Below are 85,723 nucleotides of genomic sequence, written 5' to 3' on the forward strand. Positions count from 1 at the left end.
GATGACGTACTCCACGTTGCGGCGATGACGTACTCCACGTTGCGGCCCAGGATCGCATAGATGGGCGTGCGGCTCGGTGCGGCCGAGTCGATGCGCCCGATATTGACCACGCCAAAATCGCCGCTGATGCCGACGTAAGAGTTGCGGTAGACGGGCGAGCTTGACGCGCCGGTATCCGAAGAGATTCCCATCTCCAGGCCAAAGAGCGCTTTCAGCCCTCCCCCCAGGTCCTCGGTTCCCTTGGCTCCGAACCGGGACGCGTTGCCCGTGATCAAAGTCTGAGTGACGGAGCCGGTCTTTGAGTTCTCAAAGCTCGTGTCCATCCTCCCGTAGATCGTTACCGTGCTTTGCGCCAGCGCGGCGACGGGGGCTATTGCGGTTATTGCGCCGGCGCCAATCGCAGCCAGGCAGGCTATCTTCAATTTCATTTCTCACTCCTGAAAAGTTTTGTAAATGGCGGCGAATCATTCGCCGCCGCATGGGTGCTCACGGGCGCAGTTCGCCCAGGTCTTTCCTGCTTCCCTCCTCGCCGACCGTCATAAATCCCGAAAAACTCGCTTGCTTTTTTGTATTGACTAGCGATACACTGTATCAAACAGCGTTACAACTAGATCATGAAGCGGTGATGACTGTCAAGAAATTTCGCGGCGCTGTTGCCGCGAATGCACAAGGTGAAAGCTGGCAAGGGTGTTGGTTGGCCTCTAAATTGCGAGTAGTTGTGCGAACGTGACGTATCAGCGGGAGGCCTCCCGCTGACTGGAGTTTTTGATGGAAGTGACGTGCAATAGAGGGTCTGTTGCGGTTTCCTTGGGTGGGAACCGCGGGCTCGAGCGAAGTAGCGTGCGATATAGGTGCTTACTGGCCCGTGTCGCAGGCAGAGATAAGGACGCAATCTGATGTTTGGGCCCATATTCCAGCGAATGCGCGACAGCCTGGTCGTCGTTGCGCTGATGTCTGCCATCGCATTTACGGGCATTCACCTCATTGGCGACCCCATACACCTGCTCGTCAGCCCGAATGCCTCCACCGAAGAGGTAGAGGTCGCGGCGCGCAGCCTGGGGCTGGACCGGCCGATATACGAACAATACGCACTGTTTGTGAAGCATGCGGTCGAGGGAGACCTTGGCAAATCGTTTGTCTTCAACCGGCCGGCGCTGGGAATTGTTCTGGAGCGCATGCCCGCAACCCTGGAGATGGCGTTTGTTGCGCTGATACTGGCACTGGCCATCGGTATCCCTCTCGGGCTCGTCGCGGGCTTGATGCCGGACTCCTGGGTTCACAAGCTCATTGCCGGATTTTCAATCGCAGGGGTCACCATTCCCACGTTCTGGAAGGGGCTCATCCTCATCCTCATCTTTTCGGTGAACCTCGGATGGCTTCCGTCAGGCGGGCGAGGCGATACCGAACAGCTCTTCGGCATCGCCTTCAGCTTCCTCACGTGGGACGGCCTCAAGCACATGATCCTTCCGGCAACGACGCTTGCGATATTCCAGATCGCCATGGTGATCCGCCTGACGGAGACCGGAACCCGCGATGTGGTGCAACAGGAATACGTGCGGTTTGCGCGCGCCAAAGGCGTGTCCGGGTTAAGGCTCCTGGCGAGACACATTGCCCCGAATGTGATGATCCCCGTTGTCACCGCCGTCGGGCTCGAGTTCGGTCACCTCATCGCTTTCTCTGTGGTGACCGAATCGGTCTTTGCATGGCCAGGCATGGGCAAACTCATCATTGACTCGATCCTCCATCTCGACAGGCCGGTTGTCGTGGCCTACCTGATGGTCACCGTTCTTCTGGTGGTCTCCATCAACCTTCTGGTGGATCTCTTGTACGTGATTCTTGATCCCCGGCTCAGAGCCCGCAGCAAATAAAAATGAGGTGACCCCATGATCCAGACCGAATCATTGAATCCGGAAGAAAAACTGGCGGACCTGCCAGTGGCGCAGCCGGCACAAACCCCGTGGAGCCGGATCCGGCGGCAATTCCTGCTCAGCAAAATTGCGTTGGTGGCGCTTGTCGTCTTTGGGCTGCTGCTCATCGTGGCACTGGGCGCACCGCTTTTCTCACCGCAAAATCCGTACGACCTGGCCGCCGTATCGATAGTGGACGCGGAACTCATCCCAGGTGCGCGCAGCGAAGCGACCGGAATGCTGCATGTCCTCGGCACCGATGGCGCCGGACGGGATCTGATCAGCGCAATCTTCTACGGGCTTCGCATCAGCATGGCTGTCGGCCTTCTCAGTGCATTGGCCGCACTTTGTATCGGAACAACAGTGGGCCTGACGGCCGCCTACTTTGGCGGACGTGTTGATTCGTTTTTCATGCGGATCGTTGACTTGCAACTGAGCCTGCCGGCCATCCTGATCGCGCTGGTACTTTTGGCATCGCTGGGCCAGGGCGTAGACAAGACCCTGCTGGCCCTGATCATTGTTCAATGGGCGTACTACGCCCGCAACGTGCGCGGGGCCGCGCTGGTGGAGCAACAAAAAGAGTATGTGGAGGCAGCGATGGGGCAAGGCTTGCCCCCCAGGCGGATCATGTTCAGGCATGTGCTGCCGAACTGCATGGGAACGCTGATCGTCACCGGCACTCTGCAGACGGCGCACGCCATCAGCCTGGAGGCAACGATGAGCTTCCTGGGCATAGGGCTTCCCCAGACAGAACCCTCGCTGGGGTTGCTGATTGCCAATGGATTCGAGTACATGCTCACGAACAAATACTGGATCTCGGTCTATCCGGGGTTGGCATTGGTGCTCCTGGTGGGGTCGATCAACCTGATCGGTGATCGTCTGCGTGTTGTTTTCAACCCCAAGCTGGATCAGGTATGAGCACAAGTGCGTTAAAGGTCAATGGGCTCACGACCCATTTCGAGACCAAGGCCGGTGTCGCCAGGGCGGTAAACGACGTTTCCTTCTCGGTCGGGCAAGGGCAAATCGTTGCCCTGGTGGGCGAGTCGGGATCGGGGAAGTCCGTGACGGCAATGTCCCTGATGAATCTGGTGGATCCTCCCGGTCGAATCGTTTCCGGTGAAATTCTCCTGCGGGGAAATAACCTGCGCTCCGTCTCCGCCCGCGAATGGAACAGGATTCGGGGTAAAGAGATGGCGATGGTTTTCCAGGACCCCATGATGTCGCTCAACCCTGTCATCCGGGTGGGAGACCAGTTGACGGAAACCATCCGGATTCACGCCAAAGTATCCCGGTCAGATGCCACGGAGCGGGCATGCGCCGCATTGGCAGCGGTGGGAATACCGGCACCAGCCGAAAGGATGCGCGCCTATCCGCATGAACTCTCGGGTGGCATGCGCCAGCGAATAGCCATCGCAAACGCCATCGTCAATGAGCCGGCCGTGATCATCGCCGACGAGCCGACGACCGCCCTGGACGTCACAATCCAGGCGCAGATCCTTTACCAGATCCGCAAGCTGACAAAAGAGCGCGGAACGGGACTGGTATGGATAACGCACGATCTGAGTGTGGTGAAAGACCTCGCCGACTACGTGTGCGTGATGTACGCCGGCCGCATTGTCGAGAAAGGCGCGGTCGCTGATGTGATCAGGTCGCCGAGACATCCTTACACACGCGGTTTGATCGACTCATTGCCCAAGTCACAGGATCGCGGCTCCCTGCTCAAGCCGATTCCCGGCAGTACGCCGCCATTGCTCAATCTGCCGTCTGGTTGCGCGTTCGCACCCCGCTGCAGCCGGGCAACGCAAGCGTGCACAAAGATGCCCGGCCTGACCCGGACAGATGACCGGGAGTTTCTTTGCTTTCATCCCTATACCACCCACAACTCATGACCACGATACTTGAAGCGGCCAATGTCTCGAAACGGTTTGGTGCCGCGCAAACCTGGAGCGGGAAACTGGCGCACAAATTGAAGCTGGCCCGCAAGACACCCAAACAGGTGTCCGCAGTGAGTGACGTCAGCCTGCAGATCGAGGCGGGGGAGGTGGTCGGCCTGGTGGGCGAGTCGGGCTGCGGAAAATCAACCTTCGGGCGAATCGTCGCGGGCATTCTGGAACCGTCCAGCGGTGACGTTATGGTTCACCAGGTGCCGGGCAAGCCCTATCTTTCGGATGTCCATCGAAACGTCCAGATGGTCTTCCAGAATCCCTACGGCTCGCTCAATCCGCGGCTGCGTGTTGATCAGCTGCTCAGTGAGGCGGCGATCTATCACGGGCTGATTTCCGCCAAGGACAAAGACTCGTTCGTGCGAGGCCTCCTGGAACAGGTGGGTCTTGACGCCAGTTACGGCGAACGCTATCCGCACCAGTTCTCGGGTGGGCAGCGGCAGCGAATCGCCATCGCAAGGGCGCTGGCCCTGAAGCCATCGCTGGTCGTCTGTGATGAAGCAGTGTCCGCGCTTGATGTGTCCATCCAGGCGCAGGTTCTCAATCTTTTCCAGAAGCTCAGGCGAGAGCAGAACCTTGCCTACCTGTTCATCAGCCATAACCTGGCCGTAGTGGAATATCTGGCCGACCGGGTGGCGATCATGTACCTTGGCCGCATCGTGGAGCTGGCCAAAACGGAAACACTCTTCAGCCAACCCAACCACCCCTACACAAAGGCGCTCATTGCCGACGCGCCGCGCATGGATGCAAAACCGCTGACGTACAGGCCGATTGCGGGCGAGATGCCGAGCCCGATGAACGTGCCCAGTGGCTGCGCGTTTCACCCCCGGTGTCCGCATGTCATGCCCATTTGCCGGGAAGTCCGGCCGGCCCTGATCGAAGTCGCGCCGTCGCAAATATCGGCCTGCCATCTGAATACCACCGCTTTAAAAGCCGCGGAGCCCTGACGCCAGGGCGCCGTCTTGAGAGGGCGCCACTAGGGCTGGCGCGCCGCGCATTCCCGAGGCATCATGACGCCCATGCCCTCCGCATCCGCATCATCCGCCCACCAGGGCCGTGTCTTCGGCTCGCCGTGGGCGGGCATCTACGCCACGCAGATGGAAAGCGCGCGCCACTTCGGCCGCCACTGGCACTCCGTCTATGGCGTAGGGCTGATGGAGCAGGGCGCGCAAAGCTCGGCCAGTGGCCGCGGCCCGGTTGATGCTTATGCAGGTGACGTCATCATGTGCAACCCCGGTGAAGTGCATGACGGCCGGCCGTTGGGCGGCCCTTCGCGGCGCTGGCGCATGCTGTACTTTGAGCCTGCGGTCATCGCGTCCCTTGTGGCTGATGCGGAAGACACCTCGCGGGCCACTGACATCGAACTCACGCGCCCCGTCGCGCGGGACGTGCGCCTGCGCACAGCATTGCAACACCTGCTCGGCCACCTGCAGCAGTGGGACGCCGGTGCGGGGCGCCGCGGTGCAGATCCCCTCGCGTGTGAAGAGGCGCTGGTCCGCGCCTGTGCCTTGCTGCTGCACCGTCATGCCGTTTCACCTGTCACGCAATCGCAAGTCTCATCGTCCACCTCACCTTCTTCGCCTGAGCTGCACCGCGCCCGCGACCACCTGGCCGCCGACCTGCTCGCCCCGCCCACATTGACGGAGCTGGCGCACTCGGCCGGGCTCAGCAAGTTTCAGCTGCTGCGCCGTTTTGAAAGGGCCTTCGGCCTCACGCCCCACGCCTGGTTGCTGCAGCAGCGTGCCGAGCGAGCGCGCGGCCTCATCCGCGGCGGCGCCGGGCTGGCGCAGGCAGCTGCGGCCTGCGGCTTTGCCGACCAGAGCCATATGACGCGGCTGTTCGCCCGCCAGTTCGGCTTCACGCCCGGCGCCTGGCAGCAGGCCATGGCCAAAAGCTCGCTGCAATAACGTTCAAGACGGCTGGTGCGCGCGGCGGCATGCTGGCCGCTGTTTCACTTTTTAAAAAAGGCAGCCGCGCATGTTCTTCCGCCATTCCCCGGCTATCTGGGCCGACTACCCCGAGCTGGTGCCCGGTGTGCTGGCCGCCAGCGGCATCACCGCCGATGCAGACGTCTCCGCCCAGGTCGCCCGTTTCAACGCCATTGCTGCCGGCCGCCTTGCCGGCTGTGCTGAAGGCGAGCTGCCCGAAGTGCAGGCCTGGCGCCGCACTTTTTCCAAAATGGGCCACAAGCCCACGCAGTACCGCTGCGCGTCTGAATCACTGCTGCGCCGCTTCCGCAAGGAAGGTTCGCTGCCGCAGCTGCATCCGCTGGTTGACCTGTGCAACGCCGTGTCGATCGCGTTCGCCATTCCCGTCGCCGTGTTTGACGTGGCCCGGGTGGCGCAGCAGCTGGAGGTGCGCTACGCCACCGGCGTTGAAAGCTACCAGGCCTTCAGCGGCGAAACAGAAAGCCCCGAGCCGCATGAAGTCATCTTTGCCGACGCAGCACAGCCGCCCGCAGCTCACGCCCGCCGCTGGACCCACCGGCAAAGYGGCCTCTCGGCGGTCAGCGCCGCGACGCACAGCGTGCTCATCGTGGCCGAAGCCCTGCACGCCACGGCGGCAGACGACGTGCGCCGCCTCATCAGCACACTCGCTGCCGAGCTGGCCGCCGCCTGGCCGGCCGCGCCTGTCACCACGGTACTGAGCAGCAGCGCGCCGCAGTTTGATTTTCCGGGTGGATAAAGGTCGCAGGGTCTGATTGAGGTCTTTTCAAGGCATTTTCAGGCATAAAAAGTGGCTGCAACCCAATAAGAATGTGCGCAAGCAGCTATTAATTTGGTAGCAACATGGGGCCGTCCTGCCCGCCCGGCGTTGCTGCCGCCCTGCGTTACCCCGCGTCTTTTCCGGGCACGGTGAATGCCTGAAACCAGAAGCTGGAAACTAGAAGCGGATATCCACCACCGAACCTTTGCTCACCGCTGACGAAATGGCCAGCGACCATTTGAAGCGCTCGCAGATCCGCTTCGTCAAAAACAGCCCCAGCCCCCGGCCGCCGCCGGGCTTCATGGACGTCTGCAAGGCCGCGCTGTAGCTGCGCGCGGCCTCCACCGCGTCGAAGCCTTCGCCGGAGTCGCTCACCCGCAGCCTGTGTGCGGTCAGGCTGACCGTGACGTCCCCCTTCTGCGTGTTCTCGGCCGCATTTCTCAGGAGGTTGGCAATGACGATCCTGACCATCGCTTCCGGCGCATTGACCGAAAGGCTCACGCACTCGACCAGCACAAAGCGCGCGGGCTTGAAGGCCAGCAGGTGCTCATGGTCCTGCATCAGCTCCTGCAAAATCAGGTCGACCCGGGTGGTCTCCACCCTTGCGTTGCCATCCGGCTCGCGCGACAGGTAAAGCAGGGCGCCCATGGTTTCGGTCAGGTTGTCGACCGTGCCGCGAATCCGGTCCAGCGGGCCTTTGGCCTGCGTGGGCAACGCCTGTTTGGCCAGCACGTCCACCGCGCCGCTGATCACCGCGACCGGGGTGCGGAACTCATGGCTGGCCTGGTCCAGCAGGCTGCGTTCCCGCTCGATGAAGCGCTCCACCCTTTCAAGGTGGCGGTTGACCTGTACCGCGATGTCGTGCAGCTCCGCCTGCGGGTAATCGACCGACAGCCGCTGCGACGGCTGTTCCGGGTCCAGCGCTTCCATGTGCTGCGCCAGGGCCCTGGCCGGCTTGCGCAGGCTGCCGTGAAGCCACAGCAGCGTGGCGCCCACCAGCGCCAGGTTGACCAGCACAAAGATCAAGCCCCCGATGCCCACCTTGTTCTGCAGCTGCTCGATGTCGGTCATGTCAATGACGGTGACCACGCGGCCGTCCGCGACCGGCGTGACCAGGGCCGCGTAGTCGTGCTCGTCAAACCGGTCCAGATCCTGTTCGCTGTAGAACCCGGCGGGCAGCGTGGCCAGGTAGGGCGGCATGTCGGCGGGCAAGGCCGTGCCGCTCTTGAGGTGCCATCCCTTGTAGGCGCCCTGTGTCGGCAAAGGCACGGGCTGCTTGCCCCTGCTGCCGGCAATGTAATGCTGGGTGGTCGAGCGCAGTATCTGCTCCCATACCGGGTGCGTGATCATCACCTGGCCGAAGCCCACCGAGACACTGACCCCCAGGGCCAGCAACACCCCGAAAGCGACGAACAGGGCGCTGATGCGCCAATGCAGGTCGAACATGCGTGGTTTATTCGCCATCCTGCACCCGCAAGCTGTAGCCCTGCCCGAGCACGGTGTGCAGGATTTTCGGGGTGCCCTCGCCATCGACCTCTTTGCGCAGCAGGTGCATATGCGACCTCAGGATGTCCTTGTCCAGTGTGCGTTCGCCCCAGATCTGCGACTCCAGGTGTTCGCGGCTCACGACGTGCGGCGAGCGTCGCATCAAGACCTCCAGTATCTGCCGCTTGATCGGTGACAGCGACAGTTCGCGGTCTCCCCGGGTCACGACCAGCGACTGCAGGTTGAAGCGCAGGTCGCCGACTTCCAGCACCTGCCCCGGGGCCTGCGCCGCATGGCTGCGCGTCACCAGCACCCGCAGCCGCATTTCAAGTTCCGGCAACGCGATGGGTTTGACGAGGTAGTCGTCGGCCCCGGCTTCAAAGCCCTGCAGCTTGTTGTCCAGCTGGTCTTTGGCCGTCAGCATGATCACCGGCGTCCTGGACTTGAGTTCGCCCCGAAGCTGCGTGAGCATCGTCAGGCCGTCCATGCGCGGCATCATCCAGTCCAGCACGATCGCGTCGTAGTGATTCGCCTGCACCATGCCCAGCCCCGATTTGCCATCGGGCGCGGCGTCGGGCTTGTGGCCGCAGGCTTCCAGGTAGTCGTAGATATTCGCCGCCATGGGCGCGTTGTCCTCGACGATCAGGATGCTCAAGGGGCCTTCAATCATGTTCATCTCGGTCCTCTATCTCGGTCGCGTGGTGGCGCGGCGGGTGTCAGAATTTCCTCGAAACCCCGACAAAAACAGAAGTTACTCCATTAGCGTCCCTGTCCACCAAGGGGCTGTTGCGGATCTTGTTTGGCAGCGCGCTGTAAGACAGGCCGCCCGCCAGAATCCACTTGTCGGCAAAGGGCCGCATCACCTCAATACCGACACGCGGAATCACCGCGCTGCCCGGCTTGTAGTTCACCACACCGCGGGCGACTTCCGTGTCCAGTGTTCCGTAGTAATAGTTGGCCAGCTTGGCCGAGTAATGGCTGACCGCAATGTTGGGCGTGATCGTGGTTGACCCCCACTGCAGCGGATAGCCGTATTTGGCCGAGGCCTCGTAACCCTTGCTCGTGCCCGACACATCGGCCTTCAGCGCCAGCTCCACCACGCCCATCTGGCCCTTGAAGGACCCGGCAATCCCCAGGTCCAGGCCGCCGTCGCGGTCTTCCAGCAGGTTGCGGTTGATGCCCCGGGCCGCAAGCTCGGCTACGCCGAAATCATCTTTCTTGATGCCGCCCAGCCGGGCACCCAGCGTGGCATCAAATGTGAAACCGTCGCGGCTGAGCAAGTGGTAGCCCCCGCTGATGCCGCGCCAGAAGAACTTCTCGCCCTGGTAGCTGATCAGCGGCACTGCGCGCAGTTTGGTGCTTTCGCCCGCGTAAATGTCGGTTCGGGCCGCCACGCCCACACCCAGGCCCCAAGGTGAAGCCCCGGGCTCGGGCTTCGGCTGCGCATAAGCACCCGTAACGCCCGTGAGCGCCGACAGCAACACCACACCGGCGGGAACAACAACAGATTTGCACTTCATAGGGAGATTTCCTCTGGGACGGTTTTTGGAAAAAGGCCGCCGGCGGATCGCCAGGCTGGACGCACTGTGCCGCTCCGCTGTCGCGGAGATGTCGCGGCCGGATGCCGTGTGGAAGCACGCATCGCGACATCCCGGCGACAGCCAGCGCCCACCATTAGCGCTTTTGCTTTCCCTTTTTTGAAACCGGACCCATCAGGATGACAAAACGCCAAGCCCGCCCTTACGCCGCACCTTCCCCGGCCGCCAAGCCCGCAGCCCGCGCCGAAACAAACCCGCACCCGCTCAAGCGCGACCCTTCCGCCACGGCCGCGCTGCCGCTTTTTTCGATGTTTTTTTTGGGCGCATGGACTGGCAAGCCCGGCGCGTTGCGCGGGCGCAAGCGGTGAGGAGGTGATGCCGGGAAAGGTGGTGCTCGGGCTGCGGGTCCGCCAACCTCAATGCGCAACGCTATCTTAAGTGGCTGCAGCCCAATAAGGCTGTGCGCGAGCAGCTATTAATTCAGGAGCAAATAGCGGCCGCCCACGGTAACCAGCCGTGGCCTGCTTTGAGTTACTTCTCCGTGCCGGGAAAGTACGGCGCGCCCTGCATCGCCGTCAGCGGCAGATAGAAAGTTTTCACCGGCGCCAGCGGCGCATTGCGCACCACCACCTTGCCCAAGGCTGCGGCGGCTTTGTCCTGGGCTTCTTCTTCGCTGCCCTCTTCCGCCGGGCGTTTGGCGCCCGGCACCAGCGCCGGCCGTATGCAGGCTGCGCGTATGCCTTCGAGGATCTCGCCCGGCAGCTCGTCGCGTTTGCCAAAGCGGCTGCCGTCTACATGCAGCACGCTGCCTTTCAGCGTGGCAGACAGGTTCAGCGGCGGGTTGCCAAACGACTGGTCGTAGCCCACGGCCAGCGTGTTCGCATCGCCGCGCCGGTACTGCACCACGCGCAGCCGTTTGGGCTGGCGGTTGGCGTCCACCTCCACGTCGCCTATATAAAAGTAGCGCACCTGTGCCGCCGGCAGGGGCGGCAGCTTGTAGCTGTCAGACCAGTTGTTCTGGTCTGACTTGAACAGCGGGCGCAGCGTGGTGGGCAGCGCGTCGTTGCCGGAAGTGGCAAACACGGCAGACGTTGCGTTCGAAAGCGAATAGCCGTGAAAGTCAAACGCCACAGTCTCCTTCTGCTCAGGCACCTGCTTGCCAAAGGCGGGGAAGATCGCGCCGTTTTGCCGCACTTCCTGCAGGCGCACGCCGTTGCCCTCGGCCTTCCAGCGCCCGCCGGCCAGCATGTCGAGCGAGCCGCCCATGAAGGTAAAGCAAAAGGTGTTGTCGTCCAGCAGCATCAGCTGCGCACGCGAGTCGACCGAGCCCTGCGTGTAGCCACCCACATACGGCTTTTCAGCCGCGGTCAGCGCCTGCGCGCCGGCCATCGGCAGCAAGGTGAGGGCGAAGGCGGCAAGTGCGGTGCCAAGAGGCTGGGAGATGGAGCGCATGGGCAGTGAGTCCGGTGGGGGTTGAAGCCAATGAATGTATTACAGCGGGTGCCCTGGCTGCGCCGGTATCAATAACAGCGCTGCGGTGCGCGGCAGTGGCCCGGGGCGAAGGAGGCAGCCCTGTTGGGTTTCTTCAAGCATAAAAAATGCCTGTAGCCCAATAGGAGTCTGCGCGAACAGCTATTAATTTGGTAGCAAATTGCGCCCGCCGCAGCGACACATCCAGCCTACTTGTCTTCAGAAAAATACGCCGCGCCCTGCAGGGCCGTCAGCGGCAGATAGAAGGTTTTCACAGGCACCAGCGGTGGCTGTTTCACGGACGTCGCGCGTCCGGCCGCTATCTCTGCGGCTTCTTCTTCGCTGGGGCGTTTGGCCTCCGCCAGCGCGGGCCGTATGCAGGCCGAGCGTATTCTTTCCAGAGCCCTTTCCGGCAGCTCTTTGCGCGCGCCAAAGCGGCTGCCGTCTACTTGCAGAACATCGTCTTTCAGCGTGGCAAGCTGGTTCAGCGGCGGGTTGCCAAACGCCGGGTTGTAGCCCACGCGCAGCGTGTTCGCATCGCCACGCCGGTACTGCACCACGCGCAGCTGCTTGGGCTGGCCGTTGGCATCCACTTCCGCGTCGGCTATATAAAAGTAGCGCACCTGCGCCACCGGCATGGGCGGCAGCTTGTAGCTGGAAGACCAGCCGTTGTGGCCGTCCTTGAAAAGCCGGCGCAGACTGGTGGGCAAGGTCTCGTCGGCGCCCGTGGCAAACGCGGCCGACACCGCGCGAGAGAGCGAATGGCCGTGAAAGTCAAACTCCACGGGCCCTTTCTCAGGCAGCACCGCCCTGCCAAAGACGGGGAAGACGGAGCCGTTCTGTCGCACTTCCTGCAGACGCACGCCGTTGCCTTCAGCCTTCCAGCGCCCGCCGGCCAGCATGTCGAGCGAGCCGCCCATGAAACTAAAACAAAACGTGTTGTCGTCCAGCAGCATCAGCTGCGCACGCGAATCGACCGAGCCCTGGGTGTAGCCACCGACATACGGCTGTTCAGCCGGGGTAACAGCCTGYGCGCCAGCCAGCGGCAGCAAGGTGAGGGCGAAGGTGGCGAGCGTGGTGCAAAGAGGCCGGGAGCTTGGGCGCATGGGTATCCAGGTGATGTGAAAGGGTGAGGAAGGCAGTGAATGTATTACAGCGGCCGCCCAGCGGCGCCGGGCTCAATGCAAGCAGATGTCAGCGCGCGGACTAAGGCACTAAGGCACAAAGCGCGAAGCCACAAACGCCAGCCCCGCCAGCCAGCCCCACAGCAGCGCCGTCACCAGCCGGTTGCGTTCGTTTTCATGGTGCGTCATGAAGAGGTGGCCCAGCAGCCAGGTGATGCCCTTGAAGCCAAACAGCAGCCCGATGAGAACGGCCGTGCCGACGTAGACACCGTGCATCCACAGCGGAATCGACATAAAAAAGTACGCCACACCGCGCGACGGGTAAATCAGGTACATGCCCAGAAACAGTGACACCTCAAAAAGCGGCACCGCCACCAGCGCAGCTACCAGCCGCCACAGCAGGCCTTCGCTTTCGTCAGGGGCCGGCCGGCGCTTGCGCAGATAAGGGGGTCTATCCATGGGGTGGGACTATAACTGCGTGGCGTGGCTTCACCAGCAGGGGCCGCGGTCCGGCTTTGCCGGCCGCAAGGCGCCCGTCCCCTGCAAGGGGAGAGGGGGCTACACGCAGTGAGCCTCAACAGGGGTGTGCCAGTCCCTTCAGGGGTGAGCCAATTTGCGGAGCTGAAGATGCGCCGCATCTTCCAGATCCAGCGGCTGCTGCTGCTTGGCTTTTAAATAGCGGTTGGTAAACACATCCAGGTAGGCCTCCAGCGTTTGCGCCGCATGCGTTTCACCGGCCAGTTCCAGGCACAGGGCGGCCACTTCAGACGTGCAAAAGTGCGTGTCGCGCTGCGAACGCCGCAGCTTGTAGCGAGAGAGCTGTTCGCTCTGCAAACTCAGCACCGGCAAATGGTTGAGGTAGGGGCTCTTGCGAAACATCTTTCGCGCCTCGGGCCAGGTCGCGTCGAGCAGCACAAACAGTGGGCGTTTGGCATTCTGGCTATCTGATGAGCCGGCAGGCAACACATCCGCCACCACCCGCTCAGCCGCCACAAACTCGCCCGGAAACACCAGGTAGGGCTGCCACTGCGGATCCGCCAGCAGGGCCAGCAGCGCAGGGTCAACCTCGGTGCGCGCCCACTCAAACGCAAACGTGTCCGCCACCACGTCGGCAATCAGCCAGCCCGTGTTGCTGGGTTTCAGCGCCTCGATGTCGGCCATGACCAGGCACACACCCGCGCGCGTGGACACGCTGGGGCGCAGGGCGCACATGCAGTGGCTGGGCATCAGGCGACAACCGGCGCAGCGCACATTGCGCGGGCCGCCGCGGGCGAGGAAGGGTTTGGAGGCGCGCGCCAGACGCGCAGTGCGCAGCCGGGAAACTGCGTGAGCGGCTGGGGAGGTGGAAGTCATAGGCAGAGTATCGCCAAATCGCCCCAGGCCACTTCAACTCCAGCCTGCTTCAGCAGCATCAGGCCTTCTCAAGCTCCTGTTTCGCATGGGTTGCGCCCGGCCCGTTCGGTGCCAGCTCCAGGTAGTTGCGAAAAGCCTTCTTCGCCTTCTCGCCGTCGCCTGCCCGCGCATGGGCGTCGCCCAGGTTCAGGTAGGCAATCGCACGTGATGGGTCCATCTTCACGGTGTTCTCAAACCAGCGCGCCGCTTCCTTGAACTTGTCTTGCTTGAAATACACAAACCCCAGGTTGTTGGCGGCCAGTGCAAAGTCGGGGCGCAGCTTCAGCGCTTCGGTGAACTGGGCTTCGGCTTCGGCATACAGCTTTTCTTTATAGAGCTGCAGGCCGCGGTCATTGGCGCGCTGGGCCAGTTGCCGAGCCGAGCTGGGCACCGCCAGCGGCGTGGTGATCTTTTGTTCACCACCCTGCAGGTCTTTCACCACCACGGTTGCCGTGGGCGGCGCCGTCACCGGCGCATCGCTGCCGGCAGTCGGCGCCGCAGCGGGCGGGCGTGTGGCGTCCAGCTTGCTGTTCAGCGCAATCGCATCGCCAGACAGCTGGCTTGTCTGCGCGCTCAAAAACTCGGCCTCTGCCGGCAGCGCAAACACAAAGTCGCCGCCTTCCGAGCCCGGCAGGCTGCCAAAGGCCGGCGTCTGCCGCGATACCGACGCCACGGCCGGCGCTACATACGCGGCCAGCTCGGTCGCGGTGATCAGGCCGTCGCCGTTCAGGTCGGCCTTGCCGCCCATCGCCTGCAGCAGCGTCCAGGTAAACACCGAATGCCCGTTCGGCCCGCCGTCGGCTACCAGCTGGTCGGCGCCGCCGGCCGTCAGCATCTGCCGGCCCAGGCGCTTCGCGTTGTCGCGCAGAAAGTTGCCAGAGCCCGCGCCGCGCGTCAAGCCCAGCCCGCTGTAGCAGGCGTCCATCACAAACAGCACATGCTTGGCCGTCAGGCTTTCGGCAATGTTCTGCAGCTCCGTCATCGGCACCGCATCCGTCGCGATCTTGTTCGGGTCTGAATCTGCCGGAATGATGTAACCCAAATCGCGGCCCGAGCTCAGCTGCCGTGTGGCGCCGTGCCCGGCAAAGAACACAAACAGCCGGTCGTTCTTTTTCATGCCGCTGTGCGCCAGCTTGTCGTGAAAGGCGGCCAATATGCCGGTGCGTGTGGCCTCACGGTTTTCCAAAGAGATCACGTGGTCCGCGGCAAAGCCAAACCGCTGGATCAACGTTTCGCGAATGGCACGCGCATCGCGCACCGCGTACTGCAGCTTGGGCCAGCTGGCGTAGTCGTCAATGCCAATCACAATGGCCCACGAATCGCTGTAGCCCGGGTTGGCCGCCTGCGGGGCGGGCGCCACGCCAGTGCCTTTGGCCACGGTAAAGCCGCTGCCGTCCCAGCTCGCAAACTGGTAGCCGTCGGCCACTAGGCGCTCCAGAATGGCCGGCAGCGCCTTCACCGTGCGTTCATGAATGTCATGAAACAGCACAATGCCGCGGCCTTCTTTTTCTACCGACTTCAGCACGCGTTCCACAATCGAGCTGGGCACCGGGTCAGCCCAGTCGAGCGAGTCAATGTTCCACATGACAGAGCGCAGGTGCGCGGCCGACAGCACGTCCAGCCCTTCGTCATTGCGCGCGCCATACGGAAAGCGAAAGAGCGGCGAGCGCCGCGCATCCACTGCCTTCAGCAATTCATCAGTGCCCAACATTTCTGATTTGAGGCCCGCACCATTGAGCCTGGAAAGCTGCGCATGCGTCATGCTGTGGTTGGCCAGCGTGTGGCCGGCTTCCAGCAGCTTGCGGCTGATGTCTGCGCGCGGCCCCAGTTTGGTTTTGCCGTCAGCTGCCACCGTGCCCAGGTTGCTGCCCACCTGAAAGAAGATGCCCGGCGCACCGTATTGCTTCAAGATGGCCGCAATCTCATTCGTGTAAACGCCGTGCGGGCCGTCGTCAAACGTCAGCACAATCGTCTTGGGCGGCAGGCTGTAGCCAAAAACCTCGCCCTCTTCTTCATCTTTGCTTTTGCGCGTGGTGGGCTTGGGCAGCGCGTAAGGCATCACCACGCCAAAGTCTTTCAAGATCTGCTCGCGCGTGTAGCGCTTCTTCAGGCTGGCAACGTAGTCTTCCCAGCGCTCTCGTTTCAGCTCAATCGCCCGCGGCTCAAAGCGGCCGAACACCAGGCGAATTTCTTTCTCGTAGTTGCGCTCAATCTCCACCAGCGCATCCAGGTCTTCACCAATGCGCTTGTGCAGCTTGATGGCCGGGAGTGACGAGTCAGCCGCCACGCTGGTTTGCAGGCTGCGCAGCAGCTCCCGAAAAGCCAGCCGGTCAGCGTCAAAGAGGCTCTTGTCGCTTTCCACATAGTCCAGGATTCCCGCAATCGCATCAAAGCGCTGCGCACTGCCAGAAGCCACCAGCGCCGCCAGCTGCGCCTCAATCTCGGCCGCGCGCGCACGGTTGTCATGAAACAGCCCCTGCCCCACCTGGTTGGCCATGGCCCGCTCACCCGCCCCCAGCTTCTTCTCGTCGGCGAATAGCACGATGATTTTGCGGTAGCTGGCCAGCAGGTCCTGCATGCCCGTCAGGATTTTGCTGGTGTCTAGTGGTGCGGCCGCCAGGGCCGCGGCAGGCGGTGGTGCGCCGTTCTTGCTACGGTCAGAGTCAAGGGTAATGACGATGGCGGTGGCCACTACCAGTAACAGGGTTCCTCCGGCTGCGGCGAGGGCGATCTTGGTTTTATTGTTCATGGGTTGTTTTTATTCGGCCCGGGGCTGGGCTTTTTTCCGAATCTACCATTGAGCGCGCGTTGCGTCGGTCGCCGAGGATCAGCAACGGGTTGAACGTTCGTGCCAGACAACGTGTGGCATTGGAAGGAGGGGATAGGCGGGCTCCTCGTTGTCGGAGCGGAAAGTTTCGTTGCATCGCTCAATGCAGGGATGTCAGGGACTACAGCTCGCCAACTATCTTGATAGTGGCTCTATTGGTGGAACTCCGGGAGAGCAGCGCCATAAGGAGCGGATCGTCGCTGGTGGCGAGCTAGGGGGCCCCAGATGAAACTAGGTCTTTCATTTGCCCATAATGTGTAGTGTCGGCCTCTTCAATCCAATTGAAAATTTCCTTAATGACGCTTTGTCCTTCACCTTGCAGATTTTCTGCCGCATCCTCACTTATTTCTATAACAGCACTGTGAGAATATTTATTGATGAATCGATAGATTTTTTCCCTAACTTCCTGAGTCACGGAGGCGCTGTCAGATTGAGCTTTTATAAGTAGAGCTGCAAAGTCGCTACGACTTCCCGGGTACTTAAATGCAAAAAAAGCCTCAAGGAGTTTTCGAGAAAGATTTGCTGTTAGGTATGCGTCATCAGGAGTAAGTGACGCCTTGTCTCGAAACTTGTATAGCCGAGAGAAGAGATAGTGATACTCCGATTGGTAGTTAACTAGAGTTTGATCTGCATTCTTGAGGATTGACGAGCGAGGAATTTCCGAATTACTTTCGACGACGTAAAAGTTGGCAACGGGCGGTTGCCCTTTTGCTCCACGATTTTTATTTGTGCCCTCAAACCAATCGCGTATGAGCTTATAGAAATTAAAATTGTGCGTTAGAACGAAGAGTTGCATTGCAGCTTCGCAATGAATGCGAAGAAACGAATAGCAGTGAAACAAGTGATTGGAGTCGAAACTGGATACAGGATCATCGATGACAACAATCGTGTCCTCTAGTCGGTTGTTGTTCTCGGTTAACTTCGTAATGAAGTAGACGAAAGCTATAGCTGTCTTCTCGCCTTCGCTCAGATTCCCGTCATGCTCACCTGTGTTGTTTCGGATAATTTCGTATCCGAAAGAGGAGCTCTTGAATCTCAGGGTCAACTCAGAGCGACCAAGGAATCTATGCAGCGCTTTATTAAATTGCTCTGCTCCTTCGCCTTCGTTTGCCAGGGAGTTTGTTAGCACTCGCAATCGTTCAATTTGAGCCGCTAGAGGTGCGCTTGCCTCAGTAATTCTGGCACCACATTTCCCGATAAGTTCTATTTTTTCGAAGTAGCCAAAATCTCTTGCCTCTCTAGCTGCGTAGTGAAGCTCAAGTCGCTGTTTACTTTGTTTAGTTATTGCTTCAAAGTTTTCTGTTTTTGCATTGTGCTTATCAATTTGCGCCTGCACTTCTACGGCCGCCTTGTTGAACTGGACGATCGAATCGGCAGATATAGCTTCAACAGAAAGTGAAGAGTCGAATTGATTTGCAGATTTTCTTTTAAGGATCTCATGCCATTGCTGTATGTGGTTGTTAATGGAGACGGACGATTCGAAAAGTTCCGCCACCCCGCGTTTGTAGTCAACCTTCAGTTCATCGTAGAAATTCCCCTCGCCGGGGCAACTTGAAATATCTAAATATTGCGCCTCCAGCCATTGATCAGCGGCCTCCAATCGATTTTGAAAGTCCAGAAATTCCTTATTGAAATGTTCGCCCAGCGCTTTTTGTCTTTCGGGCCTTAGGGCCGAACCACAGAATTCACACTCTTGACTTTCGTGATTTGCATGAATATTTAATCCTTCCGCCACCCAACTTTGTATATCTCCATTTGAAGTTAAGCGATCTATAGCGGTATTCGCGGCGCTTGTTTTCAGTAAGTCGACAAGGCGTAGATGCGCGGCCGCGAATTTTTTAGAGTCAATTTGAATATTTACAGGAGTTATGGACGGCTTGTACTCAGGGCGCGCCATTTTGGTCTGTACTACGATGTCCTCGTCTGAAAGAATCGCCTCTTCCTTGGTTACCTCGAGTCGGTTTAATTTTAAAAATTCCTCGAGTTTGGTTTTGTTGTAATTGAAATAGCGAGCGTCCTTGGTATCTATGACCTGCAAGCTTGTTTTCGTTCGTTTGGCACTCTCACTCAAAAATTTAGCAACCCCCTCTTCAAGACCTTGAAGGGTGTTGTTTTCCGCTGCGACTAGAGCTGTGGATGCGCGATGAACTTGCTGTAGCTCATCAAGCTCCTTCTTCTCTTGAATTTTTCCCTCTGCTATCAGCAGAATTCCTTTCACGGAATTGTCCCAATCAATGTTTTTCTTGATGAAATTTTGATTAAAGGTTCGGATATTGAGTGAGCAACCACTAAGAGTAGTTGCCGTTAGTAGGGTGCCACTCTCGGTCGTGATCGAAAAATCGCTCTTTTGGAATCGCGGGCTAGAAACCGTTCTTTCCTCTAGTGATTCAAAAATCGTGGAGAGCGTCGACTTTCCGCTGCCGTTCCAGCCGTAAATGAGATTTCGCTTCGGAAAGGGTTGCGTTTGAGTTCCTGTGTAGTTACGAAATATTCCGTACTCCGAGAGTTTCTGAATCGACTTTATGGTTGTCATTTGTCTCTTTCTGAAGAGTCGTGAATGAAGCGAGTTGGTTTTGAATGGACCTTCGATTTACGCGTCGGTCCATTCGAGTAAAGGGAGGGCGATAACAATTTGTGACAACCATCATGGACTCGAAGTCGCGTCGCAGCTAGGGTGCTTCTGCGGCCAAGTCGCTAGAACGTACGAATTTCGTATGTGAATATTCACCAAAATGCCGCGCAGTGCGACTTCTCCGCTTTCCCCCTCATCCCTTGTCCTACGCGGCCGCCCGTGCCGCGGGCTTAGCGTGTCCTTTTAAGGAGAGGCAAGATGAGCAAACAGCAGCAAGACTTCAAAACCCTTATGAAAGAGCGGCAGCGCGTCGCAGCCGCATATGTCAGTGGCGACGCGGCACCGCTGGGCCGTGTTGTGGCGCAGGAGTCACCGGCCACCTTCATGAGCCCCGGCGGCGGGGTGGTGCGGGGCACGCAGGAAGTGTGGTCGCGCTACCAGCAGGATGCCGGCCGGTTTGAGCCAGGCAGCACGACCCAGCTGGAGATTTTGGACATGGCGGCGGGCGATACCGTTGCCTTCTGGACGGGCATTCAAAAAGCACAGGCCCGCATGAAGGGCGAGCCAGAGCCCGTGGCGAACAAGCTGCGGGTGACGGAGGTGTACAGGCGCGAAGGCGATGCCTGGAAGCTGGTGCACAGGCATGCGGACCCACTAGTTGAGGCGAGCGCAAAGAAGCACTAAGGCCAGTCCGCTCATGACCGGTGCGCCGGTCATTGGGCTTTTTTTGCCTGCCTAGTCCTAGAATCCCAGCATCCAACAGCATGAGGTCGCGTTCGCGGTCACTCACCTTGCTGCAGGTGCGGTCAGCCTTGATTTGCAGGGGCCGTAGGTGCCCTTCAACTCAAAGTTGCCCATCGATGCCTATCTATAACTACCAGACCGGTGGCCCTCGTTTTCTGGCTTTGATCATCGACGGGTTTCTCATGTCGATAGCCACCGGGCTCATCGGGTGGTGCATGACGCCCCATCTGGGCGCCTTTGCCAACGCCTTGCTGTGCGTTCTCTTTTCGGCTTTTCCGGTGGGCTATGACATCTACATGCATGGCCGTTTTGGGCAAACACTGGGCAAGTTCTTCGCCGGGGTGCGGGTGATTGATGTGAGGGGCGGCCGGATTTCCTACAAGCAGGCGGCGGTGCGCAACTTTGTTCCGTTGCTGATGGCGCCCGTGGGCCTGTGGTATTCCATCAGCTTTGTGACCACCGGGGAAATGCCGGATGCCACCTTGTATCAATCGGCGTACCTGACTTCCGTGACCTGGGTTCTGCTGGAGATGGTCACCATGCTGCTCAACGAGCAGCGTCGCGCGGTGCACGATTTTTTGGCCAACACGGTGGTGATTCGCGTGCGTTGATTCGCTGACCTGCGCCGGCTCTCGCATGATGCGCCGTGCCCGCAGAAGAAAACCGCAAGCGCGAATGGCCATGCTGCAAGCGCAAAACCTTCAGGCGTGCAACACTTCGGTTTCGTTCGCCCAGCCTGCCGCCTAATCTCCTGATTCAGGCCACAGAGCCGAAACGCATCAACACGCCACAAGCACCCCAGCAAAGGAAATCGCCGCATGCCCACGCCCGAAACCGTTGAACGCTTTGTCGCCCGCGTTGAACAAAACGCGCACACCGAAGCGATTGAAGAGTTCTACACGCCCAACGCCACGATGCAAGAGAACCAGCAGCCGCCGCGCCGCGGGCGCGACAAACTGATGGAAGGTGAAGCGAAAGTGATGGCGCGCGTGAAGTCGGTCACGTCAACCTGCGTGCGGCCGGTGTTTATCAGCGGTGACAAGGTCGTCATCCGCTGGGTGTTCAATTTTGTGTGGGCCGACGGCAGCACCATGCGCATGGAAGAGCTCGCGTACCAGCGCTGGGAAGGCGAGCGCATTGCCGAAGAAACGTTTTTCTACGACCCGGCCCAGCGCACGCCGCTGCCAGCCAGGTAACCAGGCCGGCGCGGCTGCCGGGCCAGGTCGTATGGCTTGCCTTCTGCCTAGCGCTTGGCAATCAGGCGGTAGCCCAGCAGCAGCACGATGGAGCCAAGCACGGCGGCGATGAAGCCGGCCGTTTCGCCTTGCTGGTACCAGCCCATGGCCGCGCCCAGGTAGGTGGCAAGGAAGGAGCCCGCAATACCGATGAGCACGGTGATGATGAAGCCGCCAGGGTCGCGGCCGGGCATCAGGAACTTGGCGACAAAGCCGATGATGAAGCCAATGATGATGGTCCAGATAATTGACATGGCGTCTTTCTAAAAGAATGAGGAAACCCAGGGCGCGGGCAACAGCCCGCGATGCGTAGCTTACTTGGCGGGCACCACGGCCTTGGCCATTTCCAGGTGGGCTTCCACCTTGGGCAGCATCTTGCCGGCCAGCGCCTTCAGGTCGGCGTCTTTGGCGTCCTTCTGGATCTTGTTCAGCAGCTTGATGGTGGCTTCATGGTCGCCCACGCCGGCGCGCTTGGCGTATTCCGTGTCAAACAGGTTGCCGGACAGGGCCTTCATTGCGGTGGCCTTGGTTTTGGCCATCACGCCGGGGCCGTCGGGCAAGGTCACACCTTTGGCGCGGGCCAGTGCCTGCACTTCGGCCAGCGCGCTGTTGTGGTCTTCAATCATTTGCTGCGCAAACTTTTTGATCTCGGCGTTCTGTGATTTCTCGAGCGCCATCTTGCCGGACTCGATCTCAGCAATGTTGGCCTGGGCCAGGTCGTCCAGCATGCCCTTGTCGGCACGGGCCAGTTTGCCGGCATCGGCCGCTGTTGATGTGCCTGCGGTGGTGCTGGTCTGGGCCGTGGCGGGCAGGGCCGCCAGTGCCAGGGCAGAAGCGGCCACCGCGGCCAGCGCCACGCTGCTGAGTTTGAATTTCGATCGGTTCAATCGGTTCAACATGAGGGCCTCCTTTGAAGGGGTGGTTGTTGATTGGTTGATTTGGTATGAGGAACAGTCGCCGCGAAGATAGGAATTAGCAAACCAGCAAGCCGCGGCAGATAGCGTTGTACTTTCGCCGCTGTGGCGGCCGTGCGGTGCAGGAGGCTGGGCAGGCTCTGTGTAGGAATTTGCTTGCGCATGGTGTCCGGCTGCCGCGCACGGGCGCCGGCCTTTTGTTCCATCAATGCCGCGTGGTGCGATACGATGGCCGTCTGGACAATTTGTCTGAAATTTGAATCGCCTGACTCGCCGGAGGCCGCGCACCATGAAAAAACCCAGCAACACGCCCAGCAACAAACATCTGCTCGCCGAGCTGAAAAACATTGCCGAAGGCCTGGGCAAGACGTTTGCGCCGTTTTGTGAAGTGGTGGTGCATGACCTGACACACCCAAAGAACGCGATCCTGGCGATTGAGAACAACCTGAGCGGCCGACGCCTGGGCCAGCCCGCCACCGAGCTGGGCCTGGCGCGCATCCAGGACCCGGACTACCCCGCGGTGATTGCCAACTACGCCAACCAGTTTGCCGACGGCCGCAAGGTCAAGAGCACGTCGGTGGGCATTCGCAACGAAGAAGGTGAATACGTGGCGGCGATCTGCCTGAACGTGGACCTGACGCTGTTCAACGGCTTCCAGGCGGCGATGTCGCAGTTCACCGCGATTGAAAGCAGCGCCGTCACCGAAACGCTGGACGCCGCCAATGCCGACCGCATTCAGCAGTGCATTGACGAATTTGCCGCAGCCCGCGCCACGACATCACGCTCGCTCAAGCCCGCAGACCGCAAGCAGCTGGTGCAAGACCTCAAGAAGGCGGGCTACCTGGAAATCCGCCGCGGTGCCGAGATTGCCGCCGCGCACATGGGCGTTTCGCGTGCCACGGTGTACAGCGACGCGAAGTAAGTAAAAAGTAAAGCAGGGAAGGTGGGCAAGGTGTCTGGGAAATCAGACATTGTGTCCGGCTGGAAGGGGCTCGTACCCTTGGTTTTTGGGAAGAAACCAGGTGCTGCTATATAGTCATCAACGACTAATGGCCGCGAGATGCGCCTGCGCCTGGAAAACAGCCGCAAGTGAGCCGAAAAAATTGTTACCGAGGAGTGAGGGAACCATGACAGACAACACAACGCCACCCGAGGGCGGATCCGGCTTTTTTGGAAAACTCCGGGACGTCTTGTTTGAGCCTGAACCCACGCCCGGCGCGCCTGCCTCTGCGGACAAATCGGCCATCACGGCGCCGGCCCCCTTGCCATCGGCCGCTGCCAATGTGGTGGCTGCCAAAGCCAAAAACCCGATGGTGGACCGCATGATGGAAGTCGTGATGGAAAAAACCACGGCCTATACGGCGCTGGTAGAGGCCGTCACGCCGCTGGAGGCCTTCATTCCTGACGAGGCGTCGCGCTACAAGGCCGCATTCGGCATTGTGGGCAAGACGCGGACGGTGGACCAGATCGTCCAGTCCATCGACATGCAGCATCTTCCCGCGCTTGAAGCGGAATCCCAGCGCTTTCACGGCCAGGCGAAAAACCAGCAGGACCTGCAGATCAATGCGCGAATCCGGGAGATAGATTCCCTGCGTGCTTCGGTCGCCAAGGTGGACGAAGAGCGCGCACGCCTGCAGGAAAGGCTGGGGCAGATTCAGCAGGAAGTGGAGACCGCCCACAAAAAAATCGCCGGGTTCGAAAGAGAAATCGCGGCCAAGCGCGCGGAGATCGTTGAAGTCAACATCCGGTTTGAAAGCGCGCTGGCCGTGGTCAAGGCCCAGCTGGTGGAAGCCAGGGCAAAAGTCGTGCGCTACCTCGGCGCCTGAAGCGCTGAACATTCCCGATCCGTATACGCAGAATCAAAGGACAGAACTGTGAACCTCATTCCACAGAATTTCAAACCCAAATCGTTCTGGGAGCGCCCGGAAGGCGTGACCGGCCAGATCGTTGGCGTCAGCCTGATCGCCGGCGCCGGTTTCCTGCTTTACAAGGCGCTGCCCTACATCATCACGCTGCTGCAAAACACCATCTATGCCGCATTGCTGGGCGTTGTGGTGGTGGTGCTCGGCTTCATCATTACCGACAAGCGTTTCTGGCGCCTCGGCAAGTACATGTACATGAGCCTGATGCGCAAGATCACGCAAGTGTTCGTGGAGATCGATCCCATCGGCATCATGAAAAATTATGTGGAAGAGCTGCAGGACAAGCTCGCCAACATGAACACCCGCATCGCCAAGCTTTCCGGGATGATTCGCCAGTGCAAGGAAGAGATCGCCAACAACAACAAGTCGCGCGACGGATCCCTGCGGCTGATGAGCGAGGCGAAAAAACAGAACAAGACGATGGACGCAGCGCTGGCTTCGCGTGAAGTGGGCCGCATGAACGACGCCAACCTGACCTACCAGGACCTGCTGGCCAAACTGGAACTGCTGTACCGCGTGCTCGCCAAGTACCAGGAGGTGTCGAACTTCCTCATCAAGGACATGCAAAGCGAGATCAAGGTCAAGGAGCGCAAGAAGGAAATGATGGACAACGCCCATTCGGCCATCAAGTCTGCGCAAGCCATCATCAACGGCGACCCCGACACACGCGCCATGTTCGACATGGCCAACGAATACCTGGCGGCCGACTATGCGATGAAGATCGGCGAGATCGAGGATTTCGCCCGCATGTCCGATAGTTTCATGCGCTCCGTCGACCTGCAAAATGGTGTGTACGAAGGCGATGCGATGCAGATGCTGGCCGAGTGGGAAAAGAATGCCGAGTCGCTGGTGCTGGGCGATTCCAAGCGCCTCCTGATCGAGAACAACCCGTCGCCCGGCCTGCCGGTGAACATCGTCAGCAGCCCGCAGGGCGTACCCGTGGAAGCGCGCGCCGACGGGGTGGACTGGTTCCAGAAAAACGCAGCAGACAAAAAATAAGCTTCAACAAGACTTCCGAAACCAGAAAACGCAAAGCGGACTAAAGCCATGGCCCTCAAACCTATTCCCCGATTGATCCTGATTGTTGCCGTCGTCGGCGGCGCCGTGTATGGCGGCATGAAGTACCTCGATTCGCGCGCTCCTGCCAGCATGAGCGGCAACCCCGGCGCAGGGGCCAATCCGGCCCCGCCCGCCGACGCGCCCGCGCCCAAGGCGGCGGCTGTCGCTCCGGCCGCGGGCGGCGGGGCAACCTTCCAGAGCATCGTGGACAAGGGCACTGTGCGCGTCAGCGTGCAGTCGCCGGCCAAGCCCTTTTATTACGTTGAAAACGGCAAGCCGCAGGGGTTTAACTACGAATTCCTGAAGGTGCTTTTCGCCCAAAGCGAGTTCACGCCCAAGGGCGGGCAAATCAACATCGACACCGACCATATCGTGGACACCTACCCCGATGTGCCGGCTGCGCTGCTCAAGAACGACAACCGGGGCAATTCAACGGTGGACATTGCCATCGACGGCCTCACCTTTACCGACGAAGACCTGCCGGGCGTGGTGTATTCCATTCCGTATGTCGAGGACTTCGGCTACGCCCTCATTACACCGAAGGTGTCCTCTATCCGAAGCGTTGAAGACCTCAACGGCCTGACCGTCGGCATCCTCAAGGGTGACCCGGACGTCAAGGCGTATGTGTCGCGCCAGTTCCCGAAGGCGCGTCTGATCGAGCTGAGCGACGAATCTGTCAATGGCGAGCRCAACTGGATCAACAACTTCATCAAAAAGGGCCAGGTAGATGCGGTGATTTACGACTACCCCTTCGGAGTGGCCGAAATCCGCGGGACAGACCTGCAGTTCGCGGTGTCCAAGCTCCCGGGTTCCAACATCAAGTACAAGATAGGTGTGCGCAAGGCAGACAGCCAGCTGCTTGAAAACATCAACATCGCCATTCGCAAGGCCAAAGTGCTGCCCGAGTACGGCGAACTGGTGAAGAAATACTTCACGAGCACCAATCTGGCCAAGGTCAAGAACGCCGACAAGACCGAAACGGTCTATGTGGTGAAAGCGGGCGACACACTCTCGAAAATCGCCGCCGCCACGTTGGGAAGCAACATGCGCTTTGGCGAAATTGAGTCGCGCAACAACCTGCCCAACCCGAACCTGATTCACGTCGGCCAGAAGCTGGTGATTCCCAAGGGCTGAAGCACACGTTGAATCCCAATGCTGCAACCGGTATGGCTTGTGGCTGAATCGCGGCGCATGGCGCCGCTTTTTTTTGGCCGCACGCTTTTCGCTGCGTCTATCCGCTGTGGCAGCGGGGGCGACCAGGCCTTTGAGGCGGTCCAGGGCCAACGCGAGGTTGAGGCAAAACCCTTACAAGAAAAACCTTACAAATCCGACAATCCAAAACGCCCATACAGACGGCATTGCGCTGATGATGTTGTACGAATAACCCGAGGAGGACGACATGAAATTCACCCTGATCAAAACAACCATGGCCCTGGCGGCAATGGCCGCACTGGGCGGCTGCGCAAGCGGTGTGGGCGTGCAGCCCAATATCAAACCGGTCTGGCTGGGCGGCATCACCACCGGCGTGTATGACGGCGGCAACGACGACTTGCTGACTGCCGGCCTGGGCAAGAGCGGCCTGGCCGCACCGGCGCCGCTGCCCGTCGACCCCCTGAACCCGAGCGCGGCCGAACTGCGCCGCATTGCGATTTACAACAACTACCGCGCCATCCTCGACATTTCCCCCGGCGGCGGCTACGGCACGCTGTACGGCCCCAATGTGGATGCCAAGGGCAACATCACGGCCAGTGAAGGCAAGATCGCCGGCACGGAATACATCGCCTATTCAGACGACGGCAGCGGCCGGCAGAACGTCACGATGATGGTGCAGGTGCCGGCCAGCTTCAACCCGGCAAGCCCATGCATCGTCACCGGCACCTCGAGCGGTTCGCGTGGTATCTACGGCGCCATTGGGTCGTCGGGTGAATGGGGCCTGAAAAACGGCTGCGCCGTGGCCTATACCGACAAGGGCACCGGTAGCGGCATGCACGACTTGCAGAACAACACGGTGCACCTGCAAAACGGCCTGCGCGCCGATGCAGTGGCGGCCGGCATGGCCTCCAACTTCACCGCCAACCTGACGCAGGCTGAACGCACAGCCTTCAACGCGGCCACGCCCAACCGCTTTGCCGTCAAGCATGCGCATTCGCAGCAGAACTCTGAAAAAGACTGGGGCCGCTACACGCTGCAGGCGGTGGAGTTTGCCTACTTCGTATTGAACGAGCGCTATGGCAAGCCTTCGCCGAACGGCGGCGGCCGCCTGAAGACGCTGAACCCGTCGAACACCATCGTGATCGCGTCCAGCGTGTCCAACGGCGCCGGTGCGGCACTTGCCGCGGCCGAGCAGGACACGCAGGGACTCATCAGCGGCGTGGCCGTGGGCGAGCCGCAGGTGCAGCTGGTGCCCGATGCGCGGCTGAGCGTGCGGCGCGGCAGCAGCACGCTGGCCGGCACCGGCAAGCCGCTGTATGACTACACCACGCTGGCCAACCTGCTGCAGCCTTGTGCTGCGCTGGCTTCGCCAGGCACCAACGTCTTCAACACCATCAACCCGGTCATCGCCGCGAGCCGCTGCAGTGCGCTCAAGGCCAACGGCATGGTCGCCGGCAACACCACCGCCGAGCAGGCGGGCAGCGCCATGGCCACGCTGGTGCAGGCAGGCTGGCAGCCCGAGGGCAACGACCTGCAGGCGTCGCACTATTCGTTTGCCACCCTGCCGGTGGCTCTGACGTATGCCAATGCCTACGGGCGTGCAGGCGTGCAGGACAACCTCTGCGGCTACAGCTTTGCCGCCACGGCCCCTGCCGCTTCGCCCACACCCAACCTGCCGGTGCCTGCACCGGCGGGCCCGCTGGCCACGTCATTCGGCACCGGCAATGGCATACCGCCCACGGTGGGCGTGAACATCGTCAACAACGCCAGCCTGGGTGGCCCGATGCTGGACGCGGCTTCCATCTCTGCCGGCAACGTGCAGGACTACAACAGCGCCGGTGCCCTGTGCCTGCGCAACCTGGCCACGGGAAACACCCCCGACGCACTGCGCGTGCGCGAGGGCATCCAGCAAGTGCTGCGCACGGCCAACCTGCAGGGCAAGCCTGCGCTGATCGTGCATGGCCGCTCTGACACGCTGGTGCCGGTGGCGTTTACCTCGCGCCCCTACTTTGGCCTGAACAAGATGGTGGAGGGTTCGCGCAGCAAGCTCTCGTACATCGAAGTCACCAACGCCCAGCACTTTGATGCCTTCCTGGGGTTCCCGGGTTACGGCCAGCGGCTGGTGCCGCTGCACCGCTATTTCATCCAGGCCATGGACATGATGTATGCCCACCTCAAAACCGGCGCACCGCTGCCGGGCAGCCAGGTAGTGCGCACCATGCCGCGCGGCCTGAACGGCACCACGCCCAACCCGATCACGCCCGCCAATGTGCCGCCCATCAAGCTGCAGGCGGACGCGCCGGACCGGATCATGTTCTCCGGCAATGTGGTGACGGTGGCTGATTGAGTGATGAAGGCGTACAGGCAAACAGGCGCCGACATGCGTTTGGGTGCTTGGCCTACGCTGCGTTCCCGGCAGCCCGGTATCTTGGTAACTGGCTGACGTGACACGACGAACGTTGGCCCGGGATACCCCTCGCGATGGCCTCGCAAGGGTCTCGCCAGGGTTTCCTGGACCTTCCCGTCGAATTCATCAGGAGTCATCATGAACAAGGATCAAGTCAAAGGCGCAGCCAAAGACGCAGTTGGCAAGGCACAGGAAGCTGCCGGCAAGCTCGTGGGAAGCAAGGACCAGCAAGCCAAGGGCTTGGTCAAACAGGTGGAAGGCTCTGTGCAGAAAAATTATGGTGATGCCAAGGAAGTCGTCAAGGACGTGACCAAGGGCAACAACCGCTTCTGAGGCTTTTGAGCCAGCATGCCCGGCTTGCCGGGCAGCATGAACAGCGGCGCATTAGCGCCGCTTTTTTATGGGTGTTTGTTTTTCAGCTTTGGTGTGGCGGGGCGGGCTGACCCGGCCAGTCACCTAGCCGGGATGCCCGTCCGCACGCGCACGCGTCAGGGCCGGCCAGTAGCTCACGGCATACAGCGCGAAGCCGGCGGACCACAGTGCGGCCGAAACCAGCACGGCGTGCAGCGTCTCGGCCGGCGCGATGATCGGCACGAACACGCGCACCAGCGCTGAAGCGAGGACAAGCACATAGCAGGTGACTTCGGTGCGGCCCGCCTGGAGCGGCCGGCCGGTATGGCCGAGCGCGGTGCGCGTCATCATGCCGATGATGAGCCCGCCGATGGCGCCCACCGTCAACGCGTGGGTTGCCGCCGAAGGTGTGACCCAACTGGCCGCAGCCAGGACACGCAGCGCCAGGTGCACCGGAATCCAGAAGTAAGCGGCATGCAGCACCCAGACCAGCGGTGTGTGCGTGGTCTTCCACGGTTGCCACAGTACCCAGCGCGCAAGGTGTGCGGCCGCGCAAACACCGGCCAGTGCCGCCAGCTGCGCGCCCTGCAGCAGCAGCGCATCGGCCAGCAGCAGCGCCAGCACCGAGCCCAGCGCTGCTTTCTCGAGCCAGGGACGGCGGGTGGCGTTGGCGCCCGGCACACCGTTGTTGGTGAACATGGGGATCACGCGGCCACCCATCACAGCCATGATGAAGAGCATGACGTCAAGCGCGGCCTGAATGCCGACCCAGCCGGGCAGCTGCATGAGCCCGAGCTGTGCAAGGTGCACCGCCAGCACGGCCACCGCCATCAGCAGCAGCAAGCCGATGAAAAAGTAGTTGCGGCGATTGCGCGCGGCGATGAAGGGAATTGCCAGCGCGACGGCCGCGACCAGCGGAAACGCGACGTTGACCGCCGCCGCAGCCCATCCGAAGGGCGTGAGCACAAGCACCCGCCCGGCAACCCAGAGCGCCGCCAGCGCGGCCAGGGGCAGGCCGGTGGGCGTGGGGCGGTTGGACCAGTTGCGCCCGGCCGTGAACAGGAAGCCCACCACCACGGCCAGCGTGAAGCCGAACAGCATTTCGTGCGCATGCCACATCGGCCCCTGCAGGTAGGGCTGGCCCAGCCAGCCGGCGAACTGCAGCGCCCACAGGCCAATCGACAGCGCGGCGAACACGCTTGCCAGCAGGTAGAAAGGCCGAAAGCCGGTTTGCCAGAGCGCGATGCCTTGCGTTTGCGCCGATGGAACAGGAGCGCTTTTGGGTGGGTTTTTAAACTGGATGGGCTGTGTCATGCGGGAATATCCGTGGGTAGCGTGGTGGGCGGCGCGCTGTTGCTGACGCGCTTCGCGACAACAGGGACTGCGCTCATGAGGCGCGCCCGGCTGGCGAAGCCGATGCCGTCTGGCTGGTGAAGAAGCTGGCGAGCGACTGACGGTTGCGAACGAGGTCTGCCAGCGTGTAGCGATCGAGCACGCCGTAAAACGCGTCGACCGCCTCGCCAAGCACGCCGCGCAGGCGGCAGATGCGGGTGATGGCGCAATGGCCGCCCGCCGCTTCAAAGCATTCGGCGGGCACGTCCGTTCCTTCGGTTGCGCGCACTACCTCGCCCACAACGATCAGCTCCGGCGATTTCGCCAGTGCCAGCCCGCCGCCCTTGCCGCGCACGTTGGCCAGCCAGCCGTTCTTGCCGAGGAAGTGCACAACCTTGGTCAGGTGGTGTTCGGACACGTCAAACGCGTTTGCAATCCCGGCGATGGTGGCGCGCCGCTCTGGCTGCGCCGCCAGGTAGATCAACACACGCAGGCTGTAGTCGGTGAAAGCCGTGAGTTTCATGGTGGCTTGCCGGGTCAGGGCCCCGCCGTTGCGGGCGCCGCGGTCATGCCGGCCGGCTGTACGGCCGGGCGGCGCAGCAGGCGCGCGGCATACCAGGCCAGGAAGCACGCACCGATGGCGAACAGGATGTCGCCGGGTACGCGCATCCAGACCAGGGTTTCCATCACGCCCGAGTGGATGATCTCGGGCGAGCGGGCGTACCACAGGCCCTTGGTGACGCTGGCCCAGGCCTGGTAGATGCCGGCAGGCAGCAGCGACAGGAAGACCATCATCGCCAGGCCGATGTTCAGGCTCCAGAAGGCGGGCTTGAGCAGGTTGTCGGCATGCAGGTGGCGCGCATACAGGCCGCGCAGGCAAAACAGCATGAGGCCGATGCCCAGCATGCCGTAGACACCGAACAGCGCGGCATGGCCGTGGGCCGCCGTCATGTTCAGCCCCTGCACGTAGTACAGCGAAGCCGGCGGATTGATGGCAAAGCCCAGCAGGCCGGCGCCCACGGTGTTCCAGAAACCGACGGCCACAAAACACATCACGGGCCATTGGTAGGTGGCGAGCCATGGCATGGCCCTGGAGCGCCGGTAAGTCTGCAGGGCTTCCAGGCCGATCAGGGTCAGCGGCACCACTTCGAGCGCGGAGAACACCGCGCCGACGGCGATGACCGAGATCGGCGTGCCGGTGAAATACAGGTGGTGCAAGGTGCCCAGGATGCCGCCGAACAGGAAGATGATGGTCTCGGCGATGATGGCGCGGTTGGCGCTTTCCGCGCGCACCAGGCCCAGCTTGGTGAAGATCAGCGCGACGACGGCGGTGGCGAACACTTCAAAGAAGCCTTCCACCCACAGGTGGACCAACCACCAGCGCCAGTACTCGATCATCGAATAGTGGGTGTGCTGGCCCCAGGTGAGTGACGAGGCATAGAAGCCGCCTATGCACATGGCCGACAGGAACACCATGGCGATCATGCCGCGCGTTTCCGAAGGTTTGACCAGCGCCGGCCACAGCGCGCGGCCCAGCAGGAACACCCAGAACAGCAGGCCCACGAACAGCAGCAGCTGCCAGACACGGCCCATGCTGGTGAACTCCAGGCCCTGGTTGCCGATCCAGAAGCTGAAGTCGACGCCGCGATGCTGCAGCGTGCCCAGCCAGCCGGTGGCGGTAGAGCCGACCACGATGGCGATCAACGCCCAGAACAGCACGTCGACACCGAGCTTTTGCAGTTTGGGCTCGCGGCCCGACAGCAGCGGCGCGATGTAAAGGCCCGTGGCCAGCCAGGCGGTGGCGATCCAGAAGATGCCCACCTGCGTGTGCACCGTGCGGCTGACCACATAGGGCAGCACCTGCGCAAGCGGCAGACCGAAGAAGGACGACCCTTCAACCGCGTAATGCGCGGTGACCACGCCCATGCCGATCTGCAGCAGCATCAGGCCGATCACGGCAAAGAAGTACTTGCGCGTGGCCTTCATCGAAGGTGTGGCAACGGCGCCCAGCAAAGGGTCGGCCTTGGGTGGCTGCGCTTCGGGCCCGTGCCGCTGGCTTCCGTGCAGCCACAGCATGGCGGCGATGCAGGCCAGCAGCAGGACGATGCTGACCATCGACCAGATGGCGGCCGAGTTGGTCATGGTGTTGCCCACCAGCGGTTCATGCGGCCAGTTGCTGGTGTACGAAAGGTTTTCTTCTCCCGGGCGGTCGGTGACGGCGGCCCAGGACGTCCAGAAGAAGAATGCCGCGAGCGCCTGGCGGTCGGCCGCGTCGGGCAGCGCGCCTTCGCTCATGGCGTATTGCTCGCGCAAGGCATCCAGGCTGGCGTCGTGGCCGAACAGGCCTTCGTAGTGGCGCGCCACCTCGCGGATGGCTTGCGCCCGCGCGGGTGTGACGGTGACGGCGCCGCTGGCCGCGTCGTAGGTGTTGCGGCGCATTTCTTCCTTGAGCGCCGCTGCGATTGCGCCGCGGTCTGAGGCCGTGAGCGCGGCGGGCGCCTTGCGGAGTTCCTGCGTGCGCAGGGCCTGCAGGGCCAGCGCTTCCCGATGCAGCCAGTCGGCAGACCAATCCGGCGCCACATAAGCGCCGTGGCCCCAGACACTGCCTTGCTGCTGGCCGCCGCTGGCCAGCCAGGCGCGCTGCCCTCTTTGCACCTGCTCGCCCGTGAAAAGCACGTCGCCTGTGGTGCTGACGACAGCTGTGGGAATGGGTGGTGCGGTCAGGTAAATCTGCCAGCCGAGGTAGCCGAGCGCCCCGAAGGACAGGACGAATACGAAGCCGAGCCAGCGCCACAGCATGTTGTTGTTTTTCATCGGGTTTCCTTGGGAAGTCATGAATGGAAATCAGCCGCCGCCACAGGCGCCGCAGCACTGCCGGCCGCCCTGTGCAGGTGCAAGCCGGGTGATGGCAACGCGCCAGGTGTCGGGCCCTTGCTCCAGGTAGTTCCAGGAGAATCTGCCGGGCAGGTCCATCATGAACCGGGCATGCAGGGGCTTCGGGTTGTGGTCGTTGATCAACTCCTTGGCCTGGCCGGTGCCGAGTTGGCCGAATGTCGAGAAGACCAGCGGATGGCGCTCGCTGGGCGCGAGCTCGCGGAGATCGACCCTGGTGTGGGAAGCGGTGTGTGTCATGGGGACTCTTTCAAAGGAATCGCGAATGGTCTTCATAAGATGCATTCGAGATACACCTATGGTTAGCCATCGGTCCCTGGGCGCTGTTGATCCAGATCAAACGGAGCCGCGGTAGGCAGCACTTTTCTGGTTTTGGCGCGGAAGCCGGCGTGGAGTGCGGGCGCGGCGATGCCGCGTGCCCAGGCGGCCGCTTATAAGCACCGCATGAAGGCGTTCACATCAGGGCTTGCCGGCAGCGAGAGTCGCGGCATGGCGCCGCTTTTCGCTTTTGTGTGTGGGCTTGTTTTAGCGGGCGCCTGAGCAGAACGCCTGCCGCTTGAACGTGGGGATTACTGGGGCAGCAGCGGGGCCGTGCCGCCCAGGCTGGCTGCATGGGCCTGGCAATAGAGCACCAGCTTTTCCACGTCTTCCGACTTGTTGAACACCTCGTCGGCGCCGAGCTCGCGGCAGTAGTGCAGGATGTTTTCCTGGTTGTGGCTGGTCAGCACCACGACCTTCTGGCGGGAGCTGCGGTGCTGGCAGTCTTTCAGCACGCCAAAGCCGGAGCCTTCGGCGAGAAAGAGGTCGACGATTGCAAGGTCCCAGTCATCGTGGTGGGAACCCAGCCACTGGCGGGCGCTGGACTCGGAATCGGCGTGGCCGACGAAACGCAGGGGTGCGATTTCTTCCATGGCCTCAACCAGTGTTTTGCGTATGTCCGGCTTGTCTTCGACAAGAAACGCGTTGATGACCATGGGTACCTCTGAAGTTAATCCATGAAGTTAGCGATCATCCTGCGCCGGGGCTGTGGTCGTGCATCACCGGGGGATGTAGGCTCAATCCCACTGTAGTTCAGCGGGCCCCCCAGAGCGGTAACGGTACGTAACGCTAACGGCTTAATCGCCGAACGGTCACGTTGCGCAGATTAATGGTGGTGGCCGTGCTCGCCGTGCACATGGCGGTGGGCAATTTCTTCCTCCGAAGCGGCGCGCACGTCGGTCACTTTCAGGGTGAAACGCAGGGCCTTGCCGGCCAGCGGGTGGTTGCCGTCCAGCAGGACGGTGTCGCCCTTGATCTTGGTGACGTTGAAGACATGCTCGCGGCCGTCGTCGCCCCGGCCTTCGAGCTGGCCGCCCACCTTGACCCCGGGCGGAAACTGCGTGCGGGGGATGGTGCGCACCAGGCTTTCGTCGCGCAGGCCGAAGGCGTCCGCCGGCTCCAGCGCCAGCACGGTCTGGAAGCCCTTTTCCTGGCCGTCCAGCGCTTCTTCGATCTTGGGCAGGGTGTTGCCGTAGCCGCCGTGCAGGTAAACCATGGGGGCGCTGCTTTGCTCGACCAGCTTGCCCTGGGCGTCTGCCACCTTGTAGCTAAGGGTAACGGCGGTGTTTTTTCCGATTTTCATGGTGTTTTTCCAGATCTCTGGTGCGTGAAAAACGCTGATTCTCGCCGACCCGGGCCAAAATTGTCCGGACGGCCGGAACGGGAGGCTGTTGTCGCGGGGCAGGACGGCTGATGTTGAAAGCTGCCGGGGAGGCCCCAGATGCGTTTTCCCCCCCCGCCTTCCCGCCTTCCCGCCTGCTTTTGCCTGTTTTTTATCACGACGCCCTGCCATGAACCCCATCGACACCGAAACCATTGAACTGCTTCCGGCCACCGCCGTGCCGCGGCAGCTGTTTGTGCTGCTGCACGACGCGGGCGGCACGGCGGCCGACATGCTCGAGCTGGGCAACCTGCTGGGCGGCGCGTTTCCCGAAGCGGCCGTGCTGATTCCGGAAGGCCTTTCGGGCCCGCATGCCGATGCGGCAGGCGCTACCGCGGCGGGCAAAGATGACGCCGCTGCGCTGGCCGCGCGCGTGGAGGTTCTGGCGGCTTTTGTGCGTGCGCAGCAGCAGCGCTTTGAGATCCTGCAGTCGGACACCGCGCTGGCCGGCTTTGGCGCCGGCGCCAGCCTGGCGCTGGCCCTGAGCGATGCGCACGACGGCCTGGCGGGCCGCCTGCTGGCTTTCGGCGGCGGCTACCAGATCTGGCCGGCGAAAGCACCCGCGCTGACCACCCTGCACCTGCTGCACGGGCAAAACGACGATGTGGTGCCGCTGGCACGCACGCGTGGCGACTTCGACCACCTGATGGAACTGGGCGCCGACGCCACCCTGGACGTGGCCGCCAGGCTGGGCCACGAACTGCACCCCGCGCTGATGGACCAGGCCGTGACGCGCCTGCAGACCTGTGTGCCGCTGCGGCACTGGAAAGCCGTCTGAATAAGCCCACCCCCGTCCAGGCTCACTGCGTGTAGCCTGTTCCCCCCTCAAGGGGGCGGCGCCTGCGGCCCGGCAAAGCCGGTTCCGCGGCCCCTGCTGGCTTGGGTGTGGCGGCTCAGGTATTTCTCAAGAAAATAGTGCCGAGAGCCAAGCGGGACGGGCGCAAGCAGCTCCTAAATCAATAGCAACTGGGTGCGCACCGGATACGGAACCTTCGACAGGCTCGGGATGATCGGATATGAAGCGTGTAACCGCGGCGAGCTCTTAAGCCAGCATGAGCCGCGGAACCGGCTTTGCCGGGCCGCAGGCGGGCGGCCCCCTCGGGGGGCAGGGAGCTACACGAAGTGAGCGACCGTGGGGGTCTTATCTAGCAAGCCCGTAAGGGCTTGCCCGCCAACTGCGGCTTGAGCAACTCCAGTTTGGCCATGAGCGGCGCATCGACGGCCGGGAGTCTGAGCAGCTGGCCGCGTATTTCAGGCTGCTCCTGCACCACCTTGGCGGTGCGTACGCCGCGCGTGGCGACCTTGGCCAGTTCACGCTCGGCATCGGCCTGGGAGCTGAAGTGGCCGAGCGAGAGGCCCGGTCCCAGCGAGGAGTTGACGAGGGGCTCAAACGACACGCCCATGCCGCGCAGCTCGCTGCGCTTTTTGGCCAGCGCGTCCTCGTTGGTGTATTTGCCCATGTAGACGATCCAGCGGCCCGGCTCCGAGCTGTTCTCGAGCGACCAGCTGCCGATGGGCAGGCCGGCCTCCAGTCCGAAGCGCAGGGCGATGGTCTGCTCGGGGGTGAAAAGGCCGGCCTGCAGGCATTCAGGGGCGGGCGGCGGCGCTGCAGCGGTGGTGCTTTCCAGCTGGCCGGCATCGGTGGCGCTCAGAAGGCGCATCGCCTTGGGCCGGATCTGCTGCGCCAGGCGCTGGGGTTCGGCCTGCACGACGGGTGCAAAACCGTAGTCGGCCAACAGGCCTTGCGTCCAGGCGAAGTAGCCTGCGTTGGCCAGGACCAGCGCCAGCACCAGCAGCCTCAGCATGGGCGCGCATCCTTGGGAGGTTGCGCCGCCACAGGCCGTACGCTGACTTCGGAGCTGGTGATTTGTTTCATGCCAGCCGCAGTATGCACCAGCAGCGCGCCGTTTTCGCCCACGCCGTGGGCTGTGCCTTCCAGGCCGTTCTGGCCGTCGGACAGCTGCACGGCCCGGCCTGCCAGAACGTCGCGTGCCGCAAAACGCGCCTGGAAAGGCGCAAAGCCAAAGCGCTCAAATGCCTGCATCGCCTGCACCAGCGGCGGCACGATGCGCAGCAAGGTGGCGGGTGCGTCCAGCGCCGGCAGCAGCGTCTGCAAGCCGCCCGGCGGAATGCCGGGCATGGCGGGTGCGTTAGCCGCAACGGGGACTTCCACCGCGCGGATGTTGATGCCGATGCCGACCACCACGTAACGGATGCCTTCCCAGCTGGCGGTTTCCACCAGGATGCCGGCCAGCTTGCGGTCGCCTTCGGGGGTGGACAGCCAGAGGTCGTTGGGCCATTTCAGGCCGATGCGGGGTTTGGCGGCTTGGCCGGAGGCGCTGCCGGCGAGCGGCTCGAGACTTTCGGCCACGCTGATGCCGGCCACCAGGGAGAGGCCGGACCAGTCGACGGGCGCAAGCGGCAGGCCCAGCGAAAACGTGAGGCTGTCGCCGCGGCGGCTTTGCCACTGGCGGCCCAGCCGGCCGCGCCCGGCGGTTTGCTGTTCGGCCACCAGCAGCAGGGGCTCGGGCCGGGGGGCGATGCCGGGGCTGCCGCCGTTACCGGAGGGGCTGCCGCGAAAACGCCGCATCAGCTCGGTGTTGCTCGAATCAATCTCGGGCAGGACTTCCACCGTGAACCCCGGCAAGGACGGCGCCAGGGCCTCCCAGAGAGCTTCGGCGGGCCAGCGGATGGGGGATGTAAGGGGAGTGCTCATGAGAAGGTTGCAGCCGATTGCGCCGGCGGCATGGCCTGTGAAGCGGGTTGAGCGCCTGCTCAGTCCTTCTTCTTCTTTTTGGGTTTCTTGCCGGCCTTTTTATCGCCTGCCTTTTTGTCAGCCTTGGCTTCAGCCTTTTTGTCGGCTTTTTTGGCGGACTTCTTTTTGTCCTTGTTCTTATTCTTGTTCTTTTTCTTGCCTTCGTCGTCCTTGGGCGCCAGCAGGGTGCCTCGGCAGTTTTTGGCGCCGCACCAGCAGGGGTATTCGGCCAGCAGCTTCTTGGTGTAAGGCGCGTCGATGATCAGGCCGTAGTCATAGAACAGCTCTTCGCCGGCCTTGATGTTGCGTAGCGCCTTGATGAAGACGCGGCCGCCTTCTTCGTCGGCTTCGCAGTTGGGCTTGCAGCTGTGGTTGATCCAGCGTGAGGAATTGCCGCCGTGCTTGGCGTCGATCACATGCTCTTCGTCGATGTGGAAGTAGAACGTGTGGTTGGGGTCTTTGGGGTCGTGCGGGTGACGGCGCAGCGCCTCTTTCCAGTTGATGATTTCGCCGACGTATTCGATCAGCGTTTCACCTTCGGCCAGGTCCTGCACGGCGAACACACCCTTGCCGTGGACGCCGGAACGCCGCGTCTGGATGCGGCGTCCGTCGGCAGCCGGAGCCGCGGGTTTGGAAGGAGATGCGGGGACCGCGGAAGCCTGGGTTTTTGACACGACGTATTTTTTTGGTATGGTTAATTCATGCATGTGCGCGTGCGTGCGCATGCGTGCGCACCCGCGCGCGTACATGCGCGAGAGCCGCTATTGTAGTGATGCGCCCAAGGAGTCCCCGTGTTCAACCGCAGAAACCTGATGCAGACCGCCGCTGCCCTTGCCTTGCCGACCGCGGCGGGGCTGGGCCTGCCGGCGTGGGCCAAAGGCGGGGAAAGCCCCTTGCCGAAGGCCGGCAGCACCCTGCCTTTGCCGGCCGTCACGCTGCTGGACGGCAGCGCCTGGAAGCCTGCCGAGGTGGGTGGAAAGACGCTTGTGGTGTACTGGTGGGCCAGCTGGTGCCCTTTTTGTGCGGTGCAGTCGCCCCATATAGAAGCTTTGTGGCGGGCCCAGAAGGCCAGCGGGCTGGAGGTGCTGGCCCTGTCGATTGACAAGCAGCCGGCGGCCGCAGCTGCCTATATGAAGACCAAGGGCTACAGCTTTCCCGCCGGGATGCTGACCCCCGAGGTTGCCAAATTCCTGCCCAAGCCGGTGGGCCTGCCCGTGGTGGTGGTGCTCAAGGTGGCGGCGAACGGACGTGAAGGCAAAGTCGTATTTGCCGAAAGCGGGGAAATGTTCCCCGAAGATGTAGAAGGTTTGAAGAAGTACTTATGAAAACTCTGGTGATTGCAGAAAAACCCTCGGTCGCACAAGACATTGTGCGGGCGATCACGCCTACGGCCGGCAAGTTCGAAAAGCACGACGAGTACTTTGAAAGCGACGAGTGGCTGGTCACCTCGGCCGTGGGCCACCTGGTCGAGATCCAGGCGCCGGAAGAGTTTGACGTCAAGCGCGGCAAGTGGAGCTTTGCCAACCTGCCCGTCATTCCGCCCTACTTTGACCTCAAGCCCATGGACAAGACGAAGACGCGGCTCAACGCGATCGTCAAGCTGACCAAACGCAAGGATGTGAACGCCCTCGTCAATGCCTGTGACGCGGGCCGCGAAGGCGAGCTGATCTTCCGGCTGATCCAGCAATACGCCAACAGCAAGCACCCGGTGAAGCGGCTGTGGCTGCAGTCCATGACACCGGCAGCCATCCGCGACGGCTTTGAGAGCCTGCGCACTGAAAAGCAGATGCAGGGCCTGGCCGATGCGGCGCGCTCACGTTCGGAAGCCGACTGGATGGTCGGCATCAACGGCACGCGCGCCATGACGGCCTTCAACTCGCGTGACGGAGGTTTCTTTTTGACCACCGTGGGCCGCGTGCAGACGCCGACGCTGTCGGTGGTGGTGGAGCGCGAGGAAAAAATCCGCAAGTTCGTGAGCCGCGACTACTGGGAAATCCACGCGACTTTTCTGGCCGAGGCCGRCGAATACCCCGCCAAGTGGTTTGACCCGAAGTGGAAAAAAGCCGCGGCCAATGCCGACAACACGGAGCCCGACGCCGAACTGAAAGCTGACCGGGTCTGGTCCGAGCGCGAAGCCATGGCGATTGCAGAAGCCGTGCGCGGCAAGTCCGCCACGGTGACGGAAGAAAGCAAGCCCACCACGCAGGCCGCCGGCCTGCTGTTTGATTTGACCTCCTTGCAGCGCGAGGCCAACGGCAAGTTCGGCTTTTCAGCCAAGACGACGCTGTCGATTGCGCAAAGCCTTTATGAACGCCACAAGGCCCTGACCTATCCGCGTACCGACTCGCGCGCGCTGCCGGAAGACTATTTGCCGGTGGTCAAAAAGACCTTTGAAATGCTGGAAAGCAGCGGCATGAAGCACTTGGCGCCGCATGCGGCCACGGCCATCAAGGGCAATTACATCAAGCCCAGCAAGCGCATTTTCGACAATGCCAAGGTGAGCGACCACTTCGCCATTATCCCAACACTGCAGGCGCCCAGTGGCCTGAGCGAAGCCGAGCAAAAGCTGTATGACCTGGTGGTGCGCCGCTTCATGGCGGTGTTTTTCCCGAGCGCCGAATACCTGGTCACCACGCGTATTTCCCAGTCGGTCGGCCACAGCTTCAAGACCGAGGGCAAGGTACTGGTCAAGCCGGGCTGGCTGGCGATTTACGGCAAGGAAGCCGCCGATGAAGTGGCCGACGCCAAGGACGGCGACAAGGGCCAGAGCCTGGTGCCGGTCAAGCCGGGTGAAATGGTGCGCGCCGAAGTGGTCGAAGCCAAGGGCCTGAAGACCCGCCCGCCCGCCCGCTATTCAGAAGCCACCCTGCTGGGCGCGATGGAAGGCGCCGGCAAGACGATTGACGACGACGAGTTGCGCGAAGCCATGCAGGAAAAAGGCCTGGGCACGCCGGCGACGCGCGCCGCCACGATTGAAGGGCTGATTGCCGAAAAATACATGCTGCGCGAAGGCCGCGAGCTGATCCCCACGGCCAAGGCCTTCCAGCTCATGACGCTGCTGCGCGGACTGGACGTGCAGGAGCTTTCAAAGGCCGAGCTCACCGGCGAGTGGGAGTTCAAGCTGGCGCAGATGGAGCACGGCAAGTTGAGCCGCGAAACCTTCATGGCCGAGATCGCCACCATGACCGAGCGCATGGTGGCCAAGGCCAAGGGCTACGACAAGGACACGATTCCCGGCGACTACGCCACGCTCTCGGCGCCCTGCCCCAACTGCGGCGGTGTCATGAAGGAAAACTACCGGCGCTACACCTGCACCGGCAAGAACGGCGACGACGGCTGTGGTTTCAGCTTCGGCAAAACGCCGGCGGGCCGCACCTTTGAAGTGGCAGAGGTTGAACAGTTCCTGCGCGACAAGAAGATCGGCCCGCTGGACGGCTTCCGTTCCAAGGCCGGATGGCCTTTCACCGCCGAGATGGTGATCAAGTTCGACGAGGAAACCAAGAACTACAAGCTGGAGTTTGATTTCGGCGACGACAAGAATGCCGAGACCGGCGAGATCGTCGACTTTGGCGACCAGCAGTCGCTGGGCCCCTGCCCGCGCTGCGCCGCGCGGGTGTTCGAACTCGGTAAAAACTACGTTTGCGAAAAGTCGGTGCCCACGCTGGCCCAGCCCACGCCCAGCTGCACCTTCAAGACCGGCCAGGTGATCCTGCAGCAGCCGATTGAGCGCGAGCAGATGCACAAGCTGCTGGAAACCGGCAAGACCGATCTGCTCGACAAGTTCGTTTCGATGCGCACGCGCCGCCCCTTCAAGGCCATGCTGGCCTGGGACAAGGAGGCCGACAAGGTGAACTTCGAGTTTGCCCCGTCCAAGTTTCCGCCGCGCAAACCGGCGGCCGCCAAGACCGGGACGGTGAAGACGCCTTTCGGAAAAACCGTCGCCGCGAAAACGGCAAAAGCACCGGCGGCCAAAAAAGTCGCCGCCAAGAAAACGCCCGCCGCCAAAACCGCCAAGCCCAAGACGCCCCGCGTCGCCAAGCCGGGTGCAGGCCTCAAGCCCAGCGACGCACTGGCTGCGGTGATTGGCGCCGAACCGGTGGCACGCACCCAGGTCATCAAAAAGCTCTGGGACTACATCAAGGCCGAAGGCCTGCAGGACGCGGCCAACAAGCGCGCCATCAACGCCGACGCGAAGCTGCTGCCCGTGTTCGGCAAGCCGCAGGTGACGATGTTTGAGCTGGCCGGGATTGTCGGCAAGCACCTGAGCGCGGAATAAGCAGGCAGGTGCGGGCGTAACCGCTATTGTTTTAATAGCTGCCAGCGCTCGTCCTGATTGCCTTGCAGGCCATTTTTATACTCAAATGAGGCGGATGCAGCCCTCTCCGGGGCTGTTTCAGCTGCGCAGGTCGGGTTGCTCAGTGCAACTGCAGCGCGGGCCAGCCGCGCTCAGTCCCAATCGCTGCCAGCGTCGCATCGGCATTCACAGTCACCGGGTGTTTCACGGCTTCCAGCAGCGGCAGGTCGTTGATGGAATCGCTGTAGGCGGTGGTTTTGCAATCCTTGAAGCGCAGGCCGCGTGCGGTGAGCCAGGCATGCAGGCGCTCGACCTTGCCTTCGCGCATGTTCAGCACGCCGGTGGTGCTGCCGGTGAAACGGCTGCCCTGCATCTCGGGCTCGGTGGCAATCAGGTGCTCGATGTCGAAGTAGATGGCCGTGAGCTCGGTGATGAAGCGGTTGGTGGCCGTCGTCATGACCACCAGGTCGCCGGCTTCCAGGTGCTTGTCGACCAGCGCGATCGCGGCTGGCGTGATGCGCGGCACGACCCATTTGGCCAAAAACTCCTGCCGCATGGGCTCCCACTCCTGGGCGGTGCGACCTGCCAGGGTGCCCACATAAAAATCGGCAAACTCCTTCAGGCCCACGGTGCCCGCCTTGTAGCGCGCTGCCATGTCGGCGTTGCGTGCGGTGAATTCCGTCCTGCCCAGGTAACCCTTCTCGATCAGGAAATCGCACCACAGCACATCGCTGTCACCGTTGAGCACGGTGTGGTCCAGGTCGAAGAGGGTGAGCTTCATGCTCAGGATTGACGGAGATGCCAAGCCTTTGGCCGGGTGAATGTCTGGATGCCGTAGGTGGACAAGGTCAGGCCGACACCGGAATCACCGTAGCCGCTCCAGGGGAGGCGCGGGCTGACGCGGTCGCAGCAGTTCCAGTAAACACTGCCGGCGTTGACCTGGGACAGCAGCGTCCTGGCGCGCTTTTCGTCGGGCGTGAAGACGCCGGCGGTCAGGCCGTAGCGTGTGTCGTTCATGAGTTTGACGGCCTCTGCGTCGCCCGATACCTTCTGGATGCCGATAACCGGCCCAAAGCTTTCCTCGCGCATCAGCTCCATGCTGTGGTTGACGTTGCTGAACACCGTGGGTTCATACCAGGTGCCAGGTCCAGCGCCGCGCTTGCCACCTGCCAGCAGGGTCGCCCCTTTGGCTTTGGCATCGGCGACCTGGGCATCCAGAACCTCCAGCTGCGGCGCGCGGGTGATGGCGCCGATGTAGGTGTCTTCGCTCATCGGGTCGCCGGTCTTGAAAGTCTTCACGGTGTCCACAAAGGCGGTAACGAACGCGTCGTAAATTTTTTCATGCACGTAGATGCGCTCAACCGAGCAGCAGCTCTGGCCGGTGTTGTACATCGCGCCATCGGCCAGTGATTCGGCGGCGTTCTTCACGTTGGCGTCTTCGGTCACGTAAGTAGGGTCCTTGCCGCCCAGCTCCAGCTGCAGCTTGACCATGCGCGGGCCGATGGCTTTTGCGATCTTTGCACCGGTGGCGTAGGAGCCGGTGAAAAAGAGGCCGTCCACCGGCTGCTCCATCAACGCCGCACCGACTGCGCCGCCACCGATCAGCAGCACAAACACGTCTTGCGGAACACCGGCCGCATGCAGCAGGCGCGCGATGGCCTGGCCCGTCATGGCCGCATATTCGGAAGGCTTGTAAAGCACGGCATTGCCTGTCAGGAGCGCGGGAATGAACACATTGCCGCCGACAAACCAGGGGTAGTTCCAGGCCGAAATATTGGCGACCACGCCCAGCGGTGTGTGCTCGATCTGCTCGGTCATGCCGCCATCGGAAAACACGGTCTGCGTGGCCGTGGAGGCATCAAGCTCTGCCAGGAAAAAATCAATACGGCCAAGCAGGCCGTTGAGTTCATTGCGTGACATCTTGATCGGCTTGCCGGTTTCTCGCGTCATGACGGCCGCCAGGGTGTCGAGCTCTGCAACGATGCCGGCACGAAAGCGCGTGATGCAGGCCTTGCGCTCGGCCACAGGCACGGTGGCCCACGTAGCCTGCGCGGTGCGCGCCTGCTTTGCCTTGGCAGCAACGGAAGCCGCGTCGTCCGCAGGCAGTTCGGTGATCATCTCACCTGTGGCGGGGTTATGAATGGCGAGTTTGGTCATGTTTATTGGCTTTGCTTTTGGCCGTCGCTACGGCGGTGAGGAAATCATCGAGTACGGCGGCGTCGTCAATCGTGTCGGAGCCGGGTTTATGGAATTCGGGATGCCACTGGGTGGCGGCGATGTAGCTCTTGGTTTTGTCTTTGCGGCGTATCGCCTCCACGATGCCGTCGTCCACGCTGAAAGCCTCGGCTTCAAACTCGGGCGACAAGTCCTTGATGCCCTGGTGGTGGATGCTGTTGACGCGCACGCGCTCCACGCCGGGGTACATGGCGGAAAGCCTGGAGCCCTGCACGATGTTCACGCTGTGAAAGTTCTGGTCGTAAGTGACGGCGTCGCGGTGAACGAAGGAGTCAGGCACCTGCGTATTGATGTCCTGGTAGAGCGTGCCGCCGAATGCAACATTGAGCAATTGCAGGCCGCGGCAAACGCCAAACACCGGTTTGCCGGCTCTTTCAAACGCGGCTACCAGTGCCTTGTCGTATTCGTCACGCACACGGTCGCCCGACCATTTTTCTTCCAGCGGCTCCTCGCCGTAACTGCCTGGCCAGACATCGGCGCCGCCGTGCAGCACCAGGCCGTCCAGCCACTGCGCGTAATGTTCATAGGTCACGTCGCCGCGCTGCGTGCTGCCCGTCGGGCAAGGCACCATGACGACCATGGCGCCGGAAGACATCACCCAGTGGGCAATCGACTGTTCGACATACTGCAGCGTCTTGCCGGTGAAGAAAGAGCGGGTTGGGTCGGCATGCGAGAAACAAGCCGAGAGCCCTATCTTGAGGCGTGACGCGGCGATCATAGTGGAGCCCCCACGCTTTTCACTTCGTGTAATGCGCTGCCCCCCGGGAGGGCGCTGCGCCTGCGGCCCGGCAAAGCCGGTTCCGCGGCCCCGGCTGGAAGGAGAATTCGCAGAAATGTCGTCATGTTGTACTCACAAAGCGGCTTCGAACAACTTCTGAAAATCGTCGGCCTTGCAGGGCCGTGGATTGGTCTGGTGGCAGATGTCGGCGGTGGCGATCTCGACCAGGCGCGGCAGGTGTTCGCGCTTGACACCGTGGGCCGACAGCGGGCCGGTGATGCCGACGCTCTCCTTGAGCTGCTTGAGCCAGGCTACAAAAGCTTTGCCACCGCCGGCCACGCCACATACGTGGGCCAGCTCGTCAAATTTGGCGGGCGCCGATTCGTAGTTCCATGCCAGCACCGTGTCGATCATCAGCGCATTGGCCAGGCCGTGGTGCAAGTCGCAGACAGCGCCCAGCGCGTGGGCACATGAATGCACGGCGCCCAGGTCTTTCTGGAAGGCGATGGCGCCCATCATGGAGGCCATCATCATGTCGCTGCGAGCCTGCAGGTTGGAAGGTTCCTTCACGGCCTTGAGCAGCGCATGCGCCGCGATGCGCGTGCCTTCGAGTGCAATGCCGTCGCACAGCGGGTGATAGGCCGGCGAGAGGTAACTTTCGATGTTATGGGTGAGGGCGTCCATGCCGGTGGCGGCCGTGACGGCGGGCGGCAGGCCCAACGTGAGTTCGGGATCGGCAAACACCACTTTCGCCAGAATTTTTGGGCTGAACACCACGCGCTTCAGGTGCGTGTCGTTTTCGCTGACCACACTGGAACGGCCGACTTCGGAGCCGGTGCCCGAGGTGGTGGGCAGGGCCACGAAGTAAGGCAACTCATTGACGATGGGCCGTACCTGCGGATGGTCCCAGACATATTCAAGGATGTCGCCTTCATGGGTGGCGGCGATACCGACCACCTTGGCGACGTCAAGTGCTGCGCCGCCGCCAAATCCAATCACGCAGTCGGCCTTGTGCGCCTTGTAGGCTGCGGCACCGTCCATGACCTGGCTGCAGGTCGGGTTGCCAAACACGCCCGAGAACACCGCCACGTCCAGGCCGGCCAGGTGGGTCCTGAATTCGGCCAGAACGGGCAAGGCGCCCAGCGCTTTGTCGGTCACGATGAGCGGGCGTTTACAGCCCGCTTCTTTCAGGGTGTCGGCGACGAGCTTGCGCGCGCCTGCGCCGAACTTGATGGTGGTGGGGAAGGAAAAACCGGTGATGCTCATAGTGGTGCGACCTGGAAGTACATGTGTTGTTTGCCGTAAGAGACATTGTTGACCCGAATCGCGTCGGGCTCTATGCCGAAGGATTTAAACCCGCATTTCTCGTAGAGTGCCGTCGCCTCGCGGTTGCCGGCGGTGACCGTCAGCACCACGAGCTCCACGCCGCCGGCGCGTGCCTCCTCCAGCACCTTGCCGACCAGCGCCCGGCCTATGCCATGCCCCTGGTATTCGGGCGCGACGTACATCGCAACCAGCGTGGCCTTGTGACGGTTCTTCAGCCGCGTCTCCCGGTTCAGCCCCRCCACGCCGGCCATCGCGCCGTCCAAAAAGGCGGCCCACATGACGGTGTCGCCGGCGGGTGAAAGGCGCTTTTCGGTGTCGGCCAGCACGCGCAGGTTTTCTTCCTCAAAGCTGGAGGTGAACGCGTCCGCGTGCTCGCGCAGGCCGCGCAGGCGGAATTCGCGGTAAGCGGCGGCGTCGGGCACGGTCAGCCTGCGGATCAGGAGGTCAGATGATTTCAAAATAGCGTTTCATTTCCCAGTCGGTGACGGCGTCCAGCCATTGGCGCCATTCCCACTCGCGCGTTGCCGCGAAGTGATCCACGAAAGTATCGCCCAGCCAGTCGCGCGCGATGTCCGATTTCTGGAAAATACGTGTGGTTTCGATCAGGGTGCGCGGTGCGCGGGCAATGTGTTCGGCTCCCTGGTTGGTGCCGGTGATCGGCGCGCCCAGCTTGAGGCCTTTTTCGACGCCGTCCAGTCCCGCAGCGATGACGGCCGCCATCGCCAGGTAAGGGTTCACGTCGGCGCCAGGGCAACGGGTTTCCAGCCGGGTGGCTTTGGCGCTGCCCGCGATCACGCGGAAACTTGCAGTGCGGTTGTCCATGCCCCAGGTCGGCTTCACAGGCGCCCAGAAGCCGTCGACCAGGCGCTTGTAGCTGTTGATGGTGGGCCAGATCATGGGGCCGAACTCCATCATGCAGGCGACCTGGCCGGCGACGTAGCTCTCGAACAGCTTGCTCATCTTGCGCGGGTGCTTTGCGTCGAAGAACAGGTTGGTCTTGCCGTCCGACAAACTCTGGTGGATGTGGCCGCTGCAGCCCGGCAGCTGCTGGTGGGGCTTGGCCATGAAGCTGGGCATGATGCCAAAACGCGAGCCGATCTCTTTTGCGCCGGTCTTGAACAGGATGGCGCGGTCGGCCTGCTCCAGTGCCTCGCTGAAGCCAATGGCTACTTCATACACGCCCGGCCCTGTTTCGGTGTGCAGGCCTTCGATCGGGATGCCGAAAGCCAGCATCTCGTCCATGATGGCGTTGAAGAAATCCTGGTTCTCGTTCATGCGCAGCAGCGAATAGCCGAACATGCCGGGCGTGAGTTTTTCGGCCCCCACGCCGTTTTTCGCGGCCCAGCTGTGCGGCGTTTCCAGGAAGTTGAACCATTCGAACTCCATGCCGGTCATGGGCATGAAACCCATTTTTTCGGCGCGCTTGAGCACGCGCTTGAGCGTCTGGCGTGGGCACACGGCGTGCGGCGTGCCGTCGGCATTCACGAATTCACCCAACACAAAGGGCACGTTGTTGTCCCAGGGAACATGGCGTGTGGTGGCCAGGTCCAGCCGTGCCAGCGCATCCGGAAAGCCGTGCTGCCAGCCTGTGACGGACGTGTTGTCGTAGCAGTTGTCCATCATGTCCCAGCCCAGCACCACGTCGCAAAATCCAAAACCGCCCGCCGGGTAGGGCTCGGCCGCGCCGAAGAACTTGTCCTTGTGCAGGTACTTGCCGCGCAGCACGCCGTCGATGTCGCTGACGGCAACCTTCATCTTGTTGGCGCCCGACTTGCGCAGCATCTCCAGGGCTGGATGGGGTGCGGAGGATTTGGTGGCTTTTTTGGGCATGGTCGTGGGCACCTTGTGGTTTTAGGGGTGGGCGCTTGCCCGGCCTTTTTCGGCCAGGCCAATCGCAAATTCTTCTTCCGGCGAGAGGATGAGCCGGTGCCGGCCCATTACTGCGAAGTAGCTGATGCCGATGGCAAACCACAGCGCCACCCACAGCACGCCCACGCGGTAGATCGGGTCGCTGAGCTGGAAGTAAATCGTGACCAGCGCGATGACCAAAGTCAGCACCGCACCCGCAACGCCCAGCGGGCTGCGGTAGGGGCGCTCCATATTCGGCAGCTTGCTGCGCAGCCGAATGAACGACAGCGCCTGCATCACATAGGAGAACATGGCGCCGAACACCGCCATGTTGAGCAAGGTGCCGCCGATGACGGCCGAGCCTTTGTCAACGCCCAGCGAAAACCACAGCACAAACATGACCACCAGCGCCACCACCGAGCCGACGATCATGGCGATGTGCGGAGTCTTGCGGCTGCCGTGCGTGACGGACAGTGCCGAAGGAAAGTACCCGGCGCGGCTTAGCGAATAGATCTGCCGGCCCTTGGCAAAGATGATGGTGTGAAAACTCGCCACCAGGCCCAGCACGGCCACCAGCGCCAGTATCTTGGCGATGCCGTTGCCGTAAATTGCCTTGAAGCCGTCGAGCAGCGGCTCACCCGAGGTGCTCAGTGCATGCGAGCCTATGCCTGCGACCGAGGGGTTGAGCCAGAGGATCATGAAGGCCGAGAGGATGAGCGTGAAGATGCCGGCAATGATGCCGCGCGGCATGTCACGGCGCGGGTCCACCGACTCTTCAGCCGCCAGCGGTAGCTGCTCGATTGCCAGGAACAGCCACACCGCAAATGGCAGCGACGCCAGCACGCCGGCGAAGCCCAGCGGCAGGAAGGGGCCGCGGCCCTCGGGCAGCACGGCGCCGCCGGCGCCGACATTCATGGCCCAGCGTGCGAAGTCGATCTTGGGAAAGGCGCTGATCCAGAACGCCACCAGGCAGGCCAGCGCCAGCAGCGTGACGGCCAGTGTGATCTTGAACGACAGCTCGACGCCGATGATGTTCAGCCCGATGAAGACGATGTAAAAACCGATCCACCACAGAGGCTGCCAGGCCGGTGGTGTGCCGAAAATGCTGCCCATGTAACTGCCGATGAAGAACACGATGACGGCCGGTGTCAGCACGTATTCCACGTTTTCGGCCAGCCCCGTCAGGAAGCCGCCCCAGGGCCCCATGGCGGTGCGTGCGAAAGAGTACGCGCCACCAGTGTGGGGCAATGCGGGTGACATCTCGGCCAGCGAAAAGGTCAGGCCAAGATACATCACGGAGATGATGATGGTGGCCAGCAACATGCTGCCCCAGCCGTTGGCCAGACCCAGGTTCCAGCCGGCGAAGTGGCCGGAGATCACGGCGCCAACGCCGAGTGCCCAGAGCGACCAGACGCCGGCATAGCGGCGCAGCCCCCTCTTTTCAAAATAGCTGCCGTCGACTTTCGCGTATTGCACGCTGGAACGTTCTGACATGGTGGCTCCCTATAGGTTGCAAGGTTGAGGGCCCGGTGGGGCTGTCTTGCATCGTAGGGCGAGCGTAGGTGCGCTGAAATCCCATTTCGGCAAGTAACGCAGCGAGATTGAGCTTAAGGAGATGGCGAGTAAGTCGAAGTGTTTCAAAGCGTTGCTTGCACACGGCACGAATCCTGCAAGAATGCGGCCATGGTCCACACGCCTGACACTCTCCAGCCAGCCCTGCTGTCCCGCGCGTCGTTCGCCGACGCAGACGAGCAGGCGGCGGCACTTACGGGCTGGAACCAGAGCTACCTCCAGCTGTCTCGCGGCGCCTTTGGCGGCGAGGTGCGCCAGCTGGAATTCGCGGGCCTTCGCCTCTTTGTGGAAAGCCTGCGGGAGTCGGTGTACCAGACCGGACGGATACGCGATGGTGCCCTGGCCTTGGGGCTGCCGCTCCAGGTCGAAGGCCCCAGCGTTTTTTGCGGCGCGCCCAGCGACGCAGGTGCATTGCATGTGTTTTCGGGGGCGTCGGGTTTTGAGTTCCGCTCTTCCCGGCGTCATGTGATGCTGGGGCTGGAGCTTGACGAAGCGGCCTGGCGCCGCTGCGGCGAGCATGACCCGGCGCTGCAGGCCCGGCTCGGTGCGCAGGCAGGGTTGCGCCGGCTGGATGGCGCGGCGCAGGCGGGGCTCAGGCAGTGCCTCACCGGTGTGCTGGATACGGTGGAGGCGGCCCCTGCGCTGCTGCAGTCGCCCGCCGTGCAGGCTGCGATGCTCGACAGCGTGGTGGAGCAGCTCGGCCGCGTTCTTGCGCCCGCGGGTAGCGCGGACGCTGTCGGCACTCATGGGCATTGGACGCTGACGCGACGTGCCCGCGAACTGGTGCACGCGCAGCTCGATCAGCCGCCCACGGTGCTGGCGCTGTGCGAGCAGCTCGGCGTGAGCCGGCGGACCTTGCAAAACGGCTTCCAGACAGCGCTGGGCATCAGCCCATTGGCTTATCTGCGCGCCGTGCGCTTGAACGCGGCCAGGCAGGCATTGAAGACCGCTACGTCCGTGACGGCGGCTGCAACGCACCTGGGGTTTTGGCATTTTGGTCATTTCGCGCACGACTACCAGCAAATGTTTGGCGAACTTCCTTCCGAAGCGTTTCGCCGAAGTCACTAGGCCCCCACGCTCCCCACTTCGTGTGGTTCGCTGCCCCCCGAGGGGGCGCTGCGCCTGCGGCCTGGCAAAGCCAGTTCCGCGGCCCCTGCTGGTGAAGACAAGTTGCCAAGTCCTACGACCCGCGAGCGTGGGCTCTTTACTCAGGCGGCCGGCGCGGCGGATGTGATGCGCATGTCCTGCAAGGCGCCCGCCACAGCCAGCACGGCCTGTTCGATCTCATTCGGGCCGATCGCACCGATGCAGCCCACCCGGAAAGTTTCCACCTGCGTGAGCTTGCCGGGATATAGGACAAAACCGCGATCTCGTGCAGCGGCATAGAACTTCTTGAACTCGTAGCGGGTGTCGGCTGGCGCGTGGAAGGTCACGATGATGGGTGCCTGGATGGCCGGGTCCAGGAAGGGCCTGAAGCCGAGTTTGGCCATGCCCGCGATCAGCGTGCGGTAGTTGCTTTCGTAGCGCGCCAGGCGCGCGGGCTGGCCGCCTTCTTCCTCGAATTGCGCAATCGCCTCGGCCAGCGCCACCACCACATGGGTGGGCGGCGTGAAGCGCCACTGCGTGGTTTTTTCCATGTAGGCGTACTGGTCGTGCAGGTCCATGGCCAGCGACTGGCTGCGGCCGGCACAGCCGTCCAGTACGGCCTTGCGGATGAAGACAAAACCCATGCCGGGCACACCTTCAAGGCATTTTCCGCTGGCCGCCACCAGTGCGTCGAAATGCACCTTGCGCGCATCGATTTCTATCGCGGCGAAGGAGCTCATGGCGTCCACCAACAGGCCCTTGCCATGGGTTTTGCAGACGTCGGCCACTTCCTTCAGCGGGTTGAGCACGCCCGCGCCTGTCTCGCAGTGGATCAGCATGACGTGGGTGATGCTGGTGTCGGCTTCCAGCATGGCGTCCAGTGCGGCGGGAGAGACCTGTGCCGCTTCGTCGAAGGGCATGATGGTGCAGCGCCGTCCCATCAGCGTGGTGAGCCTTGCCGCGCGTTTGCAGTAGGCGCCGTTGTCCATCACCAGCACGTGACCGTCCCGCGGCACCACGGTGGCCACTGCCGCTTCCACGCTGAAAGTACCGCTTCCCTGAAGCGGAACGACGACATGCGAATCCTGCCCGTGGATGACGGCCAGCAGGCTTTTGCGCACACTCGCCGTGACGGCGTTGAAATCGCTGTCCCAGGAGCCCCAGTCTTTCAGCATCGCGAGCTTGGTGCGCAGGGTGGTGGTCAGCGGCCCGGGGGTGAGGAGGATTTTGTCTCTGTCCATTTGTTATGCCTGTGGTCTTCGTTGCGGGCGATTCAATTCAGTCGGGCCGGGTATCCCTGCAGGAATATGGGCAAATCCATGCCTGGGGGGCGCGCCGGAACCTGGTAAATCATGTCGGCCACGTAGCCCCGGTGGTAGGTTTTGTGGTTGACGACATGCAGCAGCATGTCTCCCCGTGTCATGGCACTCGCGTCGCCATCGATGAACGTGAAATGCACGATTTCGTCGAGTGCCTCGACGCTCAGGGTGTCCGCGTATTCGATGTACCAGGTGTCGATTTGCCCCTGAGCTGCCCACAGCGCTTCCAGTGTGGGAGTAGCCTCTGTGTTGCGGGAGCTGAAGCCATGCGGCCGCCCCTGCAGGTGCGCCTGCCAGATGAGATCCACCACATAGGCGTGGTTCAGCGTACGAAGCATGTTGCCAAAGCCTGTCGCGCGCGGTGCCAGGAGTTCAGCTGCAGGAAGTTGCTTTAATGCGCCGAACAGGCGGTCGTTGGCCCACGCGTTGTAACGTGTGAGCATGCGGATGTTGCGCTGGGCTGTCATGAAGCTCCTAGCGCGAGCTGGTTCGCCATGCCTGCGTACGGCGGTTTACCCACCAGGCCAGCGCCATGAAAAGCAGGGTTGCAATCGTTGATGCCATACCGATCAGGACGGCCATGGCTGCGGCGGCGCCCATTTCGCCGGCTTCATCCAGGTTCAGGATGGCGATCGACGCAACTTTGGTTTCGGGCGAATAGAGAAACACCACGGCAGAGATGGTGGTCATGGCGTTGATGAAGAAGTAGCGCGCGATGTCGACCAGCGCCGGCGTGCAGATGGGCAGGGTGACGCGCCAGAAGGTCTTGAAGAAGGGTACCTTGAGCGAGGCGCTCACGGCTTCAAATTCGCCATCAAGGCTCTTGAGTGCGGTTACGGCCGTCAGGTGGCCGGTGGTGTAGAAGTGCACGATGGTGCACAGCGTAAGCAGGGTCAGCGTGTGGTACAGGCCGTTCAGCGGATTGCCGGGCGCATTGAAAAAGAAGATGTAGCCCAGTCCCAGCACCAGGCCGGGCACGGCCATGGGCAACATGGCCAGCATGCGCACAAAGCCGCGCAGGCCGTCCATGCCTTTGGTTTTTTCGAGCAGGTAGGCGCTGCAAAACACCAGAGCGGTGCCGAAGAAGGCCGTGCCCGCCGCCATCTTCAGGCTGTTGAGAAAACCGACGCCGACTTCCGCGTCGATCAGGCCCATGGTGTAGTGGCGCAGGCTGGGCGTGAGGTTGTAGGGCCAGAAGCTGGCGAAGGATGCGAACACCGCCATGCCCAGCATGGCCAGCACCAGGAAGGCGATGGCGCAGCAATACAGCGTCATGACCCGGTCGTAGCCGCGCGAAGGCGTGGGCCGGTAGGGCACGGCACGCGCCGTCAGCATCGCGGTCTGGCGCTTGCTGACGTAGCTGTCTACCGCGAATGTCAGGACGGCGGGCGCCAGCAGCAAGATAGCGACCACTGCGCCCTTGGCGAAATCCTGCTGGCCGATCACCAGCTTGAAGACGTCGGTGGCCAGCACATTGAAGTTGCCGCCTATCACCTTGGGAATGCCGAAGTCCGTCATGACCAGCGTGAAGGTGACGAGCGCCGCGGAAATAAGGCCGTACTTGGCACCGGGCAGCGTGATGGTGAAGAACTTGCGCCTGGCGCTGGTGCCCATGGCATTAGCCGCCTCGTACAGCCGAGCGTCGGACAGGCTGAGCGCGGTGACCAGAATCATCAGCGCATGCGGAAACACCGCAAAACATTCGGCCACCACAATGCCGGGCGCACCATAAATCTGGTCGATGCCGATACCCTGCATCCAGCCTTTGAGCAYCCCCTGGTTGCCAAACCAGTAAATCAGCGAAATGGCCGACAGGAGGGAGGGGGCCAGCAGGGGAACCAGCGTGATGCCGCGAAACAGCGCCTTGTATTGCATGCACGAACGGGTCAGCGCATAGGCAAAACCAAACGCCAGGGGTACCGCAATCAGGGTGACGGCGCCTGAAATCCAGAGGCTGTTCCACAGGCTTTCGAGCAGTGCCGGCGTTTTGGCGTACTCGATGAAATTGTCAAGCCAGATGAAATCCCCGGCCTTGTCCTGCACGGCCTGCTGCAGGATGGCCAGCAACGGGGCTGCCAGAAACGCTATCAAAATAATAGCTGCCAGCGCAAGGGCAGCATAGGCCAGGTGGTCAATCCAGTGCACACGCTGCCGCACCAGGGGCAAAGCAGGAGGTGTATAGACGGGCATCAGAACACCTTGATGCGCTCTGGCAGCAATTTGAGGGGGAGGGTCGAGCCGACCTGCAAGGATTGCTCCGACAGGAAATTGAGCGAGAGGTAAACCGTGAGCTTGTGGGTGCCCAGTGCAGGAGAGGCCACGTGAACGTGGCAGAAGGAGCCGAGGAATTCGATTTTTTCGATGGTGGCGTCGAACACATGGGCGTCATCCGCTGCAATGGGCCGGGCCAGCACATCTTCAGGGCGCAGGTAAACCTTGACCTCGCGGTCGGCTCCGTCGCAAGGCAGGCACATGGTGCCGAACCTCATCTGGCTGCCGCTGACATTCGCTGGCATGACATTGACCTTGCCGACAAAATCCGCCACGAACGGCGAAGCCGGCTCGCGGTAAATTTCCATCGGTGTTCCCACCTGTTCGATCAGGCCGTGGTTCATCACCACAATGCGGTCGGCGACGCTTAAAGCTTCTTCCTGGTCGTGCGTCACCATGATGGTGGTCACGCCCAGTTTTTGCTGCAACGCGCGGATTTCCTGGCGCAGGCGCACGCGCTCCAGCGCATCGAGCGCCGACAGGGGTTCGTCCAGCAGCAGCAAGCCTGGCGAGGTGGCCAGCGCGCGTGCCAGCGCAATGCGCTGCTGCTGACCGCCCGAGAGCTGGCTGGGATATTTCGCCTCGCTGCCCGGCAGGCCCACCAGCTTGACCAGCTCGCTCACGCGTTGGGCCGCTTCAGCCTTGGGTGTCTTGCGGTTGACCAGCCCATACGCCACGTTGTCGGCCACACTGAGGTTGGGAAACAACGCGTAACTCTGGAACACGATGCCGTAGTCGCGCAGCGCCGGCGGCAGCCGCGAGATGTCGCGCCCGCCCTGATGCACTTCACCCGAGGTCTGCACTTCCAGCCCGGCAATGATGCGCAACAACGTCGTCTTGCCGCAACCCGAAGGCCCCAGAAAGCAAACGAACTCGCCCTTGCGGATGTCCAGGTTGATGTCTTGCAGCGCGGTGAAGGCACCGAATTCCTTGCGGATATGGCGCAGGTTCAGAAAAGAGTCGTTGTTCATTCGTGGGTCATACGTGTATTACCTGAACGGTCGGCGCCAGTGCAAAGGGCAAGCGGCGGCGTGGAACCGGCTCCGCCGGGCCACAGCGGCCGTCCCCCTGAGGGGGAGACGGCGGCCAAAGGCCGCCGATGGGGGCTACTTCTTCTCTGTTTTGGAGTTATAGCGCTTCGTCCACTCATTCAAAATGCGCTCGCGGTTGTCTGCTGCCCAGCTGAAATCCATCTTGACGAGGCGGGCCTCATAGTCTTTTGGCACATTGGCCAGCGGCGGCGCCAGTCCGGGCTGCGCGGTGATCGCGAAGTTCTTGCCGTACAGCATCATGGCGTCCTTGCTCGAAGCCCAGTCAGCCAGTTTCTTGGCGGCGTCCAGTTTCTTGGTGCCTTTGTGAATGGCAAAGGCTTCCAGGTCCCAGCCCAGCCCTTCCTTGGGGAACACCAGATCGATCGGCGCACCCTTGGCCTTGTTGGTGTTGCCGCGGTATTCAAACGAAATGCCCGCCAGAAATTCTCCGGAGGCGGCCATGTTGCAGGGCTTGGAACCCGAATGAGTGTACTGCGCGATGTTTTCGTGCAGCGCGTCCATGTACTTCCAGCCGCCGCCCTTGCCGTCCTTGTCGCCAAAGAGCGTGAGCCAGGCGGTCACGTCGAAGTAGCCGGTGCCGCTGGAGGCGGGGTTGGGCATGACGACCTGACCCTTGTAGATGGGTTTGGTCAGGTCCTGCCAGGTCTCGGGTGTAGGGATGTTTTTCTTCTTGGCTTCGACGGTGTTGAAGCACACGGTGGCACCCCACACGTCCATGCCGAACCAGGCGGGAACTTTCTTCTTGTCACGGTACTGGCTCATGATGCCGTCAAGGTTGATCGGCGCGTAGGGTTCGAGCATGCCCTGCTTGTCGAGCAGGGCCAGGCTGGAGGCAGCCACACCCATGATGGTGTCGGCCTGGGGATTGGATTTTTCGGCGAGCAGCTTGGCGGTGATCACACCGGTCGAGTCGCGGACCCACTTGATTTCGATATCGGGGTAGACCTTGTTGAAGCCCTCTTGATAGGCCTTGATCTGGTCTGTTTCCAGCGCGGTGTAGACCAGCAACTGGGTCTTCTGGGCGAATGCGCCRGTGGAGGCGGTGAGCAGGCCAAAAAAGCCGATAAGAGCGATCGCCTTTGGCAGGGATTTGAGATGGGTAGCCAGCTGCATAAAAAGTCCTTTGTGGAAAACCTGCAATGTTGTGACCTGTTCGTGTCGGGGCAGTGACACTGCGATGACCAACCTGTGTTCAGGTCATATCAACCCAGCTCAATATTTATTTAACGCTGCCCCTTTTATCTTGTCAATTGTTTTTTGCAGATTGTTGACAATCCTGTGTTTTGTGCTTCAATGCAGGGCATGAATGCCGTGTTTCATCCCACTATCGCGCTGTTGCAGACCAGTTCCCTCACCACGGTGGTGCAGCAGGAAATCGAGCGCGCCATTCTTGTTGGCGAATACGAACCGGGCAGCAAACTCATTGAGGCAGCGCTGGCTGAAAAGATGGGCGTCTCCCGCGGGCCGGTGCGTGAAGCCTTCCGAATGCTGGAGGAAGCTGGCCTGGTGCGCAACGAAAAAAATCGCGGCGTCTTCGTGCGTGACATTCCCATCGAGGAAGCCGTCGAGATTTTCGACCTGCGCGCCGCGATGGACGAACTCGTCGGCCGCCAGCTCGCCAGGAACATCACGCCGGCCCAACTCAAGGAAATCCGGGGCCTCGTCGACTCGATGGAAAAGGCCGTCAAGGCAGAAGACGCCTACAACTACCACCTGCTTAACCTGAAATTCCACGACCGGCTGGTGGAAATGGCAGGCAACAGCAAGCTCACGGCCATCTATCGCAAGCTCATCAAGGAGCTGTCGCTGTTCCGGCGCCTGAACCTGGCCGACGGCTGGCTCATGCCGATTTCGGCCAATGAGCACAGGCAGATCGTCAAGGCCATCGCCTCCGGTGACGCGGACGTCGCAGGCCGGGCCATGTACGACCACGTGATCGAAAGCAAGGAACGCACGATTGAAAACGACCTGCGGCGTCAGGCGCGCCTGCAGGCCAGCCCGGCTGCCCGTGCGGCACAGGCCAGGGCGTCGCACCTGGTCGATGACGACATCGCAAAAGGCCCAGAGAAAAACATGGACAAGGGAAGGCTCCAACGTGGCAGTCGCTGATAAAAAGACCGAAGTGAAAGTCAATGGCCGGGCATACAGGCTGCCGACCCAGCCCGTCGTGGTGGTGTGCGTTGACGGCTGCGAGCCCGATTACCTGGCGCAAGCCGTGGCCGCCGGCCACATGCCGTGGCTCAAGCGCACCCTGGCGCTGGGTTCTGGCCTGACGGGTGATTGCGTGGTGCCCAGCTTTACCAACCCCAACAACCTGTCCATCGTGACGGGCGCACCGCCCAGCGTGCACGGCATCTGCGGCAACTACCTGTTCGATACCGCCACCGACACCGAGGTCATGATGAATGACCCCAAGTGGCTGCGCGCGCCCACCCTGCTGGCGGCCCTTGCGGACGCGGGCAAGTCCCTGGCGGTGGTCACAGCCAAAGACAAGTTGCGCAAGTTGCTGGGCCACAAGATGAGAGGAATCTGCTTTTCGTCCGAGAAGGCCGACCAGGTCACGCTGGAAGAAAACGGCATTGAAGATGTGCTGGGCCTGGTGGGTCAGCCGCTACCCAGTGTCTACAGCGCAGACTTGTCGGAGTTCGTGTTTGCGGCCGGCGTGAAGATCATGCAGAAATACAAACCCGATGTGATGTACTTGTCGACCACCGACTACGTGCAGCACAAGCACGCGCCCGGCACCGACGGCGCCAATTCCTTCTACCGCATGATGGACGGCTATATGCAGCAGCTCGACGATCTGGGCTGCGTGATCGTGCTCACGGCCGACCATGGCATGAACGCCAAGGTCGCCATGGACGGCACGCCCGACGTGATCTACCTGCAGGACTGGTTTGACAGCTGGCTGGGCGCGGGCGTTGCGCGTGTGATTCTTCCGATCACCGACCCCTATGTGGTGCATCACGGCGCGCTGGGATCCTTCGCCACGATCTACCTGCCCGAGGGCACGAACATCGAGGCCGCCCGCAAACGGCTGGCGGCGCTCAAGGGCATGGAGCTGGTGCTTTCACGTGAGCAGGCCGCCGAGCGCTTTGAACTCCCTGCCGACAGGATCGGCGACATTGTGGCGGTGTCTGAACGCTTCACCGTGATCGGCACCTCAGCCTCGCGCCACGATCTCTCTGCGCTCGAAGTTCCGCTGCGCTCGCACGGCGGCATGAGCGAGCAGCGTGTCCCGCTGATCGTGAACCGGGACTTGCCGGGCCTGAACCGTAACCGGCGTTTTCGTAACTTCGATGCCTTCGACCTGGCGCTCAATTACGCCCAATAGATATCCGGCAACAAACGCCAGAAACATGTCCGCACATAACCTGTCCTGAAAGCCGCAGAGTGATTGACCAGTACATCCGCGACCACCAGCTCAACGCCATGCGACTGGCCGGCCGCAAGGTTGGTGCCGGCCGGACCGGTGACCGCGCGATCGAGGTGTTCGATCCGTACACGGCGAAGCTGCTGGGCAGCGTGCCCAAGGCTACGCTTGAGGAAGTCCGTGAGACTTTCGCCAAGGCGCACGCCTGCAAGCCCCAGCTGAGCCGTTATGAACGCGCAGCCATCCTCAACCGCGCGGCGGCCATCGTCCAGTCGCGGTTGATGGAGGTCGCGAATCTCATCACGGCGGAGGCAGGGCTGTGCCTGAAGGATTCCATCTACGAAGCAGGCCGTGTCAGTGACGTGCTGCTCTTCGGCGCAACCGAAGTGCTCAAGGACGACGGCCAGATCTTCAGCTGCGACCTCACGCCGCACGGCAAGAAGCGTCGCGTCTACACGCACCGCTCCCCGCTCCTGGGCGTGATCACCGCCATCACGCCTTTCAACCACCCGATGAACCAGGTGGCGCACAAGGTGGTGCCCAGCATTGCAACCAATAACCGCATGGTGCTCAAGCCGTCCGAGAAAGTGCCTTTCTCTGCCCTCCTGTTCGCCGACATCCTTTATGAGGCGGGTTTGCCGCCCGAAATGCTCAGCGTGATAACGGGCGACCCGCGCGAGATTGCGGACGAATTGATCACCAACCCATTGGTGGACCTGGTGACATTTACGGGTGGCGTGGCCATCGGAAAGTACATTGCCGGCAAGGCCGGCTACCGGCGCGTGGTGCTGGAGCTGGGCGGCAACGACCCCATCATCGTGATGGAGGATGCCGATCTCAACGAGGCCTCCACGCTGGCCGTGCAGGGTTCCTATAAGAATTCGGGCCAGCGTTGCACGGCCATCAAGCGGCTCATGGTGCATGAGGCGGTGGCGGGCGAATTTGTGGAGCAGGTGCTGGCCAAGACCCTGGCCTGGAAATACGGCGACCCGGCCGACAAGGCCAATGACATGGGCACGGTGATTGATGAGCCGGCAGCCATGCTGTTTGAGTCGCGTGTGAATGAGGCGGTGGCGCAGGGCGCGAAATTGCTGGCGGGCAACCATAGGCGCGGCGCGCTTTATTCGCCTACGCTGCTGGACCATGTGTTACCGCAGATGACGGTGGCGCGCGAGGAAACCTTCGGGCCCGTCTCTCCGGTCATACGTTTCAAAAACATCGACGAAGCTATCCAGATTTCGAACGGCACGGCCTACGGCCTTTCAAGCGCCGTCTGCACCAACCGCCTGGACTATATCAACCGGTTTGTCAGCGAGCTGCATGTCGGTACCGTCAATGTGCGGGAGGTGCCGGGCTATCGCCTGGAGCTCACGCCTTTCGGTGGTATCAAGGATTCGGGCCTGGGCTATAAAGAGGGTGTGCAGGAAGCGATTAAAAGCTTTACCAACCTGAAAACTTATTCGCTCCCCTGGAATGGCTAAAGTTCTCCCCGAAGCGCCTTCGGCGCCCCGTGCAACGGCCAGAGGCCGAAGCTCTTCGAGGCCGTCCAAGCCTGCGAAGGCAGGCTTGGAGCCGCGGCTCTCAGCCCCAGGGGCGGCCACCAGCGGCCCGGCAAAGCCGGTTCCGCGGCGGCCACTGGCGAAAGCGTTCTTCTTTTCGAGTTCACTTTTCTAGGAATTCACGTGCTGAACTTTGACGACATCGAACACCTTTTCAAAGAGCGCGGCGGCGAACAATACAGCGGCGAGCCCGTAACGCAGCTGCAGCACGCGCTGCAGACTGCGGCACTCGGCGAAGCCGAAGGCGCGAGCGATGCCCTGGTGACCGCGGCGCTGTTGCATGACCTTGGGCATCTTCTGCACGACCTGGGCGAAACACCGTCGCTGCGTGGTGTGGATGATGTGCATCAGTACCGAGCACTGCCTTTTTTGCGGGGTCTTTTCCCCGACGAGGTGTTGGACGCCATCAAGCTGCATGTGGACGCCAAGCGCTATCTGTGCGCGGCGCGGCGTGGTTACCATTCCAGCCTTTCAGCGGATTCCAAACGCAGCTTGCAGTTGCAAGGCGGCATTTTTTCCGCTGAAGAAGCGGCGCGCTTCATCGCGCAGCCCGGTGCCGGGGATGCGGTGAAGCTGCGCCTCTGGGACGATCTTGCGAAAGATGCGCACAAGGCCACGCCGCCACTGGCGCACTACCTGGCACGGGCCAGGCGCTGCACCCTTCCCGCCGCAGAGCCCTCGCTTGCCGCCTGAAATTCTGGCACTGACGTGGCCGGTGCTGGGCGCTGTGCTGTTTGGCGCGCTGCTGCACGCAGGCTGGAATGCCCTGGTGAAGTCCAGTGCCGACAAGGCGCTGGACATGGCGGTCATTCACCTGATCGGCTCTGTGCTGGCGTTGCCGCTGGTGCTGGTGGTGGGCCTGCCGCGTATCGAGGCCTGGCCGTTTATCGGCGCTTCGGTGCTGATCCACATCGGCTATTTCATCGCGACCACACAGGCCTACAAGCACGGCGACCTGGGGTTGACCTATCCACTGATGCGCGGTGTGGCGCCGCTGCTGGTGGCGCTGTCGGCAACCTTCACGTTGGGCGAAACTTTGAGCCCGCTGGCGTGGGCCGGCATCCTGGGCATCTCCGGCGGCGTGCTGGTGCTGGGCTTGAGCCGCCATGCCCTGCATGCCCCCAAGGCGGTTGGCTTTGCGCTGGCCAACGCGCTCATCATTGCCATATATACGGTGGTGGATGGACTGGGCGTTCGCGCCTCCGGCAATGCCCTGCAATACGTCGCCACGCTGTTCCTGCTCGACGGCTGGCCCTTCGGCCTCTTGATGATGGCGCGGCGCGGGCGTGCCATGGCCGACTACGCCCGCCATCGCTGGCCTGTGGCTACCGGCGGCGCGCTGGCGTCGCTGGGCTCCTACGGAATCGCGCTGTGGGCCATGACACGCGCGCCGGTGGCTACGGTGGCGGCGCTGCGCGAAACCTCGGTGCTGTTCGCCGTTTTGCTGGGCACCTGGATGTTGAAAGAAACATTTACCGTGCGCCGTTTTGTGGGCACCTGCGCGATTGTGGGCGGCGTGATGGCGATACGGTTGGCCTAGATATGAGTTCCCCCCCGAAGCGCCTTCGGCGCCTCCCCCTCAAGGGGGCGCGGCCTGCGGCCCGGCAAAGCCGGTTCCGCGGCAGCCGCTGATTTCATACCGTAGAGGACTGCACGCATGAATATCCCGACTCAAGCGCAGATCGTCATTGTGGGTGGCGGCATCGCCGGGTGCTCCGTGGCCTATCACCTGGCCAAAATGGGCAAGACAGACGTACTGCTGCTCGAGCAGGGCAAGCTCACCAGCGGAACCACCTGGCATGCGGCCGGCCTGGTCGGCCAGATGCGGCCCAACCGCAACATGACGCAGATGAGCAAGTACGGCATCGAGTTGTATGCCTCGCTTGAGGCTGAAACGGGCCTGGCCACCGGGTGGAAACAATGCGGCAGCGTCAACGTGGCGCGCACGCCGGAGCGCATGAAGGTGCTCAAAAAGCAGGTCGCCATGGCCAACAGCTTTGGCGTGGAATGCCATGAGATCTCGCCGCAGGAAGCCGGCGACAAATATCCCATCATGCGCACCGACGACCTGCAGGGCGCGATCTGGCTGCCGGGCGACGGCAAGGCCAATCCGGCGGACCTTTGCATGTCGCTGGCCAAGGGCGCGCGCAACCGCGGCGTGAAGATGGTTGAAGGCATCGAGGTGACCGGTGTCATCATTGAAAACGGCAGGGCTGTGGGCGTGAAGACCGCGCAGGGTGACGTGCGCTGCGAAGTCGTCGTCAATTGCGCCGGCCAATGGGCGCGGCAGTTCGGCAAGCTCGCGGGCGTGAATGTGCCGCTGTATTCGGCCGAGCATTTCTACATCGTCACCGGCAAGATTCCGGGTGTGCACCCCATGCTGCCGGTCATGCGCGACCCGGACGGCTACATCTACTACAAGGAAGAAGTCGGCGGCCTGGTGATGGGCGGCTTTGAACCCCAGGCCAAACCCTGGAAGATGGACCCGATTCCGGCTACCTTCCAGTTCGAATTGCTGGACGAAGACTGGGACCAGTTCGAACCGCTGATGACCGCCGCGCTGCACCGCACGCCGTGCCTGGAGACGGCCGAAATCAAGATGCTGCTCAACGGGCCGGAGAGTTTTACGCCCGACGGCAACTTCATCCTGGGTGAGGCGCCTGAACTGCGCAACTACTTTGTCTGCGCGGGTTTCAACTCCGCCGGCATTGCCAACAGCGGCGGCGCGGGCCGGCTCATGGCCGAATGGATTGTGGGTGGCGAGCCCAGCACCGATTTGTGGGACGTGGACATACGCCGTTTCGGCAGCTTCACCGGCAACCGCAGGGCCCTGGCCGAGCGCACCGGTGAGACACTGGGCCTGCACTATGCGATGCGCTGGCCGAGGCAGGAACTGGAAACGGCGCGGCCGTTGCGTACCTCACCGCTGTACGACATCCTGGCCGCCAGAGGCGCGGAGTTCGGCAGCAAGAATGGCTGGGAGCGTGCAAGCTATTTCAGGCCGGAGGGGCAGGCGCGCCCGGAATACTCCCTCGATAAACCGGTCTGGCTACCCTGGATGATTGAAGAGCAAAAGGCCACGCGCGAAACCGTTGCCCTTTACGACCAGACCTCGTTCTCCAAATACCTGTTGCAGGGCCGCGATGCACTGGCCGTGTTGCAGCGCCTGTGCGCCAACGAGATGGGCGTGCATGTCGGCAAGATGGTCTACACCGCCATGCTCAATGAGCGCGGCGGTTTTGAAAGTGACTTGACCGTGATGAGGCAAGCCGTGAACCAATTCCTCATCATCACCGGCTCCGCGCAAACGGTAAGGGACTTCGACTGGATCGCTCGGCATATCGGCGAGGCGGAGCATGCGGTGCTCACCGATGTGTCTGCGATGTACTCGGTGCTGTCGGTGATGGGGCCGAAGGCGCGTGAGCTGCTGGCGCTCGTTAGCCCGGACGACCTGTCGCCCGAGGCGCTGAAGTTCTCATGGACGAAGGACATCGATGTCGGCTTTGCCCGCGTGCGCGCCGCCCGCATGAGTTATGTGGGCGGGCCGGGCTTTGAGCTCTACACGCCGATCGAAATGGCGCGCCATGTGTACCTGGCACTGATGGAGGCCGGTAAGGCACTGGGCATTCGCGATGCGGGCTACTACGCGCTGGATGCGCTTCGCATCGAACAGGGCCGGCGCGCCTGGGGCGCAGAGCTTGGCCCGGACGAAACGCCGTGGGAGGCCGGGCTGGCCTTCAGTGTGAGGCTCGACAAGCCCGCTGACTTCATCGGCAAGGCCGCGTTGCTCAATTCACAGGGACTGGCCCTGCGCAAAAAGCTGGTCACGCTGGTGTTTGACACGCCGGACGCCTTTGCCTGGGGCGGGGAAGCGATTGTGATGGGCGGGCAAACGGTGGGCGAAATCTCATCGGTCGGCTGGAGCCCGCTGGCCGGCGTCTGCGTGGCCCTGGGTTATGTGCGCGGCGGCAGCGCCAATCAGCCGCACGCCGGCACGCCCGCGCAAATCGAGCTGTGGGGCGAGCGCATCGGCGTGAAGCTTTACGATAAGTGGCCGCTTGCCAGATCCTGATTCGCTATCATTTCAGGAGCTGCTCGCGCAAGTACTGTATGGCCTTCAGGCGATTTTCTTAAAAACTTCCGGGCCCCAAGGGCATGGGTGCAGGTGCGGCCGCTACTGACCGTCAGGTAAATCCATGCCGACAAAACGCACGGTGACGCGCGTGCCCGGCGTTTGCGGGTGGCCCGGCAGGGCCGCATCTTCAATCGTGATGGTGGCGCCGTGTTGCTTGGCGATTTCCAGGACGATAGCCAGGCCCAGGCCGGAGCCGTCGACGTTGGTGCCCAGCGTGCGGTAGAACGGCTGGAACACCAGCTCGCGCTCGGACTCAAGGATGCCCGGCCCGGAGTCTTCTACCAGCAGCACCAGCACGCCGCTGAAGCGGTCGGTCATGAGCCGCAGCGTGACCTGTCCTTTTTCGGGCGTGTAGTTGATGGCGTTGTCCAGCAGGTTGCGCACCAGCTCCTTGAGCAGGGTCGGGTTGCCTTCCAGCTGAGTCGCCTGCTCGCCGGCGGCGGGCCCGTCGTAGCCGAGGTCGATCTGTTTTTCAAGGGCGCGAGGCACCGAGTCGGCCATCACTTCCGACACGATATGCACCAGGTCGATGTGCAGCTTGGCGAGGCTGCGGCCCGTGGTCTCGGCGCGCGCCAGCGCCAGCAGCTGGTTGACGGTGTGGGTGGCGCGTATGCTGGCACGGCCGATGTGCTTGAGCGATTTTTTGAGTTCATCGGCATCGGTTTCGCGCTGCGCCAGGTCGGCCTGCATGCGCAGGCCCGCCAGCGGTGTCTTCAACTGATGCGCGGCATCGGCGAGAAAGCGTTTCTGCGTGGTCAGCGACACCTTGAGCCGGCTCAGCAAATCGTTGATGGAGGACACCAGCGGTGCTACCTCTTCCGGCACCGCGGTTTCATCGAGCGGGCTCATGTCGTCGGACTTGCGTGCGCGGATGCGCTTTTCAAGCTGGGCCAGCGGCTTGATGCCGCGCACCAGTGCCAGCCACACCAGCAGTACGGCCAGCGGTAGCGTTACGAACTGCGGCACCATGGTGCCCTTGACGATTTCAGTGGCCAGGGTCTTGCGCTTTTCCAGTGTCTCGGCCACTTGCACCAGCACCATCTGGGCGGACACGGCTTCGGGTGCGCCAGCGCCCTTGTCGCTGCGCGGTGCAGCCGCCTTGCCTGTCGGCGCCGGGGCTTTGACCTCGACCTTGAGCCAGGTATAGGCCACGCGGACATCTTCGCCCTGGATCAGGTCTTCGCGCAGCCGCACCTCGCCGTTGGTAGGCTTGTCTTCATCGGGCGGCAGGGGCAGGTCGTGCTCGCCGCTGAGCAGTTCGCCTTGCGTGCCCACGACCTGGTAATAGACCAGGTCGGTGTCATCGGCACGCAGGATCTCGCGCGCAGGCGCCGTCAGGTTGAACTGGACCTGGTTGTTTTTGACCGCCACCAGCTTGGCCAGTGCCTGCACGTTGTATTCAAGCGCACGGTCAAACGGCTTGCCGGCAATGTTCTGCGCCACCAGCCAGGTCAGCGCCAGGCTGATCGGCCAGAGCAACAACAGTGGCGTGAGCATCCAGTCGAGGATTTCGCCGAAAAGGCTTCGGCGCTCACGCTGGAAGAGCCTTAATGCCACAGCCTAGAGCGCGGTGGCGTTATCTTCAAGCCAGCATGAGCCGCGGAACTGGCTTTGCCAGGCCGCAGGCGGGCGGCCCCCTCGGGGGGCAGGAAGCTACACGGAGTGAGCGACCGTGGGGGCATTGTTCAACCTGGTATTTTTTCGAGGCAGTAACCCAGGCCTCGAACTGTTGCAATCCGCACCGGGCCTTTTTCAATCTTCTTGCGCAGCCGGTGGATGTACACCTCGATCGCGTTGTTGCTGACCTCTTCGCCCCATTCGCAGAGGCGTTCCACCAGCTGGTCCTTGCTGACGAGGCGGCCGGCGCGTTGCAGCAGCACTTCGAGCAAGCCGAGTTCGCGCGCCGACAGCTCCAGCATCTGGCCATCAATGGTGGCCACGCGTCCGGCCTGGTCGTACACCAGCGGGCCGTGCTTGATGGTGCTGCTGGCGCCGCCCATGCCTCGGCGGATCAGCGCACGCACGCGGGCTTCCAGCTCTTGCAGCGAAAACGGTTTGGCCATGTAGTCGTCGGCGCCGTAGTCCAGGCCCTTGACGCGTTCTTCCACGCTGTCGGCGGCGGTCAGGATCAGCACCGGCATGGCCGAGCCGCGGGCGCGCAGTCGCTTGAGCACTTCCAGCCCGTGCATGCGCGGCAAGCCCAGATCCAGGATCAGCAGATCGAATTCGGTGTTGGTGAGCAGCGCGGCGTCGGCTTCGGTGCCGCTGGCCACGTGGTCGGCTGCCGCACCGGAGGCACGCAAAGTGCGCAGCAGGCCGTCGGCCAGGACCTGGTCATCTTCGGCAATCAGGATACGCATGGTTGTCTCCGGGTGGGGCGGCAGCGCCTGCTGCGCCGCAAGTTAGTGTGTTTGCCTGAATTTTAGGCGCTTGCGTCTGTCCCAGGTGCAGGGAGTTACGCGCGGTGAGCGACCGTGGGTGCCACATTCAGCCTGCATATGCTTCCAGTCCCAGCGCCACCACTGTGGCTACATCATGCCCCACAGCCTGGCGAAACTCATCCTCGGCTTGCCGAACCGCTCTGTGAAAGGCTTCCAGCCAGAGCAGGCCCGATTCGGTGAACAGCACCTGGCGGGCGCGTTTGTCGTGCGGGTCGGGCTGGCGCGTCACCAAACCCCAGGCTTCGCATTGGTCGACGAGGTCGCCCATGGCCTGCTTGCTCATGCCGGCGCTTTGCGCGAGGTCCGTCAGGCGCGAGCCGCCCACGGCCAGGTGGCGTGTGATGTGGATATGCGCAGCGCCGACCTGGTCGCGCGCCGCGAGGTTGGACAGCGCCAGCGGTACCTCAATGCTGCTGGCCATCAGTGACAGCACGCGCTCGTCAAAGCGGCGCAGCGCGTGGCCCATCAGCCGGCCCAGGTGGGTCTGCCGCCAGCCGGCTTCGGTGGCGCCAAAGGGGCTGGAAATGTGAGGTGGATTGACTGCTTCGGGCATGAAATCATGGTATCTCAATTGATCAGGCAAACTGACTAAAAATAGGGTTTACTTATTTCGATGACGCCCATAAAGTACTGATCATGCATCCAGCGCTGTGATTAAAAGCAGAGGCTGGAAATTAGAGCAAAAAGTTTTACATCATTGATTTTCAAGGAGTTTTTCATGGAACTGACCAGCAAACTGAACCCCGCTCAAAACCCTGTGCAAAGCGCCGCCCTGAACACCGAGAAGGCCAAGGCCCTGCAGGCCGCGCTGGCCCAGATCGAAAAGCAGTTCGGCAAAGGCACCATCATGAAGCTGGGCGACGGCGAGGTGATCGAGGACATCCAGGTCGTTTCCACCGGCTCCCTGGGCCTGGACATCGCCTTGGGCGTCGGCGGCCTGCCGCGCGGCCGTGTGGTTGAAATCTACGGCCCTGAATCGTCGGGCAAAACCACGCTGACCCTGCAGGTCATCGCCGAAATGCAAAAACTGGGCGGCACCTGCGCCTTTGTGGATGCCGAGCACGCGCTGGACATCCAGTACGCGCAAAAGCTGGGCGTGAACCTGCAAGACCTCCTGATCAGCCAGCCCGACACCGGCGAGCAGGCGCTTGAAATCGTTGATTCGCTGACCCGCTCCGGCGCGGTCGATTTGATCGTGGTGGACTCGGTGGCGGCACTCACGCCCAAGGCCGAGCTTGAAGGCGAAATGGGCGACTCGCTGCCCGGCCTGCAGGCCCGCCTGATGAGCCAGGCGCTGCGCAAGCTCACCGCCACCATCAAGAAGGCCAATTGCATGGTCATCTTCATCAACCAGATCCGCATGAAGATCGGCGTGATGTTCGGCTCGCCCGAAACCACCACCGGTGGCAATGCACTGAAGTTCTACGCCTCGGTGCGCCTGGACATCCGCCGCATCGGCTCCATCAAGAAGGGCGAAGAGGTGATCGGCAACGAAACCCGGGTCAAGGTGGTCAAGAACAAGGTGGCCTCGCCGTTCAAGACGGCAGAGTTCGACATCCTCTACGGCGAGGGCATCAGCCGCCTGGGCGAGGTGCTGGATCTGGGCGTCGCCGGCCACATCGTTGAAAAAGCCGGTGCGTGGTACGCCTTCAACGGCGAAAAAATCGGCCAGGGGCGCGACAACTCGCGTGAGTTCCTGAAAGAAAACCCCGAACTCGCCATCGAGATCGAAAACAAGGTGCGCGAATCGCTGGGTATTCCGCTGGTGCAAGCCGCGGCCGGCACCGAGCCAGCACCGGCTGAAAAGGCGCCCAAGGCCGAGAAAGCCGAAAAACCCGCCAAAGTAGCCGCCTGAGCCTGTCTTTTGAATGCCAAATAAGGCGACAGACCAATCAGAATGGGCGCAAGCAGCTATCAAAAGAGTAGCGCTTGCATTTCAATCTGGCTGGGTCCCTTGACATGGAAAACCCGGCAGACAGCTCCCCCGCCAAACCCGCCCGCCGCGCGGGTTTTGGCCTTTCCCTCAAGGGCCGTGCATTGCGTTACCTGGCCGCGCGCGAACATTCACGCGCCGAACTTGAACGCAAGCTGGCTCCGCATGAAGAAACGCCGGGCCAGCTGAAGGCGGTGCTCGACGACCTTGAGCTCAAGGATTTCATCAGCGAAGAGCGTGTCATCGATTCGGTCATCAACCGGCGTTCCCGCAAGCTGGGCGCCTCGCGTATCCAGCAGGAGCTGCAGGCCAAAGGACTGGACGTGACGGCCATACGGGAAGCGGTTGGGCAGCTTAAGGCCACCGAGCGCGAACGGGCGCGAGACATCTGGCAGCGAAAGTTTGGCACAGCCCCGGCCAACCCCGCAGAACATGCCCGGCAAATCCGATTTCTGGCGGGAAGAGGTTTTACACTGGAGGTTGCATCGTGGGTGCTCAAAAATCCTGATAACGAAGGAGCTTGAGATCCAGGCTGCAGTGGCCCTTCCTCCCAAAGTCTGGCCTGGGAATGTGAAAAGCTTTCAGGAGTCAGCCATTTTCCAGAGTATCCGCACCCTTCTGGCACGCAATAAAAGCGCTGTATCTGCCGGACCGATTGTCCCGGACGAAGATGCCCAGTCATTGCGCTCACGTGGCAACGAATTGTTGGCACAAGGCAGGATTTCCGAGGCCACCGACTGCTATCGCCGGGTGGTTGCCATGACACCGAACGATGGCTTGGCCCATGTCAACCTGGGTTATGGCCTGATGGAACTGGGCCAGTTGCGGGAAGCTGTTGATAGTTTTCACCATGCGATCCGACTGGACGCAACACTGCTTGATGCGCATTTTCTGCTGGGCCAGGTGCAGATGCAGTTGCACTTGACGGAGGAGGGCATCCACAGCTTCAGGGCGGCGCTGGCGCTCAAGCCGGACTTTGATTTCGCCTGGTTCGAGCTGGGCCGCGCCTTCGAGGACCTGGGCCAGCCGGTGCCGGCACTGGATGCGTATGCCCAGGCGCTACGCATCAACCCGGGTTTTACCGACGCGGGCTATCGTCGCATCAGCCTTTTGCTTGCGCATGAGCGCTGGCAGGAGGCCATTGATTTTGCTGACCAGCAATCCGTTGCTGCGGCCCATCCGGTTTTCCCCATGGAGAAAGCTTGCGCACTGAACGGCCTGGAGCGCCACGAAGAGGCCTTGACCATCATCGACAGATCCTTGGCAGCAGATCCGGACGACGTGCCTGCCCTGAGTGGAAAAGCCGCGGTCCTGGCAGCAATGATCCGGCATGAGGAAGCCCTGGAGATTTATGAAAAGATCATTGCCCTCCAGCCTGGAAATGTGGATGCCCTGTCCAACGCTGGCGCGGCCTGCGACCGGCTCAGGCGGTTCGAGCAGGCGATGGATTTTCACCGTCGCGCGCAACACCTCCAGCCAAAGAACCCTGATGTTCTCTATAACCTGGGTTGCACCCTGCTGAGCTTGAGGCAATGCGATGAAGTGGTGGCCATTTGCGAAATCGGGCTGGCTGTGGATGCCCGGCATGCCAACCTGCACTGGAACAAGGCATTTGCACAACTGCTGCTCGGCCAATGGGAAGAGGGGTGGAAGGAGTATGAGTGGCGCTGGTATGCCCATGCGCTGGGGCCGCGCACGCTCAAGCCCGTGTTGTCCCAGCCGATGTGGTCAGGGGAGCCCCTGAAGGGAAAGACCATCTTTCTGTATGCGGAACAGGGCTTGGGCGACTCTATCCAGCTGCTGCGCTATATCCCGGTGATTCTGGCCATGGGTGCACGGATTTTCCTGCATCTGCCAGCGCCATTGCGGCCCCTTTGTGCGGATTGGAAGAGTGGCTGTACTCTGGTGGAAAGCAGGGACGGCAGAGATATTGCGGCATCTTTCGACTTTCAATGCCCGATGTTCAGTCTGCCACTGGCCTTTGGCACGCGCGTCACCAATGTTCCCGGTGCGCCCTATTTGCGAAGCGACCCGGTTCTCAAGCAGGCGTGGGAGGCCAGATTGCCCGCGCGTGACGGCCCGCGCGTAGGTTTGGTCTGGTCCGGCAATGTGGCACTCAAGACTGCGCTGAACCGCTCGATGTCGATGGCCATGCTGCATGAAGCGATGCCACCCGGCTATCAGTTCATCAGCCTGCAGAAGGATGTGAACGAGCCGGATCTGGCCGCGCTGGAGGCATCGGGTATCTTCCACGCCGGGCAGGAATTGCGGACCTTTGCCGATACCCTGGCTCTCGCCGATTGCGTTGATATGGTGATCAGCATTGATACCAGCGTCGCCCATCTGGTAGGAGCCCTGGGCAAGCCGTTGTGGGTCATGCTGCCCTTTCGTCCGGACTGGCGTTGGCTGCTCGACAGGGAGGACTCTCCCTGGTACCCCAGTGCGCGGCTTTTTCGCCAAGGCGAGAATCGCAGCTGGCAGGACGTGGTCAACCAGGTTGGCCGGGAATTGCCGCGCGCGCTACCGTTGTCCTGAGCTCTGCCCGAGGCCCTCGGTTGCCGGGCTTGGCGCGGCGCCTACAGCTTCAGCATCAACTTGAGGTTTTGTACTGCAGCGCCGGATGCGCCCTTGCCCAGGTTGTCCAGCCGCGCTACCAGCACCGCATGGCGGTACTCTTCATTGGCAAACACGCGCAACTCCATCTTGTTGGTGTTGTTGAGCGCCAGCGCATCCAGCTTTCCCGACTCGGGCGCAGCTTCGGCGGTGACCCATTCGCTGCCGGCATAGTGTCTGGCCAGTATGTCCTGCAACTGCGCCCCGGTTGGTTTGCCGGGCAGCAAGTCAAGGTGCAGCGGCAATTGCACCAGCATGCCCTGCTTGAAGTTGCCTACCGACGGAATGAACACCGGCCGGCGTGTGAGCCCTGTGTATTTCATGATTTCGGGCAGGTGCTTGTGTTTCAGGCCCAGGCCGTAAAGTTCAAACAGGGGAGCGGTGCCGGCTTCGTAGTCTTCAATCATCTGCCGGCCGCCGCCGGAGTAACCACTCACGGCGGGAAGGCTCAGCGGGAAGTCGGCAGGCACTACGCCAGCATCCACCAGCGGGCGGATCAGCGCGATCGCACCGGTGGCGTAGCAGCCGGGGTTGCCCACGCGGTCGGCAGCGGCCACGGCGGTGCGCTGGGTCTGGGTCAGTTCGGGAAAGCCGTAAACCCAGCCGGACACGGTGCGGTGAGCCGTGGAGGCGTCAATGATTTTGGGTTTTTTGCCGGTCAAGCTGTCAATCATGGCAACCGACTCGCGTGCCGCGTCGTCGTGCAGGCACAGGATCACCATATCCACCTGCGCCATCAGGGCGCGCTTGGCGGCCGCGTCCTTGCGCAGCTCGGGCGCGATGCTGACGAGTTCGATCTGCGGCATGGCTTGCAGCCGCTCGCGGATTTGCAGGCCCGTGGTGCCGGCTTCGCCGTCAATAAATACTTTAGGCATGAACTTCCAGGTACAAAACAAAATGGGCGGCTGGCCGCCCTAGAGGTCAATTTCGGCCCATTTCGGGGTGTAAGGCGGGCACAAGAGTTGTGCGTCGCACCATGATACAGTTCTGCGTTGCTGCCTGCAGTGACCGCCGACGTGGTTTTTTGGGCCGGTGTGGCCTGTTTCCGACACCCCATTCCTCTGCCCAAATCCCTGTTGCACCCCCCTCTTTTACTGAATTCTGAAGGTCTTTCATGAAAATTCACGAGTACCAGGGCAAGGAAATCTTGCGCAATTTTGGTGTGCCAGTGCCGCGCGGCATCCCGGCCTTCACGGTGCAGGAAGCGGTGGAAGCCGCCCAGAAGCTAGGCGGCCCGGTGTGGGTGGTCAAGGCCCAGATCCACGCGGGCGGCCGCGGCAAGGGCGGCGGCGTGAAGGTTGCCAAAACCATCGACGACGTCAAGCGCATTGCCGGCGAAATCCTCGGCATGCAGCTGAAAACGCACCAGACCGGCCCAGAAGGCCAGAAAGTCCGCCGCCTCTATATTGAAGACGGTGCCGACATCCAGAAGGAATATTACGTTTCGGCCGTGACCGACCGTGAGTCGCAAAAGGTAGCCTTCATCGCTTCCAGCGAAGGCGGCATGGACATCGAAGAGGTGGCTCACTCCAACCCTGAAAAAATCATCAAGGTGTTTGTCGATCCGCTGGTCGGTATGACGGACGCCCAGGCGAGGGAAGTCGCCGCCGGCATCGGCATGCCTGCCGACTCTGTGGCGCAAACCGTCGATATCCTGCAAAAGCTCTACAAGTGCTACATGGACACCGATGCGTCGCTGGTTGAAATCAACCCCCTGAACCGCAACGGCAAGGGTGAAGTCATGGCCCTGGACGCGAAGTTCAACTTCGATGCCAACGCGCTGTTCCGCCACCCCGAAATCGTGGCCTATCGCGATCTGGACGAAGAAGACCCGGCCGAAGTCGAAGCCAGCAAGTTCGACCTGGCTTACATCAGCCTGGACGGCAACATCGGCTGCCTGGTCAACGGCGCAGGCCTGGCCATGGCGACCATGGACACCATCAAGCTGTTCGGTGGTGAGCCGGCCAACTTCCTGGACGTGGGCGGCGGCGCAACGGCTGAAAAAGTCACCGAAGCCTTCAAGATCATGCTGAAGAACCCTGATGTCAAAGGCATCCTCGTCAACATCTTCGGCGGCATCATGAAGTGCGACACCATCGCCGACGGCGTGATCACCGCCTGCAAGGCCGTGAACCTTTCGGTTCCACTGGTCGTGCGCATGAAGGGCACCAACGAAGACCTGGGCAAGAAGATGCTGGCCGATTCTGGCCTTCCCATCATCGCCGCAGACACCATGGCCGAAGCCGCGACCAAAATCGTCGCCGCTGTCAAATAAGCCCGGAGCCAAGAACATGTCCATCTACATCAACAAAAACACCAAAGTCATCACCCAGGGCATCACCGGCAAAACCGGTCAATTCCACACCCGCATGTGCCGCGACTACGCGAACGGCAAAGAAGCTTTTGTGGCCGGTGTGAATCCCAAGAAAGCCGGCGAAGACTTCGAAGGCATCCCGATTTTTGCCAACGTGACCGAAGCCGCCAAGGCGACCGGCGCAACCGTGTCGGTCATCTATGTGCCCCCTGCGGGCGCTGCCGCCGCCATCTGGGAAGCTGTTGAAGCCAACCTGGACTTGGCGATCTGCATCACCGAAGGCATTCCGGTCAAGGACATGCTGGAAGTGCGCAACCGCATGAAAGCCAAGGAAGCTGCCGGCGGCAAGAAAACCCTGCTGCTGGGCCCCAATTGCCCCGGCCTGATCACACCTGAAGAAATCAAGATCGGCATCATGCCCGGCCATATCCACCGCAAGGGCCGTATCGGCGTAGTCAGCCGCTCCGGCACGCTGACCTATGAAGCTGTGGCGCAATTGACCGAAATCGGCCTGGGCCAATCGAGTGCAGTCGGTATCGGCGGCGACCCGATCAATGGCCTCAAGCACATTGACGTGATGAAAGCCTTCAATGACGATCCGGACACTGACGCCGTCATCATGATCGGCGAAATCGGCGGTCCCGATGAAGCCGAAGCCGCCCAGTGGTGCAAGGCCAATATGAAAAAACCGATCGTTGGCTTCATTGCTGGTGTGACTGCCCCTGCCGGCAAGCGTATGGGTCACGCGGGTGCGCTGATCTCCGGTGGCGCCGACACGGCGGATGCCAAGCTGGCCATCATGGAGGCTTGCGGCTTCACCGTGACGCGCAACCCGTCGGAAATGGCCAAATTGCTCAAGGCGCTGCTGTAAGCCACCAACGAAAAAGTGATTTAAAAACTTGACCGCGGTCAAGCAGGTAAGCAGTAATACCAATCGGGATTGGCCTATTGCGGCTTAGACTCTCCAAAACAAAAAAGCGCTTCCCGGCGCTTTTTTAATTCATAACAGGAGCTGCCATGTTTTTCGGACTGGACCTCGCGTCCCCCCTCTTCTGGAGTGCTTTCGGCTCCATCCTTCTTGCCAACATCGTGCTGTCTGGCGATAACGCCGTGGTAATTGCCATGGCTGCGCGCACACTCAAACCCGAGCAGCGCGGCAAGGCGATCTTCTGGGGCAGCGCCGCCGCGATCGTGATGCGTATCGTGCTGACCATCGTGGCCATTCAGCTGTTGAGCTTGCCGTACCTGAAGATGATAGGTGCGGTTCTGCTGGTCTACATTGGCGTGGACCTGCTCAAGGGCGAAGAAGATGAAGACGGCGAGGGACACGAGATCAATGGCATGGCTGCAGCCATCCGCACCATCCTGATTGCCGATCTGGTGATGAGCCTGGACAACGTTCTGGCAGTCGCAGCAGCCGCCAAGGGCAACCTCCCGTTGCTGGTACTGGGTCTTCTGGTGAGCATCCCGCTGATTATTTTCGGCGCCACCTTGTTGACAAAGGTGATGGAGCGCTTCCCCATCATCATTACCATCGGCGCAGCTCTTTTGGGCTTTCTGGCGGGTGAGATGCTGCTGACGGATCCTGCGGTAGTGAGCTATTTTGGTGCCGTTAGCGACCATACGGTGACTGCCGGTGGGATTGTGGGTGCCGTGCTTGTGGTGGCTCTGGGCACCTACCTGACCAAACGGCAGCAGACAAAGGCGCCTTCAGCCTGAACTGGCGTACGGCCCAGCCGCCGCAGCCCCCTTTGGCGGTTAGGGTCGTTTCTTAGCGTTCGCCACCTGCTGCGGACCGGATGCGCACCGCGCATACCAGAAAACCACTTATTTGCAACAGTCGGCACGCTTGCGGTGCAGAAGTCGCTTGTCCAGCCGCACCCCGTCTGTTAATGTCCATTGTCAGGAGACTTGTAACCTGCCGAAACAGTCGGCGGGTGGTACCCGGCGCACGAAATTTGTTGCCGGGGGACCGATAGTACAAAGCAATTACAAAAATGGCTGGGGCTATGCATAGCGAATCAGGACAAGGGACGGGAAGTGGCCAAAACATCTAGGAAATTGAGTCAGTTCTGGCGGGCCGACTGGTTTGTGGGCGTTCTGGTGGTGCTGGCCGTCCTTTTTTTGCATGGCCTGACTGATTTTTTCGGCACACTTGAGCGCCGTTACTATGACTATGCCAGCACCAGCACTTCGCGGCAGCCCTCAGACCGCATAGCCATCATTGCGATCGACGACCAGAGTATCGCCAACATAGGTCGTTGGCCTTGGCCGCGCGACGTGCATGCGCAGCTGATTGACCAGCTTTCGGCCGCCAAGGCCAAAACCATTGCGCATACAGCCTTCTTTTTTGAACCGCAAACCGATAGAGGCTTGGTGTTCATCCGCAAAATCAAGGAGGCTCTTGGTCCAGTATCCGATCCAGCGGCCGCTCCAAGCGGTGGTCTGCCTGAACAATTGGGCAAAGTCATCGCTGAGGCTGAAATAGCCCTGGACACTGACGCCAAGCTCGCGGCCAGCATGACCAAGGCCGGCAATGTTTTGGTACCTTCGGTTTTTTCGCTGGGAGTGCCGCAAGGGCGTCCGGACAATCCGCTCCCGGCTTACGCACTGAAGAGTGCTGTAGACGAGCTTAACGGGTTTTCCCTTCCGGCCATCCGCGGTCAACAACCGATTGAGTTGATAGGTGCAGCGGCGGCGGGTATTGCTCACCTCAACCAGCTGCCCGACGTGGATGGTGCCGTGCGGCAAGAACCGTTGCTTATCAATTATTACGGGAAAGCCGTGCCTTCCATGAGCCTGCTCGCCGCGGCCAGGAGCCTGAACCTGGGGCCTGCCGACATCAAACTCAATGTGGGTGAGTCTGTGCAGATCGGCAAGCTGATGGTCAAAACCGACGAATCAGCCTTGATGCTTCCACAGTTTTACAAGGGCAAGGACGGTCGGCCAGCTTTTGCCGTTGATTCATTCTATGACGTGATTTCCGGCAAGATTCCGGCTACCAAGTATGCCGACAAGATCGTGATCATTGGCGCCACTGCGGCGGGGGTAGGCACCCAATTCCCGACGCCGGCGGGTCCGGGGCTTTCGCCAGCAGAAACCATCGCGCACATTACCTCCAGTATCCTGAGTGAGCATTTCATCGTGCAGCCTGGTTGGGGTGTCTGGGTCACTCTGGGTGTGCTGCTGGTGGTTGTGGCTTATCTGGTTGCCGGCCTGCCACGGCTGTCGGCTGGCAAGGCCGCGATCATCACACTGCTGTTATTCGTGGTGTTGCTGGTGGTTGAGTTCGGCTTGCTGTCGGCGGCCGCGACCTGGCTCAAGTTTGTCTTTCCCGCAGCCCTGCTGGTGATCGGCCACCTGGCGTTGACGACCAAGCGCTTCCTCATGACCGAGGCTGGCAAGCTCAAGTCCGACGAGGAATCGGCCGAGACCAATCGCATGATGGGTCTGGCGCTGCAAGGCCAAGGCCAGCTCGATATGGCGTTTGATCGTTTTCGCCGCGTACCTTTCACCGATGCGCTGATGGACAACATGAACAACCTGGCGCTGGATTTCGAGCGCAAGCGCCAGTTCAACAAAGCTCAGGCCGTGTACGAGTACATGGCCACCTACAACAAGAACCACAAAGACCTGCAGTCCAAGCTCAATCGGGCCAAAAACCTGTCGGAAACCGTCATTTTGGGCGGTGGCGGCGCGCACCCGGGCGGGACCATGCTCCTTGACGGTGGGGGTGTTGAAAAGCCCATGTTGGGTCGCTATCAAGTTGAAAAGGAATTGGGCAAGGGCGCCATGGGCGTGGTGTACCTCGGCAAGGACCCAAAGATTGGCCGTGTCGTCGCCATCAAGACCATGGCCTTGAGCCAGGAGTTCGAGGGCGAGGAGCTTGACGATGCGCGGGAGCGCTTCTTCAGGGAAGCCGAGACCGCTGGTCGGCTGCAGCACCAGAACATCGTCACGATTTTTGATGCAGGTGAAGAACACGACCTGGCATTCATTGCCATGGAGTTTCTGAAGGGCAAGGACCTGGCAGATGTCACCAAGGACGGTCATTTGTTGCCGGTCCCGAAGGTCCTGTCCATCGTGGCACGGGTGGCTGAAGCCCTGGCTTACGCGCACAAGCAGAATGTGGTGCACCGGGACATCAAGCCGGCCAACATCATGTATGAAATCGAAAGCGATACGGTGAAGGTGACCGACTTCGGCATCGCCCGCATTACGGATTCAAGCAAAACAAAGACCGGCCTTGTACTGGGGACGCCCAGCTTCATGTCGCCGGAGCAGATTGCCGGTAAAAAAGTCGACGGGCGCTCGGACTTGTACTCGCTGGGTGTCATGCTGTTTCAGATGCTGGCTGGAGTGTTGCCATTCCGTGGCGATTCCATGGCCGAACTGATGTACAAGATCGCGAACGAAGAAGCCCCCGATATCCGTATCATCCGTAAAGAGCTGCCGGCGCGGCTGGCCGAGATTGTTGCGCTGTCTCTGGCCAAGAAGCCGGAGTTGCGGTATCAGGATGGTGATCGATTGGCGACAGATCTGCGCGCTGTCATTGCCGCAATGGAAGGTACTGCACCGGCCCCATCGTTTGCGCCTCAACAGGGTGCGCCAGCAGCCCAATTTGACGCCACAGTCGTGCAATCAGCGGCTGTACCAGCTGCCGGCCCGAAGACCTATGATGCGACCCAGGCCGTGAATGTCGACGGCACGCAGACGTTTGAGAAAACCGTGGTTTCCAGAGCACCTGCTGCCGATACCGACACCCAGTGATCACACGAACAAGATGAACTACGAGATTTGTACACATACCGACCCGGGGTTGACGAGGGACAACAATGAGGATGCAGTTGCTTTTGATGCTGCGACGCGGCTTTGCATCCTGGCGGACGGAATGGGTGGCTATAACGCAGGCGAAATTGCAAGCGGCATGGCTGCCGCTTTCATCAAGTCGGAAATGGGCCGTTGGCTTTCCCAGGCGGGCAGGCATGCCAATGCCAAGGAAGTGCGCCGGGCTTTAGAAATCTGCGTGGAAAATGCCAATCATTCGATCTTCAACGCAGCGAACTCCAACCCCCAGTACGCGGGTATGGGCACCACGCTGGTGGTAGGGGTGTTCCAGGACGGGCGACTGATGCTGGGTCATATTGGTGATTCCCGTTGCTATCGCCTGCGCGGCCAGGAGCTGCAGCAAATCACCAAAGACCACTCGCTGTTGCAAGAACAGATTGACGCTGGGCTGATAACTCCCGAGCAGGCGCTGACTTCCCTGAACAAGAACTTGGTCACACGCGCCTTGGGCGTCGAAGACACGGTGCTGGTTGAGGTCAATGAGCATCGTGTGGACGCGGGGGACCTTTATCTGATGTGTTCGGATGGGCTCTCGGACATGGTTGCGGATCCGGGCATTGCGGCTATCCTTACAGGCGCAGGGACCTTGGAGCAAAAAGCGAAACAGCTGATTGTTGCGGCGAATGAGGCTGGTGGACGCGATAATATTTCCGTACTGTTGGCATACGCGAAAGAAGACTCGACCAAGCGCGGCCTTTTGTCCAGAATGCTGGGAAAATAGCGATGACTGAAATATTACAAACAGACAGGAGTCGGCCATGCCGAAAATGATCGTCTCTATTGACGGCGTTGTGATCAAGGAAGTCCAGTTGACGAAAGACCGGACTTCTTTGGGGCGCAGGCCCTACAACGACATCGTCATCGACAACCTAGCTGTCAGTGGGGAGCATGCCGTTTTGCAAATGACCGGCAACGAGGTCTATCTAGAGGATCTCAACAGCACCAATGGCACCTATGTCAACGGGAAGGCCGTTAAAAAGCTGCTGCTGCAGAACAGCGATACCGTTGAAATTGGCAAGTACAAAATCAAGTACGTCAACGAAGCTGCACCCGCAGGCTTTGAGAAGACCATGATTATAAAAGCCGGCTCTGCCGGTCTTGTGCCCCCGGCGCCGACAGGTTCGCCAGTGGCATCGACGGAAGCCGGTACGGGCCTCACGGCGGCTATCAAAGTGATGTCGGGCGCTGCGGCTGGTCGTGAAGTGGCATTGGTGAAGGTAGTCACAACCATCGGAAAGCCCGGGGTCGCAGTTGCCGCCATTACCAAGAGGCCTCAGGGTTTTGTCGTTGCCCATGTCGAGGGCACTGGCAAGCCGACGCTTAACGGAGCCCCCATCGGTGCGGAGCCGGTTGTCCTGAAAAATGGGGACATGCTTGAGCTGGCCGGAACGCAAATGCAGTTCGTCCAACACTGACATTGGTGTTAAGAGGTCTCGCGCCAAGCGGACCGCAAGCACCCTTCAAACGAGGTCGCATGAGACTCCTCTTCCGGCACTGGCCTCGTATCGCCGTCACGTTGATTCCGCTGGTATTTGCATTGATGCATGCCAGCGGGGTCGCTCGCATTGGTGTTCTGCAGAGGTTGGACGACATCATCTACGATGCACGCCTGCGCGCGACCATGCCGCATACGCTGGACGAACGCATTGTTATCGTTGACATCGATGAGAAGAGCCTTGCGGAGGTGGGGCGATGGCCTTGGGGCCGTAACAGGTTGGCGGAGCTGGTCGAAGAGCTGCAGGATCGTCAAAAAACGGCACTGCTGGGGTTTGACGTCGTATTTGCCGAAGCCGACGAAAGCTCGGGTCTAAAGCGGCTCAAGCAGCTTGCACAGGCGGAGCTGAAAGATCAACCGGGTTTCTCGGAAAAACTCAGCCAGCTGCAGACCAGCCTGGATTACGACGCGGTTTTCGCGAAAGCGATCGAAAAACGCCCCGTCGTGATGGGCTATTACTTCACCAGCGACAGAGATGGCCGGGTCAATGGAGTTTTGCCGCCGCCAGTTATGGGCAGCGATGCGCTTGGTGGCCGTCCTATCAAATTCACCAGCTGGAATGGATACGGGGCCAACATTGAGTTGTTGGCCAAAGCTGCCCCTTTGGGAGGTTTCTTCAACTCCATTACCGAGGGCGATGGTGTGGTGCGCTCTATTCCCTTGCTGGCGGAGTTCAAGGGGCAGTACTACGAGTCATTGGCGCTCGCCATGTTTCGCATGCTTGCGGGTTTGCCCAAGGTCGAGCCTGGTTTTCCGCAGGAAAAATTCCTGACCCGGAACTATCAAGGGCTGGAAAGCATTCTGCTCAAGCAAGGCAACAAAACCCTGGCGATTCCGGTCGATGATCGCGTAGCCACTTTGGTGCCCTTCAGGGGTAATGGTGGTGCGAACGGCGGCTCGTTTCGGTATATCTCCGCGGCGGATGTCCTGGCCAAACGCCTTGCGCCTGGCACGCTCAAGGATAAGATCATCCTGGTCGGCACCACCGCGCCCGGCCTGCTCGATTTGAGAGTGACTCCGGTGGGGGAAACCTATCCGGGGGTGGAAACGCACGCCAATGTCATCTCTGGTTTTCTTGACGGGAAGGTATTCGTCAAGCCCGACTACGCCATCGGATTCGAGGTGGTCATCCTGCTTTTTTCGGGGCTGACGCTGGCTTTTGCACTGCCCCTGCTTTCAGCTTCCCGTGCGGTGCTGGTCAGCCTGGCGGTGATTGCCGCCATAGCCGGCTTGAATTTCTGGCTTTACTCTGGTTACGGTCTTGTGCTGCCGTTGGCCAGTGCGCTGGTTATGGCTTTGACCGCATTTGCGTTGAATATGAGTTATGGATATTTCGTGGAAAGCCGATCCAAGCGGGAGTTGGCCCATCTGTTCGGCACCTATGTACCCCCCGAACTGGTTGACGAGATGGTGAAAGATCCCGACAGCTACAGCATGAAGGCAACGACCAAGGAGCTGACGGTCATGTTTTGCGACATGCGCGGGTTCACCAAAATGTCGGAGTCGATGGAGCCTACCCAACTACAGGCTTTGCTAAACAGTGTTTTCAGCCGGCTGACAGACCTGATTCGCAGCAATCGAGGCACCATTGACAAATACATGGGTGACTGCGTGATGGCTTTTTGGGGTGCCCCTGTCGACACGCCTGATCATGCTGGTCTTGCAGTAAAAACGGCACTCGAGATGTCGAATGCAGTCAAGAAGATCAACGAGGAACACAAGATCAAGGGTTTACCCGAGATTGGCATAGGTATCGGTGTCAATACGGGCACGATGTGTGTGGGTGATATGGGTTCGGATATCCGCCGCAGTTACACCGTGATTGGCGATTCCGTGAATCTGGGTTCGCGTCTGGAGGGGCTGTCAAAAACCTACGGGGTGGATATCGTGGTCAGCGAGTCAACCCGAAAGCAGGCGAATGATTTTGCATGGCAGGAACTCGACAAGGTTCGCGTGAAAGGCAAAGATCAGGCGGTTTCCATTTTTTGGCCGTTGGTGCCGGGAGACCAGATCGACAAGGACATTGCGGCTGAGCTGAAAACCTGGGGAATGGCGTTAAAAGCTTACCGCGCGCAGGATTGGGATCAATGCGATGTGCAATTGCTCAATTTACATCGGATAAATGGCAAAAAGTTCCTTTACCGGCTGTATGCGGAGCGTGTAGCCTCTATGAGGCTGTTGCCTTTTGATCCGGAATGGGATGGCGCAACCAATTTTGAAACCAAATAGCACAACCCTCCAAGTCAAGGCCAACCGGAAAATCTCATGAAAGTACGTGTACTCGGCTGCTCGGGAGCCATTGCCAAAGACTGCCGGACCACGTCTTTTTTGCTTGACCATGACTTGTTGGTTGATGCCGGTACGGGAGTGGGAGATCTCACGCTGGATGAGATGGCTGGTGTTGACCATGTTCTGCTGACGCATTCGCACCTCGATCACGTGGCCGCGTTACCGTTGATGGTGGACGCCATTGCCGCCCGGCGAACAACACCTATCCAGATTCATGCGCTGCAGGGCACGATTGACGCACTGAAGGCGCATATTTTCAACAACACCATTTGGCCCGACTTTTCCCGCATTCCCAGCCCCGAGGCCCCGTTTGTCAGTTTTCACCCTCTGGAAATCGGACAAACCTTGTTATTGGCTGGTAAGCAAATAGAGGTTCTACCTGCCGTGCATACCGTCCCGGCTGCAGGCTACGCGGTGGCCACGGGCAAGGGGTATTGGGTGTTCACGGGCGACACGGAACAGAATCCGGCTCTGTGGGCCCGAATTAATCAGATAAGGGTTGCCATGCTGGTCATCGAAACGGCATTTAGCAATCGCGAGCGCGACCTTGCCAAGCGGAGCCTTCATCTTTCTCCTCATGCGCTTGCCAATGAACTCGATTGCATCGAGCGAGGAAACAGTTATCCCATCTACATTACCCATACCAAACCGGCCGAGACCGACCTGATCATGGCCGAGATACAGCGTTTTGACCAAACCCGCCCGTTTGGCCCGAATGTATCGCACGACATCCGGTGGTTGAGGGCAGGCCAGGAGTTTGAGCTATGAGCGCCGTATTGCAACGTGACCCCGAGGACGAGTTTTTTGACTCGCAGATGTTGCCTCCCCAGGAGCGGGGCGTTACTTTTGAAGCCCTGTATTTCCGGCAGCTTCAGCTGGTTACCAACCGGATTCACGAAACGGAAAATGTCGAGCAGATCATGCTCGAAGCCAGCCAGGACATCTGCAAGCTTTTTAATGCGGACCGGTTAACACTTTATGCAGTCAACGAAGACCGCAGTTCCATTGTTTCCAAGGTCAAAACGGGGCTCAATACCAGCCGCGACCYGAAGCTCCCGGTCAGCGCGCAGAGCATTGCGGGCTACGTTGCCATGGCTCGCCAGATGGTGAATATTGCGGACGTCTACGATGAGGAGGCGCTGAAGAAAATTCATCCTGCGTTGAGCTTTCTCCAGGAAGTTGACAAGCGATCCGGGTACAGAACCAAGCAGATGCTGGTGGCTCCCGTCATGGACGGAGAGACGTTGTATGGCGTGCTGCAGGTTATCAACAACCGGAGCGATCAGCCTTTTGGGAAGCTTGAGGAAGACGGTGCGCTGCAGCTGTGCAAGACTTTGGGCATTGCCATACGCCAGCGAATGCAAAAAGCGGGCGACAGCCAAAGGCGCAAAGCTACCAAGTACGACGGCTTGGTGACGGAAGGTGTGCTGTCCCAAGAAGAATTACAGCAATGCATCCGCCAGGCCCGGGAAGAAGGTCAGTCCGTCGAGCATATGCTCATGGCCAACTTCCACATCCGGCCCACTCAGATTGGTGCTTCGCTTGCCAAGTTTTTCGGTGTGGCCTACGAAGCATTCAATGCTGGACGGATTCGCTCGGAGATGTTGCATGGTGCGTTAAAACGGGACTTTATTGAACAGCAAGGCTGGATTCCGCTGGAGGAAACTACCGAAGGCCTCGTGATCATGTGTGTGGATCCGGAGGCTGTGCGAGGGGCACGCGTGGTTCCACAGGTGTTTCCCCGCGTCTCCAAATTTTCTTACCGCGTTACAACCCAGACCGAATTTGAAGAAACCCTGGGGCAGCTCTTTGGCGTGGCTGCAGACAGTAGCACCATCGACCAATTGCTTGCAGACATGGACTCACCACTGGAGAGTGAGTCAAATGACGACTCTTCGCTGGAGTCTGCCGCAGCGGACAACGAGCTGGTCAAGTTTGTCAACAAGGTCATCATTGACGCCTACAACCAGAAGGTTTCGGACATTCACATCGAGCCCATGCCCGGGAAAGCCAAAACCGGTATCCGGTTTCGCATTGACGGCACCTTGCAGCCCTATATTGAAGTGCCGGCACAGTTTCGCCAAGCCATGGTCACGCGGCTCAAGATCATGTGCGACCTGGATATCTCTGAAAAACGTAAACCGCAAGACGGGAAGATCAAGTTCAAAAAATACGGCCCACTCGACATCGAATTGCGTGTAGCCACGATCCCCTCCGCCGGTGGCGTGGAAGACGTGGTCATGCGGATTCTTGCCGCAGGTGAGCCGATCCCGCTTGAAAAACTCGGATTGACGGCGCACAACAAGGAGCGACTGGAAAAAACGATCTCCAAGCCGTATGGTCTTTTTTATGTATGTGGCCCCACAGGCTCCGGCAAGACCACGACGCTGCATTCCATCCTTAAGTTTCTCAACACCCCGGACACCAAAATTTGGACCGCTGAAGACCCCGTGGAAATTACCCAGAAGGGTTTGCGTCAGGTGCAAATTAACCGGAAGGCGGGCATTGACTTCGCACTGGTCATGCGTGCTTTCCTGCGAGCGGATCCGGACATCATCATGGTCGGTGAGTCCCGCGACAAAGAAACCGTGGCGATGGGCGTGGAGGCTTCATTGACAGGGCACATGGTTTTCTCGACGCTGCACACCAATTCGGCCCCCGAGTCCATCACCCGCCTGCTGGACATGGGCATGGACCCCTTTAATTTTGCGGACGCATTGTTGGGTATCCTGGCTCAGCGTCTGGCCAAAAAACTCTGCGACTGCAAAGAGGCTTATCAGCCCAGTGCTCAGGAAGTCAAAGATTTCATCAAGGAATACGCTGAAGAGCTGCGCCATACCGAAGCCTGGAAAGCCGATCCTGGTGGCGAGTCACAAAAACTCTATGAAGACTGGATGGTGCGCTATGGGAAGGACGATAAATTGACCTTGTATCGTGCGGTCGGCTGCGACAAGTGCAACAAGACCGGCTACAAGGGTCGTATTGGCCTGCATGAACTGATGATTGCCGATGATGCTGCCAAAAAATTGATCCAGGAGCGGGCCCGCGTCGCGGAGCTGTTTTCAAGCGCCGTCAATAGCGGCATGCGGACTCTCAAGATGGACGGCATGGAAAAGGTACTCATGGGCATGACAGATTTAAAGATGGTCCGATCCGTCTGCATCAAATGACAGAAATGTCGTGAAATTTAAAGACATACGTCAAAAAAGTAATTTTTCGGTTTTTTGTAGCTTCAAAATCATAAAAAAGAAAACTCTTTAATATGGTTCAAAAATTGCTGTAAATATCTAAATTGGCATCAAACTGCCATAACTGTTTAAATTACTACAGCCGGTTTTTAACCAAGGAGTTTTTTATGAAGCGTTCCATCCAACGGGGTTTTACCCTGATCGAATTGATGATCGTCGTGGCGATTATCGGTATCCTGGCTGCGGTGGCTCTGCCTGCCTATCAGGACTACACCATTCGTGCGAAAGTGTCTGAAGTGATTCTGGCTGCATCACAGTGCCGTACCAGCATCACGGAAACTGTTCAATCTGCTGCCAGTACGGTTCTGCCGATCGCCAATAACTGGGG

The 85,723-nt window shown here is 61.1% G+C and carries 76 protein-coding genes; 39 read left to right on the plus strand and 37 right to left on the minus strand.

Features of this window, described 5'->3' with window-relative positions; genetic code table 11:
• Positions 1–428 (minus strand): porin (locus AC1DY9_RS22345; RefSeq protein ID WP_477667687.1); only part of this gene is annotated, 428 nt, incomplete at its 3' end.
• A 468-nt stretch (positions 429–896) separates the two neighbouring features.
• Between AC1DY9_RS22345 and AC1DY9_RS22350 the strand changes: the two genes are divergently transcribed.
• From AC1DY9_RS22350 to AC1DY9_RS22375, 6 genes are all read left to right on the plus strand, one after another.
• A complete protein-coding gene (locus AC1DY9_RS22350) occupies positions 897–1,868 on the plus strand; it encodes an ABC transporter permease (RefSeq protein ID WP_477667688.1) in 972 nt (323 codons plus the stop codon).
• Positions 1,869–1,883: 15 nt separating this feature from the next.
• Entirely contained in the window at positions 1,884–2,825 is a 942-nt protein-coding gene (locus tag AC1DY9_RS22355) for an ABC transporter permease (RefSeq protein WP_477667689.1), read from the plus strand.
• The gene (locus tag AC1DY9_RS22360; protein WP_457282005.1) at positions 2,822–3,796 is read left to right on the plus strand and encodes an ABC transporter ATP-binding protein; all 975 of its coding nucleotides are present in this window, start codon (positions 2,822–2,824) and stop codon (positions 3,794–3,796) included. The genes AC1DY9_RS22355 and AC1DY9_RS22360 overlap by 4 nt, the downstream gene beginning before the upstream one ends.
• A complete protein-coding gene (locus AC1DY9_RS22365; RefSeq protein ID WP_477667690.1) occupies positions 3,793–4,797 on the plus strand; it encodes an ABC transporter ATP-binding protein in 1,005 nt (334 codons plus the stop codon). The genes AC1DY9_RS22360 and AC1DY9_RS22365 overlap by 4 nt, the downstream gene beginning before the upstream one ends.
• Positions 4,798–4,869: 72 nt before the next feature.
• Entirely contained in the window at positions 4,870–5,757 is an 888-nt protein-coding gene (locus AC1DY9_RS22370; RefSeq protein WP_477667691.1) for an AraC family ligand binding domain-containing protein, read from the plus strand.
• Positions 5,758–5,827: 70 nt separating this feature from the next.
• Positions 5,828–6,535 carry a B3/B4 domain-containing protein gene (locus AC1DY9_RS22375; protein WP_477667692.1) on the plus strand — a complete coding sequence of 236 codons (708 nt, stop codon included), beginning with the start codon at positions 5,828–5,830 and terminating at the stop codon, positions 6,533–6,535.
• Positions 6,536–6,733: 198 nt separating this feature from the next.
• Here the strand turns inward: AC1DY9_RS22375 and AC1DY9_RS22380 are convergent, their stop codons facing one another.
• The 3 genes from AC1DY9_RS22380 to AC1DY9_RS22390 are packed head-to-tail and all read right to left on the minus strand — an operon-like array spanning position 6,734 to position 9,561.
• Complete coding sequence (locus AC1DY9_RS22380) at positions 6,734–8,002, minus strand: sensor histidine kinase (RefSeq protein WP_477667693.1); 1,269 nt, start codon at positions 8,000–8,002, stop codon at positions 6,734–6,736.
• Between the two features lie 7 nt (positions 8,003–8,009).
• Positions 8,010–8,717, minus strand: a complete 708-nt coding sequence (locus AC1DY9_RS22385) for a response regulator transcription factor (RefSeq protein WP_477667694.1) — start codon at positions 8,715–8,717, stop codon at positions 8,010–8,012.
• 40 nt (positions 8,718–8,757) lie between these two features.
• A complete protein-coding gene (locus AC1DY9_RS22390) occupies positions 8,758–9,561 on the minus strand; it encodes a MipA/OmpV family protein (protein ID WP_477667695.1) in 804 nt (267 codons plus the stop codon).
• Positions 9,562–9,758: 197 nt separating this feature from the next.
• Here AC1DY9_RS22390 and AC1DY9_RS22395 point away from each other — a divergent pair, with 197 nt between their 5' ends.
• On the plus strand, positions 9,759–9,947 hold the full coding sequence (locus AC1DY9_RS22395; protein ID WP_457282012.1) for a hypothetical protein: 189 nt from the start codon (positions 9,759–9,761) through the stop codon (positions 9,945–9,947).
• Positions 9,948–10,110: 163 nt separating this feature from the next.
• Here the strand turns inward: AC1DY9_RS22395 and AC1DY9_RS22400 are convergent, their stop codons facing one another.
• The 6 genes from AC1DY9_RS22400 to AC1DY9_RS22425 form a co-directional block, all read right to left on the minus strand.
• Complete coding sequence (locus AC1DY9_RS22400; RefSeq protein WP_477667696.1) at positions 10,111–11,031, minus strand: hypothetical protein; 921 nt, start codon at positions 11,029–11,031, stop codon at positions 10,111–10,113.
• A gap of 227 nt (positions 11,032–11,258) precedes the next feature.
• Positions 11,259–12,155 (minus strand): hypothetical protein, encoded by an 897-nt coding sequence (locus tag AC1DY9_RS22405; RefSeq protein ID WP_477667697.1) that lies wholly within the window; start codon positions 12,153–12,155, stop codon positions 11,259–11,261.
• Between the two features lie 108 nt (positions 12,156–12,263).
• Complete coding sequence (locus AC1DY9_RS22410; protein WP_477667698.1) at positions 12,264–12,632, minus strand: hypothetical protein; 369 nt, start codon at positions 12,630–12,632, stop codon at positions 12,264–12,266.
• A 138-nt stretch (positions 12,633–12,770) separates the two neighbouring features.
• On the minus strand, positions 12,771–13,526 hold the full coding sequence (locus AC1DY9_RS22415) for a tRNA-uridine aminocarboxypropyltransferase (protein WP_477667699.1): 756 nt from the start codon (positions 13,524–13,526) through the stop codon (positions 12,771–12,773).
• A gap of 58 nt (positions 13,527–13,584) precedes the next feature.
• Complete coding sequence (locus tag AC1DY9_RS22420; RefSeq protein ID WP_477667700.1) at positions 13,585–16,314, minus strand: polysaccharide deacetylase family protein; 2,730 nt, start codon at positions 16,312–16,314, stop codon at positions 13,585–13,587.
• Between the two features lie 289 nt (positions 16,315–16,603).
• A complete protein-coding gene (locus tag AC1DY9_RS22425) occupies positions 16,604–18,925 on the minus strand; it encodes an AAA family ATPase (protein WP_477667701.1) in 2,322 nt (773 codons plus the stop codon).
• 297 nt (positions 18,926–19,222) lie between these two features.
• On the opposite strand from AC1DY9_RS22425, the gene AC1DY9_RS22430 reads away from it, so the two are divergent.
• From AC1DY9_RS22430 to AC1DY9_RS22440, 3 genes are all read left to right on the plus strand, one after another.
• Complete coding sequence (locus tag AC1DY9_RS22430; protein ID WP_477667702.1) at positions 19,223–19,648, plus strand: YybH family protein; 426 nt, start codon at positions 19,223–19,225, stop codon at positions 19,646–19,648.
• Between the two features lie 176 nt (positions 19,649–19,824).
• Entirely contained in the window at positions 19,825–20,319 is a 495-nt protein-coding gene (locus AC1DY9_RS22435) for an RDD family protein (RefSeq protein ID WP_457282022.1), read from the plus strand.
• A gap of 207 nt (positions 20,320–20,526) precedes the next feature.
• Entirely contained in the window at positions 20,527–20,904 is a 378-nt protein-coding gene (locus tag AC1DY9_RS22440) for a nuclear transport factor 2 family protein (protein WP_477667703.1), read from the plus strand.
• 47 nt (positions 20,905–20,951) lie between these two features.
• Here AC1DY9_RS22440 and AC1DY9_RS22445 read toward each other — a convergent pair whose 3' ends face one another.
• Entirely contained in the window at positions 20,952–21,197 is a 246-nt protein-coding gene (locus tag AC1DY9_RS22445; RefSeq protein WP_457282025.1) for a GlsB/YeaQ/YmgE family stress response membrane protein, read from the minus strand.
• 60 nt (positions 21,198–21,257) lie between these two features.
• The gene (locus AC1DY9_RS22450; protein ID WP_477667704.1) at positions 21,258–21,842 is read right to left on the minus strand and encodes a DUF4142 domain-containing protein; all 585 of its coding nucleotides are present in this window, start codon (positions 21,840–21,842) and stop codon (positions 21,258–21,260) included.
• Between the two features lie 304 nt (positions 21,843–22,146).
• Between AC1DY9_RS22450 and AC1DY9_RS22455 the strand changes: the two genes are divergently transcribed.
• The 6 genes from AC1DY9_RS22455 (at position 22,147) to AC1DY9_RS22480 (ending at position 28,730) form a co-directional block, all read left to right on the plus strand.
• Complete coding sequence (locus tag AC1DY9_RS22455) at positions 22,147–22,779, plus strand: helix-turn-helix transcriptional regulator (protein ID WP_477648756.1); 633 nt, start codon at positions 22,147–22,149, stop codon at positions 22,777–22,779.
• Between the two features lie 205 nt (positions 22,780–22,984).
• The gene (locus AC1DY9_RS22460) at positions 22,985–23,683 is read left to right on the plus strand and encodes a zinc ribbon domain-containing protein (protein WP_477667705.1); all 699 of its coding nucleotides are present in this window, start codon (positions 22,985–22,987) and stop codon (positions 23,681–23,683) included.
• A gap of 48 nt (positions 23,684–23,731) precedes the next feature.
• Positions 23,732–24,778, plus strand: coding sequence for a hypothetical protein (locus AC1DY9_RS22465; RefSeq protein ID WP_457282029.1), 1,047 nt, complete (start codon positions 23,732–23,734; stop codon positions 24,776–24,778).
• A gap of 48 nt (positions 24,779–24,826) precedes the next feature.
• Positions 24,827–25,972 carry a transporter substrate-binding and LysM peptidoglycan-binding domain-containing protein gene (locus AC1DY9_RS22470; protein WP_477667706.1) on the plus strand — a complete coding sequence of 382 codons (1,146 nt, stop codon included), beginning with the start codon at positions 24,827–24,829 and terminating at the stop codon, positions 25,970–25,972.
• 265 nt (positions 25,973–26,237) lie between these two features.
• The gene (locus AC1DY9_RS22475; RefSeq protein WP_477667707.1) at positions 26,238–28,337 is read left to right on the plus strand and encodes a D-(-)-3-hydroxybutyrate oligomer hydrolase; all 2,100 of its coding nucleotides are present in this window, start codon (positions 26,238–26,240) and stop codon (positions 28,335–28,337) included.
• Positions 28,338–28,535: 198 nt separating this feature from the next.
• Positions 28,536–28,730, plus strand: coding sequence for a CsbD family protein (locus AC1DY9_RS22480; RefSeq protein WP_457282032.1), 195 nt, complete (start codon positions 28,536–28,538; stop codon positions 28,728–28,730).
• Positions 28,731–28,853: 123 nt separating this feature from the next.
• On the opposite strand, the gene AC1DY9_RS22485 is transcribed toward AC1DY9_RS22480, so the two are convergent.
• The 6 genes from AC1DY9_RS22485 to AC1DY9_RS22510 all read right to left on the minus strand — a co-directional run bounded on the left by AC1DY9_RS22485 (position 28,854) and on the right by AC1DY9_RS22510 (position 34,593).
• On the minus strand, positions 28,854–30,062 hold the full coding sequence (locus AC1DY9_RS22485) for an NnrS family protein (protein WP_477667708.1): 1,209 nt from the start codon (positions 30,060–30,062) through the stop codon (positions 28,854–28,856).
• Between the two features lie 73 nt (positions 30,063–30,135).
• Positions 30,136–30,603 carry an RrF2 family transcriptional regulator gene (locus tag AC1DY9_RS22490; protein WP_457282034.1) on the minus strand — a complete coding sequence of 156 codons (468 nt, stop codon included), beginning with the start codon at positions 30,601–30,603 and terminating at the stop codon, positions 30,136–30,138.
• Between the two features lie 14 nt (positions 30,604–30,617).
• Positions 30,618–32,894, minus strand: a complete 2,277-nt coding sequence (locus AC1DY9_RS22495) for a nitric-oxide reductase large subunit (RefSeq protein ID WP_477667709.1) — start codon at positions 32,892–32,894, stop codon at positions 30,618–30,620.
• A 30-nt stretch (positions 32,895–32,924) separates the two neighbouring features.
• Positions 32,925–33,212, minus strand: a complete 288-nt coding sequence (locus tag AC1DY9_RS22500; RefSeq protein ID WP_477667710.1) for a DUF2249 domain-containing protein — start codon at positions 33,210–33,212, stop codon at positions 32,925–32,927.
• Between the two features lie 329 nt (positions 33,213–33,541).
• On the minus strand, positions 33,542–33,946 hold the full coding sequence (locus tag AC1DY9_RS22505; protein ID WP_477667711.1) for a response regulator: 405 nt from the start codon (positions 33,944–33,946) through the stop codon (positions 33,542–33,544).
• A gap of 170 nt (positions 33,947–34,116) precedes the next feature.
• Positions 34,117–34,593 carry an FKBP-type peptidyl-prolyl cis-trans isomerase gene (locus AC1DY9_RS22510; RefSeq protein ID WP_457282038.1) on the minus strand — a complete coding sequence of 159 codons (477 nt, stop codon included), beginning with the start codon at positions 34,591–34,593 and terminating at the stop codon, positions 34,117–34,119.
• Between the two features lie 208 nt (positions 34,594–34,801).
• Between AC1DY9_RS22510 and ypfH the strand changes: the two genes are divergently transcribed.
• Positions 34,802–35,449 (plus strand): esterase, encoded by a 648-nt coding sequence (gene ypfH / locus AC1DY9_RS22515; protein ID WP_457282039.1) that lies wholly within the window; start codon positions 34,802–34,804, stop codon positions 35,447–35,449.
• A 367-nt stretch (positions 35,450–35,816) separates the two neighbouring features.
• Here ypfH and AC1DY9_RS22520 read toward each other — a convergent pair whose 3' ends face one another.
• From AC1DY9_RS22520 to AC1DY9_RS22530, 3 genes are read right to left on the minus strand one after another with little or no spacing between them, the layout of a single operon-like run.
• Positions 35,817–36,476, minus strand: coding sequence for an SPOR domain-containing protein (locus AC1DY9_RS22520; RefSeq protein WP_457282040.1), 660 nt, complete (start codon positions 36,474–36,476; stop codon positions 35,817–35,819).
• Complete coding sequence (locus AC1DY9_RS22525) at positions 36,470–37,387, minus strand: biotin--[acetyl-CoA-carboxylase] ligase (RefSeq protein WP_457282041.1); 918 nt, start codon at positions 37,385–37,387, stop codon at positions 36,470–36,472. Before AC1DY9_RS22525 ends, AC1DY9_RS22520 begins: the two co-directional genes overlap by 7 nt.
• A gap of 59 nt (positions 37,388–37,446) precedes the next feature.
• Positions 37,447–38,133 carry an SET domain-containing protein gene (locus tag AC1DY9_RS22530; RefSeq protein ID WP_477667712.1) on the minus strand — a complete coding sequence of 229 codons (687 nt, stop codon included), beginning with the start codon at positions 38,131–38,133 and terminating at the stop codon, positions 37,447–37,449.
• Positions 38,134–38,217: 84 nt separating this feature from the next.
• On the opposite strand from AC1DY9_RS22530, the gene AC1DY9_RS22535 reads away from it, so the two are divergent.
• A complete protein-coding gene (locus tag AC1DY9_RS22535; protein ID WP_457282043.1) occupies positions 38,218–38,751 on the plus strand; it encodes a TlpA family protein disulfide reductase in 534 nt (177 codons plus the stop codon).
• Positions 38,748–41,702, plus strand: a complete 2,955-nt coding sequence (locus tag AC1DY9_RS22540) for a DNA topoisomerase III (RefSeq protein WP_477667713.1) — start codon at positions 38,748–38,750, stop codon at positions 41,700–41,702. The genes AC1DY9_RS22535 and AC1DY9_RS22540 overlap by 4 nt, the downstream gene beginning before the upstream one ends.
• 139 nt (positions 41,703–41,841) lie before the next feature.
• Here AC1DY9_RS22540 and AC1DY9_RS22545 read toward each other — a convergent pair whose 3' ends face one another.
• The 7 genes from AC1DY9_RS22545 to AC1DY9_RS22575 all read right to left on the minus strand — a co-directional run bounded on the left by AC1DY9_RS22545 (position 41,842) and on the right by AC1DY9_RS22575 (position 49,341).
• Entirely contained in the window at positions 41,842–42,501 is a 660-nt protein-coding gene (locus AC1DY9_RS22545) for an HAD family hydrolase (protein ID WP_457282045.1), read from the minus strand.
• A 2-nt stretch (positions 42,502–42,503) separates the two neighbouring features.
• Entirely contained in the window at positions 42,504–43,877 is a 1,374-nt protein-coding gene (locus AC1DY9_RS22550) for an aldehyde dehydrogenase family protein (RefSeq protein WP_477667714.1), read from the minus strand.
• Entirely contained in the window at positions 43,855–44,673 is an 819-nt protein-coding gene (locus AC1DY9_RS22555) for a gamma-glutamyl-gamma-aminobutyrate hydrolase family protein (RefSeq protein WP_457282047.1), read from the minus strand. Before AC1DY9_RS22555 ends, AC1DY9_RS22550 begins: the two co-directional genes overlap by 23 nt.
• A 132-nt stretch (positions 44,674–44,805) precedes the next feature.
• Positions 44,806–45,939 carry an iron-containing alcohol dehydrogenase gene (locus tag AC1DY9_RS22560; protein WP_477667715.1) on the minus strand — a complete coding sequence of 378 codons (1,134 nt, stop codon included), beginning with the start codon at positions 45,937–45,939 and terminating at the stop codon, positions 44,806–44,808.
• Positions 45,936–46,457 carry an N-acetyltransferase family protein gene (locus AC1DY9_RS22565; protein ID WP_477667716.1) on the minus strand — a complete coding sequence of 174 codons (522 nt, stop codon included), beginning with the start codon at positions 46,455–46,457 and terminating at the stop codon, positions 45,936–45,938. The genes AC1DY9_RS22560 and AC1DY9_RS22565 overlap by 4 nt, the downstream gene beginning before the upstream one ends.
• Entirely contained in the window at positions 46,444–47,841 is a 1,398-nt protein-coding gene (locus AC1DY9_RS22570; RefSeq protein ID WP_477667717.1) for a glutamine synthetase family protein, read from the minus strand. Before AC1DY9_RS22570 ends, AC1DY9_RS22565 begins: the two co-directional genes overlap by 14 nt.
• Positions 47,842–47,850: 9 nt before the next feature.
• Positions 47,851–49,341 carry an amino acid permease gene (locus AC1DY9_RS22575; RefSeq protein ID WP_457282051.1) on the minus strand — a complete coding sequence of 497 codons (1,491 nt, stop codon included), beginning with the start codon at positions 49,339–49,341 and terminating at the stop codon, positions 47,851–47,853.
• A 189-nt stretch (positions 49,342–49,530) separates the two neighbouring features.
• Between AC1DY9_RS22575 and AC1DY9_RS22580 the strand changes: the two genes are divergently transcribed.
• Positions 49,531–50,487: a helix-turn-helix domain-containing protein gene (locus AC1DY9_RS22580; protein WP_477667718.1), complete on the plus strand. Its 957-nt coding sequence runs from the start codon at positions 49,531–49,533 to the stop codon at positions 50,485–50,487.
• 140 nt (positions 50,488–50,627) lie between these two features.
• Here the strand turns inward: AC1DY9_RS22580 and AC1DY9_RS22585 are convergent, their stop codons facing one another.
• The 5 genes from AC1DY9_RS22585 to AC1DY9_RS22605 all read right to left on the minus strand — a co-directional run bounded on the left by AC1DY9_RS22585 (position 50,628) and on the right by AC1DY9_RS22605 (position 56,260).
• Entirely contained in the window at positions 50,628–51,746 is a 1,119-nt protein-coding gene (locus AC1DY9_RS22585; protein ID WP_477667719.1) for a 2-aminoethylphosphonate--pyruvate transaminase, read from the minus strand.
• Positions 51,747–51,778: 32 nt separating this feature from the next.
• Positions 51,779–52,291, minus strand: a complete 513-nt coding sequence (locus AC1DY9_RS22590) for a DinB family protein (RefSeq protein ID WP_457282054.1) — start codon at positions 52,289–52,291, stop codon at positions 51,779–51,781.
• A 7-nt stretch (positions 52,292–52,298) separates the two neighbouring features.
• The gene (locus AC1DY9_RS22595; protein WP_477667720.1) at positions 52,299–54,014 is read right to left on the minus strand and encodes a putative 2-aminoethylphosphonate ABC transporter permease subunit; all 1,716 of its coding nucleotides are present in this window, start codon (positions 54,012–54,014) and stop codon (positions 52,299–52,301) included.
• Positions 54,014–55,066 carry a putative 2-aminoethylphosphonate ABC transporter ATP-binding protein gene (locus AC1DY9_RS22600; protein ID WP_477667721.1) on the minus strand — a complete coding sequence of 351 codons (1,053 nt, stop codon included), beginning with the start codon at positions 55,064–55,066 and terminating at the stop codon, positions 54,014–54,016. Before AC1DY9_RS22600 ends, AC1DY9_RS22595 begins: the two co-directional genes overlap by 1 nt.
• 135 nt (positions 55,067–55,201) lie before the next feature.
• Complete coding sequence (locus tag AC1DY9_RS22605) at positions 55,202–56,260, minus strand: putative 2-aminoethylphosphonate ABC transporter substrate-binding protein (RefSeq protein ID WP_477667722.1); 1,059 nt, start codon at positions 56,258–56,260, stop codon at positions 55,202–55,204.
• A 189-nt stretch (positions 56,261–56,449) separates the two neighbouring features.
• Between AC1DY9_RS22605 and AC1DY9_RS22610 the strand changes: the two genes are divergently transcribed.
• From AC1DY9_RS22610 to AC1DY9_RS22635, 6 genes are all read left to right on the plus strand, one after another.
• Positions 56,450–57,256, plus strand: a complete 807-nt coding sequence (locus AC1DY9_RS22610; RefSeq protein WP_457282058.1) for a phosphonate utilization associated transcriptional regulator — start codon at positions 56,450–56,452, stop codon at positions 57,254–57,256.
• Positions 57,243–58,481, plus strand: coding sequence for a phosphonoacetate hydrolase (gene phnA, locus AC1DY9_RS22615; RefSeq protein WP_477667723.1), 1,239 nt, complete (start codon positions 57,243–57,245; stop codon positions 58,479–58,481). Before AC1DY9_RS22610 ends, phnA begins: the two co-directional genes overlap by 14 nt.
• A gap of 98 nt (positions 58,482–58,579) precedes the next feature.
• A complete protein-coding gene (gene phnY / locus AC1DY9_RS22620) occupies positions 58,580–60,001 on the plus strand; it encodes a phosphonoacetaldehyde dehydrogenase (RefSeq protein ID WP_457282092.1) in 1,422 nt (473 codons plus the stop codon).
• Positions 60,002–60,202: 201 nt separating this feature from the next.
• The gene (locus AC1DY9_RS22625; RefSeq protein ID WP_457282060.1) at positions 60,203–60,772 is read left to right on the plus strand and encodes a phosphonate degradation HD-domain oxygenase; all 570 of its coding nucleotides are present in this window, start codon (positions 60,203–60,205) and stop codon (positions 60,770–60,772) included.
• Positions 60,762–61,619: an EamA family transporter gene (locus AC1DY9_RS22630; protein ID WP_477665449.1), complete on the plus strand. Its 858-nt coding sequence runs from the start codon at positions 60,762–60,764 to the stop codon at positions 61,617–61,619. The genes AC1DY9_RS22625 and AC1DY9_RS22630 overlap by 11 nt, the downstream gene beginning before the upstream one ends.
• A gap of 117 nt (positions 61,620–61,736) precedes the next feature.
• Positions 61,737–64,151 carry a GcvT family protein gene (locus AC1DY9_RS22635; RefSeq protein ID WP_477667724.1) on the plus strand — a complete coding sequence of 805 codons (2,415 nt, stop codon included), beginning with the start codon at positions 61,737–61,739 and terminating at the stop codon, positions 64,149–64,151.
• Between the two features lie 102 nt (positions 64,152–64,253).
• Here AC1DY9_RS22635 and AC1DY9_RS22640 read toward each other — a convergent pair whose 3' ends face one another.
• From AC1DY9_RS22640 to AC1DY9_RS22650, 3 genes are all read right to left on the minus strand, one after another.
• Positions 64,254–65,711: a sensor histidine kinase gene (locus AC1DY9_RS22640; protein WP_457282063.1), complete on the minus strand. Its 1,458-nt coding sequence runs from the start codon at positions 65,709–65,711 to the stop codon at positions 64,254–64,256.
• Positions 65,712–65,899: 188 nt separating this feature from the next.
• Positions 65,900–66,574: a response regulator gene (locus tag AC1DY9_RS22645; protein ID WP_007870259.1), complete on the minus strand. Its 675-nt coding sequence runs from the start codon at positions 66,572–66,574 to the stop codon at positions 65,900–65,902.
• A 127-nt stretch (positions 66,575–66,701) separates the two neighbouring features.
• Positions 66,702–67,208 carry a MarR family winged helix-turn-helix transcriptional regulator gene (locus AC1DY9_RS22650; RefSeq protein WP_457282064.1) on the minus strand — a complete coding sequence of 169 codons (507 nt, stop codon included), beginning with the start codon at positions 67,206–67,208 and terminating at the stop codon, positions 66,702–66,704.
• Between the two features lie 165 nt (positions 67,209–67,373).
• Here AC1DY9_RS22650 and recA point away from each other — a divergent pair, with 165 nt between their 5' ends.
• The 3 genes from recA to AC1DY9_RS22665 all read left to right on the plus strand — a co-directional run bounded on the left by recA (position 67,374) and on the right by AC1DY9_RS22665 (position 71,123).
• Positions 67,374–68,510 (plus strand): recombinase RecA, encoded by a 1,137-nt coding sequence (gene recA, locus AC1DY9_RS22655; protein ID WP_457282065.1) that lies wholly within the window; start codon positions 67,374–67,376, stop codon positions 68,508–68,510.
• Positions 68,511–68,614: 104 nt separating this feature from the next.
• On the plus strand, positions 68,615–69,112 hold the full coding sequence (gene recX, locus AC1DY9_RS22660) for a recombination regulator RecX (protein WP_477667725.1): 498 nt from the start codon (positions 68,615–68,617) through the stop codon (positions 69,110–69,112).
• Positions 69,021–71,123: a tetratricopeptide repeat protein gene (locus tag AC1DY9_RS22665; RefSeq protein WP_477667726.1), complete on the plus strand. Its 2,103-nt coding sequence runs from the start codon at positions 69,021–69,023 to the stop codon at positions 71,121–71,123. The genes recX and AC1DY9_RS22665 overlap by 92 nt, the downstream gene beginning before the upstream one ends.
• Positions 71,124–71,164: 41 nt before the next feature.
• Here AC1DY9_RS22665 and argC read toward each other — a convergent pair whose 3' ends face one another.
• A complete protein-coding gene (argC, locus tag AC1DY9_RS22670) occupies positions 71,165–72,076 on the minus strand; it encodes an N-acetyl-gamma-glutamyl-phosphate reductase (protein WP_457282068.1) in 912 nt (303 codons plus the stop codon).
• A gap of 239 nt (positions 72,077–72,315) precedes the next feature.
• Between argC and sucC the strand changes: the two genes are divergently transcribed.
• From sucC to AC1DY9_RS22720, 10 genes are all read left to right on the plus strand, one after another.
• Entirely contained in the window at positions 72,316–73,476 is a 1,161-nt protein-coding gene (gene sucC, locus AC1DY9_RS22675) for an ADP-forming succinate--CoA ligase subunit beta (protein WP_457282069.1), read from the plus strand.
• A gap of 16 nt (positions 73,477–73,492) precedes the next feature.
• Positions 73,493–74,386 carry a succinate--CoA ligase subunit alpha gene (gene sucD / locus AC1DY9_RS22680; protein WP_457282070.1) on the plus strand — a complete coding sequence of 298 codons (894 nt, stop codon included), beginning with the start codon at positions 73,493–73,495 and terminating at the stop codon, positions 74,384–74,386.
• Positions 74,387–74,532: 146 nt separating this feature from the next.
• Positions 74,533–75,234 carry a TerC family protein gene (locus AC1DY9_RS22685; RefSeq protein WP_457282071.1) on the plus strand — a complete coding sequence of 234 codons (702 nt, stop codon included), beginning with the start codon at positions 74,533–74,535 and terminating at the stop codon, positions 75,232–75,234.
• Between the two features lie 342 nt (positions 75,235–75,576).
• On the plus strand, positions 75,577–78,285 hold the full coding sequence (locus AC1DY9_RS22690) for a CHASE2 domain-containing serine/threonine-protein kinase (protein ID WP_477667727.1): 2,709 nt from the start codon (positions 75,577–75,579) through the stop codon (positions 78,283–78,285).
• 13 nt (positions 78,286–78,298) lie between these two features.
• Positions 78,299–79,084, plus strand: a complete 786-nt coding sequence (locus AC1DY9_RS22695) for a Stp1/IreP family PP2C-type Ser/Thr phosphatase (protein ID WP_457282073.1) — start codon at positions 78,299–78,301, stop codon at positions 79,082–79,084.
• A gap of 37 nt (positions 79,085–79,121) precedes the next feature.
• Positions 79,122–79,778 carry an FHA domain-containing protein gene (locus AC1DY9_RS22700; protein ID WP_457282074.1) on the plus strand — a complete coding sequence of 219 codons (657 nt, stop codon included), beginning with the start codon at positions 79,122–79,124 and terminating at the stop codon, positions 79,776–79,778.
• Positions 79,779–79,837: 59 nt separating this feature from the next.
• Complete coding sequence (locus AC1DY9_RS22705) at positions 79,838–82,087, plus strand: CHASE2 domain-containing protein (RefSeq protein WP_457282075.1); 2,250 nt, start codon at positions 79,838–79,840, stop codon at positions 82,085–82,087.
• A gap of 36 nt (positions 82,088–82,123) precedes the next feature.
• Positions 82,124–82,915: a 3',5'-cyclic-nucleotide phosphodiesterase gene (locus AC1DY9_RS22710; protein WP_457282076.1), complete on the plus strand. Its 792-nt coding sequence runs from the start codon at positions 82,124–82,126 to the stop codon at positions 82,913–82,915.
• A complete protein-coding gene (locus AC1DY9_RS22715) occupies positions 82,912–85,317 on the plus strand; it encodes a GspE/PulE family protein (protein ID WP_477667728.1) in 2,406 nt (801 codons plus the stop codon). Before AC1DY9_RS22710 ends, AC1DY9_RS22715 begins: the two co-directional genes overlap by 4 nt.
• A 185-nt stretch (positions 85,318–85,502) precedes the next feature.
• On the plus strand, positions 85,503–85,723 hold a 221-nt coding region (locus tag AC1DY9_RS22720), incomplete at its 3' end, for a pilin (protein WP_477667729.1).

It is taken from the genome of Polaromonas sp. P1_F6 (assembly GCF_056405695.1).

Excerpts from the sequence above, each read along its gene's own strand:
- AC1DY9_RS22685 (WP_457282071.1), top strand. The coding sequence starts at position 74,533 with ATGTTTTTCGGACTGGACCTCGCGTCCCCCCTCTTCTGGAGTGCTTTC.
- AC1DY9_RS22505 (WP_477667711.1), bottom strand. The coding sequence starts at position 33,946 with ATGGTCATCAACGCGTTTCTTGTCGAAGACAAGCCGGACATACGCAAA.
- AC1DY9_RS22370 (WP_477667691.1), top strand. The coding sequence starts at position 4,870 with ATGCCCTCCGCATCCGCATCATCCGCCCACCAGGGCCGTGTCTTCGGC.
- argC (WP_457282068.1), bottom strand. The coding sequence starts at position 72,076 with ATGCCTAAAGTATTTATTGACGGCGAAGCCGGCACCACGGGCCTGCAA.
- AC1DY9_RS22455 (WP_477648756.1), top strand. The coding sequence starts at position 22,147 with ATGAAAAAACCCAGCAACACGCCCAGCAACAAACATCTGCTCGCCGAG.
- AC1DY9_RS22665 (WP_477667726.1), top strand. The coding sequence starts at position 69,021 with ATGCCCGGCAAATCCGATTTCTGGCGGGAAGAGGTTTTACACTGGAGG.
- AC1DY9_RS22705 (WP_457282075.1), top strand. The coding sequence starts at position 79,838 with ATGAGACTCCTCTTCCGGCACTGGCCTCGTATCGCCGTCACGTTGATT.
- AC1DY9_RS22475 (WP_477667707.1), top strand. The coding sequence starts at position 26,238 with ATGAAATTCACCCTGATCAAAACAACCATGGCCCTGGCGGCAATGGCC.
- AC1DY9_RS22600 (WP_477667721.1), bottom strand. The coding sequence starts at position 55,066 with ATGAACAACGACTCTTTTCTGAACCTGCGCCATATCCGCAAGGAATTC.
- AC1DY9_RS22480 (WP_457282032.1), top strand. The coding sequence starts at position 28,536 with ATGAACAAGGATCAAGTCAAAGGCGCAGCCAAAGACGCAGTTGGCAAG.
- AC1DY9_RS22700 (WP_457282074.1), top strand. The coding sequence starts at position 79,122 with ATGCCGAAAATGATCGTCTCTATTGACGGCGTTGTGATCAAGGAAGTC.
- AC1DY9_RS22420 (WP_477667700.1), bottom strand. The coding sequence starts at position 16,314 with ATGAACAATAAAACCAAGATCGCCCTCGCCGCAGCCGGAGGAACCCTG.
- AC1DY9_RS22585 (WP_477667719.1), bottom strand. The coding sequence starts at position 51,746 with ATGGACAGAGACAAAATCCTCCTCACCCCCGGGCCGCTGACCACCACC.
- AC1DY9_RS22695 (WP_457282073.1), top strand. The coding sequence starts at position 78,299 with ATGAACTACGAGATTTGTACACATACCGACCCGGGGTTGACGAGGGAC.
- sucC (WP_457282069.1), top strand. The coding sequence starts at position 72,316 with ATGAAAATTCACGAGTACCAGGGCAAGGAAATCTTGCGCAATTTTGGT.
- AC1DY9_RS22395 (WP_457282012.1), top strand. The coding sequence starts at position 9,759 with ATGACAAAACGCCAAGCCCGCCCTTACGCCGCACCTTCCCCGGCCGCC.
- AC1DY9_RS22635 (WP_477667724.1), top strand. The coding sequence starts at position 61,737 with ATGAATATCCCGACTCAAGCGCAGATCGTCATTGTGGGTGGCGGCATC.
- AC1DY9_RS22555 (WP_457282047.1), bottom strand. The coding sequence starts at position 44,673 with ATGATCGCCGCGTCACGCCTCAAGATAGGGCTCTCGGCTTGTTTCTCG.
- AC1DY9_RS22645 (WP_007870259.1), bottom strand. The coding sequence starts at position 66,574 with ATGCGTATCCTGATTGCCGAAGATGACCAGGTCCTGGCCGACGGCCTG.
- AC1DY9_RS22445 (WP_457282025.1), bottom strand. The coding sequence starts at position 21,197 with ATGTCAATTATCTGGACCATCATCATTGGCTTCATCATCGGCTTTGTC.
- AC1DY9_RS22530 (WP_477667712.1), bottom strand. The coding sequence starts at position 38,133 with ATGCATGAATTAACCATACCAAAAAAATACGTCGTGTCAAAAACCCAG.
- AC1DY9_RS22610 (WP_457282058.1), top strand. The coding sequence starts at position 56,450 with ATGAATGCCGTGTTTCATCCCACTATCGCGCTGTTGCAGACCAGTTCC.
- AC1DY9_RS22490 (WP_457282034.1), bottom strand. The coding sequence starts at position 30,603 with ATGAAACTCACGGCTTTCACCGACTACAGCCTGCGTGTGTTGATCTAC.
- AC1DY9_RS22560 (WP_477667715.1), bottom strand. The coding sequence starts at position 45,939 with ATGAGCATCACCGGTTTTTCCTTCCCCACCACCATCAAGTTCGGCGCA.
- recX (WP_477667725.1), top strand. The coding sequence starts at position 68,615 with ATGGAAAACCCGGCAGACAGCTCCCCCGCCAAACCCGCCCGCCGCGCG.
- AC1DY9_RS22410 (WP_477667698.1), bottom strand. The coding sequence starts at position 12,632 with ATGGATAGACCCCCTTATCTGCGCAAGCGCCGGCCGGCCCCTGACGAA.
- AC1DY9_RS22590 (WP_457282054.1), bottom strand. The coding sequence starts at position 52,291 with ATGACAGCCCAGCGCAACATCCGCATGCTCACACGTTACAACGCGTGG.
- AC1DY9_RS22450 (WP_477667704.1), bottom strand. The coding sequence starts at position 21,842 with ATGTTGAACCGATTGAACCGATCGAAATTCAAACTCAGCAGCGTGGCG.
- AC1DY9_RS22430 (WP_477667702.1), top strand. The coding sequence starts at position 19,223 with ATGAGCAAACAGCAGCAAGACTTCAAAACCCTTATGAAAGAGCGGCAG.
- AC1DY9_RS22440 (WP_477667703.1), top strand. The coding sequence starts at position 20,527 with ATGCCCACGCCCGAAACCGTTGAACGCTTTGTCGCCCGCGTTGAACAA.
- AC1DY9_RS22510 (WP_457282038.1), bottom strand. The coding sequence starts at position 34,593 with ATGAAAATCGGAAAAAACACCGCCGTTACCCTTAGCTACAAGGTGGCA.
- AC1DY9_RS22650 (WP_457282064.1), bottom strand. The coding sequence starts at position 67,208 with ATGCCCGAAGCAGTCAATCCACCTCACATTTCCAGCCCCTTTGGCGCC.
- AC1DY9_RS22495 (WP_477667709.1), bottom strand. The coding sequence starts at position 32,894 with ATGAAAAACAACAACATGCTGTGGCGCTGGCTCGGCTTCGTATTCGTC.
- AC1DY9_RS22525 (WP_457282041.1), bottom strand. The coding sequence starts at position 37,387 with ATGAGCACTCCCCTTACATCCCCCATCCGCTGGCCCGCCGAAGCTCTC.
- AC1DY9_RS22520 (WP_457282040.1), bottom strand. The coding sequence starts at position 36,476 with ATGCTGAGGCTGCTGGTGCTGGCGCTGGTCCTGGCCAACGCAGGCTAC.
- AC1DY9_RS22400 (WP_477667696.1), bottom strand. The coding sequence starts at position 11,031 with ATGCGCTCCATCTCCCAGCCTCTTGGCACCGCACTTGCCGCCTTCGCC.
- AC1DY9_RS22415 (WP_477667699.1), bottom strand. The coding sequence starts at position 13,526 with ATGACTTCCACCTCCCCAGCCGCTCACGCAGTTTCCCGGCTGCGCACT.
- AC1DY9_RS22710 (WP_457282076.1), top strand. The coding sequence starts at position 82,124 with ATGAAAGTACGTGTACTCGGCTGCTCGGGAGCCATTGCCAAAGACTGC.
- AC1DY9_RS22580 (WP_477667718.1), top strand. The coding sequence starts at position 49,531 with ATGGTCCACACGCCTGACACTCTCCAGCCAGCCCTGCTGTCCCGCGCG.
- AC1DY9_RS22460 (WP_477667705.1), top strand. The coding sequence starts at position 22,985 with ATGACAGACAACACAACGCCACCCGAGGGCGGATCCGGCTTTTTTGGA.
- recA (WP_457282065.1), top strand. The coding sequence starts at position 67,374 with ATGGAACTGACCAGCAAACTGAACCCCGCTCAAAACCCTGTGCAAAGC.
- AC1DY9_RS22360 (WP_457282005.1), top strand. The coding sequence starts at position 2,822 with ATGAGCACAAGTGCGTTAAAGGTCAATGGGCTCACGACCCATTTCGAG.
- AC1DY9_RS22545 (WP_457282045.1), bottom strand. The coding sequence starts at position 42,501 with ATGAAGCTCACCCTCTTCGACCTGGACCACACCGTGCTCAACGGTGAC.
- AC1DY9_RS22500 (WP_477667710.1), bottom strand. The coding sequence starts at position 33,212 with ATGACACACACCGCTTCCCACACCAGGGTCGATCTCCGCGAGCTCGCG.
- AC1DY9_RS22575 (WP_457282051.1), bottom strand. The coding sequence starts at position 49,341 with ATGTCAGAACGTTCCAGCGTGCAATACGCGAAAGTCGACGGCAGCTAT.
- phnY (WP_457282092.1), top strand. The coding sequence starts at position 58,580 with ATGCGACTGGCCGGCCGCAAGGTTGGTGCCGGCCGGACCGGTGACCGC.
- AC1DY9_RS22435 (WP_457282022.1), top strand. The coding sequence starts at position 19,825 with ATGCCTATCTATAACTACCAGACCGGTGGCCCTCGTTTTCTGGCTTTG.
- AC1DY9_RS22380 (WP_477667693.1), bottom strand. The coding sequence starts at position 8,002 with ATGTTCGACCTGCATTGGCGCATCAGCGCCCTGTTCGTCGCTTTCGGG.
- AC1DY9_RS22385 (WP_477667694.1), bottom strand. The coding sequence starts at position 8,717 with ATGAACATGATTGAAGGCCCCTTGAGCATCCTGATCGTCGAGGACAAC.
- AC1DY9_RS22350 (WP_477667688.1), top strand. The coding sequence starts at position 897 with ATGTTTGGGCCCATATTCCAGCGAATGCGCGACAGCCTGGTCGTCGTT.
- AC1DY9_RS22390 (WP_477667695.1), bottom strand. The coding sequence starts at position 9,561 with ATGAAGTGCAAATCTGTTGTTGTTCCCGCCGGTGTGGTGTTGCTGTCG.
- AC1DY9_RS22355 (WP_477667689.1), top strand. The coding sequence starts at position 1,884 with ATGATCCAGACCGAATCATTGAATCCGGAAGAAAAACTGGCGGACCTG.
- ypfH (WP_457282039.1), top strand. The coding sequence starts at position 34,802 with ATGAACCCCATCGACACCGAAACCATTGAACTGCTTCCGGCCACCGCC.
- AC1DY9_RS22640 (WP_457282063.1), bottom strand. The coding sequence starts at position 65,711 with ATGCTCACGCCACTGTTGTTGCTCTGGCCGATCAGCCTGGCGCTGACC.
- AC1DY9_RS22425 (WP_477667701.1), bottom strand. The coding sequence starts at position 18,925 with ATGACAACCATAAAGTCGATTCAGAAACTCTCGGAGTACGGAATATTT.
- AC1DY9_RS22365 (WP_477667690.1), top strand. The coding sequence starts at position 3,793 with ATGACCACGATACTTGAAGCGGCCAATGTCTCGAAACGGTTTGGTGCC.
- AC1DY9_RS22485 (WP_477667708.1), bottom strand. The coding sequence starts at position 30,062 with ATGACACAGCCCATCCAGTTTAAAAACCCACCCAAAAGCGCTCCTGTT.
- sucD (WP_457282070.1), top strand. The coding sequence starts at position 73,493 with ATGTCCATCTACATCAACAAAAACACCAAAGTCATCACCCAGGGCATC.
- AC1DY9_RS22550 (WP_477667714.1), bottom strand. The coding sequence starts at position 43,877 with ATGACCAAACTCGCCATTCATAACCCCGCCACAGGTGAGATGATCACC.